Here is a 115,343-nt window from a genome sequence, read left to right on the forward strand (position 1 = left end):
GGGCGTACGACTGTAGTACTAGCCGCTATTTTGATTCGTATGGTCAACCCATTGAGCGTAAAGTGCGCGACAAGCCGCTGGAATAATCATTAACTTACTTGTTATTTATCTAGGCGTCTTAATGTTCAGGGAATGTGATAAGAGTCACAGAGGGAAATACAAGAACGCTTCATTACCGTAGCGGTGTTAATCGGTTATACCTCACGCTACTGCCAGAAGGTATCCTATGGGTATCCTAGAAAAAACTAAGGGGTCGCACTTTTGATGCAACCCCTTGATAATTCTGGTGGCCCCTGCTGGACTTGAACCAGCGACCAAGCGATTATGAGTCGCCTGCTCTAACCACTGAGCTAAGGGGCCATCGAAGTGGGAGGATTATACGGTACAGTTTGGTATTAGGTCTAGTCCCGAAAATTCATATGCGTATTTTATGTACAATAATCAGTATATTTTAACGTGTTTCAATCAATTGGAAGTCATCTAAAATTGTTTTTAGTGATGTTGGTTACCTTTCTAATAAAGTTTTCTGATTATTTAATGTGCTTTGGTCATACTCTAGCCAATAAAATCCGATTAGCACGGTTTTATTTCTCCTATTGATTTTCAACCGTTCTTATTATTTTCCCATAACAATACCTTAGTGAATCGATATGAATAAACATCACTTGTCGGTAGCGATTTTGGCCCATCACCAAATAGAAGATCTCTTTTTCTCATCTATCAGCCGAATGTATCAGCATATCAGCGAAGATGTCCGAGCCTATGTGACAGGCGTTGAAACTCACGCATTAAATTTTTTGCTGGTGACGGATAATCATGCTCAAACCGCAGAGGATTTGCAAAGGGGTATTCGGTTACTGAATGAGAGAAATGATGTCCCTTTTGCGATTTTTGCCGTAGAGCCAGATAGTCAAATTTTAGCGGTTCTCCAGCAGGCAGGGTTTGTGTTCGATGCTGATAGCATAACCACAGCTATGCGGCTTGATTTAATGAATTGGCAAATGAGCGATGTATCGGCTGGGAGATATGAAATTCAGTGTGTCGATCATTGTTTAGGTGATTGGGCAATCCCGATAGAAAGTGCATTTGAGACAGGCAGCCCTATCTCTGGGCAATATCAAAAATGTCATCAGGCGGCATTGGATGCAGGAAAATGTCTACAACATTACGCCTTGTATGTAGATGGTCAACCGAGCTGTGCTTTAACTTTATCAAGGTTAGATAATATCGTTCGCCTTGATGATATTGGTACGGTGGTAGAACAGCAGGGAAAGGGATACGCTTTTGCCTTGATCAATCATGTGTTGAACGAAGCCAGACAGCAGGGCGCGACAGCGTGCTATTTGGATGCCTCGTGTGACGGTAATGGATTGTATCAGCGAATTGGGTTTAAACTATTGTTTGAATATCAGGGATTTATCCGCGAGTAATAAAAAAGCGCCTGGAAACAGGCGCTTTTCAGGTTTATCAGCAAATTCGTTGATTAGTCATCAAGGAAGCTGCGCAGTACTTCAGAACGGCTTGGGTGGCGTAGTTTACGCAGTGCTTTTGCTTCGATCTGACGAATGCGTTCACGGGTTACATCGAATTGTTTGCCCACTTCTTCCAGTGTATGGTCAGTGTTCATATCGATACCAAAACGCATACGCAGAACTTTCGCTTCACGCGCGGTCAGGCCAGCCAGCACATCGTGAGTTGCAGAGCGCAGGCTTTCTGAAGTGGCAGAATCCAGCGGCAGTTCGAGAGTAGTATCCTCGATGAAATCGCCCAGATGTGAATCTTCATCATCACCTACTGGTGTCTCCATTGAGATTGGCTCTTTGGCGATTTTCAGTACCTTGCGGATTTTATCTTCAGGCATCAACATACGTTCTGCCAGTTCTTCCGGTGAAGGTTCACGACCCATTTCCTGCAACATCTGACGGGAAATACGATTGAGTTTGTTAATGGTCTCAATCATATGTACCGGGATACGGATGGTACGTGCCTGATCTGCGATAGAACGGGTGATGGCCTGACGGATCCACCATGTCGCGTAAGTTGAGAATTTGTAACCACGACGATATTCAAATTTATCAACCGCTTTCATCAGGCCAATATTACCTTCCTGAATCAAATCGAGGAATTGCAAGCCACGGTTGGTATATTTCTTCGCAATCGAAATAACCAGACGCAAGTTGGCTTCGACCATCTCTTTTTTCGCACGGCGGGCTTTTGCTTCACCGATTGACATGCGACGGTTGATATCTTTGACCTGTTCAATGGTCAGGCCAGTCTCTTCTTCGATTTGGCGTAACTTCTGCAAGCTACGCATAACTTCTTCTTCAATTTCCAGCAACTTATCAGACCATGGTTTGTTCATTGCTTTTGCAGCGGTGAACCATGTATCAGTGGTTTCATTGTCAGAGAACAGAGTGATGAAGTTTTTCTTCGGCATTTTGCACTGTTCAACACACATCTTCATGATTTGACGCTCTTGAAGACGCACACGATCCATCATGGAACGCATGTTGTTGACCAGATAATCAAACTGTTTTGGTACCAAACGGAACTGTTTGAATACCTCAGAGAGGGTCAATATTTCTGCTGCGGTATTTGGATGGCTGCGTCCGTGTTTCTTTATTGACTGACGGGTAGTTTCATATTGTTCACGCAGTTCCTGAAACTTCTGACGAGCCAATTCTGGATCGATGCTGTTATCATCTTCGCTGTCAGAATCATCATCCTGCTCTTCCTCACCCTCTTCGTCATTGTTATCAAGCTCTTCCTGAGGAAGTTCTGAGCCAACGTGAGTGGCTGTTGGTGCAAGATCTTCTTCTGCATTAGGATCAACGAAACCCGTGATCAAATCGGACAGGCGGCTTTCACCGGCTTCGACGCGGTCGTACTGCTCCAGCAGGTAGGTAATCGCTTCAGGGTATTCGGCAACGGAGCACTGTACTTGGTTGATGCCATCTTCAATGCGCTTTGCAATGTCAATCTCACCTTCGCGAGTCAGTAGCTCCACTGTACCCATTTCACGCATGTACATGCGAACTGGATCGGTGGTACGACCGATTTCTGACTCGACACTGGATAATACTTGCGCAGCCGCTTCCGCCGCGTCTTCATCGGTGTCGTTTGTGTTTTCTGCCAACATGAGATCATCAGCATCAGGTGCTTCTTCCATTACCTGAATGCCCATGTCATTGATCATTTGGATGATATCTTCTATCTGATCAGAATCGACGATATCTTCCGGCAGATGGTCATTGACCTCAGCATAGGTCAGATAGCCTTGCTCCTTACCTCGGGTGACAAGTAGCTTTAGCTGTGACTGCGGGTTTTGCTCCATAAGACGGTATCCACACTTCAGAGTATTGGTTGGTGTCGGTCGGCGAAACAAATATGCCAACAATAACATTTAGGGGCGTTTACACTGTATTGCCGCTGCCCACAATAGCGGCAATCGTAGGGCTGTCTCCCTACCTAATGCGGCATTTAAGCCGTGAATTCTGTGCCTGTGATCTTAAATCTTGGTTTAGAACCTGTTTCATCAAGCTATATTTTCATCAAGCTATATTACGAACATAAACGCATTGAGTAAGCGAGCTAAGTAATATAGTCTGTAAGCAATATAGTCTTGTTGAGGCAGATTCTTATTTCCTCGCACCGGATTCCGTAATTAACCGGACTTCTTCGCGCTCTTCTGGTGTCAGACCTTCAGTTCTCTCTTTGGCAATCAGAAAGTTAAAACGTTCATCAAGTGCTGACGCGAAAAGATGGTTCAACGCATCACTGAAAGTTTTTTCAGCAATCTCTTCTACCTGTATATCGTTCCACGCAGCGAGTTTTTCAAGCTGTTTTGCGTAATTATTATCGCGATACTGCTCCAAAAGTTGCCCAGTTGTTAAACCTGGTTGGGCAAGGCACGCGTCGACAAGCTCTATGAATAACGGTAACCCCGCTATCTGAGCAGAAAACATTCCCTGTAATGAAGGAACTAATGTCGCTAAATGCGGATTCTGTACCAGCAATGCGATAAGGATACGCATTGTTGTTGGTTTCAGTTTTAGCGCCTGATATGTACTGGTATCTTTTTTGACAAGTTTTGCCAAAGATCGTTCCAATTGTGCTGTATCAGGTATGCCAAGTAGTTTTCCAATTTCTTGGAGCAGATAGATCCGCAATGCTTCCCCTGGAACCTGGCTAATCAGTGGCATGGCAAGCGAACTGATTTTGGTTGCACCTTCAGGGGTACTCAAATCTACTTGTGGCAATAGAGACTCAAACAAGAATTCAGATAAAGTTAATGCCTTTTCCATTTTCTGCTCGAAAGCCTCTCGCCCTTCTTTGCGAACCAGTGAATCTGGATCTTCGCCATCAGGCAAGAACATAAAACGTAACTGCCGACCATCATTCAGATAGGGCAGCGCCGTTTCCAGTGCGCGCCATGCGGCATCACGGCCAGCGCGGTCGCCATCGTAACAACAGATGACACTATCCGTTGTCCGAAAAAGTAACTGAATATGTTCGGCTGTTGTGGATGTTCCCAGTGACGCCACGGCATAGTCAATGCCAAACTGGGCCAGCGCGACAACATCCATATAACCTTCAACCACCAATAGTTTTGAAGGCGTATTGTGGTTCTGTTGTGCTTCAAAAAGACCATATAATTGGCGGCCTTTATGGAAAATTTCTGTTTCCGGTGAGTTCAGGTACTTGGGAAGCGCATCTCCCAGCACTCTGCCGCCGAATGCAATCACACGACCACGGCGATCGCGAATGGGAAACATCACACGTTCGCGGAAACGGTCATAAGTCCGACCATTGTCGTTCGTGACCAGCATTCCCGCATCGTTTAGCTGTTTGCGATCTTCCTCGTTATGGGCAAACCGTTTTAGGGCGTTATCCCATCCCGCTGGCGCAAAACCAATAGCGAAACGCTGAGTGATCTCTTCACTGAGACCCCGCTGAGCCAGATATTGCCGGGCTGACTGGGCTCCGGGTGTATTCAGTGAACGCTGATAGAAGCTGTTGAGCTTATCCATCAGTTGATAAAGATTTTGCCTTTGGTGGCGTTCTATTTGACCGCCGCCGGAGCCTGCTTCGTAGGGCACTTCCAGCCCGTGCATCGCTGCCAGTTCTTCGATGGATTCGACAAAGTCTAATCGGTCATAATTCATCAAAAAATCAATCGCATTGCCATGCGCACTACAACCGAAGCAATGGTAAAACTGTTTATCGCCATTAACAGTAAATGAAGGGGTTTTTTCGTTATGAAAAGGACAACACGCTTGATGGTTTTTGCCTTTCTTTTTGAGAGGCACCCTAACATCGATCAAATCAATGATATCGGTTCTTGCTAATAAGTCATTGATAAATGCGCGTGGAATTCGTCCAGCCATAAGCCCTTTTACGCCTGTTGATGAACGAGAATAAGCCGCGCTTTCTCTGGGAAAGCACGGCCTTTAACTGCAGTAGTTTGTTAATACAACCACTAAGCGGATTGACCGCAAGGATTAGTACAAACGAGTGCGGCGTGCGTTTTCACGAGCTAGTTTCTTAGCATGACGCTTAACAGCAGAAGCTTTAGCGCGTTTGCGCTCAGTCGTTGGTTTCTCATAGAATTCACGACGACGAACTTCTGCTAATACGCCTGCTTTTTCGCAAGAACGCTTAAAGCGACGCAGTGCTACGTCAAATGGCTCGTTTTCACGTACTTTAATTACTGGCATGTGCCTCTCACCTCAATAGAAATCGGGTTTGTCGCTGGCGCGATAGTGCCAGCCGTCTTTAAAATGGTGCGGAATTTTACTTCAATGAACACGGCTTTGTAAAGTGCCGAGGAAAATTGAAACCTACAACGCCACGGATTATAGGATGCTTTGTTTGTATATCAGACAAGCAGCCTGACGCCAGCGTTATTAACATTAACCACACAGGATATTCAAGTAGGGCGTTGATTATAGACTAAACAGAAAAAATAGCCAGCACGTAATGGATTCAGTGAGGGGAATGTTGATGTGAAAAGTGCTTGTTAGCAAGGGGTTAAACAGATAGAGGCGCACGAATGCATATAGGGGGTGTATAAACATAGAGGTACATAAATAGATAGTATTGTATAGATAGTGTTACACTGACATCCGTTGAGAGGAATACGAATGTATAGTGACAAAAAACAACGAGACGAACGAATAACGAGACGAATAGTGCAATGCGAGTTTTAGGTATAGAAACGTCTTGCGATGAAACCGGAATCGCAATTTATGATGATAAAGCCGGTCTACTAGCCAATCAATTGTACAGTCAGGTCAAGCTGCATGCTGATTATGGCGGTGTTGTGCCTGAACTGGCGTCCCGTGACCACATTCGTAAAACGGTTCCCTTGATTCAGGCGGCTTTGCAGGAAGCGGGCCTGACGAATAAAGATATTGATGCCGTTGCTTACACTGCGGGGCCTGGTTTGGTCGGTGCGTTGCTGGTTGGTGCAACCATCGGGCGTTCACTGGCATTTGCGTGGGATGTACCGGCTATTCCTGTGCACCATATGGAAGGTCATTTGCTGGCACCCATGCTGGAAGAAAATAGCCCTGAGTTTCCTTTTGTTGCCTTACTGGTTTCTGGCGGTCATACCCAGCTTATTAGTGTGACGGGTATCGGTGAGTATAAACTGTTGGGTGAATCTGTTGACGATGCGGCAGGCGAGGCTTTCGACAAAACAGCAAAGCTGCTCGGATTGGACTATCCTGGCGGCCCAGTGCTTTCCCATATGGCGCAGCAAGGTAAGGCAGGACGTTTTGTTTTTCCACGCCCGATGACAGATCGTCCGGGGCTGGATTTCAGCTTCTCCGGCTTGAAAACGTTCGCTGCCAATACGATCCGTAATAACATTCATGGATATGATGTTGCTGAAGATGAGCAAACTAAGGCGGACATCGCCCGTGCATTTGAAGATGCGGTCGTAGATACGTTGGCGATTAAGTGCAAACGAGCGTTGGAACAGACGGGATTCAAACGTCTGGTGATGGCGGGCGGGGTTAGCGCAAACCGGACATTGCGTACCAAAATGAAGGCGTTAATGGGAAAGCTGGGAAGCGAAGTCTTCTATGCTCGCCCTGAATTCTGTACTGATAACGGGGCAATGATCGCACTGGCTGGTATGATCCGTTTGCAAGGTGGAGCTGCCGGTGAATTGGGCGTGACAGTAAAAGCACGCTGGCCGTTGGCGGATCTTCCTGCATTGCGAAAATAGTTATCTTAGCAGGAAGGAGCATTGAAATCCCTCCTTCCTGTTCTTATCTGCACACTTACTCCGCCGTCAAAACAATTTTCAGGACTTTTTCCTGTGCAGCGTTACCAAACACTTCATAGGCTGTTTCAATTTGACTCAATAGATAACGGTGAGTCACTAGTTTTTCGGGCGAAATTTTGCCGGATTGGACGCTTTTCAGCAGCAGAGGTGTGCTGTTTGTGTTGACCAGTCCGGTAGTGATAGTGATGTTCTTGATCCAAAGATCTTCCAGATGCAATTCAACCGATTTTCCGTGAACACCAACGTTAGCGATGTATCCACCAGCGGCGATGATATCCTGGCATATCTTGAATGTGGCGGGGATACCAACGCACTCAATCGCGACGTCTACACCAATGCCATCGGTGAGTTTCTGAATCTCTTCCACCACGTTTTGACGCGCTGGGTTGATGATTGTGTCAGCGCCAAACTGCTGGGCGACACGAAGGCGGTTCTCATCGGTATCAATCATAATGATATGTGCCGGAGAGTAAAATTGTGATGCCAGTAGTGCAGAAAGACCAACAGGACCTGAGCCAATCAGGGCGATGGTATGACCTGGTTGCACTCTGCCATTGATGACTCCGATTTCAAGCCCTGTCGGCAAGATGTCACTGAGCATTAATGCGGCCTCTTCATCTACACCTGCCGGCAGGCGGTGCAGGCTGTTATCGGCATGGGGGATGCGTACTTGTTCAGCTTGAGTGCCATCTATCTTATGCCCAAGGATCCAACCGCCATCTTCACAGTGTGAATAAAGCTGGCGTTTGCAATAATGGCAACTACCACAGACGGTGATACAGGAGATAATGACTTTATCACCCACTTTGATATTACGGACAGATTCCCCGACAGCTTCAACAATCCCAATACCCTCATGGCCCAAGATTCGGCCTTCGTTTACAGTTGGAACATCCCCTTTGAGGATATGCAGGTCTGTTCCGCAGATAGTGGTTTTGATGACGCGGACAATCGCATCGGTTGACTCAATGAGCTGGGGTAGAGATTTTTCTTCCCAGCGTTTTTTGCCTGCTCCGTGATAAACAAGTGCTTTCATATGCCCCTCCACGAGTTATAAATTGAAATAATGGGAATAATTCAACGTATCAAGAGACCGTAGTGTAGACTTAAATTTAGCTTATATTTTTCTTAACGCCCATGATAGTGAAGTAAATTTACTATTGGGTAATAACCGTTGGCTCATATAGGGGACTAATATAGGGAACTAGACGATATCTGAGTGCTTTGGGTCTCGATGGCTTCTGGTATTTGGTCGCATTGGAATAAAGCTATTTTCCTGAGTCATGACCAGTTTGTTTATCAATAGGATATCGAAGAGTTCATCTTCACCTTCTTCATCGGGTACTTCTTCATCGGGTAATTGTGGCATTCCTTCTCCTTAAATTTTGTAATGTATCTATGATAGGAGATTGGGGTGATAGTAATCCGTTGTTCTTGAATATTTCATCCATGATGTGTCGATTTCTCTGGCTGTAGTCTATAACCTGATTCACGTTATATTTTGGTAGCAAAGTCGGAACGATATGCTGTAAGTGCAGGCTAATACTTCTTTGTGAGGTTTTTATATATTCAAAGGGATTAGATGGGGTAGTGGGTATAGAGGAATTATGGAAGGAAGCCCCGTGTGGGGCTGTCTGCATCAATCGTCTTGTTGTTCCTGCTCTTTTGTAGCTTGAATTTTCTCTTTATCCGTCATTTCCTGTTTCTTTTTCAATTTCTGCCAGATGCGACTTTCCTGCCCTCGCCAAAGGCGCTGGAGATTGTCGTGGTGGCGTACTAAAACCAGACATGACAACATCGCGACAGGAAAGGTGAATTCAGGTTTGAACCACCAGACGTAGAAAGGAGCGATTAATGCGCTGACGATGGCACCTAATGAAGAATAGCCACTTAATAGCACGGTCATCAGCCATGTGCCTACGACTAACCCCATAAGATCCCAACCAATGGCAGCAATGGCACCGAAGGCAGTTGCTACTCCTTTACCCCCTTTGAAATGGAAGAAAATAGGGTAAATATGCCCCAGGCAGGCAGTAATGGCGATAATGCCTAAATAAAATGGGGGAACGCTGAATTTGTATGCCAGCCAAACCGGAATGAGTCCTTTTAGGACATCACAAACCAGTACTGCCAATGCAGCCCATTTACCACCAATACGCAGTACATTCGTTGCCCCAGGGTTGCCGGAACCATGCTGACGGGGATCGGGAAGCCCTGCCAAACGGCAGATCAATATCGCGCTGGATATAGAGCCACATAAGTACGCGAAGATGATCATGCCAAGCGCGATTGCACTCATAAGATATCTCCAATGAATAAGGGTCGTTTTCTTAAGTCTAACAATGGATAATACGCACATTTCGCCGGAAGTGGTATCTGGCGAACCGAAAAACGGGGAAAAGGTCGTGATGGATATCGTATTTATTGAAGAATTAGCGGTCATTACCACTATTGGTGTTTATGATTGGGAGCAAACGATTAAACAGAAATTAGTGTTCGATATCGAAATGGGATGGGATAACAAACGAGCCTCTTCCAGCGATAATGTTGAACACTGTCTGGATTATGCCAAGGTTAGCGAAGCCGTAATTAATCATGTGGAAAACCAGCGTTTTGCTTTGGTTGAACGGGTAGCAGAAGCAGTGGCAGATATCTTGCTGAATCAATTTCATTCACATTGGGTAAGGATCAAAGTCAGTAAACCAGGCGCAGTTGCACAGGCAAAAAGTGTAGGTGTGGTGATTGAGCGGAGCGCGAGTTAATTGGCGGGTTCTTCAAATAACTGCATTAAAAAAGCGTCCAAAATTGATGAATTATTCGGGACGCTTTTATTTATCATCAAAAACTAACCTACGGAACGTGGTTTCCAGTTTTCGATGGTAATGTGTCGCTGACGTTCTAATTCTGTGCGAATCTCAGCGCCCTGAAACCCACGGGCAATAACTTCTTGAACGCTCACTTGGCTGGCAATGGCAAATACCTTACGTAAATAATTTCCTTGAGGATAATTACCTTGTGGATAATTGCTGCTTTGTTGATGGGAAAATGTTTCCAATCCGGTGCATCCACGGGCATCTGCTTCGCTACAGATAATCAATTGCTCTATGCGTTGCGGTTTGCGCCAAGCGTCTACAGCATTAAACAAAGTCAGCAGGGCTTCCGGAGGTAATTGCTCTGCGGTATGTACCCAATCGTGATATTGCGTCACAATCGTGGCTAAGTCGCGCGCCGAGTTGGGAATGCGCAGTCGTTCGCACATTTGTTTCACTGGCATGATTCCGATATGGCTGCATAGTGAGGCGAAACGAATATCTGTCTCTTTGCTCAATTGGGTAGATATGTGCAAAACTTGCAATGAGTGAAGTCCTGCATCAAGTTCAACATGCGTTTTTTCCCGTAAAGGAACGCCAAACAAGTTATCAATCTCAGGAAAGAGTACTGCCAATGCACCGCAATCACGTAGAACCTGAAAGTAGATTTGTGGTGATTGTGATGTAAATGCCTTTTCAGTTTCTCGCCAAACTCGCTCTGGGGTCAATGACGACAACTCACTACTCGCCACCATTTTTGCGATGAGTGATTGAGTTTCCGGTGCAATTGAAAAGCCCAAATGAGCAAAGCGGGCGGCAAAGCGAGCTAAACGCAGCACCCGCAATGGATCTTCTGAAAACGCTGCTGAGACATGCCGCAGAGTGCGATTTTTGAGGTCTTTGGCACCATGATAAGGATCGATTAATTCACCTTCAGGCGTTTGTGCAATCGCGTTAATCGTCAAATCACGACGCAGCAGATCTTCTTCCAGCGTTACATCGGGAGCGGCATAACAGGTAAAACCGGTATATCCCTGACCTGATTTTCTTTCTGTGCGTGCCAGCGCATATTCTTCATGGGTTCTAGGGTGCAGGAAAACAGGGAAATCCTTCCCAACCTGTTGATACCCCTGTGATAGAAGTTTCTCTGGATTGCCTCCAACGACAACCCAGTCTCTTTCAGTCACAGGCAGCCCCAATAATTGATCGCGAACTGCGCCGCCAACCAAATAGACTTTCACTCTCACTTCCTTACAATCAGCTCATCCAGCGATCTTTATTTTTACGGCGTGGAATAATGTGCGGCAATATCAGACCCAAAATCAGACCAATACCCGCAACGCCACCGCCATACGTAAACCATTGTAAGATAATTTCTCTTTGTTTATCATCCAGCTGTAAATTGGCCATTTCTACCTTTTTCTCAGCCACTGTCAATTTATTCTGGAGTTGAGCATTCTCTTTTTTCAGATCATTGATGATCTTATCGCTGGTAGCTACTTTGTTTTGCAACTCTGCGGTACGTTTATTCCACTTATTGTCAATATCCGCCAGATTATCGGTCAGCGTTTTGATCTTCTGCTCCATGGCGGGAATACGTTCACGCAGGCTGGGAATATTACTGAGTTCACTTGAAAGGATCCAGTTTGTACGCCCTTTGTAGTCTTTCACCTGTAAGAAGCCATTTTCTGGTTTTGGGCTGAGTAAGGTGACTTCCTCCCCGGCATTCAATGAGCCAGTGATGCGGTTTTGAATGCTTGGGCCGCTACGAATGTAAGCGGATAGCTCATCAGAAACATAACGTTTTTCTTCAGCCTGTACGGCTAATGGAAGTGTAAAACCCAGTAACAGGATAAATAATTGATGTAGTTTTTGCATTCTGTGTTCAACTGTTCTCTGTGTATGGACTAATCGTGATTCAAACTACTCAAACGATAGTAAAGAGTTAAGTTTGCGGGTGCAATCAGTAAACCAGAATGAAGGCGATATCAACTGACTGAATACAGACCTTGTTAGGGTTTTTTTGGCGAAGTGTGCATGATGATTGTTGAGATAACACCCTATTGTGGTTTATTTTTCTTTTTTGCGAAAGAAAGTGTAAACAGAGTTAAGAAAAAATTCTGTTATATGAATTGAGGAATAAAAAATATGGGTTCTGTTGAAATAGAATTGAAATTATCTGTGAAGCTTGATGTGATACCGGCAGTTCGTCAGCAGTTATTTCAGTTTCCTCATCATTACACTTCACCACAACACCTGGCTAATATTTACTTTGAGACGCCCGATAATCAATTGCGACGTTGGGATATGGGGCTGCGTATTCGTGGTTTTGAGGGGCACTATGAGATGACCATTAAAACCGCAGGTAAGGTGGTTGGTGGATTGCACCAGCGTCCTGAATTCAATGTACCTCTGCGCCATCCTGAATTAGATTTAGCCCTGTTTCCCGCTCATATCTGGCCTGAAAACACCGATGTTGCACATTTACAGGCTCAATTGATCGAATTATTTAGCACCGATTTTACCCGTGAAAAATGGCTCGTATCCCATGGACAAAGCGAAATTGAAGTGGTGTTGGATCAAGGGGCGATTTGCTCTGGAAATAAACGTTCTGGCGAACATTTTTCACCCATTTGTGAATTTGAACTGGAGCTAAAAAGCGGGAATGTCACCGATATTTTGTCGCTGGCGGATAAACTGGCATCACAAGATGGCCTGCGTTTGGCGAATAAAAGCAAGGCCGAGCGGGGATATGCGCTTGTTCATGGTTCATCGCATAAAGCATTACCCAGTGTACCTGACGAGTTGGAATGGCAGCAGCCGTTGTCTGTGCTTTTACCTGAAATTCTGGCGCAATGGCAGGAACAGGAGGAAGGATGGCTGGCGGGTTTGGTTGAAGGTAAAACAGGATTGGTGCAGATTTTTCAGTGGGTGATGCGGCTGACTGAAAAACAGGCCGAACATTTGCCAGCGCTTGGTTTATTGCCTGATTTATTGCCTGAATTGAAGGAGGCTTTATCTGCTGCTGGTGCAGAAGCTGAAACGTTGTGTTACAGCGCCTCATGGCTGCAATGTAAGCTAGCGTTAACTCAATGGTTGATGGTTCAGTTTCGATAAGCTTTCTCTATTACAGTCGTAAACGGTAATCAAGGAAAACCCAGTTATGTTGCCACTTTCATCGCCTTTAGCACAACAATTACAACATATCGTTGTGAATCTTCAGCCATTAGAGGGAACGGTAGCGTCCTTTACACCTCATGAACAGGCTGTGTTGTCATTGAGTGATTTTGTGGCAGAAAATTTACTGTCACATCCTGCATGGTTAGAGGATATCCGTCAGAATCCCCCTCAGGCGGAGGAGTGGCAATATTATTCCGATTGGTTAACACAAGTGTTAGCTACGGCAAATGATGAAAATGGCTTGATGAGGGGTTTACGTCTGTTCCGTCACCGAATGCTGGTCAGGATAGCATGGTCGCAGGCATTGCAAAGCAGTACCACAGAGCAAACATTGCAGCAATTAAGTATGCTGGCTGAAATCTTGATTGTGGCAGCCCGCGACTGGCTTTACCTGCGTTGCTGTCAGGATTGGGGTACGCCCACTAATCGTGATGGCGTGGTACAACCGCTGTTAATTCTGGGGATGGGCAAGCTGGGAGGCGGAGAGCTCAATTTTTCCTCTGATATCGATCTCATTTTTGCTTATCCAGAAAATGGCGTAACCCAAGGTGGTCGTCGCGAAATGGATAATTCCCAATTTTTTACTCGATTGGGACAGAAGTTGATTAAGGCGCTGGATCAACAAACCGTGGACGGATTTGTTTATCGTGTGGACATGAGATTACGTCCATTTGGTGATAGTGGGCCTTTGGTATTCAGCTTTCCGGCGTTGGAAGATTATTATCAGGAACAGGGGCGTGACTGGGAGCGTTACGCACTGGTTAAAGCGCGTATTTTGGGGCATGACGAGCAGACCTATTGTCAGGAGTTGCGCCAGATGTTGCGACCGTTTGTTTTCCGCCGTTATATCGATTTCAGTGTGATTCAATCCTTGCGCAATATGAAGGGCATGATTGAGCGGGAAGTCCGCCGTCGGGGATTAAAAGATAATATTAAACTGGGCGCGGGCGGGATCCGTGAAATCGAGTTTATCACCCAGGTCTTTCAGCTTATTCGCGGGGGAAGGGAGCCGAACCTGCAATTCCGTTCATTGCTGCCGACATTAAATGCCATCGAAGATTTGGCTTTATTGGCACCAGAACAGGTGAAGCAGCTGGCAGAAAGTTACCTATTCTTACGTCGGCTTGAAAACCTGCTGCAATCGATTCGTGACCAACAAACACAAACCTTACCGGATAATGCACTGGATCGCGCCCGCTTGGCTTGGGGAATGGATTTTGCCGATTGGGATGGGTTGATGATCGAAACTGAACGAAAAATGAGTGCGGTACGAGGTATTTTCCAGCAATTGATAGGCGATGAAACGGATGAAAATGGCGAAGAAGCCAGCCATGTGCCGTTTAAGAGTTTATGGTTGGAAGCTTTGAACAGAGATGAACTCATCTCACTGGTTCCTCATTTTGATGAGATGGAAGCCCAGAAAATGCTCGATGTCATTGGCCTTTTCCGTCAAGACGTCAGTAAACGTACCATCGGCCCGCGGGGACGGGATGTGCTTGACCAATTGATGCCGCGCTTGTTGGCTAAAATTGGGGCACGGGAAGATGCCAATACCGTTTTGGCGCGGATTATTCCCCTGTTACTCAGCATCGTCAGCCGGACGCCTTATCTGGAACTGATGCTGGAATCAGAGCAGGTCATGATTCATGTTATCCGCCTGTGTGCCGCTTCCCCGATGATAGCCAGCCAGCTTACTCACCATCCATTGTTGCTGGATGAACTACTCGATCCTAAATCGTTGTATCAGCCGTTACTGATGGAAGCCTATCGCGACGAACTTTATCAATATTTGTTGCGCATCCCTGAGGATGATGAGGAGCAATTGCTGGAGGCATTGCGTCAATTTAAGCAAGCTCAATTATTGCGGATCGCGGCAGAAGATATTGCAGGTGTCCTGCCTGTGATGAAAGTAAGTGATCACCTAACTTATCTGGCGGAAGCCATTATCGGGGCTGTTGTGCAGCAGGCATGGAACCAGATGGTGAAACGCTATGGTGTTCCCGCTCATTTATCCCAGCAGCAAGGATTGGGTTTTGCCATCATCGGTTATGGCAAGCTGGGAGGCTGGGAACTTGGCTATGGTTCTGATTTGGATCTGGTGTTCTTGTTGGATTGTCCAATGGATGTGATGACTGACGGCGATCGCTCGATTGATGCCCGCCAGTTTTATTTGCGCCTTGCCCAACGCATCATTCACTTGTTCAGTACCCGAACGGCGTCGGGGGTACTGTATGACGTTGATGCCCGTTTGCGTCCATCTGGCGAAGCGGGAATGCTGGTCAGTACCCTTGAAGCCTTCGATGATTACCAGAAAAATGAAGCTTGGACTTGGGAGCATCAGGCGTTGATTCGGGCGCGTATGGTTTTTGGTGATGAGAAAATGCGCGGTGATTTTGAACGCATTCGCCGTGAAACGTTATGTCTTCCCCGCGAGCCCGATCTTCTGCACCAGCAAGTGCGTGAAATGCGGGAGAAAATGTATCGACATTTGGGCAGCCATCAACCGGATCAATTTGATATTAAGGCTGATCCGGGCGGGATCACCGATATTGAATTTATTGCTCAGTATCAGGTGCTACGCTATGCACCGGAAAATGCCAATCTGACTCGCTGGTCTGACAATGTGCGAATTTTCGAATTAATGGCGAACCATAATATTATGGATGAGCAGGAGGCGATGGCATTGACGCAGGCTTACATTACCATGCGTGATGAACTGCATCATCTTGCCTTGCAGACGTTATCCAGCTGTGTTTCAGCCGAGCATTTCAGCCATCAGCAGGCATTAGTGCGCGATAGCTGGCAGAAGTGGCTTGGTGGTTGACCTTGGCTAATAATCGCTGGAATCGTCGCTTTTCCTGATGGATTTTGCTGGTCTTTCGTCTGGTTATGGTAATATCCGCAACAGTTTATTTTGCTATTTGGAGCATGGGATGAAAGTAACACTCCCTGATTTTCACCGCGCAGGTGTTTTGGTTGTTGGCGACGTTATGTTAGACCGCTATTGGTACGGCCCAACCAGCCGCATTTCACCGGAAGCACCGGTTCCCGTGGTTAAGGTGGAAACTATTGAAGAGCGTCCTGGTGGGGCGGCTAACGTTGCCATGAATATCGCGTCATTGGGTGCGAATTCACGTTTGATAGGTTTGACAGGGGTTGATGATGCTGCGCGAGCATTGAATGAAAAACTCAGTAGCGTGAAAGTCCAATGTGATTTTGTTCCTGTTCCAACTCATCCAACCATCACGAAACTGCGTGTTTTATCGCGTAACCAGCAATTGCTCCGTCTGGACTTTGAAGAAGGCTTCCAGAATGTGGATGCTCAACCGATGCTGGAGAAAATTCAACAATCCTTGCCGCATATTGGGGCGTTGGTACTGTCGGATTACGCCAAGGGCGCACTGAATCAAGTTCAGGCAATGATTAAGCTGGCCAATGAAGCCAATGTTCCTGTACTTATCGATCCTAAGGGCAGCGATTTTGAGCGCTATCGTGGTGCAACGCTGCTCACGCCAAATATGTCAGAATTTGAAGCGGTCGTGGGGCACTGCAAAGATGATGATGATCTGGTGCAGAAGGGCACAAAACTGGTACAGGATTTGGAACTGAAAGCGTTGCTGATCACACGTTCTGAGCGAGGCATGAGCCTGCTGCGAGTCGGTCAACCACCTTTACACCTGCCGACTCAGGCACAAGAAGTTTTTGATGTTACTGGTGCAGGAGATACCGTGATTGGCGTGCTGGCAACGGCACTTGCCGCAGGCAAACCGCTGAATGAGGCTTGCTATCTTGCTAATGCGGCAGCGGGCGTGGTTGTTGGCAAACTGGGGACTTCTACTGTTTCTTCTGTAGAACTGGAAAACGCAGTACGTGGACGTGCCGAAACCGGATTTGGTGTGATGAGCGAACATCAACTGAAAGACGTCGTCGCACAGGCTCGTCAGCGCGGTGAACGCATCGTTATGACCAATGGTTGTTTCGACATCCTTCATGCTGGGCATGTTTCTTACCTCTCCAACGCGCGCAAATTAGGCGATCGCTTAATCGTTGCCGTCAATAGTGATGCTTCTACCAAACGGCTGAAAGGCGAAACTCGTCCGGTGAATCCACTGGAGCAGCGCATGATTGTGCTATCTGCATTGGAATCGGTGGATTGGGTCGTGGAGTTTGAAGAAGATACGCCTCAACGTTTAATTGCGGGTATCTTGCCGGATATTTTGGTCAAAGGCGGCGATTACAAGCCAGAAGAAATTGCCGGTAGCGAAGAAGTTTGGGCGGCGGGTGGAGAAGTTAAAGTATTAAACTTCGAAGATGGTATTTCAACGACCAATATCATCAAAACTATTAAGCGCCAGTAAGTTTGACATCATGTGCCGTTATGTTGCTTTGGAAGCATAACGGCATAGATTGACCCATTCATTCAGTGAATTGACCGTTATTTTTTCTCTCAATAAAACAAAAATGAATAATTTACTCCAAATAAATAATAATTATGATAATGGATTATCTATTTTATTATTTATGAAGGGCTTATGGAAATATTTAAATTTGTGATCTTGTCTGTATTATTATTGCCTTTTTATGTATCAGCTAAAATATCCCCACTCACATTAGACGATTGCAAGAAAATGGAATTAGCGAACGTGATAACAAAAAACAATCCAATTCCTTGTAATAGATTAAATGTCGTTAATTTCAAATATGTTGATTTTTCAGGAAACGAAAATGCCGGGAAAGTCATCGTTCTTGATATATTTTCCCCACAAGTTGAGAATATTTTTAACGAGTTATTAGCAGCCAAATTTCCGATACACAAAGCATTAGCAATAGAGCATTATAATGGTGATGATAAAGCTTCAATGCGTGATAATAATTCATCGGCATTTAATGGCAGAAAAATAACAGGGGCGTCATCATGGTCAAAACATGCGTATGGTGCGGCCATAGACCTCAATCCATTACAGAACCCATTATTAGGTTTCAACCAACATGGTGCTCCCTATGTTCTACCCGAAGAAAGCACAGAAAAATATTTAAATAGAATAGAAAAAAGACCTGGAAAAGTGGTTAGAGAAGGGATGTCAGAAGAAATCCTTGATATATTCTTATCAAATGGTTTTATGCGATGGGGTGGTTATTGGGATACACCAATAGATTACCAACATTTTGAAGTAGGAAGTATAGATTTTATTGAAGACTTATTGAAAAAACCATTATCCATAGCAAGAGAAGAATTTAAAAACTATGGAGGTAAATATCAGGCGTGTATGAAAAATATAACGCCAAATAACATCGACTCCATCAGAGCGATATGCATAGAGAAAAATATAAGATAATAAATATATATTCAATAGTACTTAGAGCCTATCCGATTAGGCGCTTAATCTTCATTCTATGGAGGAGAACTGGGCTACAGTAGCGATTCTCCTCACATAATTTTTCCTCACACAATTATTCAGACTGCTCCGTTTTTTTGTCTGATCCTTCGAGGCGAGCTTCCAGTTCATTCAAGCGTTGTTCCATGACGACTAATTTTTCACGGGTACGCAGCAGGACTTGTGTCTGAACATCAAATTCTTCACGATTGACGAGATCCAGCTTGCTCAGTTGGGATTGCAGAACGGTACGCAATTTTTTTTCTACGTCATCACCAAACTCTTTAACACCTTTCGGCATGGCATTGTGGATTTGGCGGGCAATTTGTTCAATTTTCTTTGGATCGAGCATGATGATCATCCTTTTATGACATAACTGTGTTTTATAACGTAACTGTGTTGACAGTATTTTAGTACCTGATGGCGAAAGCATAAATGATCGCGAGCTAGGTTTCATGTTTGATTTTGTTGATTGCTCCTACAGATTATTAACGCTATAGTGAAATTGTTTATCTCAGGGCAGGGTGAAAGTCCCTACCGGCGGTAACATGAAATGATCAAATGGTTATTTTATGAAGCCCGCGAGCGCTTTGTTTGCAGTTATCCTTAGAGGGATAAAACAGAGGTCAGCAGATCCAGTGTGATTCTGGAGCCGACGGTTATAGTCCGGATGGGAGAGAATAACAGCATCAATCGAGTGCTTGCGCTCGCCTGTTGTTTTTGCTGCCGTATTTTTATGCAGCACAAACTCCTCAAAATTGCCCTGATTCTGGTAATCCATACATTTAAAGAGGTTTCTTTACCATGAATCAGACGCTACTTTCCTCATATGGGACGCCATTTGAACGTGTTGAACGTGCGCTTGCTGCTTTGCGTGCGGGTCAGGGCGTGATGGTACTGGATGACGAAAATCGTGAAAATGAAGGTGACATGATTTTCGTTGCTGAAACGATGACTGTAGAACAAATGGCATTGACCATCCGTCATGGTAGTGGAATTGTTTGTCTTTGCCTGACTGAAGAACGTCGTCAGCAGCTAACATTGCCCATGATGGTTGAAAACAACTCCAGTCAGTACCAGACGGCTTTCACCGTTACCATTGAAGCTGCACAGGGTGTAACAACCGGCGTGTCTGCGGCGGATCGCATCACTACGATCCAAGCCGCCATTGCAGATGATGCACAGCCAAACGATCTAAATCGGCCTGGGCATGTTTTTCCTCTGCGCGCCCAACCGGGAGGGGTTTTGACTCGCCGCGGTCATACCGAAGCGACCATTGATTTGGTTAAAATGGCCGGTTTCAAGCCTGCGGGAGTGCTGTGTGAATTGACGAATGACGATGGCTCAATGGCTCGCGCGCCTGAAGTGATTGAATTCGCAAAACAGTATGATATGCCGGTCGTCACTATTGAAGATTTGGTGAACTATCGCCTGAAAATAGCAAAAGCAGCTAGTTGATAGTCAATCCCATCAGGCTATCTTAAGGTGACTATTGAAATAGCTCCTAATTGGTATTGTTTTATGAGGCTTGTATAGAAAACAGTTCGGGATAGAATATATCGGTTATACTCAACGGATTTCAGGTTGCAGTGCGGCCAGCACAGTAGCTTGAAAGATGGGGAGATATATTGCATGTACGTTTGAGAGGCTACAGCCCACACCCTGTGGCCTTTCAGTATTTTTGAAGCACTCCATCATTTTTGATTGGCTATATTCAAGGAAGAAAAGTCTTAATCTTGTCATGATTTTTTTATCATAATTCACAAGTCATTATTCGAAATGTTTAATTTGCTGTAATAAGGGGCGAGAATGAGTCTCCTGAGAATGCCTGCTTTATTCATTGGTCATGGTAGTCCAATGAATGCCATTGAAGATAACTACTACTCACGTGCTTGGTTTGAACTGGGGAGCAAATTGCCTAGACCAAGGGCGATTCTTGTGATTTCTGCACACTGGTACACGAATGGTACAACAGTGACAGCGATGGCACAGCCCAGAACTATCCACGATTTTGGTAACTTTCCCCGAGAACTGCATGAAAAACAGTATCCAGCTAAGGGATTTCCTGAGCTGGCTGTATTGGTGCAGGATATTCTTGAGCCGATTGAGGTCGAGACTGATTTTGAACATTGGGGATTGGATCATGGGTCTTGGGGAATATTGGCAAAAATGTATCCCGATGCAGATATTCCAGTTATCCAACTGAACATGGATCGCAATCAACCTGCTTCTTTTCATTATGAAATAGGTAAAAAATTAGCTTTACTGCGGGATGAAGGTGTCTTAATCCTGGGAAGTGGAAATGTCGTACACAACCTGCCAGCCGAAAAATTGGGGGCAGAACCTTTTCCATGGGCACTATCTTTCGAACAGTTTGTACGCGAAAGTTTAACCAGCCTTGAGGAGCCTCATCCTTTGTTTAATGCTTTGGATAGAGAAGATGGTCAATTGTCTAACCCAACGCCAGAGCATTTCCTACCGTTGCTGTATGTGATGGGCACATGGAATAAAAAAGAGCCGATTTCAACCCCTGTTGAGGGTATTGAAGACGGCTCCTTGAGTATGTTATCGATTCAGCTTGGTTGAGTGAATCAATCCAAAATAATATGCGGGTAGAAACGTGACAGATCTTGGGTAATCAACTCACGATCTTCACGGATACAGATACCCGCAGGTTGATCATCGACCAGCCAGCTACCGACCAACACATAGCTATCGCCAAATTTTGGCAGTGCATGGAATTGTTGGACGATCATGCCTTCTTCCCCATAAGGGCCTTCGGCACTAGCGACTTCCCGGCCATTTTCAATGATGCGAATATTGGCACCTTCACGGGAGAACAGTGGCTTAATGACATAGCTATCCATGTCTGAAGGGCGTTCATCCGCAAAATAAGCGGGCAGCAGATTAGGATGATTCGGGAACATCTGCCACAGCATCGGCAGCAGAGCCTTGTTGGAGATAATGCTTTTCCATGCGGGTTCCAGCCAACGAACACCCGCATCGGCCAGTTTGGTAGAGAACATCTCGCGCAGCATAAATTCCCACGGATACAGTTTAAACAGATTGCCGATCACTTGATCCTGCAAGTCAGTAAACTGCCCTTTTTCACCCAGCCCGATATCCTCAATAAACAGGAACTCAGTTGGAATATCAGCTTCCGCAGCACAATCCTGCAAATATTGGATGGTGCCACGATCTTCTTCAGTATCCTGACAACAAGCCATATGCAGCAGGCCGAATCCATGCTTTTCACGTAACTGAACAAAACGCTCAATCAGCTTTTCTTGCAGACTGTTAAACTGATCTGCATGTGATGGCAGATTGCCCGCGTTAACCTGATCCTCCAGCCAAATCCACTGAAAGAAGGCCGATTCATACAGGGACGTTGGAGTATCGGCGTTGTTTTCCAGCAACTTGGGAGGATTTTTGCCATCATAGGCCAAATCTAAGCGGGAATAGAGCGAAGGTTGGCTGGTTACCCATGAAGAGCGGATAAACTCCCAGCAATGTTTTGGGAACTGGAATTTTGTCAGCAACTCTTCGCTATTGACTACTTTTTCCACAACCTGCAAACACATTTGGTGCAATTCTGCCGTCGCATCTTCAATTTCTTCAATCTGACTCAGTGTGAACTGATAATAAGCCTCTTCACTCCAGTAAGGCTGATCATACATGGTGTGAAAATTGAAACCATATTCTGCTGCTTTTTCGCGCCAATCTGGGCGCTCGGTAATTCCAATGCGTTTCACTTTGATTAACCACCCATAGAGCGGGAAGAATTAGAACTTGAGCTGGTAGACGAACGCTGCATGGTCGATTGCTTCGCTACGGAATCACCGAACCCGCCACGGGTAATGGTGCTGGTGGTCGCAGGTTTTGGTGCCATGGCAGTTTTTGGTACTGTCATGCTGCGACCACCAGCGGTGGCTGGGCCATAGTTTTTACCTGTCGCATCAACAAACTTGCCATTAGCTGGGCTGGAGGCTGATTTTGATGTGAACAGCGGTTGTGATGGTGCAGAACTGCCACCCATCAAACGTCCCATCATGTAACCCGCCATCAAAGGCATCCAGAAGCTACCGCTACTGTTTTGTGCCTGAGCCTGACCAACTCCCGCCTGAGCAGGTGCTTGAGTACATTGTTGTTCACCAAACTCAGCAACACACTCTTCGCGAGAGGCATATTTCGGTGCAGTTTTTTCCGCTTCTTTCAGGGCATTGTTGTAAGCGGTTTTGCATTGCTCGCTTTGAGAAGGATTCGCCTGGGAGCACTCATCAGCATTCGTATAGAGTGATACCGTTTCATCGTTCTGTTCACAGGCAGATAGCATGAAAACAGCACTGATAGCGAGCGCTACTGGTGCCAGACGATAGCTTCGCCACGTTTTGCGGAAAGAATCGCGGTTTATCTCTTTTGTCCGTTTCATTGTCATAGGGAGCATCCATCTTGAAGGTATCTGATTAAGAGCGTATCCCATTCACGGTACCCAATGGGATTGGCTCTCAGGGATATGCTTAAAAAACAGCCCACACAATCGGCGGGCTGCTTTCGTTATTAGTATAGCGTTTTTAATATAACGTTTTTTAATCGGGAACGATAGTGCATTAAATCAGCGAATTGATGGGGTTTTCATCTCTTTAATAATATTGCTGGCCGAAGTTGAGATTTGTGTGCCTAACATCTTGTTCAATGCTATCAAATCGTTCTCGTTCAGGGTGCCGCGAGCTTGCTCGTTCTGTAATTGGGAAAGCAAATAATCATAGCGTGCTTTAGACAGATTCTGCTTGGCTTGATACAGCTTCGTTGTTGCGTCCAGCACATCAACGATGGTACGGGTTCCCACCTGATAACCGGCTTCCATTGAGTCCAATGAACTTTGGGTGGAGAGTACGGCCTGTTTGTTGGCCTCAACACTACTGACAGCAGCAGAAATGTTATTGGCGGTGGAATGCACTTCTTGTATCAGCTTGCGATAGGTGTTTTCCAAGTCCTGACTGGCGCTGACGAAATTATATTTTGCCTGTTCTACTTGAGAATAGGTAGCACCGCCACTAAACAGAGGCAAGATTAAGGATAATTGAACGGAATTACCTCCGGTGTAGCGATCTTCTTGCTGAACGCCGCGTGTATGGCTGTTATTGATTCCTGTGCTTGCGGCTAAATCAACGATTGGCATATAGCCTGTCTGTGATTCTTTGATCTGCTCGCGTTTTAGATCCTGTGTTAAGCGGGCTGACAGCAGGCTTAGGTTACGGGTTTCAGCTTCTTTCAGTACCGTATTAGCTGGCTCAGGTTGTTTGGTCTTGAATTGATCAATATTCAATGCGGCCAGTTGCGGATAGTAGATTCCTGTGATCAAGCGCAGTTTTTCCAACGTATTTTCCAGATCGTTACGATTGGAAACTTCTTGTGCCAGAACGGAATCATATTGGGCGCGGGCATTCTGTACGTCGGTAATGGCAACCAGACCTACATTAAAGCGTTGGGTAGTTTGATCCAACTGGCGGTACAGTGAGGCTTTCTGGGCTTCGGTAAACGTCAGGGTATCAATTTTATTCAGGACGTCAAAATAGGCTTGGGCGGTGTCCAGAATTAATTTTTGTTGGGCTGTTTGGTAATTGATATCGGCGATACCAGCACTCTTTTCAGATTGATTCAGTCGGTTCCATTTCGCCATATCAAAGATGGTCTGGGTTAGTTTCAGACTGGCATCTGTACCATGAGATTCTGTATTTCTGCTGTCGCGAAAGCCTTTGCCATAATTAGCACTGGCACTCAGTCCCAATTGAGGCAGCAACGAACTGCGGGCTTCATTAATCTTTTCAACAACCGAATTGCGATCAGCTTGTGCCTTAAGCAATTCGGGGTTTGTTTCTTTCGCCTGCTGATAAATCTGTAACAAATCTGCTGCATGGCTCGAAGTACTAAAACCTACCAGATTCATAGCGATAAAAAGAGAGAGCAATTTTTTCATTTGCGTTCCTTGTGTGCAGCTATTTTGCTTAAGTTGCCCCTGCATAAAAACCAATACCACCGATTCTAGCAGAGAATGCCAGCAGGGTAGGGTGGCTGTTTGTGCCATATTGCCTCATTTTTCAGCTTGTTTGTATCATCTGAATGAATTTATTTAGATCAATGCAGAAAAATACATTTTAATAATAGATTATTAAAAAAATAATTAGAGGGTTTTATGAGTAAAAATCTTGCCTTACCACGCACTTTTACGAAACAAGATGTTGAAGTGATTTCCCGAAAAACACTCTATCGCGGTTTTTTCAAAATGACGGAGTATCAATTCAAGCATCGTCTGTTCCGAGGCGGCTGGAGTGAAACAATTAAACGTGAGGTTTTTGAACGCGGTAATGCCGGTGTTCTGTTGCCTTATGATCCGGTACGCGATGAGGTGGTTTTGATTGAACAAATCCGTATCCCGGCGATTGAAACCAGTAATACACCGTGGCTGCTGGAAGTGATCGCCGGCATGATCGAAGAAGGCGAAGAAGTTGAACAGGTGGTTCGTCGTGAGGCAGTGGAAGAGGCAGGTATTGAGGTTAAACGCTGTCAGCCTGCGTTGAGTTATCTCTCCAGCCCCGGCGGCACGACAGAACGCATGGATATCTTTGTCGGTGAAGTGGATGCTTCCACCGCGTCAGGCGTTCATGGTCTGGAAGGAGAACATGAAGATATTCGCGTTCTGGTGGTCAGCCGCGAGCAAGCCTACCAGTGGGTAGAAGAGGGCGTTATCGATAATGCGGCTTCGGTTATTGCAATACAGTGGCTGGCATTGCACCATGAAAAAATTAAGAAAGAGTGGTTGGGTAATAACTCCTAATTTGTGCTGGAAAACGGGAAGTGTGCCCCAGTAAGCAGATCTTCTGCACAAAGACACGTTAGAATAATTCTCATGATCGACAGGAAAAGGAAACCATTTGGAACGCCTGCTTGAAGTACCTGTGGCAGAAGGCGCCACAGCCAGAATACTGCAAATCACTGATACGCACCTTTTCGCCAATAAAGGCGATTCACTGCTGGGCATCAATACCTACCGCAGTTATCATGCTGTACTGGACATGATCCTTGAGCAGAATCTCGATATTGATTTGATCGTTGCGACAGGGGATTTGGTACAGGATCAAACGATCAATGCCTATCAGCATTTTGCTGAGGGCATTGCCCGTTTGCCTGCGCCCTGTGTTTGGTTGCCCGGTAATCACGATTATCAGCCAGCGATGGTTGATACGTTGGCGGCCGCAGGGATTTCACCTTCTAAGCAGGTATTCATCGGGCAGCATTGGCAATTGATTATGCTGGATAGTCAGGTGCAGGGCGTTCCTCATGGTGAATTGACGGATTATCAGCTTGAATGGATGAAAAAATGTTTGGATGAGCACAGTGATCGTGATGCGCTTATTATGCTTCACCATCATCCTGTGCCGTCTGGGTGCACATGGTTGGATCAGCACAGTTTACGCAACGCCCCCGCGTTATCAGAATTTTTAAAAGACAAAACACAGGTGAAAGCTATACTGTGTGGGCACATCCACCAAGAGGTTGATGAAGTGTGGAATGGTATTCGTGTTATGGCTACGCCATCAACCTGTGTGCAATTTAAGCCACATTGTACTAATTTTATGCTTGATACAGTGGCTCCGGGATGGCGTTATCTCGAACTGTCTGTGGCTGGCAGCGAGGAAGTGAGGCTGCAATCGCAGGTTCACAGGCTTAAGAGTAACGAATTTTGCCCGGATTTAGATTCGGACGGGTATTAATGTCAACGTTACTTTATTTACATGGTTTCAATAGTTCGCCCCAATCAGCGAAAGCGAATATGCTGAAAACGTGGTTGCATCAGCAGCATCCTGAAATTGACATGCTGGTGCCGCAATTACCACATTATCCTGAAGATGCGGCCATCTTATTGGAAGAACTGGTAATGGAGCGCGCCGGTGAGAACATCGGGCTGGTTGGTTCTTCCCTTGGCGGTTATCTGGCTATCTGGCTTTCCCAGTGTTTTGGATTACCTGCCGTGGTCGTCAATCCTGCAGTACGTCCATTTGACTTGCTTCAGAATTATCTTGGGGAAAACGTGAATCCCTATACCGAAGAGCGGTATACTCTTGAACAAAGCCACATACATGATCTCAAAGTGATGCACATCGACCCGCTGGAATCGCCTGATCTTATCTGGTTATTGCAGCAAACAGGGGATGAAGTGCTCGATTACCGTCAAGCCGTTGCTTACCTGATGCAGTGCCGGCAAACGGTCGAATCTGGTGGGAATCATGCGTTTGTTGGTTTCGAATATTATTTCCCTCAAATCATCAATTTCTTGGGGCTAACCTGTGGCAATAGTAAAAAAATTGCCAAAAATAGGTAAGCGACTGGTATTATCAACAGTATATCAATACTGATTGGCCCTCTAATAACGAAGCAACCGACAGAATTACAACATGACTCAATCTAGTTACAACGCAGAGGCCATTGAAGTCCTCAGTGGCCTGGAGCCAGTTCGTCGTCGTCCCGGAATGTATACTGATACAGTCCGCCCGAACCATTTGGCACAGGAAGTGATCGATAACAGTGTGGACGAAGCTCTGGCTGGTCACGCGAAGCATATTGAAGTGATCCTTCACAGCGATCAGTCTCTGGAAGTGATAGATGATGGCCGTGGTATGCCGGTTGATATCCATCCTGAAGAAAAAGTTTCTGCTGTTGAATTGATCCTGACCCGCCTGCATGCAGGCGGGAAATTCTCCAATAAAAATTACCAATTTTCTGGGGGCTTGCATGGTGTTGGGATCTCTGTGGTCAACGCCCTCTCCAAACGAGTGGAGGTCACGGTTCGCCGTAACAGCCAAGTTCATCTGATCGCCTTTGAAAATGGCGAAAAAGTACAAGAGCTAGAAATTATCGGCAGTTGTGGTAAGCGCAACACCGGAACGAGCGTCCATTTTTGGCCAGATGAAAGCTATTTCGATATTCCCCGTTTTTCTGTTACTCGCTTGACCCATTTGCTGAAAGCCAAGGCGGTATTGTGTCCGGGCGTTGAAATCGTCTTTAAGGACAAACTGAATGATACCGAGCAGAAATGGTGTTATGCCGACGGGCTGACAGATTATCTGCTGGAAGCCGTCAACGGGCTGGTAACACTGCCACAAGCGCCATTTGTAGGGACACTTAGCGGAGATACCGAAGCCGTTGACTGGACATTGCTCTGGCTACCTGAAGGTGGGGAATTACTAGCAGAAAGTTATGTTAACCTGATCCCGACTGTGCAGGGCGGAACCCACGTTAATGGCTTGCGCCAAGGATTGTTGGATGCCATGCGTGAATTCTGTGAATTCCGCAACATATTGCCGCGTGGGGTCAAACTCTCTGCCGATGATATCTGGGATCGCTGTGCTTACGTGTTATCACTCAAAATGCAAGACCCACAATTTGCCGGACAGACTAAAGAACGTCTCTCTTCGCGCCAGTCTGCGGCCTTTGTTGCTGGCGTAGTGAAAGATGCCTTCAGCCTGTGGTTGAACCAGCACATTCAAGATGCGGAACAACTCGCTGAAATGGCGATTGCCAGTGCTCAACGCAGAATGCGCGCCGCGAAGAAAGTGGTACGTAAAAAGTTGACCAACGGCCCTGCGCTGCCGGGAAAATTGGCAGACTGTACTGTACAGGATCTCAATGTCACTGAACTGTTTCTGGTGGAAGGGGACTCGGCTGGTGGTTCTGCTAAACAAGCCCGTGACCGTGAATTTCAGGCGATCATGCCACTGCGTGGAAAAATCCTGAACACATGGGAAGTCTCTTCGGATGAGGTGCTGGCTTCGCAGGAAGTGCATGATATCTCTGTCGCGATTGGTATCGATCCTGATAGCGACGATCTCAGCCAGCTTCGCTACGGTAAAATCTGCATACTGGCGGACGCGGATTCCGATGGACTGCATATTGCAACGCTGCTGTGCGCCCTGTTTGTCCGCCACTTCCCGACACTGGTAAAACGCGGGCATGTCTATATGGCAATGCCGCCGTTGTATCGAATCGACCTCGGCAAAGAAGTGCATTATGCGCTGGATGAAGGGGAAAAGAGCGCCATACTGGATCGCTTGAGCCGCAAGCGGGGTAAACCTAATGTCCAGCGCTTTAAAGGCTTGGGTGAAATGAACCCAATACAGTTGCGCGAAACCACATTAGACCCCAACACTCGCCGTCTGGTGCAATTGACTATTGACGATGATAATTATCAGGAAACCCTCTCAGTCATGGATATGCTTCTGGCGAAGAAACGTTCAGAAGATCGCCGTAACTGGCTGCAAGAGAAGGGTAATTCCATCGACATTGAAGTATAGAGCACGGTAGTCAATACCCCATAGATTTCGAGGAAATAAATACATGAGTGAGATAACTCACGATGGTGTGGAGCGCCAGCCGCTTCACACGTTCACTGAAAACGCCTATTTGAATTACTCCATGTACGTCATCATGGACAGGGCGCTGCCTTTTATCGGGGATGGTTTAAAACCTGTTCAGCGCCGTATTGTCTATGCGATGTCGGAGCTGAGTCTGCACAACAGTGCCAAATTCAAAAAATCCGCCCGTACTGTGGGTGACGTTCTTGGTAAATACCATCCGCACGGTGATGGGGCCTGTTATGAAGCCATGGTTTTGATGGCCCAGCCTTTCTCATACCGTTATCCGCTGGTGGATGGCCAAGGTAACTGGGGCGCACCGGATGATCCAAAATCCTTTGCGGCGATGCGTTATACCGAATCCCGTTTGTCCAAATATGCCGAATTGCTGCTGAGTGAATTGGGGCAAGGCACAGTGGATTGGGTGCCAAACTTTGATGGCACATTGCAGGAGCCGAAAATGCTGCCTGCACGCCTGCCTAACATTCTGCTGAATGGCACGACTGGCATTGCCGTTGGTATGTCGACTGACATTCCTCCACATAACGCCCGCGAAGTGGCAAGTGCGTTGATTGCCATGCTGGATAAGCCAGACTTGTCGCTTGATGAGGCGATGGAATATGTCAAGGGGCCGGATTATCCAACAGAAGCCGAGATCATCACGTCAAAAGAAGATATCCGCAAGATCTACAAAAATGGCCGTGGTTCGGTGCGTATGCGTGCGATATGGTCGAAAGAAGAGGGCAACGTTATTATTACTGCCCTGCCGCACCAAGTATCCGGAGCGAAAATCTTGGAGCAAATCGCCAGCCAAATGCGGGCGAAGAAGCTGCCGATGGTAGAGGATCTGCGTGATGAATCCGATCACGAAAATCCAACCCGCTTGGTGATTGTTCCACGGACTAACCGCGTGGATGTTGAACAAGTGATGAATCACCTGTTTGTGACCACTGATCTGGAAAAAAGCTATCGCGTTAACCTCAACATGATCGGTTTGGATAACCGCCCAGCGGTTAAAGGTCTGGTTGAAATCCTCAGTGAATGGCTGGTTTTCCGTCGTGAAACTGTGCGCAACCGCTTGAATTACCGCCTGGAAAAAGTCCTTAAGCGTCTGCACATCTTGGACGGTTTACTGACGGCGTATCTCAACATTGACGAAGTGATCCAAATTATTCGCAATGAAGATGAACCAAAGCCAGTGCTGATGCAGCGTTTTGGATTAACTGAAACGCAGGCCGAAGCAGTTCTGGAACTGAAATTGCGTCACTTGGCGAAACTGGAAGAAGTCAAAATCCGTGGCGAACAAGATGAACTGGCGAAAGAGCGAGACAAACTTCAGGCGATTCTGGGTTCTGAGCGTAAATTAAATACTTTGCTGAAAAAAGAGATTATTGCCGATGCGGAAAGCTATGGTGATGCTCGTCGCTCTCCGTTGAAAGAGCGCATGGAAGCTAAGGCCATGACCGATCATGACATTCTGCCGTCTGAGCCAATTACGGTTGTCATGTCAGAAATGGGCTGGGTGCGCAGTGCGAAAGGGCATGAAATTGATCCAACGGGCCTGAATTACAAGTCAGGTGATAGCTTCCGCAGCGCAGCACGCGGCAAGAGCAATCAGCCAGTGGTCTTTATTGATACCACAGGACGTAGTTACTCCATCGATTCGTTAGATTTGCCCTCTGCCAGAGGGCAGGGGGAACCGCTGACAGGTAAACTTGCGTTGCCGGCTGGGGCATCGGTTGAGCATCTTCTGATGGCGAAAGAAGAACAGAAGTTCTTGATGTCATCAGACGCGGGTTATGGTTTTATCTGTACTTTCAGTGACCTGATTGCCAAGAATCGTGCGGGCAAGGCTTTGATTACTTTGCCTGAAAATGCCAAGGTGATGCTGCCATTGGAGATCAACAACGAACAGGATGATATGCTACTGGCGATTACCAAAGCGGGTCGCATGTTAATGTTCCCAGTGGCTGACCTTCCGCAGCTTTCGAAAGGCAAGGGCAACAAAATTGTCTCTATCCCAGCAGCACAGGCCGCATCAGGGGAAGATATGCTGAGTTGGCTGCTGGTACTGTCTCCACAATCCTCAATCACGCTCTACTTTGGTAAGCGCAAGCTACAGTTTCATCCAGAGGACTTACAGAAATTCAGAGCTGAGAGGGGACGCAAGGGCACCTCGCTGCCTCGTGGATTACAGCGTGTTGAACGTGTTGTCGTGGAGATGCCTAAACAATAAGTTGAGGTAATACCAACAAATTGAGGCGATAACAGCATATATCTATAGGCTTCAAGTTGCAGCCAACCAAGCTGCAACTTGAAAGATAAAAGGTATAAATCATAATTGCGGGTCAGTGTGATACTGGCCCGCTTTGCAAGAGGCAACTATGCTAGCAATCATTCGTGGAATTATTGTTATTCTATTTACCATCCTGATCTTTGTCTTCGGTTGTATCTACTGTTTATTCAGCCCGCGGAATCCACGTCACGTTATGACGTTCGGTCATGCGTTTGGCAAATTACATCAGGTTTTTGGTATTAATCTGTTGGTACGTACTCCAGTAGACGCCCGGGAATATGGGCCTAGTATCTATATTGGCAATCATCAAAATAATTACGACATGGTTACCATGTCAAATGCGGTGCAGCCACGTACAGTAACCGTGGGCAAGAAAAGTTTGGTTTTTATTCCCTTCTTTGGTCAAATTTATTGGCTGACGGGTAACATTCTGATCGACAGGGCAAACCGGACAAAAGCACACGGCACAATTTCACAGGTTGTTGATCAGATCAAAAAACATCAAATTTCAGTCTGGATGTTTCCAGAAGGTACTCGTAGCCGTGGTCGTGGATTATTACCCTTTAAAACGGGTGCTTTTCATGCAGCTATTGCCGCAGGCGTGCCTATCGTGCCCGTTTGTGTTTCTTCAACACACGATAAAATAAAACTGAATCGCTGGAATAATGGCGCCGTTATTGTTGAAATGTTGCCGCCAATTGATACCACGAAATACACCAAAGAGCAGGTTCGTGAACTGGCAGAATACTGTCAGCAAATGATGCAAGCTAGAATTGAAGAATTGGATAAAGAAGTCGAAGAACTTAATAAGCGAAGATAATTGAATGACGGTAAACTAACCGAAATCGTCAAATATGTTCTCCCACTCTTTGGATGAATTCTAGCTATAAATTTAAGATAGTTTTAGAATTTATCCCCTATCCGCGATATGATTGCGTTTAATGAGTTAATGTTTTTATTAAACGCAATCGATAGAATAATAAATCCTGATAGCCACAATATCGGGGTATTCATCCCAGTAATTATCTAAAACAATCATTGAGGGATTGCTATTCTTGTCGTGGAGGCTATTCCTGTTGTGGAGACTATTCCTACTGTGGAGAAAGTATGTCACTAAGTCGGCGCCAATTTATTCAGGCATCTGGTTTGGCAATGTGTTTAGGGGCACTTCCTTTTGCGGTTCGAGCCAATAAAAATCAACAAACGAAATTGCCGCTTCCTCCCTTACTGGAATCCCGAGGCGGACAACCTCTATTCTTAGCCGTACAAAAAGCCAGTTGGTCATTTAATGGTCAGAATAAGGTTCAAGTCTGGGGCATCAATGGACATTATTTAGGGCCAACTATTCGGGTTCGTCGAGGAGATGATGTCAAACTGATATATAGCAATCGTCTGTCTGAACCGGTTTCAATGACGGTAGGTGGTTTGCTGGTGCCCGGAACTTTGATGGGAGGCTCAACACGCTTAATGTTGCCGGGTAAAAGTTGGTCGCCCGTTATCCCTATAGATCAGCCTGCAACGACCTGTTGGTATCATGCCAATACGCCAAACCGAATGGCACAGCATATTTATGCTGGTTTGGCCGGAATGTGGCTGGTGGAAGATGACAACAGCCGTAATTTACCTTTGCCTAAACATTATGGTATCGATGATTTCCCTGTTATTTTGCAGGATAAGCGGCTGGATAACTTTGGTGTACCGCAATATAACCCGCCCGCTAATCAAGGTTTCCTTGGAGATACCTTGGTCGTGAATGGTGTCGAAAATCCTTTTGTTGAAGTTGCCAGAGGTTGGGTCAGACTGCGTTTACTGAATGCCTCTAATGCCCGGCGATATCAATTGGAGCTTAGTGATGGGCGCCCTTTTTACATCATTGGTACTGATCAAGGATTGCTGCCTGCTCCTGTGGCAGTACAGCAACTGCCACTGGCACCGGGTGAACGCCGTGAAGTCTTGGTTGATATGTCGAAAGTGGAAAGTGTGACCATTACTGCGGGGGAATCCGCAAGCGTGATGGATCGCCTGAAAGGGTTATTTGAGCCTTCAACCAAATTGTTGTCAACCACGGTATTGACGCTTAAAGCCAGTGGCTTGCTCTCTTTGGTGACGGATCAATCACCCTCTCAACTCGTGGTTGATAATACACAAGTCAATTCCTCCATTCGAAGCCGCCAGCTTGTGTTAGGGGATGATTCGCAAGGGATTAATGGCTCATTGCTGAATGAGTATCGAGTTGACATCACTAGCCAGCAAGGAGCATGGGAACGCTGGATAGTCACAACATCAATACCTCAACCTTTCCATATTGAAGGGGTAAGATTTAAAGTCATCAGCCTTAATGGCAATCGTCCAGAACCACAGGATTATGGTTGGAAAGATACTGTTTGGATTGATGGCCGGGCAGAATTACTGGTGAATATGATGCAGCCATCTTATGAGCATTTCCCCTTCATGTATTACAGCCAGATATTGGAAATGGCGGATCGTGGGGTTGCTGGGCAGTTGATTGTCAATCCTGCCGGCTTCTAAACGAAAACCCTGTTACTGTTTTTGTTTTGTCTAATAGTATCGCAAGGTTGCATGCTCAGAAATGGGCATGAGCATCAGCATTGAATGCCCTGTTAGATTGAATGGAGCTGCTATTTTGGGGTTTATTTGTTAAATAATGGGAAGATTAAACAATAGATTGTTTAACAATTAGTGTGCAAACTAACTTTTTGTCCTGAATAAATTGCTAATCTTATCGACTGAGAGTAGCCCTTTCCGTATAGTGTTCCAAATTTTCATACTACTGCCTGTAAGGTGATTTAATGAATATCAGCTTGATTGCTGCGATGGCTATGGATCGAGTTATTGGTATGGAAAACGCCATGCCGTGGACTCTGTCAGGTGATTTAGCCTGGTTTAAACGCAATACACTCGGAAAGCCAGTTGTGATGGGGCGGGTTACTTATGAGTCGATTGGCCGTCCTTTGCCGGGACGCCTGAATATCGTGATCAGCAGGCAACCTGCGAGTGATGATCAGGTTACTTGGGTAAGCTCTATTGAAGCTGCGTTGGCTGCGGCTGGCGATGTTGAAGAAGTTATGGTGATGGGGGGAGGAAAGATTTATGAGCAGTTTATTCCTCTGGCCAATCGCATGTACCTTACTCACATCGATGCAGAAGTGATTGGTGACACGCATTTCCCTGATTATGAACCTGATGAGTGGAATTCAGTCTTTACCAAATATCACGATGCAGATGAAAACAATTCACATAGCTATTGTTTTGAAATCCTAGAGCGCCGAGAGTAATCAAGTTTTACGTGCGGAGCGTCTTTTAGGTGTGGGGCGTCTTTTAAGTATAGGGTGCCCTTCACGGTGGAGTGCTTAAAGGCACTCCGGCGTCACAGGTTCAGGCTTACGATTTTTTGAGCAATGAAGCCTGACTGAAATACTGTTTATCTTCCCAACGAAGCATTGTCAATTTACCTCCCCAACAACAGCCCGTATCCAGAGCATAAATGCTATCAGGTGCTCCTTGACCTTCCAGCGCAGCCCAGTGACCAAATACAATGGAATAGTCTTCAGGAATATTGCGTGGTAATTCGAACCAGGGTTTCAGCGGGGCTGGGGCATTTTCGGGCTTAGATTTACACATCATATCCAACTGACCATTTGGGAAACAATAACGCATCCGAGTCAGTGCATTGGTACTGTAACGTAACCGAGCAAGACCACGTAACTCCGGTGCCCAGCTATTTGGCATATCCCCATACATTTCATTGAGAAACAGAGGATAACTGTCACTGCGAAGAATAGCTTCCACTTCACGGGCACAGGTTTTGGCCGTTTCCAAATTCCATTGTGGAGTAAGCCCTGCATGTGCCATGGCCAGTTTCAATTTATCATCAATCTGTAACATTGGCTGCTTTCTCAGCCAATTTATCAATTCATCAATATCTGGTGCTGTGAGTAATTCATCCAGCAAATCTTTCGGCTTATTACGGCTGATTTTGGCGTAAACAGCCAACAGGTGCAGATCGTGATTACCCAACACAAGTTTAACCGCAGAGCCGAGTTGCTTGATATAACGAAGTACTGCCAATGAATCAGGGCCACGGGCAACCAGATCGCCTGTTAGCCATAAAGTATCTTCACTAGGATGAAAATCGACTTGTTCTAATAAGGCGCGTAATTCACGATAACAGCCGTGAATATCGCCGATAAGATATGTAGCCATAGTTAATTTATCAGTGTTGGAATAGCCAGCCGGAACACGGGAATGGCGACACGAAACGGACGACCATCGAGGTCAATCATTTCATAGTGGCCTTCCATAGTGCCCAGAGGGGTTTCCAGAATCACTCCACTGTTGTAGCTATACTCTGTTCCCGATGGGATCAAAGGTTGCTTTCCCACAACCCCTTCACCCTGAGTTTCGGTTTTGCGACCATCACTGTTGGTTATGCGCCAGTACCGGCTAATAAGTTGCACGGTAAAATGCCCAAGATTGCGAATTGATATTGTATAAGCAAACACAAAACGCTGTTGTTCCGGTTGTGATTGACTTTCTACGTAAGCACTTTGTACTTGAATATAAATTCTTGGTTCATTGAGCATAGGTGCCTCCTGTTACTGCAATGGCGGTTTATTGGTTTCAGGCAGTTTCAAGCTGAGACGATAACCAGTTTGCCATTTTACAGTATTGCTCGACAGAAATGTTTTCAGCCCGTGTGCTTGAGTCAACGCCCAGCTCAGATAACTGCTCAGTGGAAAAAATATTTCCAAGGCTGTTGCGGATAGTTTTTCTCCGTTGGTTAAATGCCTGAGTGGTAATCCGGGCTAACATACGAATGTCCTGAACCGGATAAGGCATAATTTTGTGCGGGATCAAGCGCACAATGGCGGAGTCCACTTTTGGTGCCGGCGTAAATGCCGTAGGCGGTACTTCAAGAACAGGGATTACCTGACAGTAGTATTGAGCCATCACACTTAAACGCCCGAAGGCTTTACTGCCAGGCCCTGCAACAAGGCGATTAACCACTTCTTTTTGCAACATGAAGCTCATATCAGCGATAGCATCAGTATAGCTGAAAAGATGGAACATCAACGGAGTGGAAATGTTATAAGGTAAATTACCAAATACACGCAGGGACTGCCCACGCTCTTTGGCAATCTGGCCAAAATCAACCGTCATCGCATCTTGCTGAATAATAGTTAGCTTATCTTTCAGTTTCGGATGGACATGCAGGCGAGCCGCCAGATCGCGGTCAAGTTCGACGACAGTCATTTTATCCATGCGCTCACCAACAGGTTCAGTTAGTGCACCCAAACCTGGGCCAATTTCCACGACGGCTTGACCAACTTGTGGATTCATTGCATCGACAATGCTACCAATAATAAACTGATCGGTTAAAAAGTTTTGCCCGAAACGTTTACGGGCATAATGCCCTTGATGGACTTTGTTATTCATTACTGTTTTGTATCATTTTAATTGCTAGATTTAATGCGGTGATAAAACTACCCACATCAGCTTGACCTGTCCCTGCCAGCTCGAGAGCTGTGCCATGATCGACAGAAGTCCGGATAAATGGCAGGCCCAGAGTAATATTCACGGCCCTGCCAAAACCTTGGTATTTTAACACGGGTAGCCCCTGATCGTGATACATAGAAAGCACGGCATCGGCATTATCCAAATATTTTGGCTGAAATAGTGTATCAGCGGGCAATGGGCCTTCCAACCACATACCTTCTGCTCTCAGGCTGTCTAATGCCGGAATGATCACATCTATCTCTTCATGCCCCATATGCCCCCCTTCACCAGCATGGGGATTTAGGCCGCAAACATAGATGTGGGGACGGTGGATACCGAATTTGGTTTTTAGGTCATGGTTGAGAATGGTGACAACTTCCCGCAGAGAATCAAACGTAATCGCCTTGGGAACATCCAGAATCGGCAGGTGCGTCGTTACCAGCGCTACCCGTAGTTCTTCTGTTGCCAACATCATGACGACTCTTGCACATTGGCAGTGGTCAGCAAAAAACTCAGTATGTCCGGTAAAAGGTACGCCTGCATCATTAATGATGCCCTTATGTACAGGGCCTGTCACCAGTGCAGAAAACTCCCCGTTCAGGCAACCATCGCAGGCTTTTGCCAATGTTTCCGTGACATAAGTACCGTTTTTTCGGTTCAATTCCCCCACAATGGCTGGGGATTGGAGATAAACGGGCAGGATAGTCAGGGTTCCGGCTGCTTGTGATGAAGCCATTTGTGATAAAGAAGTGTGTTCAGGGGAATAAATTTGTAGTTGCAGGGGCAAATTCAGTTGTTTGGCTCGGGAGAGCATCAGCTCTGGATCAGCACAGACAACCAATTGGATAGGCCACTCTTTTTGGGCGAGGGCAATGACTAAATCAGGACCAACCCCGGCTGGTTCGCCGGGGGTGATAATGATGGGTTTATTGTTGTGCATCGCTACCATCTGAAATTTTCACATAAGCGGAGGCGCGTAATTCCTGTATCCAGCTTTGTGCCTCTTCATTGAATTTACGGTTGAACAGCAGACGGTAGGCACGATCTTTCTGGGCTGCATCCGTTCTATCGACTTTGCGGCTATCAAGCAGTTGGATTAAGTGCCAGCCGAAAGAAGAGTGAACAGGCTGGCTGAGCTCGCCTTTTTGCAGCTTCGTCAACGCATCACGGAAAGCAGGGTCATACGCACTCGGCAAGTTCCAGCCCAATTCGCCACCGCGCATGGCTGAACTAGGATCTTCAGAATGCTCTTTCGCTGCTTCTTCAAATGTGGTTTTGCCACTTAAGATCTCTTCCCTCAACTTCATCAACTCACCGCGAGCTTGATCGTCGTTCATAACGGGTGATGTTTTCAGCAGGATATGACGGGCATTCACTTCAGTGACCGCAATTGGCATATGATCACCACGGATATCATTGACTTTCAGAATGTGAAAACCAACACCGGAGCGGATTGGGCCAATAATTTGTCCTTTGTGCGCAGACTTGAGTTGTTCAGCAAACAGGGATGGCAATTCCTGGAGTTTGCTCCAGCCCATATTGCCGCCTTTCAGGGCTTGGGTATCACCAGAATAGGTGATGGCTAGTTTACCGAAATCTACGCCATTATTGAGTTCAGATAAGATCTTTCTGACCGTTGTTTCAGCTTTTTCTACCTGAGCCTGATTTGGATTTTCTGGCAGAGGGATCAGGATATGGCTGATATTCAATTCCGTATCCTGACTATTCTGGCTGCCGATTTGATTAGCCAGTGAATCAACTTCTTGTGGCAGGATAGTGATGCGGCGGCGTACTTCATTATTACGGACTTCCGCGATCGTCATTTCCTTGCGGATCTGATTGCGATAGGTATCAAAACTAATACCATCAGCTGTCAGATTCTGTTTCAACTGGGCAAGGTTCAGGTGGTTTTGTGCTGCAATATTTGTGATCGCAGAATCCACGGTTTGATCGGGGATAGTAATCTGCATCCGTTTTGCCATTTGCAGAATAATGTCATCCATAATCAGGCGCTCAAGGATCTGGTGACGCAATGCTTTCTCATCCGGTATCTGCTGGTCTGCATGTTTTGCATTGAGTTTAACGGATTGTAAGAGGCTGTTGACGTCACTTTCCAGTACGACATCATTGTTAACAACGGCAGCCACCTTATTGAGCTCTTGTGGAGCAGCCATTGCGACAGTGCTTACTGAAAACATCAATCCGAGAATGAGCGATCTCCAGTTCTTCATACATTTCCCATCATATCAATCCCGCCTTGGCGGGGTTATTGTGTTTACATTGCGTTTATCGGTATCAGAATGCGCGCTGGTATGGAAGAATACCGTGCTGTAGCATTTTCTGACTACCCAAACTGTGATTGTTACTTAAGCCACGAAGTTCAACATTGAATGACCATTTGTTGTCATACTGACTGCTGCTGAACTTCCAGTCGACGATCTTGCGTTCATAGCCCACATTGACTGCCCAGCAGCAAGTGTTGTATTGCAGACCAACCATCTGGCTTGCCGGCTGTTCTTCTTTGGTATCGTAGTAATACGCGCCTACAAACGCCCAGCGATCAGTTAACGGCCAGCTGGCTACCATACCGACCTGCGAAATACCCTGCTGATAGGCTGGTGCGCCTTCTTTGATCGTGGCCTGAATATAATCGCGGTCAACAAAGCGATAGCTTAGTTGCAACATGCGGTCAGCATCACGACGATATTCCACTACTGCATTGCCCATGGTTAAGCTGCCTAAGCGGTTATCATATTGCAGCCCGCCTTTGAGACCCCAGGAATCATTGACTCTCCAGTGGGCATCCCCAGCCCATGTTGTGGCGCCCGTTCCCTTTTTGTTTCTGATGATATCTTTACCACCTGAATTAGGCGCGGTATCTTCGGTACGTGGACGCTCAAAGTAGTAGATTTGACCTACAGACAGACTAAAACGTTCAACTAAATCTTCATCATAAATGCGGGTGGTAACACCGGTAGTAAACTGATTGGCTGATGAAATGCGGTCTAGGCCACTGTAGAAGCGGTCACGGAACAGGCCAGTATAGTCTGCTTGCAGCAGGGAAGAATCAAAGTTGTTAATGTTATTTTGATTCTTATAAGGCACATAGAGATATTGAACGCGAGGTTCCAGTGTCTGGGTGTAATCCTGATTAAAATACATGGCGCGTTCAAACACCATCTTCGCATCTGACTTAAACACTGGCAGGACACGGTTAACTGATTTTTCCAATAAGGCGTTTCTGTTTTTTGCCTCAGCCGAAATATCCTGTTGGTAATGAGTTGCCATCAATTTAAATTCATTATTGATGCTAGCCCAACCATTGGAGAGTGGCAGATTAATGGCAGGTTCCAGATGCCAGCGTGTTGCATCTGGCCATTGGTTGCCTACACTTGTGAATTTAGCTACTTGAACATAAGTATGAAAATCAAATGGCCCCAAATCATTTTTATAGTAATTGAGATCCAACTGTGGCGCAGCTCGGTAAGCTTTTCTGCTATCACTCATGGTAAAAATCTGGAACTGTTTGGTTGACAAAGTCGCATTCCAGTTCTGTTGAGCATAGCCAATACTGAACTTCTGGGTAGCGTAGCCATCAGTACTGGATCCGTACTGGGAGGTGTAATCAGTAAAATAGTTCGGATCACTGACCTTAGTATAATCGGCATTGAAACGCCAAACTTGATTCATGACACCGCTATGGTTCCAGTATAATAGCCAGCGGTTGCTGCTATCCCGCTGAGGCCTGATGTTGAGTTTTTTATCCTCTTCATACAGACGATCATGACCAATCCAATCCAGCGCAACGGTACCCGTACCTGCTTTGGTTAAATAGCGGAATTCATTATCCAGCTTAAAACCGCGCATAGTGATGAGATGCGGAGTAATCGTGGCATCATAATTGGGAGCAATGTTCCAGTAATACGGCAGCAGGAATTGGAAGCCGTCTTTATTGGAGAAACTGGCATTCGGAAGCAAGAAACCAGATCGGCGTTTGTCACCAATCGGTAACTGCAAATACGGGCTGTAAAACACAGGCACATTGGCAATTCGGAAACGAGCGTTCCAGATTTCAGCCACTTCTTCTTCACGGTCGAGGATCACTTCAGAACCGACAACGCTCCAGCTATCATTACCCGGCAAACAGGAAGTAAAAATCCCGTTATCCAAAATGGTATAGCGGTTTTCATCACGTAGCATCATCTTTTCTGCGCTACCGCGCCCTTGACGGCCAACCATCTGATACTTGGCGTGTTCCACGTCTGTATCTTTATTGTTCAAGTTAGACCAGCCGCGTGGCCCCTTCAAAATGATCTGGGGGTCATCATAGCTGACATTACCTGTTGCGGTAACGGTGCGAACGGGTTCTTTATCCTGTGTTTGTTCGAGCCGTACTTTATCGGCCGTCAGCGTTTTATTTCCCTGTTGAATATCAACATTACCAATGAAATCAACCGCATTGGGATATTCACCGCGAGTATCATCGGACTTAATGTTAATGGGCATGTTATTGGGATCGCCTGTGATAATCGGCTTATCATAGACAGGGACACCCAGCATACATTGTGCTGCGAGGTCAGCATGTGCTTGCTGACTGTAAAGTGCTGCCCATACCATTGTGGCCAGCAGAGTGGGATAACATTTATTCATAGATGTTTATGCAGTTCCGTCATCAGTGGCATCGTGCCGGCAAATGTTCAGAGACTAACGCAGTTGAGATATAGGCGCCAGAGTAAAGTTTAACTTTGCTAATCTTGCTGTTAGGCACGGAGCTTAATGAATAGTATGATAATGCAAAATTGCGCTCAGGGCATTGGGGAATTGAAGACTATATGCAGTATTGGGGAAAATTATTCGGATTAATATTTGGTATTGCGTCCGGCGCGGGTTTTTGGGGAATTGTGATTGGCCTGTTGCTCGGCCATATACTTGACAAAGTCAGGGCTCGCAATCTGGGAGCTACCAGCAAAGGCCCAACCCGACAGGCGCTGTTTTTTTGCAGTACCTTCCAAGTATTAGGGCACTTAACCAAAGCAAAAGGTCGGGTAACAGAAACGGATATCCAGCTAGCCACTCAACTGATGGACAGAATGCAATTGCATGGTGAGGCACGGTTTTCTGCCCAGCAAGCATTTCGTGAGGGTAAACAATCCCAATTCCCCCTGCGTGAAACATTACGACAATTACGGCGTGCCTGCCTTGGTCGTTTCGACCTGATTCGGATGTTTCTGGAGATTCAGTTACAGGCTGCATTTGCTGACGGTGAATTGCACCCCAACGAAAGAAAAGTCCTGTTTGTCATCGCCGAAGAACTGGGGATCTCCCGTATTCAATTTGAACAATTCCTTGCCATGATGGAAGGTGGGCGTCATTTTGACGGGCATCATTTTGGTGGTCAGTATCAACAACACGGTCATTACCAAGGCCAGCAGCGTGCGACATTGGCGGATGCCTGTAAGGTATTGGGCGTCAATGAACATGATGACGCTACAACGATTAAGCGGGCTTATAGAAAACTGATGAGTGAACATCATCCCGACAAACTGGTGGCAAAAGGTTTACCACCAGAAATGATGGAACTTGCGAAACAAAAAGCGCAGTCCATCCAATCCGCTTATGATTTAATTAAAAAAGAGAAGGGCTTTAAATAGCACTTGTCAAAGAAGCGCATCTATAAAAAGAGCATTCGTCAAAAATCGGCTTTGCACTCAAAGTGCATTGGCGTGCCATAAGCCGGATGAGTAATGAATAGCTCTTGGGCATGTAATTGCAGACGAGGCACCAGTTCCCTTGCCTGCGTATGGGCATAGAACCGATCTCCCAGAATGGGATTACCAAGTGCCAGCATATGCACACGGAGCTGATGAGAACGTCCGGTGATGGGAGCTAGTCTGACACGTGTTGCCTGTGCTTCATATTCCAGCACTTGATACTCAGTCTGTGCTGATTTTCCTGTTTCAAAGCAAACTTTTTGTTTCGGGCGATTCGGCCAGTCGCAGATTAACGGTAAATCCACCAATCCTTTTCCCTGCTCCATCTTTCCCCATACCCGCGCAATATAGACCTTTTTCGGCTCACGTTCACGGAACTGCCGCTTCAGTTCACGCTCGGCTGCTTTATTCAGCGCAACGACCATGATACCGCTGGTGGCCATATCTAACCGATGTACTGATTCGGCGGTGGGAAATTCAGCCTGTACCCGCGTCATGATACTGTCTTTGTGCTCTTCTGCTTTGCCCGGCACAGAAAGTAATCCACTGGGTTTATTGACAACCATAATGTGCTCATCCTGATACAGCACATATAACCAAGGATCAGTCGGGGGATTATAAGACTCCAGCATAGTGGCTCCAATTGTGTCGAAGAATAATCGTGTCGAAGAATAATCGAGTCGGAAAATAATTGGGTCGGAAAAATGACGGGGCGCATTCTATCAGTATATGGCTCACGGTGTGAGATTAATATGAAACTCAGGGCTCTATCCACGAGATGCCCTGAGTTTAAGATTTATTGATGGCTAGCTATTGATGACTCACTATTGATGAGAAACAACCACCAGACGAATGGCATCCAGACGCCAATTAGCCTGATCAAGATTGAGCAACAAATTTTTATGCTCAGATCCAATCGCTTCCAGCTCATCATCACGGATATTCGGGTTAACCGCTTTCAGGGCTTCCAGACGTGACAATTCCGCTGACAGCACTTCATCGGCCTCTTTCTTCGCCCTCTCAATCAATTCACGCGCTTGCTCTTCAACCAGAGGATCAGATTGTTGCAAAATAGCATGAACTTCTTGCTGCACCGCATTGACCAGTTTGCTGGCATTGTGGCGATTGATGGCATTTAGCTGGCGGTTGAAACTTTCAAATTCCACCTGAGAGGCCAGATTGGTGCCTTTCAGATCCAACAAGAGACGTACAGGGGTTGGTGGCAAGAAACGGGTCAATTGCAGATGTTTCGGCGCTTGGGCTTCAACGACGTAAATTAACTCAACCAACAGCGTACCGACCGGCAGTGCCTTGTTTTTCAAGATGGAAACGGCACAGCTTCCTGTATCCCCTGACAAGATTAAATCCAGGCCATTGCGAATGATTGGGTGTTCCCAGCTTAAGAATTGAGTATCTTCGCGAGACAGTGCTTTTTCACGATCAAATGTGATGGAACAGCCATCTGTCGGCAATCCTGGGAAATCGGGCACCAGCATATGATCGGATGGATGCAGGGCAATAATACTGTCACTGTGATCTTCCTGATTGATGCCGACGATATCGAATAGATTCAGGGCAAAACTCACCAGATCCGTATCGTTATCCTGCGCCGCGATTTTTTCTGCCAGTTTTTGACCTTGCTCGCCACCGTTGGAATTCATCTCCAGCAGACGGTCACGGCCTTGCTCCAATTGCTGTTTGAGCTGCTCATGATGCGTGCGGCATTCTGTAATCAATTCACTGAAGCCAGTTTGCTCATTTGGTTTAGCAAGGAAGTTCAGCAGGATTTCATAATACTTGTCATAGATAGCACGACCTGTTGGGCAGGTATGTTCAAAAGCATCCAGACCTTCGTGATACCAGCGCAGGAGAATGGATTGCGCGGTATTTTCCAGATAAGGTACGCTGATCTTGATATCGCGGCTTTGACCGATGCGATCCAGACGGCCGATACGCTGTTCCAGCAAATCAGGGTTGAACGGCAGATCAAACATGACAAGCTGATTGGCAAACTGGAAGTTACGACCTTCGGAGCCAATTTCAGAACAGAGCAGCACTTGCGCGCCTTCTTCTTGAGAAGCGAAGTAAGCGGCAGCACGGTCACGTTCCAGCAGGGATAAACCTTCGTGGAACACGGCACTGCGGATACCTTCACGTTCACGCAGAACTTGCTCCAGTTGCAGCGCGGTTTCTGCCTTGGCACAGATCACCAGCACTTTTTCGTCCCGGTTTGCCATCAAGAAACCCATCAGCCATTCTACGCGGGGATCGAAGTTCCACCATGTAGCATTTTCACCTTCGAATTCCTGATAGATCCGCTCAGGATAGAGCATATCTTTGGCGCGTGCTTCCACAGTCTTTTTGGCGCCCATGATTTCAGAAACCTTGATTGCCGTTTGGTACTGGGCTGGCAATGGTAACTTGATTTCGTGCAGTTCACGATGTGGGAAACCTTTCACGCCACCACGAGTATTACGGAACAGCAGTCTGCTGGTGCCGTGGCGATCCATCAGCATAGCGATCAGTTCACGGCGAGCATTGTGACTCTCTTCATCCTGATGACTGTTTGCCGCTTTCAGCATAGGCTCAATATCCTGCTCGCTGATCAGCTCGACAATCACATTTTGCTGATCATTGCTCAGGATTTCACCGGACAACAGCAACGTGACGGCATCCGCAACGGGATGGTACTTCTGTTGTTCATCAATAAATGCTTGATAATCATGGAAACGATTTGGATCTAGCAGGCGCAGACGGGCAAAGTGACTCTCTTGGCCCAACTGTTCTGGTGTTGCTGTCAGTAGCAGGATGGACGGAATTTGCTCTGCCAATTGTTCGATAACATGATACTCACGGCTGGGGGCTGCTTCGCTCCATGCCAGATGGTGAGCTTCATCCACCACCATCAAATCCCAGCTTGCTTCCAGCAGGTGCTCAAAGCGCTGTTTATTGCGGCGAACAAAATCCAGAGAACAGATAACCAACTGCTCTGTTTCAAATGGATTATCACTGTCATGAAGTGCTTCGCTATATCGGCCATCATCAAACAGCGAAAAGCGCAGGTTGAATCGGCGCAGCATTTCTACCAGCCATTGGTGTTGCAGGCTGTCTGGCACAATGATTAACACACGTTCGGCACGTCCAGCCATCAATTGCTGATGGATAATCATACCAGCTTCAATGGTTTTACCCAGCCCAACCTCATCTGCCAGCAACACACGAGGGGCGTGCCGCTTGCCAACTTCATTGGCAATATGTAACTGGTGAGGGATCAAACTGGCACGAATGCCACGTAGCCCACTTTCTGCCAGACGAAATTGCTCGCTTTGGTGTTTACGGGCGCGAAAACGCAGTGCAAAGCGATCCATGCGGTCAATTTGCCCAGCAAACAGACGATCCTGTGGCTTATTAAACGTCAGCTTGCTATCCAGAAAAACTTCCCGTAGGCAGGTATTTTCTTCTTCAGTATCCAGACGAGTACCGATGTAGATCAGCAGGCCATTATCTTGCTGAACATCATCGATCTTGAGTTTCCAGCCTTCGTGACTAGTCACGGTATCACCCATATTAAACATAACGCGGGTAATGGGGGAGTCATTGCGTGCGTAAATGCGGTTTTCTCCGCTGGCAGGAAAAAGCAACGTCACCATGCGCGCATCAAGCGCCACGACGGTTCCTAATCCAAGTTCGCTTTCTGTATCGCTTATCCAGCGTTGACCAAGAGTAAATGGCATAAATTTTGGCTCAGTTTTCTGTTATACAATATTATTTATGGTTGCAGGCTGGCTGCTTTTGTTGGATATCGATCATCATTGGTTATCGATAGAGATAGTTTTCAATAGCACTTTACTGCTCCCGTTTTTTGGTAACGGGGTCACAAAAGTACCATTGCCCAATTAGAGGGGCGATATGTTAATTGAAGCGGAGCAAGTCGTCACCTGCAAAAATATCCATTATTCGAAAGAAATGCTCATTTGCCCTGTCAGCAGGGCCATAAAGTCATCTTGAATAAATGGCAAGATGGCATCGGCAATTGGCATCAATTGTTTATTGATATAGTGCTCATAGTCTGGCGCAGCGGTCTGATTTTCCAACGGTTCAGGCCCAGCTTGGGTGATGACATAGTTGATCCAACCACCATTTTGATATTGTAACGGACGATTATGCTGCTGATTATACTCATCAGCTAAACGTGCTGCCCGAACATGGGGAGGAACATTGCGCTGATAATCAGACAAATTACGGCGCAGCCGCTTGCGATAAATCAGGCGATCATCAAATTCACCTGCCAGCGTTTTGGCAATATACTCACGAATGTAATTCTGATGGGGCTGCTGGTGAAAAATCAGGGTATACAGCTCCTTTTGGAACATTTGTGCGAGTGGCGTCCAATCAGTTCTTACCGTTTCAAGCCCTTTGAAAATCACCTTATCGCCACTCAACCCGGCATAGCGTTTTTTACTGCCTTGCTCTGCACCTCGTACCGTTGGCATCAGAAAGCGTCGATAGTGCGTTTCAAATTCCAGTTCTAGCGCATTTTCGAGATTAAATTCGGTTTTGAGATGGTTCCGCCACCATTGGTTGACAGATTGCGCGAGAGAAAGACCAATTTGGCTGGCTTCTTCTTCAGAATGAGGACGTTTCAGCCAGACAAACGTCGAATCTGTATCGCCATAAATCACCTGATAGCCCTGAGATTCAATCAATTCGCGGGTTTGATGCATGATTTTGTGCCCACGAATGGTAATTGATGACGTCAGACGAGGATCAAAAAAGTGGCAGCCAGAAGCGCCAAGCACACCATAAAACGCATTCATAATAATTTTCAGGGCTTGGGAAAGTGGCGCATTCTGTTGCTTTTTGGCTTTATCACGCTCATGCCAGATTTGCGTGACGATATCAGGCAGACAATGTTGCGTGCGGGAGAAAAACGCCTGCCGAAAACCGGGTACGGCATGTTCATTGTCGGGATGGGCAAGACCTTCGACCATGCCTACCGGATCAATAAGGAACGTACGAATAATGGAAGGATAGAGGCTCTTGTAATCCAGCACCAGCACCGAATCATACAGTCCGGGAAACGAATCCATCACGAAACCACCGGGGCTGTTATCATCGAAATAAGCTGGTTGAACGGGAGCGACATAGCCAAGACGGTGCATTCTCGGTAGATAAAGGTGAGTGAATGCGGCCACAGATCCCCCGCTGCGATCCACCGCCAACCCTGTTACCGTGGCGCGTTCCAATAGGAACGCCATCAAATCCACTTTCTCAAAAATACGGTTGACCAGAATGCAGTCCTGCAAATTATAGTGAGCAAGGGCGGGCTTATCCTCCTGAAAGCGACGATTGATTTCATCCATCCGGTCATAAGGATTATCAACGGCTTTTCCTTCCCCTAATAGCGCTTGTGCAACGTATTCCAGACTGAACGAAGGAAAATTCCACGTTGCAGTTTTCAGCGCATCGATACCATCAATAATCAGGCGGCCTTCTGCTGACGCAAAAAAATGCCCCGGCTTGAAACCGTGTTCACGCCATTCGAGCAAACCTTGATTTCGCCCAAATTTTAGCGGCACGTTATAGCGTTCGCTGTGTTTCTGTAAAATTTTCAAATCAAACTGAATCAGATTCCAGCCAATAATGGCATCAGGATCGTAATAAGCCAGCCATTCATTGAGTTTTTCCAGCATCATTGGGCGGCTGGCAATATACTCCAGTTTGAAATCGAGATCTTGCTGGCTACCACTCTCTGGCCCTAACATAAACACGGTCTTCTCACCGCATCCAGCCAGGCCAATGGAATATAATTCCCCATTCTGGCTGGTTTCGATATCCAACGACACCCATTTCAAATTGGGGCGATAGGAGGGATTGGGCTTCATCTGATAACTTCCATCCGGTTTCTGACTGAACCAAACGGGAGCAGTAATAAAACGTTCCATCATAAATCGGTCGGGTGGACGGATATCGGTTTCGTAGAGCGGAATATCCTGCTCTTTGAGGACTTTTTCCAGATGTTGCAATTGGTGATATTGTAAGCAATACAGTGCAGCAACAGGTTGACGATTGAAATCTTTTAGTGACAATACGTTCAGTTCGCAGTGCCGTTCTTGTGCTAGTAGACGCTCAGCTTTAAGCAAATCACGTTGAGGAATAAAGGCAATAGCTTTTTGACGAGGGATCGTGATGCGGCGCGCGCCCGTATCTGTCGCCAGCCAATATACCAACTCAATACCAGATGGTGTCTCTTTCCAGTGACGGGATAGTACAAAACCTTCTTCAACGTGGTTTGTTTGCATAATGTTTCTGTTTAAGCGCCATCAGCCAGAATCAGTATTATCGACGATGGTTTCAACTATAGCATTTGTGGTGGTTATTTATACAGTGTTTTTTGAAAGGCCAATAAGACGAGAGTTGGTAATGAAAAATGGGTTAACTAAAAAGCAAGCAGAACAGCTCGCCAGCTTCAATAAAGAAGTACTGCTCGAAATCATCCATGTATTAATCAAAAATAATGAATAGGCTCAAACCACATTAGCCAGTGGTTATCTATTGGAGCCGAAAGATATCCTTAAACTGATTGAAAAAGAATATAAAAAGCGTACCAAAAGTCAGCGTTTTTTTGATTATTACGAAACGGATATCTTCTTTGAAGAGCTGTACAAAGCGATGACTCCGTTGCTTGATAACGCGATTTTGCAGGCACCGGAAGAGTCAGAAACACTATTGGCGAAAATGGTGCTGGATTTTGACCGTGTGGCTGAAACTAAGGATACATCGAGCGGTGGTTGGCAAGATTATTACTTTTATCTGATCGAAACATGGATAAAAGCGATTGCCTTGCAAAAAGATATTGATAGGGCCGTTGTGGCGAATAAGCTTTTCAATATCGCCCAACGGACTTATTTCTGTTCTAATGAAACCTTCTTGCTCAATTACAAAAACGACTTTGGTCTGGAAACATTCTACCTACTACGGGATCTCTTTTATCATCATAAAAAATATAGAGAAGCCATAGCTATTAGCAAAGCTCTCAATGACATGGATTTCTTGAAGATGATGATTGATCAAAAGCTCGAATCCTCCTCAATAATTACGGCTTATCTGACTTATGCGGAATTGTTGATTGAAGGTGTCCGGGCGGATGAAGCGATTGTGATATTGGAGAATTTTCGAAAAGATTATGAAATCCAAAAATCCAAGTATTATGATGTGCTGATGTCACTGTTAATTAAAGCCAATATTGACGAAGGCCAGAAAGAAAAAGCAAAAGAGCTTTGTTTCGAAGCCTTTCAAAATGAATATAGCTATAAATTTTATGAATTATATGAAAATCTGATTGATGAAAGTGAAAGATCTCAGGCCATACAATTATTTCTGGGGGTTACCAAAAAAGATGGAGACTTCCAGTATATCTGCTTCTTGGTCGAAATGCAGAAATTCGATCTTCTCAATGAATATATTTTGACTCTCGAAGAGAAAAATAAAGAAAGACTCATCGAAATTTGTGGTCATAAATTAGCCATGGAAGGCTCAGCAGGGCTGGATAAATGTGGTTTTGCTCATTCGGCGATATTTTTGCGACGAGCGCTGGTCACTGATGTCCTTAATCGCGGCGAAAGTAAATATTATAAATATTCTGTTTCTGATCTGAAAAAGAGCCTTGACTATAGTCAAAAAATATCAAGTTGGCAGGAGCTTGATACTAATGAAACCTATTTAAATTCGCTGTATGAAAAGCACAAAAGAAAAGTTTCATTCTGGACCTTGGTGGAGGGGAAAATCAAGAGGATCTCTATTAGCAAAGCTGGGCTGAATTATAGTAAATAATTGTTTTATTGGTTTATAACTTCATATCTTGATTATCACTTTCACAGAATGATAATCAAGATATAACGCTTAAGCATTTTACCAACGCATTTAAGTGCCTTTTTTTATTATGTTTAGTTGGGTAAGATGTTTACCGTTTTTTATGGAGAAAATAAATATTAATTTCACTTGGTAAATATTGATGAATAATCCAAATAAGCTGAGTCAAACAGATATCAAAGCCTTACTGTTATTTATAGCTTTCATGCTGCTTTATTTACTACCTGGCATTTATGGGCATACTCCTTGGAAACAAGATGAGAATTATAGTTTTGGCATTATTCAAACCATGTATGAGACAGGGAATTGGCTGGTGACAATGAATGCGGGGCAACCTTTCATGGAAAAGCCTCCTCTGTATTATTGGACTGCAACCTCATTCATATATCTATTATCCCACTGGCTTCCGATGCATGACGCAGCCAGAACCGCTTCTTTATTTTTTTCTGTTATCAATTTTTCCTTTTTTATCCTGCTGTCTCGTCGGGTATTTGATGTCAAGGACTTCACAGATAGCCGGATATGGATTGCCTTTGCTTTGTATGCCAGCGCCCCCGGATTGGTTCGTCACAGCCATGATATGTTCACCGATACATCATTGATAGCAGGAACCACCATCGGCTTATATGGCTTATTGGGATTGATCAAAAATGAAAAAACGGGCTATTCCTGCTTATGGCTAATCATTGGTACAGTCACGACACTGTTATCAAAAGGGGTATTTATTCCTGGGCTATTATGGATTTGCCTGATTCTCGCTCCTGTCTTTCTTAAACGCTGCCGAACTCAACAATATTGGCTAAGTGCTCTATTGTCAGGAGGAATTGCGTTAGTCTTAATCTTGCCGTGGCCAGTTATGTTATTTATTGAACATCCTGACTTATTTAAAGTTTGGTTTTGGGATAACAATATAGGCCGTTTTTTAGGTTTTTCTGTTGAGGATTTGGGCGCTAGAGGTAATTGGACAATAATCCCTGAAGCTGTGCTATTTTTTGCTCTGCCATCAGGTGTATTGGCCTTCATATTCATATTAAAACATCCAATTAAGACTCTGTCAGATGAACATTATTTTCTTTGTGCGGCATTTGTTGTATTAGGCGTTGCTCTATTACAAACATCTGTCTCCGGTCGTGCGTTATATTTATTGCCTTTTATTGCACCAATGGCAATTTTAGCTACAGAAGTTTTCATTAAGCTTCCTGAGGTAATTTATAAATATTTAAGCAGATGTTTCTCCACAATTTGGTTTGTTCTGATTTTATTTTTATGGAGTAGTTACTTCTTGGCACTTTCCACCGATTATAAACATTGGCTAACACCCTTTGGCAGATGGCTGCCAATGAGTTATCAGATGCATTTTTCAGGATTTATATTTGTTGTTGCTGTCTTAATTACAGCTGTATGGGCAGCTAAAAATTGGCTACTCTCTAAATCTCCTGCTCTGCGAGCCGCACAAAATTGGGTTTTGGGTATTGCCACTGTTTGGGGGGTAGTATTTACATTATTTATTGGCTGGATTGATTATGCCAAAGGTTATAAAGACGTATTTCTTGACCTAAAACAGAAGTTGGCAGGAGTATATCTATATCAAGATAATCAATGTATGGCGTCATATAATCTTGGAGAGTCTGAAGCACCAATGCTTTATTACTATTCCCATATCTTACATCAGCAACAGAATATATTTGAAACACCTGAAAAATGCGATTGGTTGATTATCTTATCCGAAGAAATCGAATCTGCCCCCAAGGGAATGGTGCTATTTTGGCATGGGCATAGGCCAGATGAAGATCGTGAAAAATTAATTGTTTATAAGAAAGTTGAGTTGGAAGATAAAAAATCTAACGAGTAGAGAAAATTATATTAGTGGCCACTTAAATGGCCACTTTAAATTAAATTATTGTTATCATAAAGTTTAGCTGATTTAACTTATCCCCAAAATTGCCGCCTCAGCGGCCTCTCCACTCACCAACTTCTCAGTCGCTCCATCATAATGAATTTTCCCATCCACAATCAGCAAAGAACGCGGGGCGATTTTCGCTGCGTCATCAAGATTATGGGACACCATTAATAAAGTTATTTGGCGTTCACTACATATTTGATCCAACAATTCCAGCATTTCATTGCGCAAAGCAGGGTCAAGTGCCGAAAATGGCTCATCCAGCAATAAAATCGGTTGATGGCGGACTAAACAGCGAGCCAGTGCTGCACGTTGGCGTTGTCCGCCAGAAAGTTGAGCAGGCAGGCGGAGTAAATAGTCTTCCAGCGATACCTGATTGGCAATTTGTTGGAGATTTTTCTTTTGCTCAGTACTCAATCGCAATCCAGGATGCAATCCCAAACCAATATTTTGCGCAATGGTCAAATGGGAAAACAGGTTATTTTCCTGAAATAGCATTGAAACTGGCCGCTTGGAAGGTGGGGTATTTGTATGATTTTCACCATCCAGCCAGATATCACCTTGTTCTGGAAACTGGAAACCCGCCATTAAACTTAATAATGTGCTTTTACCCGCTCCACTTGGGCCAAGGATCGCAATGCGTTCTCCGGCCTTAACGGTCACATAAAAATGCATGGCAAGGTGTTCATAAGTATAAGTGACATTTTCAAGTTTAATCATGGCGTCGGCTCGGTAAGCGTTCAATCACAGTGAATAAAATAAAACAAAGCAGGAGTAGTAGGAATGCGGTTACAGCCCCATCCTGACTGCGATATGCCCCAATTTGCTGATAAAGATAGAAGGGGAGAGTACGGAAATCTTCGTTGCCAAATAATGCGACAACCCCAAAATCTCCAATTGATAATACACAGGCAAAGGCCAGCGCTTGTGCCAACGGAATTTTCAGTGCCTTAAGCTCAATTAAGCGCAGGCGGTGAATGCCTTGAATATTGAGGGAACGGCATAGAGGATTGTAGCGCTCTGCCAGATCACGCATTGGGTTATCCAATACTTTCAGAGCATAAGGGATCGCCATCAGTGCGTTGGTCAAGATAACCAATCCGTAAGGTGATTGAGGTATGCCAATGGTTGTGTTCAGCAGAAGAAAAAAGCCTGTAGCAAGGACAATTCCCGGCATGGCAAGAATCAATAAACCGCTGGTTTCCATTGTCTGTGCCCAGCGAGGAGAATGGTGTAAGCGCAATTCGCGGCTGCTCCATAGCAGCATCATGGTCAATACGACACATAGTAATCCCGCGCCCAACGCAATAATGATCGAAGTTGTAAAGGCTTGCCATAACGCGGGCTGGAGTAAGACAGTAAAAATGCTGTGGTTCAGGCCACCTACCACTACTGCTAACAAAGGAGGAAGTAAAAGCAGTAACGCGGTGCTAATCAGTAGACCATCAGATAATTTTCGCAGCCACGAATCCTGTGGGTTACGCCATTGTTGTTGATGACCATAACCAACGGAGAGAGCCCCTTTTAGCTTTTGGCTAACTAGCACTAGGCCAAGACAGCAAAAGAGCTGAATAAGTGCAAGCAGGGCAGCATGAGCGAGATCGTAGTCGTAACTGAGAGCTTGGTAAATGGCAAGTTCAATGGTTGTCGCAGCGGGGCCACCGCCCAGTGCGAGCACGGTGGCGAAGCTGGCGAAGCACAGCATGAAAATCAGCGCACCTGCCGGCAAAATTTGGCGGCGCAGATAAGGCCACTCTATAAAACGAAAATGCTGCCATTCACTCATACCAAGTTGGGCAGAGAGTTGCCGCTGTTCGATTGCAATATTTTCCAGCGATTGCAGTAGTAGCCGTGTTGCCATTGGCATATTGAAAAAAATATGTGCCAGCAGAATTCCTTGTAGCCCGTAAGGGGTAAAACGATATTCAACACCTATCCATTGGGAAATATTTGCCAGCCAGCCGGTTTGACCATAAACGGTCAGAATACCAAACAGAGCGACCAAAACAGGAAGAATCAATGTCATTGCGCATAAGCGCAGAAACAGTGCCCTGCCCGGAAAATGACGACGGTAAAGTGCTCTTGCAAGAAAAATGGCGGGTGTTACCGATAAGACGGCAGATAGAAATGCCTGCCAGAAAGTGAAGCGAATGACATGCCATAGATAACTGTCATTTAAGAATTCCTGCCAGTGGCTTTCAGGCGCACTGAACCACAGCGCCCCAAATGCTGACAGGGCAACGATAATTAATAGACCGGAGGCAATGACCCCCGGCAATAACCAGCCCGCAATTAACGGCTTACAGCACTTTGCCATGTACGGATCCATTTTGTACGGTGTTTTGCCACATCATCTGCGTTGAATTGCAGAGATTTCTCAGGTACAGGAAGTTGTTTGAAGGCGTCAGGCAAAGGGATATCAATCACGGGATACATCCATTGAGTTGTCGGCAGTACTTGCTGAAATGCCGGTGAAATCATAAAGTTCATGAATTTCTGTGCCAGTTCCGGTTGCTTGCTTGAGGCTAACTGAGCTGCTACTTCAACCTGCAAATAGTGACCTTCTTTGAATATAGCCGCGGCATAGTTATCTTTTTTCTCAGACATGATGTGATAGCCCGGTGAGGTAGTGTAGCTCAACACCATATCGCCTTCACCTTTCAAAAACAGGCCATAGGCTTCACTCCAGCCCTTAGTAACGGTGAGTGTCTTTTTGGCAACTTTTAGCCATTCTTGTGCTGTTTTATCTCCATAGAGATCCTGCATCCAAAGCAGCAGCCCCAAGCCCGGAGTGCTAGTGCGTGGATCTTGGTAAATAATCTTCCAATTCTGGTGGCTATTGATTAATTCATCCATACTTTTTGGTGGATGAGGTAAGGTGTTCTTGTTGTAAATAAAGGCAAAGTAACCGTAATCGTAAGGAATAAACGTTGTGTTGTTCCATACAATGGGTAATTTCAGTTTTGAGGTATCGACATGACTTGGCGTGAACAATCCTGTTTGTTGAGCGGCCTGAATCAGATTGTTATCCAACCCCAGCACGATATCTGCCGACGTTTTTTGGCCTTCCATTCGCAAACGGTTCAGCAGGGATACCCCATCTTCCAGAGCAATGAGCTCCAGTTCACAACCACACTCTGCTTCAAAGGCTTTTTTAATGGCAGGCCCGGAGCCCCATTCAGAGGCAAATGAATCATAAGTGTAAACTGTCAATGTGGGCTTCGCTTGAGCTGTCTGAGCAAAGACACAGGCAAAAATCGATAGCGTACTGATGGCAATAAAGCGGGAAAATAATTTCTTAAACACTTTGCTCTCCTGTAGTTATAAACATTAGTTATAAACATTAGTTATGAAGATTAGTCATTAACGTTAGTTGTGAGCAGATTGGCAAAGGACCTGAGAAGGTGCTAAATGAAATTACTTATTTTCTATCAATGATTAGCGACTCAAATCCCTACGTCGGTACTAGCCGGTTCAGGTTCGACGGGTTTGTTCTCAGCAGCGTTATTTCACAACAGCCGCACCCCGTTGAGATGGCGGTATTGTAGAGACTTCGGCTACGCCTGCAAAGTCCAATTATAGAGGTTTACCGCTTGAGATGAGTGTGAAACAATTAGCTATCTTTTCAAATTGGTTTTATCAAGAGGTAGTCTGGTGATCGATGATGATGGCTACCGCCCGAATGTAGGAATTGTAATTTGTAATCGCCAAGGGCAGGTTCTATGGGCCCGTCGCTATGGGCAGCATTCCTGGCAGTTTCCTCAGGGTGGTATCAATCCAGGGGAATCACCAGAACAAGCGATGTATCGCGAGTTGTTCGAAGAAGTTGGTTTAAATCGCAAAGATGTTCGGGTTCTCGCCTCAACCCGGAGTTGGCTGCGTTACAAATTACCCAAGCGTTTGGTGCGTTGGGATACAAAGCCTGTGTGTATTGGGCAAAAGCAACGTTGGTTTTTATTGCAGTTGCTGTGTAATGAGGCCGATATTAATGTGCAGCGCAGTAATACGCCAGAATTTGATGGCTGGCGTTGGGTCAGCTATTGGTATCCTGTCCGGCAGGTGGTTTCTTTTAAACGGGATGTGTATCGCCGCGTGATGAAAGAATTTTCATCTATTGTGATGCCAATGCAAGAATCCACTTCATTGCTACATTCACCTTATTTACATCGTCGTAGAAGAAGTTAGGTAATTGTTATGCTCATGCGCTTACGGGAAATTGTCGAAAAGGTTGCTATGGCAGCTAACTTATCTGAAGCGCTTGAGCTGCTAGTCAATGAAACTTGTCTGGCAATGAACACGGATGTCTGTTCTATCTATCTGGCCGATCATCGGCGTCATTGTTATTACCTGATGGCAACCAAAGGGTTGAGGAAACCCAAAGGGCGAGTGATCAGTTTAGCCTTTAATGAGGGCGTCGTGGGTGAAGTTGGGCGTTTGTCTGAATTAATCAACCTCGCTGATGTCCGTGACCATCCTAGTTTCAAATATATTCCCCAAGTGCAAGAAGAAAGCCTGCGGGCTTTTTTAGGTGTACCGATTGTTTATCGCCGTCAGTTGCAGGGAATATTAGTTGTTCAGCAGCATGAACGGCGGCTATTTGATGAAAGTGAAGAATCTTTCATGGTTACACTGGCGATGCAGCTTGCGGTTATTCTTGCTCAGGCTCAGACAAAAGGGATATTTGGTCATTATCGACAGAGCCGTATTAAAGCGCTGTCCATTTCTAACGGTATTGTTATGGCTCAGGGATGGCAAGATCGCTCACAACCTTTGCTGGATCAGGTATCTGAGGCATCAACGCTGGATTATCAGGCTGAACGTTCGAGATTGACGCGCGCCCTAGAACAAGCAACAGCGGAATGCCGTCGTATCGGTAAGCGCTTCACTGCGAGTTCACAGAAAGAAAGTGCTGCCATTTTTGATCTCTATTCTCATTTATTAAATGATCCCCAACTCAAGCAGGATCTGTTTTATTCCGTAGATAATGGTTTTGTCGCGGAATGGGCGGTCAAAACCGTAATTGAAAAATACGCCGAACAGTTTGCCAGCTTGCAAGATCGTTACATGCGTGAAAGAGCTTCCGATCTGCGAGCGCTTGGACAGCGGGTATTGTTTCATCTGGATGATTCTTTCACTGATGCTGCTCAGTGGCCGGATCGCTTTATTCTGGTTGCCGATGAACTCAGTGCCAATTTGTTGGCTGAGATGCCACAGGAGCAATTGGCTGGTGTGATTGTACGAGATGGTGCGACCCACTCTCACTCTGCAATACTGGTTCGTGCGATGGGGATCCCCGCTATCATGGGGGCGGATATCCAACCTGAGTTATTGCATAGTCGGATGCTAATCCTTGATGGTTATCGCGGAGAAATTTTTATTGAGCCAGAGCCACTGATTGTTCAGGAATATCGGCAGATCATAGAGGAAGAACAGGTTCTCAGTAAACTGGCTGAAGGTGAACAGCAGCAGCAAGCACAGCTCAAAAGTGGAGAACGCGTTCTGGTACAACTCAATGCGGGCCTGAGTTTAAAATATGAACAGCAGATAGAAGATAGTATTGATGGCGTTGGGCTGTATCGCACAGAGATTCCCTTTATGCTGCATAGCGGTTTTCCATCAGAAGATGAGCAAAAAAACCGTTATCAAGAGATGCTAGAGCTTTTCCCTGATAAGCCGGTGGTGTTGCGAACCCTGGATATTGGTGCCGACAAACAACTTCCTTATATGCCTATTAGTGAAGAAAATCCCTGTCTTGGTTGGCGGGGAATTCGTATCACACTGGATCAGCCGGAAATATTCCTGATTCAGCTCAGGGCGATGCTGAAAGCCAATGCACTCACTGGCAATCTAAAAATACTCTTGCCGATGGTGACGAGTATTGAGGAAATTGATGAAGCCCGAAAATTGATTGAGAGAGCAAAAGCCGAGGTTGAGCAAGCCATCGCCGGCAAGATCACCATGCCCCATATCGGCATTATGCTTGAAGTGCCATCTACCATTTTTCTACTGCCACAGTTAAAGAAACGAATTGATTTTGTCTCTGTTGGCACGAATGACCTCACCCAGTATTTGCTTGCGGTGGATCGCAACAATACACACGTAGCCTCGTTATATGATAATTTACACCCTGCGGTGATTAGAGCTCTGAAACTGGCCTTTGATGAATGCCAACGTCTTTATCTTCCTATTAGCGTATGTGGCGAAATGGCGGGTTTACCGATGGGGACATTAATCTTGCTTGGTTTAGGTTATCGTAGCCTGAGTATGAGTGGCCGAAGCGTTCCACGCACCAAATATTTGCTGCGCCATTTGGATGCCAACGGACTCGAACGTCTTATCAAGGTGGTACTAAAAGCCGAAACTAGCCAGCAGGTAAAAGCATTGTCAGCTGAGTTTATGGAGTCGCATGGTCTGGGGGGCTTGATTCGAGGCGGTATTTAGCATTAACCCAGTTAAGTGCCTCTTGGGATAACTATCCTAATTAGGGTGGCGCTTAATCCATTTAGTTGCCTGTGCGATTATTTGTCTTAAGTTATTCAAGCAATATAATTCATTCGCACAAGATAATTTATTCACAATATCATTCATTCACACAACATTATTTTTAGTGGGGAACGATGAGCACTAGCTATCTGGCACTTCCTAATATTGACCCTGTCATATTTTCAATCGGACCTGTATCTCTCCACTGGTACGGTTTCATGTATCTGATTGGCTTTGTTTTTGCTATGTGGTTGGCAAATCGCCGTGCGGCAAAACCAAACAGCGGCTGGAACAAAACTGAAGTCGAGAATTTGCTGTATGCAGGATTTGTCGGGGTTTTCGTCGGTGGACGCCTCGGTTATGTTCTGTTCTATAATCTCCCAATGTTCCTTGATAATCCCCTTTATTTGTTCAAGGTTTGGGACGGAGGTATGTCTTTCCACGGTGGGCTGGTAGGGGTTACCTGCGCAATGTGGTGGTTTTCGCGCCGCACTAAACGCCACTTCTTACAAGTCGCTGATTTCGTTGCTCCATTGGTTCCCTTTGGTTTGGGTATGGGGCGTATCGGTAACTTTATCAATGGTGAGCTGTGGGGACGTGTTACGCTTGATACGCCGTGGGCTATGCTGTTCCCGGGTTCCCGCAGCGAAGACATCGCAATAGCTACAGCCAATCCTTCTTTTTGGCCGATTCTGGAAAAATATGGTGTCCTGCCTCGCCATCCATCACAGCTATATGAGATGGTGCTTGAAGGTATTGTGCTGTTTATCATCCTCAATTTATTTATCCGTAAACCACGCCCGATGGGGAGTGTTTCAGGTTTATTCCTGATTGGTTACGGTGCATTCCGCATAATAGTCGAATTTTTCCGCCAGCCTGATGTGCAGCTCGGGTTGTTTGAAGGAATCAGTATGGGGCAAATTCTTTCTATTCCGATGATTTTAATGGGAATTTTAATGATGGTATGGGCATGTAAATTCCCTGGTAACAAGACTCGCAACAAAGAGGTACAAGAGGCAAAATGAAACAGTATCTGGATTTAATGGAAAAAGTGCTGGAAGAAGGCACGGCAAAAGATGATCGAACGGGGACGGGAACACTCTCTATCTTTGGTCATCAGATGCGTTTCAATTTGCAAGAAGGTTTTCCATTGGTAACAACCAAGCGCTGCCATCTTCGTTCCATCATTCATGAACTGCTTTGGTTCTTGAATGGCGATACCAATATCAAATACCTGCATGATAATGGCGTGACCATCTGGAATGAATGGGCTGACGAAAATGGGGATTTAGGGCCTGTTTACGGTAAGCAATGGCGCGCCTGGGGCTCGGCGGATGGTCATCAAATCGATCAATTAACTCAAGTTATTGAGCAGTTGAAAAGTGATCCTGACTCACGCCGGATTATTGTTTCTGCATGGAACGTTGGGGAATTGGATAAAATGGCATTGGCACCATGCCATGCTTTTTTCCAGTTCTACGTAGCAGATGGCAAACTTTCCTGCCAGCTTTACCAGCGTTCCTGTGATGTATTTTTAGGTTTGCCATTCAATATTGCAAGTTATGCTCTGTTGGTGCATATGATGGCTCAGCAGTGTGATCTTGAAGTAGGTGATTTTGTCTGGACAGGTGGTGATACCCATCTTTACAGTAATCACTTGGAACAAACCAAACTTCAGTTAAGCCGTGAGCCGCGTGCGTTGCCTAAGTTGGTTATTAAGCGTAAGCCAGCCTCATTGTTTGATTATCAATTCGAAGACTTTGAGATTGTGGATTATGACCCACATCCGGGCATCAAAGCCCCAGTCGCAATTTAATATCAAATTCAATACCAAATTCAGTACCAAATTCAGTACCAAATTGTTAAAGAGCGGGTTTTACCTGCTCTTTTTACATTTATCGCCAGCAGTTCTCAATATTAAAAACTAACCCTCTATTACTTTTGCGTGTCGCTTCGCAAATAAAATGAAAATGTCATTTCATCACTACTTTTCTCTGAAACCGTTTCGCATAACTCAATTAACCGTCTTCCCATGTTTCGAAGTATCAAAGATATTTGCCGTAAGAAAAATCGTGCATGAAATATATCCAATAGAAAATGAATATGGCGATAACGTGTACTGGAAATAAACAGCGTGATAAAGCAGTGCGTAATAAAGAAATAAAAATTCGTGAACAATCAGGGTTTACATTATTGGAGTTACTGATAGCGATGTTCATCATTTCTATCAGTCTATCTTGGGGGCTATATCATTGGGGAAAATATCAAAACCGTCTGCGTTTGCAATCAGCAGTGAATAATGTGTTGTCTTTTATGGAAAGGCAACAGGCTCTGGCAAATTATCTGAATCAGGATCGTACATTATGGTTAGTGATGGGGAAGTCTTGGTGTTTGGCTTCTGTAACCAAGATAGCTGATTGTGATGAAGGTGATGGAGAACGCGTTAACTCTCCTCATGATGATGTGTTTTTGACATCATCCACGACCGAGCGCATTGATTTTTACGGCGTTAGGAACACAGCGATGCCAGCCAGTTTTATCCTGGAAAACTCTGCTGGTGAAATTAGCGTAGTAATTTCGGGACGCGGGCGAATCAGGACATGCAGTAATACTATTAGCCAGCTTCCTAATTGTGAGGGAATAAAAAATCCATGATGCTGACTATTTTCTGTTTTAAGCAAAAACAAACCGGATTTTCCTTGCTGGAAGTAATGGTAGCTATGCTAATTAGCAGTGTGATTTTTGTCGCCATGACGAAAACTTATCCAATTTTATCAGGCCAAGTTCTCGATCTTTATCGGAAATATCGGTTGCATTATTTGGTAAATAGAACTGTCTATTTGATGGGAAAAGACATCAGGCGGGCAGGTTATTGTCGGGATAGAAAACAGTGTAAAGGTGAGCCACTAGTAATTAAAAATAAAGATACGGAATCCGCCAACTCCTGTTTTATTGTCGCTTTTGATCTCAATTTAAATAATCGATGGGAAAAGCCCGATCATATTGAATCCGAATTTTTTGGTTATCGCTTAAATAACCGAGCTCTTGAATGGCAGAGAGGGACGGTTGATTGTCAGGGAAATGGTTGGGAAAGGTTATTTGATCCAAAAGAGATTGTGATTGATGCCTTTCATCTTGAGAAGTTACGGGCAAAGGGAGGGGCGATTTTTATCACCTTGTCCATTAATGCTCATTGGCTGAAATCCCCATCCGTTATGTATCGTTATCAAACGACAATCCGGTTGCGTAATGTCAGGGAATGAAGAACATATGGTGGGAATTGAAGGCAGGAATTCATGGCTGAAAAACGGGTGGCAGACAAGCAGCAGGGAAATATCTTGCTGGTATCGATAATTATGTTATTGGCGTTGAGTTTAATGATGTTGAAAGCGCTCCATTATCAACAAGAAAACGCGATGCTTATGATGATGGATGAACAAAATTATTTGAAGGCTTTTCTGCGGGCAGAATCATCACTGACATGGGGGAAAGTGCAGTCATGGCAGATCAATCAGCAAGAAATGGACGGTTGGTTTTGTTTGCAACAAACTGAATTTCATCTGAAAAGTTGCCTCAAGCGCTATTCGGATAATCTTTTTCTATTAAAAGGGATCGCTCAATTTACATCAGGGGAAAATCTTGAACTTTATCAATGGATGAAACTGATGAAAAACTTAAATCAAGATACACTTATTTCTATTGCATTGACTCCTGTTGAAAGTGGTTGGCTGGATTTTTGTCCTGTTCCTCAGGCCGAATTTTGTTTATGAAAATCTTCCATCAATCTAGGCGGCAAAGGCGGCAAGAGGGCATGAGTTTGCCGGAGGTTATGGTGGCATCCGTCGTATTTGCGATCTCTTTACTGGGTTTAATGCGTTACCATCAGGCATTGTCAGCAAACTTCCAGCAATATTGGGGGCAACTTAAGGCAGTACGATATGCCCATGATCAGTTGGAGCAATATGAGCGTTTGGAAGGGCAAATTGGATTGAGGAAAACAGAGGAAGATACGGCATCACAGCAGAGATGGAAAATGGAATTTCAACGAGAATTTCACTCATTGGGATGCTATCAAGTAACAGTTAAGTTGACAGTACATTACAATAAACCAAGTAAATTAGAACGCTGGTTTTGTGCAAGTGGGAGCATTGATGTTTAGAGTTTATCATTCAAATCAACTCGATATTCTCAAAGAGTTGATGACGATATTGATCGGGGATAATCCCCTTTCTGACCCATTTGGCAAAGAAGTGATTCTGGTTCAAAGCCCAGGGATGTCACAATGGTTGCAGATTCAATTGGCAGAGAAATTGGGTATTGCCGCGAACATGGAATTCCCGCTTCCCGCGACCTTTATCTGGCAGATGTTTACTCAAGTATTGCCTGATGTTCCCAAAGATGGTGCCTTTAGCAAGGATGCCATGAAATGGAAATTGATGACGCTGTTGCCTGATTTGTTAACAGAACCAGAATTTTCGGCGCTCAGGCACTATCTTGACCAAGATATTGATAAACGCAAAATCCACCAGTTGGCTGGCCGGACAGCCGATCTATTTGACCAATATTTGGTTTATCGTCCGCAATGGTTAGAAAGCTGGGAAAACGGTCAATTAATTGAAGGGTTGAGCAGTAATCAATTGTGGCAAAAAAGATTATGGTCTGAATTGACAGAATATACTCGCCAGCTACAACAACCTTTGTGGCACCGAGCTAACTTATATCATCGATTTATCACAACATTGGGAAAAGGGAATTTTCCAGTGGAAAATCTACCCTCACGTATCTTTATCTGCGGAATATCTGCATTGCCTCCTGCTCACCTGCAAGTATTTAAGGCATTGGGGCAACATATTGATATTCATCTGATGTTTACTAACCCGTGCCAATATTATTGGGGGGATATTCAGAGTCATGCGTTTCTCGCCAAGTTAAATAGCCGTAAACCAAAACATTATAAAAGCAGACAATTGCTGGAAAGATTCAAAGATCCAGAAAATGCTCCATCACTCTTTAATGAAGAGGGTGAGCAGAATTTGAATAACCCATTACTGGCATCTTGGGGAAAACTGGGGAGGGATAATCTCTATTTGCTGTCACAACTGGAGCCTGATTCAGATGTTCATGCTTTTGTTGAATTGGAACCTGATTGTATCTTGCATCAAATTCAGCGAGATATCCTTAACCTTGAAGATCATGCTCAGATTGGTTCTACGGAAAATACCTTCAAAAATAGCCTGAAAAAGCGCTTGTTTGATTGTACGGATCGCTCTTTGACTTTTCATTCATGCCATAGTCCACAGAGAGAAATAGAAGTGTTGCAGGATCAGATCCTGCATTTGTTGGATGATGATCCCTCTCTGAGTCCGAGGGACATTATCGTGATGATGGCAGATATCGACAGCTACGCACCCTATATTCAGGCTGTTTTCGGTAATGCGCCTGATGACCGTTATATCCCCTTTGCCATTTCTGATCGTAAAGTTCGTCAGGCACATCCTGTCTTACAAGCGTTTATTACCCTGCTGGATTTACCACAGAGTCGATTTACGGCTGAGCAGGTACTGGCATTATTGGAAGTGCCCGCTTTAGCCAACAAATTTGCTATTCAGGAAGACGGGTTGCGTTTGCTGCGGCGCTGGGTGAAAGAATCGGGGATCTGTTGGGGGCTGGATGATGACAATATCGAGGAATTATCTTTGCCTGCTACGGGGCAGAATACTTGGCGTTTTGGTCTGACACGGATGTTATTGGGTTATGCGATGGACAGTCATGCTGGGCCGTGGAATGATGTTTTGCCTTATGATGAGTCCAGTGGCCTTGCTGCCGAGTTAGCCGGACAACTGGCTGAATTTTTAATGGAGCTGAATCGCTGGCGTAAAATTTTGGGTGAAGAGCAGCGATTAGCGGATTGGTTGGTTGTGTGTCCGCAATTGTTGGAAACTTTTTTCGAAGCGGATGATGAAATTGAACTGGTATTGGCACTGATTAATCAGCAATGGCAAAAATTGATTGATAATGGTCTAAACGCACATTATGGCGGAAGTGTTCCTTTGGTGCTGCTTCGCGATGAATTGGCGTTTCGTTTTGATGATGAGAAGATCAGCCAGCGTTTCCTGGCGGGATCACTCAACTTTTGTACCCTGATGCCTATGCGTTCTATTCCTTTTAAAGTTGTTTGCCTGTTGGGAATGAATGACGGGATTTATCCGCGAACTGTCCCGCCACTTGGGTTTGATCTTATGGCAGAAAAAACTCAGCGAGGGGATAGAAAACGGCGCGATGATGACCGCTATCTCTTTCTGGAAGCCTTGGTTTCGGCAGAGCAATTTCTTTATATCAGCTATATCGGTAAATCGATTCGAGATGATACCGAGTGCAATCTATCCGTGCTGGTCAATGAGTTACTGGATTATGTTTGCCAGAGTTTTTGCCGATCAGGTGATGAAATGCTGAATGTGGATGACAGTGCAAAAAATGTCAAAAATCATTTGCTTGTACAGCATACTCGTGTTCCTTTTGCGACGGAAAATTTCTTGCCCGACCATTATTCACAAAGTTATGCCGCAGAATGGTTGCCAGCAGCGACGCAGCAGGGCATTTCAGCGATTGATTTTTGTCAGCCGATTGTATTTGATCGCAGCGAAGTAAAGGAAGTTGCACTCGATGAATTGATTCGTTTTTATCGTCATCCTGTCAGGGCATTTTTTCAGCAACGGCTAAAGGTGCATTTTGTCATTGAAGAGATGGAACTGCCTGAAGAGGAACCTTTTGTACTGGATAATCTGCAACGTTATCAGTTTAACCAGCTGTTGCTAAACATTTTGATAGAACAGGGGCAACCTGAATCTTTGTTCTATCATCTCCGAGCATCGGGTGGCTTGCCATATGGTTCCTTTGGTGAAGTCTATTGGATGGATCAATTAGAGTCCATGCAGCCATTGGCGGATAAGGTGCGTGAAGAGAGAACAGAGTCTTTTTCCATCGACTTATATGAGGAACTAGACACCGTGATATTGACTGGCAGGATTAATCAGATACAGCCCGATGGAATTTTACGTTGGCGTCCAGCGAACTTAACGGCCAATGATGGTATCCAATTATGGATTGAGCACCTTGCCTACTGCCTTTCAGGTGGCACCAGTGAAAGCCGCATGTATGGAACTGGAAAAAAGGGAAAAAAGGAGAAAGAGGATAAAAAAGTTCCAGATTGTCGTTTTTTACCATTAGGACAGGATGAAGCGAAAAAGTATCTGAACCAGATGATAGAAGGCTATTTTCAAGGAATGTCTGAACCTCTCCCCCTGTTTTGTCGAAGTGGTTTGGCATGGCTAATTGATTGTTTAGACAAGGAAAGTAAGGAAATTGATTTCAGTGAGGAATCTCAACAAAGTGCCGAGAATAAATTGATGGAGCAATGGCTGGGGACACATGACAGAAAAGGTGAAAGCTGCGATCACTATATACAGAGGGCTTTCCGGCAAGTTGATCTATCACTTATTGAGCGTATGAAACGCGAAATTCAGAGCTATTTGTTACCGATGGTTTGTTATTCAAATGGCTCGTTATTTAAATAAATAGGGAGAATATTAGGTTATGCCTAAATATGTTATCCGCATCATGACGATGCTCTTTTTGCTGTTTTGTGGGGTAACGGCATATGCTCAATCACCGTGGCAGCCGCTGTCGGATACGATTCACAAAAGTGATCGCGATCCTCGCCAATATAAAGCCATTCAATTAGAAAATGGTATGACAGTACTGCTGGTTTCTGATGAGAAGGCTATTAAATCATTGACTGCTGTTTCGATTCCGGTCGGTCATATGGAAAATCCAGATAATCAGCTTGGTTTGGCTCATTATCTGGAGCACATGGTATTAATGGGTTCCAAACGCTATCCTCAACCTGGCGGATTTGCTGAGTTTCTGCAAAAGCATGGAGGAAGTCGTAATGCCAGTACAACTGCCAACCGTACGGCATTCTATCTGGAAGTTGAAAATGATTCTTTGACAGAAGCGACTGACCGTCTGGCTGATGCGCTTGCGGAACCGCTGCTGGATCCAGTGAATGCCGATCGTGAACGCCATGCCGTTGATAACGAAATGACCATTGCTCGTGCGGGTGAAGGGCATCGCATTTGGCAAATCCGTTCTGAGACTATCAATCCTGCCCATCCCAATGCTCGGTTTGCTGGCGGGAATCTAGAAACACTAAAAGATAAGCCCGATAGCAAATTACAGACGGCACTTGTTGATTTTTACCAGCGTTATTACTCCGCCAATTTGATGAAAGGGGTAGTGTATGGTAATCAATCGATAGACAAACTGGCTCAGATTGCAGCAGAAACTTTTGGTCGCATCCCAAATCGACACGCTTCGGTGTCTGCCATTACCGTTCCAGCAGTCACAGATAAAGAAAAAGGCATCGTTATCCATTATGTGCCAGCACAACCGTATAAAGCACTGCGACTAGAATTTAGCATTGCTGACAATAGTGCCGATTTTCGCAGCAAAACAGATGGATATATCGGGTATTTGATTGGTAATCGCAGTCAAAATACTTTGTCTGATTGGCTGCAAAAGCAGGGGTTAATTGAAGGTATCAGTGCTTCCGCAAATCCAAAAAACGATGGTAATGCAGGGACGTTTGGTATTTATGTTTCGTTAACGGATAAGGGACTTGAACATCGTGATCAAGTGATTGCAGCTATTTTTTCTTACATTAATCTATTAAAGCAAGAGGGTATTCAAAAGAGTTATTTTGATGAAATGACCAAGGTGCTCAATGTAGCATTCCAGTATGCGTCAATCATACGGGATATGAACTATATTGAGGGGCTGTCCGATGCTATGCTGCAATTGCCTATTTCCCATGTACTGGATGCCGGTTACCTTGCCGATGCTTTCAATTCGAAAGCGATAGCTAGCCGTTTAGATGAGTTAACGCCCGAAAATGCACGTATCTGGTTTATCAGCCCAACAGAACCACATAACAAAGAGGCTTACTTTGTTCAGGCGCCCTATCAGGTTAATAAAATTACTCAGAAACAGCTAACGGAATGGAAAAAGCTTGAACAAGGAGTTTCATTCTCTTTACCTGAATTGAACCCCTATATTCCTGATGATTTATCTCTGATTAAAACATCTGCTAGCCAAAAGCACCCTAAAATGATTTTGGAAAAGGCAAATGTTCGCCTGTTTTATATGCCAAGCCAATATTTTGCAGATGAGCCTAAGGGCAGTATCACATTGGAGATGCGTAATCCTAATGGGATGAAAAACATTAAGGATCAACTTGCAGATACGCTGCTGGCCTATTTGTCTGAAATTGCCCTTGATCAACTGGGTTATCAGGCATCGGTAGGGGGAATGGGTGTCTCTGTAGGTTACGTTGATGGTTTGAACATTGGCGTCAGTGGTTATACGCAACATTTACCGGAATTGTTAACTTCAGCTATAGATCAGTACATCTCATTTATGCCAACTCAGGAGGAGTTGAATCAGGCGAAATCGTGGTATCGGGAACAACTCGAAGTTGCCAATAATGGCAAAGCCTTCCAAATGGCCATGCAGCCTGTTTCGCGCCTTTCTAGTGTGCCTTACTTCGAGCAGTCTGAAAAATTGAAGGCGCTGGATACCATCACCGTTGATGATATTGTGAAATACCGCCAGAAGATGATCCAACACTCAGCCTTACAGGCGCTGATCTTCGGTAATTTAACGGAGCAGCAAGGTATTGATATCGTTCAATCAGCACAGAAACAGCTCGCTAATCAAGGCACCGTATGGTGGACTGGCGAGCACATCGTAATCGGCCGTAATTATGCTGTTGACTTTAAAGGCACGGCTAATAGCACTGATAACGCACTGGCAGAAATCTATATTCCAACGGGATATGATCGTATCAAGGGAAAAGTTTATTCCAATTTGCTGAGTAGCATTTTGTCACCATGGTTCTATGATCAACTGAGGACTACAGAGCAACTTGGTTATGCGGTCTTTGCTTTCGACCAAAATGTGGGTAAACAATGGGGATTGGGTTTTCTATTGCAGAGTAACAGTAAGCAACCGGATTTCCTGCATAAACGCTACCAGAGTTTCTATCAACAGGCTGATAAGAAATTGAAAGCGATGTCTGATGCTGAGTTTGAGCAGTATAAAAAAGCACTGCTGATAGAAATGCGCCAGCCGCCACAAACCTTCTATTCAGAAGTGGCTCGTTATTATTCGGATTTTGGACGCAATAATTTCAAATTTGATACACATGCGCAGGTTATCGCAGCGATGGAGAAAGTGACTAAAGCACAGTTGATTGAGTTTTATGAAAAAGCGGTTATCAAACGTCAGGGATTGGCACTGATTTCCCAAATTACCGGGAAAAAAGGCACGTCTCATCAGTATGTTGAGCTGAAAGGCTGGAAAACCTACCATTATGTGTCAGATTTCCAGAAACAATTACCGGTTAAGGTGAATGCTCAGTGAGCAAAGAAATACCGGGCCATCAGATACTAGGTCATCAAGTGGAGTCTCATAAACTTAACCCTTTAACATTGCCGCTGTATGGTCAGCGGCTGATCGAGGCTTCAGCCGGTACGGGAAAGACCTACACGATAGGCTTGTTTTATCTCCGTCTGTTACTGGGACTGGGCGGCTCTGCCGCCTTTTCCCGGCCGCTGAATGTTGAGGAGATTCTGGTTGTTACCTTTACTGAAGCGGCAACGGATGAATTGCGTGGACGTATCCGCGAAAATATCCATCAGCTTCGCTTGGCCTGTATACGAGAAGAAACCGCCGTTAGCGATCCCACTTATCAGCAATTATTGAATGAAATTCCTGATAAGGAGAGTGCGGCTAATTGGTTATTGGCCGCTGAACGTCAGATGGATGAAGCAGCGATCTATACCATCCACGGTTTTTGCCAGCGAATGCTGGTGCACAATGCGTTTGAATCCGGTGTACTGTTTGATCAAACTTTGATTCAGGATGAGAGTCAGCTACGTAAACAAGGCTGTGCAGATTTCTGGCGGCGTCACTGTTATCCTCTGCCATTGCCGATAGCCGTGGAAATTAGCCGGATATGGAGTGGGCCGGAAGCATTGCTGAAAGATATCTCTGACTATTTGCAGGGAGATATGCCGTATATCGTCAATGCGCCTGTTAGCGATGAAACACTGTTTAGCCGTCATCAAAAAATCATTGAGCAGATTGATTCGATAAAATGTCAGTGGAATGACGTCGCATCGGATTTACATGATTTGATCGCCAAGTCCGGTGTTGATAAGCGCAGCTACAGCAGCAGGTATTTACCTAATTGGTTAAATAATGCCTCTGAATGGGCTAAATCCCCGACCACAGACTATCAGCTCCCCAAAGAGTTGGATAAATTTTGCCAGTCACGATTGGTGGAAAAAACCAAAAAAGGCGATGCTCCACAACATCCGCTGTTTGAGGCTATCGATGGTTTATATCAGCACCCACTAACGCTAAAAGATATCATCATTTCCAAGGCGATTGTTGAAGTCCGCCAATCAGTTAATCAAGAAAAGCTGGTGCGTGGCTATATGGGGTTTGATGACTTGCTAACCCGTTTAGACAGTGCCTTGCGGCGAGCTGGGGGAGAGCAGCTTGCGGTGACTATCCGGCAGCGTTATCCCGTCGCGATGATCGATGAATTTCAGGATACTGACCCACAGCAATATCGCATTTTTCAGGCCATATATTGTTATCAATCCGAAAACGAGTTGCCAGAAAATCAGTCATCAGAAAATGGTTTGCTGTTCATTGGTGATCCCAAGCAAGCGATTTATGCGTTCCGTGGTGCGGATATTTTCACTTATATTCGCGCTCGTTCCAATGTTAGTGCCCATTACACGCTGGAGACTAACTGGCGTTCTTCTGCACCAATGGTGCGAGCGGTCAATAAACTATTTTACCGAACAGAACGTCCATTTTTGTTCGAACAGATCCCATTCATTAACGTGAATACAGCGGAAAAAAATCGTGGGCTAAGATTCTCTTTACATAATGAGGATCAGGCTGCATTGCGATTTTGGTTACAACCCGGTGAGGGCGTTTCCAAAGGAAGATATGAACAAAGCATGGCTCGGCTGTGTGCTGCCCAAATTCGGGATTGGTTGCAAGCCGGACAAGAAGGAAAGGCACTTCTGTATCAGGCAGAAAAAAACCGTCCGGTTATGGCGGCGGATATCACGGTGTTGGTTCGTGATCGTCGAGAAGCATCGTTAATCCGTAATGAGTTGAACGAACTCAAGATACCCTCAGTATTTCTTTCCAATCGAGAAAGTGTGTTTGATACACCAGAAGCCAAAGACCTGCTTTGGTTGTTACAGGCGGTATTATCGCCGGAAAAGGCCCGAGAGCTGAGAAGTGCGTTAGCCAGTAGCTTATTTGGCATGAGTGCGCAGCAAATCGATCAACTGAATCATGACGAAATAGCATGGGATCACCTGGTTGATGAATTTGATGGTTATGCCCGTTTATGGCGCTCCCGTGGTGTACTACCAATGCTGCGGGCGGTGATGGTGAAACATCAGATAGCAGAAAACTTGCTGGCTGGTGATGATGGTGAACGCAGGCTTACTGATATTATGCACATTGGGGAGTTATTGCAGGAGGCATCGCAGCAACTGGATAGCGAACATGCTGTTGCTCGCTGGCTGGCGCAACAGATTTCTCGTCCTAACCCACAATCAGAAGCCCAGCAGATGCGATTGGAAAGTGATCGACATCTGGTGCAGATCTGCACCATTCATAAATCAAAGGGGCTGGAGTACCCATTGGTTTGTTTGCCTTTCATTTGTAGTTACAGGAAACAGAAGCAGGCGATTTATCATGATCGCCATAATTTTGAGGCTCACCTTAGTATTTCCCATGATGATGAAAAGTTGAAGGAAGCCTTGGAGCTGGCGGATGAAGAGCGCTTGGCTGAAGATTTGCGCTTGCTCTACGTGGCATTAACACGAGCGGTTTATCACTGTAGTGTTGGTGTAGCCCCGCTCATCAAGGGAAATAGGGGGAAAACGGGGGAGACTGATTTACACTTGTCCGCCCTTGGATATCTGTTGCAGAAAGGGCAGAAAGGTGATGCTGAATTATTGGTAAGCAGCTTAGATGAGCTTTGTGATGACAGTATAGAGATTAAGCGGGTGGAAGAAACGGCCAATGTACAATGGTGCTCGCAAAGTGAAAACCTCTTGTCGTTGGGGGCCAGAAGATTCCAACGTTCCATTAGGGATGATTGGCGGGTAACGAGTTATTCGGGTTTACAACATTCAGCTTCCCATACTATTTCCCACTCTATTCTCGAAAATCGTGCCAGTGCATTTGGAGAGTCAGTCGATGTAATCGTGCAATCCATTTCCCCGAAGCTGGATATTGATGCCCGTGGTGAAAAACAGGAAGAACAATCGTTACAGGTGACCCCACATACTTTTCCGCGCGGGACATCTGCGGGAACGTTTCTGCACGGTATTTTGGAAGATCTGGATTTCGGTAATCCTCCTGATCAGGCGTGGCTGGTGGAAAAACTGATGGCATCAGGATTTGATGAACATTGGGCTCCGGTATTGGAACAGTGGATAAAAGATATTCTAAGTGCAGAGCTGAATGAGCAAGGAATACAACTTGCCAGTGTGCCCAGCCATCTTCAGCAAAGTGAAATGCAGTTTTATCTTCCAGTGGATAAGATACTGCATTCAAAGGCAATGGATGCATTGACTCGTCGTTATGATCCGTTGTCTGCACAATGTGCGCCATTGGCCTTTCATCAGGTCAAGGGCATGTTAAAAGGGTTTATTGATTTGGTTTTTTGCTGGCAGGACAAGTTTTACGTGGTGGATTACAAATCAAACTGGTTGGGAGAGAGTAGCCAGTCATATACGCAGGAAGCAATGGCGAAGGCCATGATAGATCATCGTTACGATTTACAGTACCAGCTCTATACTTTGGCTCTGCATCGTTATTTGCGTCATCGGTTAGCCCATTATGATTATCGGCAGAATTTCGGCGGAGTAATATATCTGTTCCTGCGTGGTATTGATAAGAATAACCCTGGGCATGGTATTTATCATTATTTGCCGCCCTTTGAATTTATTGACGAACTGGATACGCTTTTCAGTGCTGTTGGTGAGGAACAAAGCGTATGAATTCCATGATGTCATTATTGCAACAAGCTGTGATTCAGAAGTTATTGCGTCCGCTGGATGTACAGTTTGCGTATGCGATGATTAAAGATGAAAATCCTTTGTTACTGCTGATTACCGCCTTGTTAAGCGCTGAATCGGGAGCAGGACATGTTTGTTTACCGCTGGAACGGATCTCGCCAAAATATTTATTTGAAGGTAGGCAGCCTGAGTTGGCTGTTTTGCTTTGGTCACTGGCAGGCGAGCCGGATCAACAGCAAATTGTTGCTGCTTTGCGGTCATGTCCGGCGGTGAGTGCGGGTGAATTTCCCACACCGATGATTCTTTCTCATCAGGGTGTTTCTGATTACCGTTTGTATTTACAACGCATGTGGCAAAGTGAACGGCGTGTAGCGGATTTTTTTGCTGCTGTTGAATTGACTGGTGATCTTGGTGAAACGGCTCTTGATGAAGCTGATTTTGATAAAACTGTTTTTAATGAAATACAGCTACGTCGTATTTTGGATGAGCTTTTCGGTGTCACTGCCGAAGGCGAAATAGATTGGCAAAAAGTTGCGGCGGCAGTTGCGGTGACGAGCCGCATTTCTGTTATCTCCGGTGGGCCAGGAACGGGAAAAACAACGACGGTCGCTAAGTTGTTGGTAGCGTTGATCAAGCTGTACGAAGGGCAGCAATTAAGCATTCAATTGGCTGCCCCAACAGGCAAGGCCGCGGCTAGATTGACTGAGTCGCTCAGAGAGGCGGTCAAGAAACTCGCTTTAACGCCAGAACAATGGCGTAGCATTCCAGAACAGGCGAAAACTATTCACCGTTTATTGGGGGCGCAGCCAGATAGCCAGAAATTGCGTTATGGCCGCGATAATCCTCTCTCCCTTGATATTTTGATCATTGATGAAGCTTCAATGGTGGATTTGCCCATGATGGCTCATTTGGTTGATGCTTTACCGTCGCGGGCGAAAGTCATTTTCTTGGGGGATAAAGACCAGTTGGCGTCGGTCGAAGCCGGTGCGGTATTGGGAGATATTTGTCGCTTTGCTGAACAGGGGTATAGCGCCAAACGTGCTGAACAGTTGGGAAGATTAACTGGGTGTCCGTTAACGCGTTATTCCCAAACACATTCTGAGGAAAATGCCTCCGCCGTGCGGGATTGCCTATGTCTGCTACGCAAAAGTTATCGTTTCAATTCAACTTCCGGTATTGGGCAATTGGCATCGGCTGTTAATCAGGGAAATCGTGCAGGTGTATCTGCGGTGCTGAGTCAATCTTTTCCTGATGTTTATTTCAATCCACTTTCAGGGGATGAAGATTATCAGCGTTTGTTGGCTGAAACTGCCGCTGGCTACTATCAGTATTTGGCGATGGTGAATGAACGAGCGTCAGAAGAAGCAATTTTAGCGGAATTTAACCGTTTTCGGTTGTTGTGTGCGTTGAGGGAAGGGCCGTTTGGTGTCATTGGGCTGAATCAGCGAGTGGAACAATTGTTACACAGAAAAGGAATTATTACCCTGCCCAAAAATGTGGAGATCCGTGGCTATGCTGGGCGTCCGATCATGATATTACGTAATGACAGTACTCTTGGGCTGTTTAACGGAGATATCGGGATTATGCTCAAGAATCAGGATAATGAGCTGAAAGCCTATTTTCAGTTATCTGATGGACAGATTAAAGGATTCCAGCCGAGCCGATTGCCGCAACATGAAACGGCTTATGTGATGACTGTACATAAATCTCAGGGTTCAGAATTTGAACATACTGCATTAGTATTACCGACTCAATACTCACCGGTAGTCAGCCGAGAATTGGTATATACCGCGCTGACTCGGGCGCGGGAGAAATTGACCATTTATGCCCATAAGCCGGTTTTGGACAAGGCTGTGGCTACGGCAACACAGCGGCGAAGCGGGCTGGCAGAGTGGTTCAACCCGCAGTGAAAAAGTATCTATGGTCAAGGTTAATGCGGTTAATGATTCTATAAATTCAGCATCAAGATTTTGGAACGGCGCTGATAGTTATACAGCGCTTGTTTTTCCACTGGCAGTATATCGATTTCTGCGGGTTCAAAACCTTTCTCCTGAAACCAGTGAATACTGCGGGTTGTGAGTACGAAGAGTTTTTCTAGCCCCATCTGTTTAGCATGATTGGCAATGGAGTTCAGCAGTACTTCACCACGGGAAGAGTTTCGGTAGTCGGGATGTACGGCAACACAGGCCATTTCCCCAATTTTTTCATCGGGATAAGAGTACAGTGCAGCACAGGCGATGGTGACGTTATCGTGTTCTATCAGGGTAAACTTATCAATTTCCATTTCCAATTGTTCCCGTGAGCGGCGCACCAAAATGCCTTGTTGTTCCAATGGACGAATAAGCTCAAGAATACCGCCGATATCATTGATATTGGCACGGCGAATCTGTTCGGAGCGCTCCATAACAATTTGGGTTCCTATGCCTTCGCGGGAGAATAGTTCCTGAACCAGCGAACCATTTTCTTGATAGCTGATCAAATGGCTGCGACGAACTCCGCGGCGGCAGGCTTTAATGGCTCCCCTTAAGAAACGCGTCGTTCCTGAATAGTGATCATCAGCGTTTTCCAATTCATACAGGCGAGCTTCTCCTTCATTGGGGAACATTTCTGATAAGGTATTGCCTTCAGCATCAAGTACGCCCTGCGATGAGCAAAACCCGATTAATTTCTCCACTTTTAATTTGATCGCTAGCTGCGTAGCAATTTCTTCGGATGTCAGATTGAAACTTTCTCCCGTGACGGAAACGGCAACGGGGCCAATCAGCACAATAGCGTTATTGCCTAATTGCTGGTTGATGGCTTCCTCATCAATGCGGCGGATCCTGCCACTATGGCAATAATCGATTCCATCATCAATTCCCAAAGGCTGGGCGATAATAAAGTTACCGCTGACAACATTAATGTTGGCGCCTTGTGATGATGTATTGCTTAGGTTCATGGAAAGGCGTGCTGTAATATCCAGTTGTAACAGACCTGCTGCCTGTTTAACCAGATCCAGCGTCTTGGCGTCAGTCACTCTGGTGTGTTTATGATAAACCGATTGGCAATTATGTTCGGCGATGTTTTGTTCTATTTGTGGGCGAGCACCATACACGACGATTAAACGAATGCCCAGGTTATGCAGCAATCCAATATCGTTAACGATGTTTGGAAAATTCTCATGGGCGATGGCTTCACCCCCCAGCATAATGACAAAGGTTTTTCCTCGGTGTGCATTGATATATGGAACCGAGTGTCGAACGACTTCAACTAATTCGGTGCTGCGCTCTTTCATGAAACTCTCTCTGAATGAATTTTTATTCGCATTTTTTGTATTTTTATTCTTTTTGGGGAGGATGGCAAGAGGAAACATAGATAAAAATAACGTTATTATTTATATTGGTATAAATAAACTGGGAGAGTAAAAAATGTTTTTTTTGATGACAGCGATTCGCTAATTAATTAGAGTTCTCACCTAGTTATTATGTTTGGTAAAGATTACTGCGTTTGGTTGTTTTTAAATGGAATAAACGATGAGTCATTCAGACCATAATTCTTCACGTCGCCGCCTGCTGAAAGGCGCAGCAGCCCTGTGGCTATTGAGTATCAGTCCAATAGGCTACGCCGCAAACTCAAAAGTGATTGCTGTCCGTATTTGGCCAGCATCAAGTTATACCAGAGTGACGCTGGAGTCTAATATTCCACTTAAGTATCGCCAATTTTCACTTTCAAATCCTAATCGTATTGTGATCGATTTGCAGGGCATCCAGCTTAATAGTGTCTTGAGCAGTATGGGGACACAGGTTCAGCAGCGTGATCCTTACCTGAAATTGGTGAGAGCTGGGCAATTTGATCCCAAAACGGTGCGTTTGGTATTTGAAATCAAACAGCCTATCGCCCCGCATATTTTTACATTGCCACCAATTGCTAAATTTAAGCACCGTTTGGTGTTAGATTTTTATCCCAAAAAGGCGGCTGGTGTGGATGATGATCCTTTGCAGGCCCTGCTTGAAGAGTACAACAGCGGGGATTTAGAAAAGCATTTGCCTGCGGAGACACGCAAACCCGGTAAGGCAGGGAAAGATAGGCCGATTGTGATTGTGCTCGATCCCGGTCACGGTGGTGAAGATTCGGGAGCTATTGGGAAATATAAAACCCGTGAAAAAGATGTCGTGTTGCAAATTGCCCGTCGTTTACAGGCGCTCATTAAACGTGCGCCTGGCATGAAAGTTTACATGACCCGTAATGAAGACGTGTTTATTCCCTTGAAAGTTAGGGTGGCGAAAGCGCGTAAGATGCGAGCGGATCTATTTGTTTCTATTCATGCCGATGCCTTTACGAATCGGTCTGCGCGGGGCTCATCCGTGTTTGCGCTTTCTACTAAAGGTGCGACTAGTAATACTGCCCGCTTTCTGGCTCAGACTCAAAACGAGGCTGATTTGATTGGAGGGGTTAGCAAAAGCGGTGATAAATATTTGGATCACACCATGCTGGATTTGGTTCAAACCGCGACGATTAACGATAGTCTGAAATTTGGTGATGAAGTGCTCAAACGGATGGGTAAAGTTAATAAACTGCATAAAAATAGCGTCGATCAGGCGGGATTTGCGGTATTGAAAGCGCCAGATATTCCTTCTATTTTGGTGGAAACTGCATTTATCAGTAATCTGGAAGAAGAACGTAAACTGAAAACAGCAAAATTCCAGCAACAAGTGGCGGAATCTATTTTTGCTGGCATTAAGGTTTATTTCAAAAGTGGTGCAGAACTGGCACGGCGGTGAAATATCCGCTTTGAATAAGGCTCAATGAAACTATTCAACATATCTATCTCAGCTATGGCTATGCTTAAACAGGTATTAAATAATATTAAGAAGAATTTAAAATTAGGGGGAATTAGATAATAAAAAATGAGATAAGAAGAAATGAAATCTTTAAAAGAAAATTTGGTTGCGGGGGCCGGATTTGAACCGACGACCTTCGGGTTATGAGCCCGACGAGCTACCAGGCTGCTCCACCCCGCGTCCGTCTATTTGCAAACCTTGATTATCAATCGTGAGTGCAAATACTTAATAATGGCATCGTACAAAATTGGTTGCGGGGGCCGGATTTGAACCGACGACCTTCGGGTTATGAGCCCGACGAGCTACCAGGCTGCTCCACCCCGCGTCCGTCTATTTGCAAACTTTGATTAGCAATCGTGAGTGCAAATTCTGAATGATGACATTCTTTACTACTGTACATTCTTTGTTTCTATATATCTTTAGTTCTATATCGTGTCTATGTTACGTCGTATTAATGATGACATCACATAGAGTTGGTTGCGGGGGCCGGATTTGAACCGACGACCTTCGGGTTATGAGCCCGACGAGCTACCAAACTGCTCCACCCCGCGTCCGATGTGGGCACACTATACTCTCGAACGGAGTTGTTGCAAGGTTTTTATTGATATTTACTGAATTTATTTGTTTTATGGTTGAAACTTAATCTTGTTGTTTTGTTTTTACTCGATTGGGCTTGCAAAACGATAAGCTATTTTTTTTCTAACTACATTTCTTTATTTATTCGTGTTTGATATTGTTCGTGGTCGGATCGTGATGTGATGGTTGGATATAAGGTATGAATATGAAACTTTGGGGAAAATATCTGTTATGTGGATTGGTCATTTCGTTATTATCGGGATGTCAGCGACCGACCGATCAAGCACAACAGTATAAAGATGGTCGAATTACCCAAAACCTCCAACTGGTTAATACGCCTAATGCCCAAGGTTCTCCGGTTAATGCCAAAGATTTTGCCACTCAAGTTAAATTTATCAGCAAGTCTTCCCCGCGTCTTTATAGCAATAACCGTGACACATTTGATGCGATCGAAAATTGGATGTTGTCCGGTGGTGATACCCGAAATTTAAACGAGTTTGGTTTACTCGCCTATCAGATGGAAGGTGAAGATAATTACGGCAACGTGAAGTTTACCGGTTATTACACACCCGTTGTGCAAGCGCGGCATATCAAGCAGGGAGAGTTCAAATATCCGCTGTACAGTATGCCAACTAAATCGCGTTTCCGGTTGCCAAATCGCGCAGCAATATATAGTGGGGCGCTGAACAAAAAATTCATCATCGGGTACAGTAATTCCCAGATGGATAATTTTATGATGGAAGTGCAAGGAAGCGGTTATGTTGATTTTGGTGATGGACGCCCATTGACCTTTTTTGGCTATGGGGGAAAGAATGGACATGTTTATCGCAGTATTGGCAAGGTGCTGATCGACCGCGGAGAAGTGCCTGGTGAAAAAATGTCAATGAAAGCTATTCGCCAGTGGGGAGAACAGCATAGCGAAGCCAAAGTGAGAGAATTGCTGGAACAGAATCCTTCATTTGTTTTCTTTAGACCTGAACCCTATACCTTCGTTAGAGGAGCCAGTGCTGTGCCCCTCGTCGCTGAAGCATCGGTAGCATCTGACAAATCACTGGTTCCTCCCGGAACAGCGTTATTGGCGGAAGTGCCAGTGCTGGATCAAATGGGAAAATTTACCGGACAGTATCGGATGCGCCTGATGGTGTCACTGGATGTCGGTGGTGCCATTAAAGGAAATCATTTCGACATTTATAATGGTGTTGGTGAGAGGGCTGGTGAAATGGCTGGTTTTTATAATCACTATGGTCGTGTTTGGGTATTGAAGAAATCATCAACTGGTTTTTTGGCAGCAAACCAGTAAGATCCCCTCCAGTTTAATCAATCGATAACCGATCTCAATAGAGGTAGGTGTTATGCAGGATTTATTTAGTGATGCAAGTTTCTCTCTCTGATGCTTATCTTCAGCGTTTCGCTGGTACGGCTCGATTATATGGCAAGAAAGCGCTTTCATTATTTGCCTGTTCACATGTCTGTGTGGTGGGTATTGGCGGTGTCGGTTCATGGGCTGCAGAAGCTCTGGCGCGTACAGGCATCGGCGCTATCACGCTGATTGATATGGATGACGTTTGCATTACCAATACTAATCGTCAGCTGCACACTTTGGTACAGCATGTGGGATTGCCAAAAACTGAGGTGATTGCCGAGCGGATAAGAGCGATAAATCCTGAGTGCCAAGTGACTTGCATTGATGATTTTGTCACCCCTGATAACGTGGCCGAATTGATGTCCACAGGATTCAGTTATGTGATTGATGCAATTGACAGCATACGACCAAAAGCAGCGTTATTGGCCTATTGCCGTCGCTATAAGATCCCAGTTGTGACGACGGGAGGAGCAGGTGGGCAACTGGATCCTACCCAGATTCAGGTGGTGGATTTGGCTAAAACGGTACAAGATCCACTGGCGGCTAAATTAAAGGAACGCTTAAAATCGGATTATCGCGTAGTGAAGAACGGCAAGGGAAAATTGGGCATTGAGTGCGTTTTCTCAACGGAACAGCTAGTTTATCCCCAATCTGACGGTACAGTCTGTGCGGTCAAGAGCACGGCGGACGGTTCGAAACGGATGGATTGCGCCTCTGGTTTTGGTGCCGCAACGATGGTTACGGCGACCTTTGGCTTTGTTGCAGTATCTCACGCGCTGAAAAAGATGCTGGCAAAAGCCGAGCGGGAAAAGACGCTGTAATGCAGAGTTTAATGGAGATAGGCGTGGGCAATTTCCTGAATGGTGTTAATCAGGGATTTCACACCATTGAGCCGTGAGCCACTCAATTGGTGTTCGAGGCCGAGTTGCTGGAATAACTCGGCCAAAGGTGTTTGTGAAACCTGTTCTGGTGTTTTGCCTTCCACGGCGGTCAGGAGAACTGCCAATAATCCTTTGACAATGCGGCCTTCGCTATCGCCGTAAAAATGCAGTCGGCCGTCCGGAAGTAATTGATACCCCAGCCAGACTCGATTCTCGCATCCCGACATTTCAATATTTTGTTGTTTTAATTCATCTGCCAAAGGGGGCAGCTTTCTGGCTAGCCCGATAAGCTGCCGATAGCGATCTTCCCACAATTTACTTTGCTGGAAGTTTTCAATAAGTTGTTGCTCCGTGATTTCCGTTCCAAACGGATGCGGGGCAAGGATAGTGTCTGAAAGTTGTGTCATCAGTTATTTATCTTGCAGTGAGTTTGTCGCTTATTCCCTCTAAATGAGGTTTCAGAATCATAGCAGTTATGTTCTGAAACAAAAGCCATCATTACTTTTTCTTTTTATGCCAATTCGTGGCAGACCACTTGGCACTAGCATCAACCTCTTTAAACAGTAAATTATTTCTACTATGAATTTGAATTTTTTCAGGAAGATAACCTAAGCTATATAGGTTAAAAAAACGTGCATAAACATTCGGCCCAGTCATTTCTACCGTCTTATCTATACGGCGATGTCTAAGGTGTGATTGATAATTTTTGTTTGCAGGCTGAGAGGAATCGATACCGGTTCTCCATATCGGATCCAACATATTACATTTCATGTCTAGAGAGATTTTTCCTGCTTTATGATATTTCAAGGCCTTATCAATTTTTAAATTATTTTCATGGAATTTCATAGGGTGTTGTATTTTATTGATTTTATCTGATTTGACAGTTTGATTGATTTGAATAATAAGGTGATTCTTTTTTATCATCATAGCCATTTTCAACAAGATACTTAGAACAGTTTCTGAGTACTGAGGGGCAGAAATAATAGCATTTCCGAAACGATTACTTAAATTAGTACTGAAGTAAGAACTTAGACTATGATTTTTGGCGATTGTTTTATTTATATACCCGTCATCTTTCAAGTTGCTGCTTTGTTGGCTACGCTCACTCACTCCAGTCACATAGTTATCTATGCTCTTGGGGATTCGCCTCCCTTGCCGCCGCGCTGCAACTTGAAATCTATTGGGTATAACATTCCATTTTTACCTTGATTATTAATTTGTTTTCCTCCCCGACCAGATATGTCACCAAAACCTAGACTTGATGGGAAATCTACTTTTTCAAATCTAGCTGTTTTTTTATCGGTATTTTTTCTCCATGCTTGCCCTTGTTTATCATATATGAACTTATCAAAAACCTCCGATTTTCTATATTTTATGTGAGAATCAGTTAATTCTACATCTGCATCAAGATAAATTCCCCCTTCTACATATAGAATAACAAGTCGGGCAATGTCACTGGCTGCAGCATAATTATGGAAATCAGCATGCAGGTGTAGGTCATATATGTGATTTTTATTTATATGAATCATGTATATATGGTGCAAGTAATCAATTAGTTCAGGAGATTTTCCATAGCGTTTTTCATCGGTTTTAAAATGAATGAAATCTGGAGAGCGCTTGTATCGGTTAAGCTGTTGGGTGAAAGTTTGATGAAAGATGTTAATTCTTTGTTTTAATATATAAAAAGCTTCTTCAACATCTCTGTAAACAAATAGGTTTTCAATTCCGAATATTGTGCCAATATCAAAATCCTGTTGTTTGAAATTAAAGGTGAGTGATTTTAATGTGTTTAGGATTAGTGATTTATCTCCGTGATTTCCCCAGATGTTAATTGTAAATCCGGGGTTTTCATCCTTCATTGTTATTATTTTTTTAAAGTCATTTTCTGATATGTTATTTCCGGTCCAGAAATAATGAATTTTTCGGGGGATATTCATAAGCTACCCTTTTATTCTTTGATAACGCATTAGCTAAATTGTATTGTATATTTATGCTATTAAAACTTAATTGATGATTGTGATATGACAATTGAAGCGTATTTTATATGATCTCTTTCTAAGAGAAGTGTAAATAACAAGTTAGTTAAATGTATTACTTTGGCTCATTTGGATCAATCTAAACTCTGAGCTAAAAATCTTAGTTACCTGAGGTATCAGAGTGTGCATCAAGAGTCGTAAATTATGACCACATTTTTCCCATAACCAATGTATCTTGGTTCGGTATTTACAGCGATGGGCAAAGAACTGCCCCAAGAATTCCAAAGTAGTTGGAATAGTTGAAATAGTTGGGCAGTTAAAAAATATCTAGTTTCTGGTGACTGATAGGACAGTCACGGCAGGACAATATTAATCATTGAGTAGCGATAGGGCAAACTTTACGGCATTGACCAATCTATCCGCATCTTGCTGGTTATTATAAGGCATGAATGAAGCTCGCAGGCAGCCGCTGATCCCAAGGGCATCTAGCAGCGGTTGAGCGCAGTGTTGCCCTGAACGCAGAGAAATATTCTGTTCAGCAATCAGAGTCGCCAAATCATTGTGATGTATTCCTGCGATATTGAAAGCCAACAAGCTGGAACCTGCCGTGCGGTAACTGATAAAACCCGATAGTGTGCTGAGTTGCTGTTCAGTATAATCCGTCAGGGCAATCGCATGGGATTCGGCGAGCTGGATATCAACGGTTTTCAACCATTCCAGAGTCGCAGCAAAGCTGACTACGCCGGCAACATTGGGTGTTCCTGCTTCAAAGCGATAAGGAACCGCTTCCGGAGTGAAACCGTCGAATGAAACTTGAGTCAGCATTTTTCCGCCTCCGTGCCACGGCGACATTGCATTCAGTAACTCACTTTTGCCATACAATATACCCAACCCATTCGGGCCATACAGTTTATGGGCTGAGAAAGCATAAAAATCGATATCCAATTGCTGAACATCAGCGGAAGAATGCACGATACCCTGGGCACCATCGACCAGCACTCGGCATTCATATTCGTGCGCGAGTGCTGTGACTTGAGCCAAATCCAGTGTGGCACCAGTGACGTTCGACATTTGACTAATGGCGACTAATCGGCTTTTTTCATTCAGCAGTTCTGCGAGAGTATTTATTTCTGGTTGACGTTGACTGTCAATCGACCATTTAACGATTTTGGCTCCGGTCTGTTCTGCCAGAATCAACCACGGTAGTAGGTTAGAGTGGTGTTCCTGTTCGCTGACGATAATTTCATCACCCGCGCTCAGGCGGGAACGAAAGTAACTTTGTGCGATCAGGTTAATGGCCTCAGTTGTGCCTTTCGTCCAGATAATATCTTCAGGTAATGGCGCATTGAGCAATTCCGCCACCAATGAACGAGCCTGTTCATAACGGGCGGTCATGGCTTGTGCAGTGGCGTGCTGGCTGCGATGCACCGTTGCACTGTGGTTTTGGTAATAGTGTTCGGTCGCCTCAATCATGCATGTCGGTTTTAATGCTGTAGCTGCACTGTCCAGAAACGTGGTCGACTGTTGCAGGGCAGGGAATTGCAGGCGGAATTTTTCTGAGTCAAAGGCTTTCATAAACGGTGCTAATTTAATAGTTGTGTGATAAAGAATAAGTTTTTCTTTATATATTCCATATGAATCAATAATATATGTGTTTATCAGTAAGTTATGTAATGGCAAGTGATGATGAATAATGAAGTTTGGGGTTCTCTGCCGCCACTTTGCCGCCATTTTTTAACTGTGATAATGGATTGTATTTCAACGCATCATTCAAATGATCAGGGGAAAAATGAGCATAGCGCATTGTCATTTTGATGTCTGTATGCCCTAGTATTTTCTGTAAGACAAGAATATTTCCTCCGCTCATCATAAAGTGTGATGCGAATGTGTGGCGCATGACATGTGATGACTGGCGAGGCGGCAGTTCAATACCTGCGCGCTTAACCGCATAACGGAAAGCAGCATAGCAAGGGGTGAATAACTTACCTTTCTTCTTTGGTATCTCGTCGTACAGTTCTTTAGTGATTGGCACTGTGCGGTTACGTTTCCCTTTGGTTTTTGTGTACGTTATCTTATAAGGTGTGATTTGTGAGTCCGTTAAGTCCTCTACCTCAGACCAGCGGGCACCTGTCGATAATGCTATTTTAACAATAATCAGCAAATCTTTTGTGTTTCTTTGGGTGCAGGACTCCAACAGAGTGCTAATCTGCTGATGAGATAAAAATGCCATTTCTGATTCATTGATGCGAAACTCTCGGACATCTTTTAGAGGATTATTCTCCTTCCATTCTCCGAGTCTGTACAGCTCATTAAACATTGCCCGTAAATACGCCAATTCAGTATTGACTGTACGGGGAGCAACGGGTTTCAATCTATCTGTCCCGTTTAACCTTTTCTCGCGGTACACAGAAAATAACTTAGCGTCAAATTCGATTGCAAGGGGATCGCCCATTTCTCTGCAAGCAGAGAGCATTCTCTGTTTACAGGTTTCACCATCGCTTAGGGTTATACCGTGTGCTCGATACCAAGTATTAATCAGCTCAGATAGAAGGCGAGTATCTTTCTTTTCACCAAGCCAAGGCTTTTCTACAGTTTCATCTAATATATGGCGCTCATAAGCAAGCGCCTCACCTTTGGTCGTGAACTGTTTGCGGATTCTTCGCCCGTTCCTGCCGTTGGGGTAAAGCTCAACTAGCCATTTGCCGCTTGATTGTTTATTTATTGCCATAGTTAATAGTTTTAAATACTACCTATTAGATACTGTCGGTGAAATCACCAGTCTCAATAAAGCCTTTGAACTTATTTTCATTTAAGATAATGATGCCCATGCTTCTAGCTTTATCCATTTTCAGTTGGCTAGCGTTATAGCCATAGCAAAGAAGTTTAAGATTCTTGGTGACAGATTTTCTAATTTCCATTCCTGCATCACTGGCAAGGGTTTCAAGTTCAGCTTTTAACTCTTTCTTAAAACCAGTGAAATGGACATCAAAAGTTTCCGGTCTAGGTTTACTAACTGCAAATTCGCCGATTTTTGCAATGTCGTTGGTGAATTGAACAGCTTCATCTAAATCTTCAAAGTATTCAATTACCCTATCTTTTCGAAATGTTTTTAGTCTGCCCTCATCATGGGACAGTAAATTAATTCCTTGCAAATACTCATCATTTTCTGAAACGCTAGCAATAAATTGAACACTTACTACATATCTAGAATTGATATAAACAAAACACAGTTGTCTATCCATGATTCACCTATCGGATTAGTTTTCTAAGGTTTTCCTTAGATGTGATTTTTTATTGTTGTAACAACACGGCCAATAACCGTTATATCGCTTAGGTCGCAATCAAACGCCATGCCTACGCCAGAGACGCGGACGCGCTTGACTGGAATTCGAGTTAATTCGCGAATGCTGAGTTTTCCTTCAATATCAACTAACCATTCACCGTCATAAACATCGGCAAATTTGCGATCGATGATGTAATGAGTCTTGTTATCCAAAACACATATGGGGTCAGTAGGGAGTGGAATACCAGCAGTGAACATTACTTTATCAAACATAACATAGCCGGATTGGTACAACTTTTTATCAATCAGCTTATGGCTTGGAAACTTCATGGTATCTAATTCTTCATCGTTATATTTTTTACCATTACCCGTTGCTAACCATTCGAGATTAACACCTGTTTCCGCAACACATCTAACGACTAAATCAGCTGGAAAGTTATTTCTTTTATATCTGCCAGCCAAACTGCTGGAAGCCATATCAAAATGCTGAGCAAGCATCAATTTTGAGCTAAACCCATAAGCTTCAATGATGCGATCCAAGACAGGAACACTATCACTGAACATTTCTAAATGAAATTTTCCCATAGCTCTTTATATTGATCTCGTAAAAAACTACAATTCGCGTTGACGATTAGTAAAATACGAGATAACCTTAGTTTGAGTTGTAGTTAAAGACGATATTTAACGAATATCTACGAATAAAGCTGAAACAAAATATAGAGGATTTTGCCCCATGAGACCTATCTTTACAATCACTGTCACTGAACCATTCCTCCCAATTGAAGAATTCTGCCGTCGTCATGCTATGCCTATGGGTACTGCTCGCGACATGGTCAAAGATGGGCGCTTACCTGTCCGCGAAAAAAATGGTGATAAGAAACGCGGTAAAGTGCTTATCAATATGATGGCTCTGGCAGTTGAAGCACTAAGCTCAACTAGCACCCAAATTCCATTTAACACGCGATACGAGTAAAGCATTTCGCTTTTGGAGAAAAAAAGCAATGTTTGATTATCGCGTTTCCAAACAATCGCACTTTGATAATGCGTGCCGGGCGTTCTCCAACACGCATAAAAGAAATTTAGCACAGATCGCGGAATCCATCGGAATACCTCCGCAAATGCTGCGCAACAAGTTGAACCCTGAGCAGCGTCACATGCTGACTTGTATTGAGTTAATGAAGTTAACGGATGTGACAGAAGACGCCTCCCTTTTGGACGGTCTACTGGAGCAATTGCAGTGTCAGCCATCTGTGCCGGTTAATGAAGTTTGTGATGCCAACATGCCAGGCTATTTATTAGGAGCAACGGCAGAAGTGGGCAAGCTGGCAAGTGAGGCTGTTTCGGGTGAGCGTCTTACTTGCACCCGTGTGGCGGAGTTTAAGAAGACGGTTAATAACGCAGTCCGTTTATTAACCTTGGCGGGTGTAACCATATCATCAAGATTGCACTCAAACCCTGCGTTTAATTCGGCGGTTGATGCCGTGGCAGGGATGGGCGCATCGTTAGTCTGAGGTCAGTATGAATGCGTTAAAGCAACAGCAGCACCAGTACAAACTAACCAGTCAGTCGTTTCATACAAATAAAGGTGACGGATTTATTTTTCCCATTGTCTTATGCTCCGTTGCTTATTTTATTCTGTTTCTTATTCGTGAGGTTTAAATGAACACCGAATACCATTTTGAATCAACAGAACAACGTGCCATCGAGATGCCCTTTGAAATGCGCGTTAATGGTTTAAATTCCGTCGCTAAACTGAAAGCGGAAGTCTTTAAGTCTGATAATAAAGAGTTGGCGCTCTTTGTTGACGAAATGCGCAATAAACGCAATGCGCACTACGCGGATAATAAGCGTTTTTTGGCGGCTATCTTCTACCTTGCCCGCATTCCCAAAGAACGGCATGAACTGGAATTGCATCAATTCACCCGTGAAGAAATGTGCAATTTGATACGGGCAATAAACTTAATTAAGGCAGCCAGTCCATTATTGCCAAGTAAGTTATCGTTGCCCAATTAAATAACAATAATGATCAATTTAATTTTAATGGCGTCAACACGTCAGGGATTCTTTTTATCTAAAAACAGGAAATGAATAAATGGGAAGTATAAGTATTGAACAATTAATAAAACAAGTGCGGGAGGATGAACGTAAGCATTATGCCGAAAAGTTTTCTTACCGTTTGGAAAGTTTATCCATTCATGTTTTAAAAAACAAAATGGATCACTCGGCCAGTGCTGCTCTTTTGCAAAGTGAGTCTGAGAACATCGACCGTCAAGCACAGGAGTGGAACTATGTTTGATGTTATCGACCGCGCTTGCCAACACGCAGAAGAAACACTGGAGCGCAGAATCGCAGAGCATGTTAATCGCCCTGTCGGTGTTTCAGCGTTTGAATGTGAAAACTGCGGCGAAGCGATTCCAGAAATACGCCGTATTCAAGTTATTGGTTGTTCTCGCTGTGTTGATTGCCAGACTGATTTTGAATTGCAACAGAGATATTATCGGAGTGAATAAGATGGAACGAGTCCATAATATTAATTTGTGCATATCAGTATTTGATGACGTCGTAGAAATTAATAAAGTCGGTGTTAGTGATCGGGAATATTTTGACAGTCAGCCTGACGATATTTTAGTTATTCGTGAATACAACTACCCAAGGAATAAATATACAGGAAGAAATGTATTAGTCAGAGTCGAACGAGTTGAATACCGTTACCCCGGTTTATATCTTGTTTTCTTTGAGAAAATCAATCCTGTTGATTTTTTCTCAGTGCAGGGTGGGTGAATGAACCCCGTACCAGAAAACGGCGGCGCACAATCCAAACCGCGCCGCCAACGCAGCAAATTCCAGCCAGAGATGCCACAAAACGCAGCTCTGGCTGCGTGCGTTTCTCTGCCGTGGGATAAACCCATCCAGCCGATAGCAAGGCCGTTCCCGACTTATGCCGAGCAATACCAGAAGGAAGAAGAACGCCGCGCCATTGCAAAAGAGATCAAGGCGCGTGCCCATGCCCAGCAATTACTCAGTAAGCAACCTGCCATTGTCCGCCTTGATGTTCAGTACAAAGCGAGTGTCTTAGAAAAGGAGCAAGGGACTCCCCGTGCCGAGGCTTTTTTGTCTAAGACATTCGTCGATCGCATCTTACCCCGCGTCAATTTGGTGACCGAGCGTTACCAGATCCAAGAAATTGAGGCGGATAACACGCTTTATATGGCACGGTTTAACCGCATTCCTGATATGAAAAGGGAAGATATCGAATTATTGGCGAATGATATTGCTCAATTTATTCTTCAGGAGTTGCAGGCAGTCGCGGATGAGAGGCCGGAAGAAAGTGATCTGAAAAGGGCGCATGTCCTATATGTGCGCGCGGCGGCGATCACTCAAGCCTATCGTCAGGCTGCGCCTCATTGGGATAAGCTGACTGGACGCTTTTTTGCTGAAACGGAGGCTATCGCGGCCATTTCCCGTATGACCTCGGATAAATGGTGGTTAGGCCGTTTGCGTCGTCTGGCGTCTGAGTGGCGCGAGCATTTGCAGATATCCATCAATCGCGTCAGTAAGCCAGCCAGTATCTACGCCAGCAAAATGACCATTGCCGAATGGAAAGAGCAAAAGCACCGCACCAAAGAATTTATCAAGTCGATGGAGCTGGAAGATGAAGAAGGGAACCGCATCAGCCTGATTGATAAATATTATGGCAGCGTGGCGAACCCGGCGATCCGCCGTACCGAAATGATGGTGCGCATTCGGGGCTTTGAAAATATCTGCAATGAACTGGGTTACGTCGCTGAATTTTACACGTTAACCGCCCCGTCTAAATATCACGCCACAACTCGGCACGGACACCGCAACCGCAAGTGGGACGGTAGCAGCCCGGCAGACACCCAGAAGTATTTAAGCGGTGTCTGGGCAAAAATCAGGGCTAAATTACACCGTAATAATTTGCGTATCTTTGGTATCCGCGTGGCTGAACCGCATCATGATGGTACTCCGCACTGGCATATGCTGTTTTTTATGCAGCCAGAACAGGCGGATCAGGTACGCGACATTATCCGTGACTATGCCTTGCAGGAAGACCGCCACGAACTGCGGACAGCAAAAGCCCTGAAAGCCCGGTTTCATGCTGAGAAGATTGATCCGGAGAAAGGGTCAGCAACTGGCTATGTGGCGAAATACATTTCTAAAAATATTGATGGCTACACGATGGATGACGAGATGGATGATGAAAGTGGCCGTCCTGTTAAAGATGCCGCTATCGCGGCCAGTGCTTGGGCGGCGCGTTGGCGCATTCGCCAGTTTCAGTTTGTCGGCGGTGCGCCGGTGACGGTTTACCGTGAGTTGCGCCGCATGGCCGATCATGAGACAGCCATCGGTTTAAGTGTGGAGTTCGCCGCCGTGCATGATGCTGCGGATAACGGGGACTGGGCAAATTATATCAATGCACAGGGTGGGCCTTTTGTTCGCCGTGACGATTTGGTTGCCCGCCTGTGGTATGAAACGGAGCAGGAAACGAACGCCCACGGGGAAGACGTGATCCGGATTAAGGGGGTTTTCTCGCCTTTTGTCGGGATGGATACCCCTGTCTTAACCCGGTTGAAGAGCTGGAAGATTGTGCCGAAGTTAGCCGAAGCGTCAGCGGAGGCAGGTTTTAGCGGTGCGTCCGCACCGCCTAGGAGTTCTGTCAATAACTGTACGGTGGCACACAGTACAATCAATAAAGCGATACAAGAAAGTGACCTGTGTCTGGATGAGTTTTATCACGGTTGGCTCCAACTCAGTGAGCCAGAACAGGTAAAACGGGTGCATAAATCGGCTAATTCGCAGGACTTGGAGATTAGAGATTAGTGATGGTTTAGCGCAGGCATTAATCAGGGGGAGCAGCATGACGGTAGAGGGTCAGCGCTATCGCTTATCGATGTTTGGGCAAATTGTCAAAGCGAAACCGACGTATACAGAAAGAACAAAATTGCTGCTGAATAGATTAAGTGGAATATCCCGTATCAGTATGAATAATAAAGAAAATAAGGGTGAACTTAAAGGCCGTCAGGCGGGTATTTTGCAGGAAATATCTGAAAATACTACATTAATCACATAACTTACTATTTCTTAATGAAATTAATCTGATTGCTAATTATATTATTGGCTGTTCATGCATACAGTATTATAAATGATGGAGCTATGATGTTTGATTCTTTGGATAAATTTGTTCTTTTGGAACGTATTGAATTAATTGCTAAAGTTGGGGGTTCGGTTGATTGTAATGATCGGGACAGGCAGGTAGCGTTATATTGGGTTGGCGAAATGGTGGAACAAATTAAAGGGGAACTGGTCATAGAAAAGCCACTCAATAGTGGCTCACGGTTGACATTAGGCGGCACTGCCCTGCAACAAATCTAAGGCGTATTGGCGCTGTTGCGGATTGAGGTTATTGATCACAGTCTGCAACAGGATATCGCCGGTTTTCGCGCTGGGGCTGATAGTGTGTGAAAAGGTTAACTTCATCACAAACGTATGGCCGCATTCAACATCCGCACAGGAACAATAAATATCCGCAATTTCGCGGTGCATCCGGTTGGTTTTGCGAATGACGGCCTTAGCGCCGCACTCCGGGCAGATTATTTTTAATACGCGCATATTCCTCATTCCAAAAGTGTCGAATTTCTTCGATTTTACCATTTTTTTGCTCATTCTGCACCCGAAATGGCGTTATCTTGTTTGAAACGGAGGTGTGATATTTCTGGCACATCACGGTGGTTTATCGCATTCATGAACATATTTTGCACGGGGATCACTTCATCCTTGCGATAGGCATCACGGGCTTTTTCCGGATCACCCAATCCGCCGACATTGGTCGGGATAATGCCCGCCAGTCCGGCCGGGAATCGGTGGGCGGTCAGCACATCCTGCGAACTGATGCTTTTGACATTGGCAAACTCATCATTGGCGGAAATATCCCCGACCGGAATAAACTTGATGCCGTCCGGGTCGCCATTGGGAATATTCACAAACAGGGTATCAAAGTTACCGATCCCCTTGCTTTGTTGCAGCTTCCAGATAATTTCTTCTTCGGTTTCATCGGAGATATTCGGGTCGTTGGTGTAGATGATACCGCCCGTGTGGGCACCATTGTGGTAATAGCGGCGGCGGAATATCGTGGCTTCCGAGTTCAGCAGGGCGGCATGGATACCGCCGATATAATCCGGCAGGCCGTAAACCTGCTGCTGGGGATCATACTGCTTGATAAAAATGACCTCTTCTGGGGTGTAAACCAAGGGTTCACCCTCCTGCAACACCACAAAATCCCCGTCCTTACGGCGGCGCAGGTAGAGTGAGGGCAACACGTCCAGTCTCACCACATCGCCCCAGAAGTTGCACACTTTCAGGATGGCGACATCGCCGAAAATCAGGAAGTTCATCATGGCCGCCTTGAATTGTTCATGGCTCAGGCCGCCGCCGAGGTAATCGGAGGCAATCATATTGTGGCGGGCATAGAGAACGCCGCCATGCTGCCCGTTCATATTGGTCAGTTGTGCCAGTGCCAGACGGTCAATCGGCAGCGTGTAATGATCATAATCATTGTCATACCAGATTTTCTGGTAATCGGTCTGGGTCGTGAGTATCGGCTCCGGCTTGCCGAGCGTGATCAGGCTCATTTTCCGTTGCTGTGGCTGGGGTTGTTGCGCCTTGGTTTTCCTTAACGTTTTCTTGCTCATGATGCGGCCTTTTGGAATTGATATTTAGACGTGCGTTTCTTCTCGTAATTTAACGGTTCGTTCATCAGGGCATGGGCGATAGCCCAGAACACGTCAGCGTGTCCGGTTTCCTGCGAACGGTCGGCCACAAAGGTCATGCTGCCTTTGCCCGTGGTGGTGTGCCGGATAGCCAGAAATGAAGCCAGAATTTCTTTTTGTTCCTGATCCCATTCCAGCCGTTTTTCACTGACCACATCAATCATTTTCATTACCAGTTGGTTTTTGCTCTGCTGGCTGTAGTGAATAGCCTGCGTCTGGCGCGGGGCAAAGTCCTGCACCATTTCATAGACCCCGTGCCCAATCCCCGTGGTATCAATGCCGATATGGGTAAAGCGGTAACGTTTGAACAACTCTTCAATCAGTTTCGCCTGATGCTTCCAGTTCATGCCCTGCCAGTAGAACGTGGCGAGTACCCGAAAGGCTTCGACTGCCATCAGCGGCGGGGCAACAATCACAAAGGTGGAGGTATCACCAGAGCGGGCAGGGTCGAAGCCGCCCCAGACTTCACGCTCACCAAAGGGGCGTGAGGCGTTGGGGTCGTGGTCTTCCCACAGGTTGACTTCAACCCCGCACTTTTCCAGTTGGTGATATTTAAAGACCGATGCGCCACTATCTACAAACTGGCACATAAACAGCATGTTAAACGAGTCTGTATTGTATTTGTTGCGCAGTCGGTCGAGGCTGGCCAGATTAAAGCCCCCTTTAATGGCATCTTCCATGGTGATGACATAACGCCACTGACCATCGGGACAATCCCGTCCGCCATTCCGCATTTCATCAAAGGTCGGAAATGCTACATTCTTACGTTTGGCCTCGTTGCCGCGCCATTCGTCACCCGTCCAGAACGGGTAGGCCGGATGGGTTTTGGCGCTGGGCGTGGAAAAATAAGTGGTGCGCCAATGATCATGGGTCGCCATTGCGGAGGCCACTTCGTTCAGGCGCTTAAAATCCGGTATCCAGAAGTATTCATCACAGTATAAGTGGCCGCCATAGGATTGGGCGGTGTTCTTGTTGGTCGAAAGAAAGCGCAGTTCTGCGCCATTGCTCAGGCGGGGATGCTCACCGGTTAAGGTGATCCCGAAAAGCTGTTCAGCAAAGTTAACGATGTAGGAGCGGAAAACTTGTGCCTGCGGTTTGGAAGCCGACAAAAACACCTGATTTTTCCCCGTCAGCACCGCATCTTCAAAGGCTTCAAACGCAAAGTACCACGTTGCCCCGATTTGGCGTGATTTTAAGATATTTCGTACCGATTTATGCTTGTTTTCACGAAGATGCTTCTGATAGGCAAATAAGTTGTCATCAGCAAACTTCTGGAAATTTTCTTCTGTCAGTGCCGAAATATCATTTTTACGCGGGCGTTTCTTTTTCTTCGGCTCATCGTCACCGGATGGCACATCGTCACCGCCCGATTGCGCCCGCGCCTTAATTTCAGCCAGCTTTTCCAGGTGCTTATTTTCCTGTGCCATCAATTTCACATGATGGACAATCAGGCGGTCCAGTTCGTCCAGTTCCAGTGCGGTTTTATTATTGCGTTCACTGAGCAGCGCCGCCCGGCGATTAATCGCCTCAATCACACTTTCATGACTGAGCATATCCGCCCATTGCCATTTTTCCGCCCAGTAGTAAATGATCCGTCGATTGGGCAGATTTAACTCTTCGGCAATCTCAGCCGGAGTATAGCGGCGCAGGTAGAGCGACTTTGCCACTTTGATTAATTCATCAGAATATTTAGCCATGCCTTAAGCGTCCTTGTCTTGAATCACTTTATTATGCAGGGCTAATGTCTTGCTTTCGTCCGGCCAAATTCGGTTTGATTCGGTTATGCGTGATATCCGAATTCATCCGAATTGCGCCCCTCGCCGCCGCCGATGGAATCCGCAATACTGTGTGGGAAGCAAACGAAAAGGATGCGATATGTCTCAGTTAATGACGAACTGGATATGTATTGCCATGGAGGGCGACACGGTTGACGGCCGGATCATGGAACCACAATGGCTCTTGGATGCGGCTGAACTTTACGACCCTGCACTTTATACCGCCCGAATCTGGCCGGAGCATGAACGCTGGTTAGGTGCGATGGGGGAAGTGTTAGAAGTCAAGGCTGAACAGGATGATGAGGGGATTTTACGCTTATATGCGCGATTACGACCCAATCACCGTTTGTTAGAGGCCAACCGTGACGGGCAACTTGTGTTTACCTCCGTTGAATTTACGCCCAGTGGTAATTTTCGCGGTACAGGCAAAACCTATCTGGAGGGGCTGGCAGTGACTGACTCGCCAGCCAGTGTGGGCACAACGCGCCTACAGTTTAATAAAAAGGATAAACAACGTCGATTCGGGGCGTATAAGCCACTGGTTATCGATGAAGTTAGGGAAATTAAGGAAAGTAAGGGGAAAAGGATGGCTAAAGGCACTAAGAAGACATGGCGTAGCAGGTTTAATATTGCTGAACCGGAAGAAACCACGACTGAACCCTCAGAAGATGATGCGTTGCAGGCACTGGCTCAGGCCTTGGCGGATTTAGAAACCCGTCTGGCAGCACTGGAAGGTAAGCAGGAAACAACCGAACAGGAGGTTGCAGACGTTCAGGAAGATGTCGAAACCGTGAAAGAGGTGGTGGATACCGAGGAATTCGCCCGTTTACGTGACAGTCTGCCGGATATTCTGAAGAAGTTTGGCAAACTGGATGCTGTTGTAACCCGCTTGCCTTCGCGTAACCCAAAAGGCAATAAAGACAAGAAGTTTAATTACCTGTAATTCCATGATGGAAAAAGGCAAAGGGAAGAGCGATGCAATTAAATAATCGGGCACGGGCGTTTTTACAGCAATATGCGGCGGGCTTGGCCGAAGCCTACGGCGTTGAGGACACCGAGCGCTATTTTGCGCTAAGTGATCCGAAGGAAACCGCCCTGCGCAGTGCGCTGCTGGAGTCGGTCGAGTTCCTCAGCATGATCACCTGTGCGGATGTGGATCACCTGTCCGGCCAGGTGGTGTCGGTGGGCAATCCCGGCCTCTTTACGGGACGTAAGAAAGACGGCCGTTTTATCCGTGCTACGGGTGTAGATGGCAATGAATATAAGTTGCAGGAAACGGATTCCGGCGCCGCGCTGAAATGGGACTTGCTGTCCATCTGGGCGAACTCTGGCAGTGAACAAGAGTTTTTCCAGCGGATGCAGGCATTTACCAATGAGTCGTTTGCGCTCGATATGTTGCGCGTCGGCTTTAATGGTCAGCGTGTGGCAGAGACAACCAACCCCGACGAGAACCCGAACGGGGAAGATGTTAATAGGGGCTGGCACCAGATTGCCAAAGATTGGGAAAAAGGCAAGCAAGTGGTCACCACACCCGTGAAACTGGATGAACACGGGGATTTTAAATCGCTGGATGCAATGGCGTCCGATTTGGTGAACACCTGCATTCCGCAACAGTTCCGCCATGATCCCCGTTTGGTGGTCTTGGTCGGCGCGGATTTGGTGGCCGCCGAGCAGTACCGGCTGTATCAGGCCGCAGATAAACCGACGGAAAAAATTGCCGCGCAGATGCTGGGCAGTTCGATTGCTGGCCGTCCGGCGATGGTGCCGCCGTTTATGCCGGGCAAGCGTATGGTAGTCACCATGTTGCCAAACCTGCAAATTCTGACCCAGCGCAATACCCGTCAGCGTAAGGCGGAATTTGTGGACGACCGCAAGCAGTTCGAAAACAAATACCTGCGCAATGAGGGCTACGCGATTGAAACGCCGGAATTGTACGCGGCCTATGATGAGAACGCCGTGACGATTGGCAAAGTAGCCGAACCGACTGAAAAACTGGGTACAGACTAATGCTGTCACCTGCCCAACGACACCGGGCAGCGGTTGCACTGCGCCAGAAACTGGCACGGCAGCAAGCGGTTGCCATTGCGGACGGTGCAAGTATGCACCTGCAAGCCCGGGCGATTGAGCAGGATGTCAAGCGGTTGCGCCAGTTAACGACAACGGCGGAACGGGTGGAGATGAAACGGCGGGAACTGCTGCCCAATTATCTCCCCACGGCACAACGCTATCTGGATGAAGGCGAGGTGTACTGCAACCCGATTTTTGTTTACTGCGTGATTTGGTTGTTTGATATCGGGGAGTCTGCCCACGGGTTGGACTGGGCAGATATTGCCATTGAGCAGGGACAGCTCACCCCCGACCATTTTCGCAGTGGCTTTCCGGCGTTTGTGGCCGACACCGTTTTACTCTGGGCACAGGCAGAAGCCGAAGCGGGTAACCCGGTGGAACCCTATTTTTCAAGGACATTTCAGAATGTCACTGAAAAATGGCAAATACACGAGAAGATTAAGGCCAAATATTACAAATTTGCTGCCTTAAACCTGATGAAAGGGGATAACGCCGAAATTAAGGTCAGTCAGGTGGAGAGGCTGGATGTGCTGGAGCAGGCCGATAACTGGCTGGCAAAGGCGCATCAGTGCAACCCGAAATCCGGGGTCAAAACCTATCGGCAACGGATTGCCGCCCGTATACGGGCATTATCCATGGAATAACAACGACTACCGCAAGCCGGAGCGGGCGCGGTGGAGGCATCGCAACATGTTGCAGATGGCCGTGGAAACCGGACAGCCCGCTTTTTTTTCTCAGGAGAGGCATGATGTTTAATGGCAACACCGTGGATTACCGGGACGCCCCGCTGACCAATGATGGATTTTGGCCGGATTTGAATTTGCGGGAATTTCAGGTTAATCGCAAGCTGCCGCCCGACTTGGATAACGACATGCTGGCCAATGCCCTGCTGGCAACGGTGGCCGAAATCAACCTTGATCTGCAACGCCTGAAATCGCGCTTGCAAGCCAAAGGCTACCCGACAGCAGCCGATATGCCGGGCATTACCATTAACGGCAATACCGCGCTGGTCAGTCAGTATAAAAAAGCGGTCTATGCCCGGGCAAAGGCCGATTTATTGGGGGAGTACACGACACTGGTCAGCCGTGCCCCCAATCCGGGACAGGAAAGCCCGGAGGTGCGTAACCGACTGCTGGCCGAAGCCTCAATGGTACTGCGCAATATGAAAGGGCACGGACGCACAACGGTACGCCTGATATGAGCCAGTTACAGCAATTAACCGCCTTTTTGCGGGAGAACCTGCCGGAACGGATTTGTGAGACGGAATTTACCAGCGAAATGGATGAAATTCGCTTTATTCCGGCGCAACGGGATTTAGGGCTGGGGCAATACCAGATGTTTGTCCAGCAATATGAAGCGGTGATAGCGTGGGGGCGTTTCCCCTATCGGGAATGTGATCCACGCAATATTCCGCTGTTGATTGATATCTGGCTGACTGAGCAGGGGGACAGCCTCAGTGATGCTAATGTTGAGCAGGAACGGCCAACCTTAACGGTGGAGGTGGATGGCGAGACGGCGATTGTTGTGGTGTCACTGTCACTGGCAGAGCCTGTGGTCATACGGGAAGACCCCAAGGGCATGATCCCGTTTGAGGGCAAGCGCTGGTCACTGGCTGAGGCTGAGGTGTGGTTTGCTGAACAAGGCGCGGTGCATGGCATGGATGAAACCGGGGCAGCAATTGGGAATAGGGCATGATCCACGGTCAGTTAAATCGCAACCAGCTTAAGGAAATGCAGAACGCCTTAAGCCGTTTTGACCTGCCGCCGCAAAAACGGCAACGCTTATTATGGCGTATCGCAAAATATGGCGTCATTCAGGCGGCAAAACGGAATATCAAAAATCAGCGCTCCCCGGATGGCGAAAGCTGGCCTGCCAGAAAAAGCCCGTGGCGCAAGAAGATGCTCAGGAAGTTGCCCAAACTGTTACATATCCGTGAAATGCCGGAAAAGGGTATGGTGCGTATTTACCTGCAAGGCGGCGGTTACCGAAATGGCAAACGGCCAGTACCTGCGGGGGTTGTGGGCTATGCGCAGCAAAAGGGAATGAAAATTCAAATTAACAGAAAATCGGCATCAGACAGTAATGAAGCTCGAACAATAGACATGACCCGCAAGGCAACGATTCATCAGGCAAAGAAGTTGCGTTCTCTGGGTTATCAGGTCAAAAAAGGGAAAAGGCTGCGCAAACCCACTGTAAAAGAAATTACGGAAAACATGCTTTTTATTAAAGCCGGAGACAAGATCCGTAAGTTAAGTGGTAAAGCGCCTAAAAGTTCATGGTCGGTTGAAGTACCCGCCCGCGAATTCTTAGGCATGAACGAAGAAGAATTCAGCAAGGCGCTGGCACGCCAGTTGCAAGGCATTGGATACGGCGCTTAGCGCCTGATAAGGGATATTAGATTATGTGGCCACATGTTCAGGTTAATCAGGTTAACCAACTGCAAGGCGAAACCAAGGAGATAGAACGGGTATTGCTGTTCGTGGGAACAGGCAAGACCCATGTTGGCAAGACCATTGCGGTCAATACCCAGACGGACTTCGACACCGTGCTGGGCACGGCACAAACCGCCCTCAAGCGTCATGTACTGGCGGCAATGGCTAACGCCGGACAAAACTGGTCGGGTTATGTGCATATCCTGCCCGAATCGGCGGACGGGCTGGCGTTTGTCGAGGCGGTGACTGTAGCGCAGACCGTCGCCAGTGTTGAGGGCTATGTGCTGACCCCCGGTGCCAGCAAAGACATTATTAAGGCGGCGCAAACCCTGCGCGCCACTACCATCGCCAAGTTTGGCCGCTGGCAGTGGGCGATTCTGGCCGTGGATGCCCCGCAGTCAAAAGAGCCGTGGGCGGATTACGTCACCCGCCTGGCGGAACTGCAAAAGGGCGAGGCCGTGGCCTCGGTGCAACTGGTGCCGTGCCTGTGGGGCAATGAGGCAGGGGTACTGGCCGGGCGCTTGTGTAACCGTGCCGTCACCGTGGCCGACAGCCCCGCACGGGTGCAGACAGGTGCCCTGATGGATTTGGGCAGGGCTGATTTTCCGCTGGATGGTACAGGGAAAGCCATTGATCTGGCGACCCTGCAAGCGCTGGAAAAACTGCGTTTCAGTGTGCCGATGTGGTACCCCGACTATGACGGCATGTACTGGTCGGATGGCCGCACGCTGGATGTGGAAGGCGGCGACTACCAGAGCATCGAAAACTTGCGCATTGTCGATAAGGTCGCGCGGCGCGTGCGTTTGCAGGCGATTGCCAAAATTGCCGATCGCAGCCTGAACAGCACGCCGGGCAGCATCGCCACGCATCAGGCGTACTTTGCCCGTACCCTGCGTGAGATGTCGCGCAGTAGCGAGATTAACGGCGTGACCTTTCCGGGCGAAGTGAAATCGCCGAAAGACGGCGATGTCGTGATTACATGGCGCAATAAAAACACCGTGGAAATTTATATTACGATCCGCACTTACGAATGCCCGAAAGGCATATCAGTCAGTTTGTTGCTGGATAGCAGTCTGGAGAAAACCGCATGAGCCAGCGTATTTCAGGGCAGTCGATTGATTTTAATATGGACGGGGATCTGGTTCATGCCGAAAAGGTCAATTTGTCCATTACCGATAACACTGCCGCCGCGCAGACACAAGGCGTACCGGACGGCTATATTGCCGGGGATGTGGCGGCCGAAGGGGAAATTGAACTCAGCACCAAATACTTGGAGATTGTGACCGCCAAGGCGCGGGCCGCAGGATCATGGCGGGGCATTCAGCCCGTCGATTTGATGTGGTACGCCAAGGCAGGCAAGGAAGAGATTAAGGTTGAAGCCTACGGCTGCAAGCTGATCGTCAGCGACATTCTGGACGTTGACCCAAAAGGCGGCAGTGTCATGACCCATAAAGTCAAGTTTGTCGTCACATCACCCGACTTTGTGCGCATTAATGGCATTCCCTATCTGGAAGCGGAACTGACGCAAAGCCTGATTGGCTAAGAATGGGGTTCATGGAAGAACACGAAAAAACCTTTGTCACGCTGGTGCTATTGGGGGCACTGATTGCGTTGGGCAAAATGCTGACAGGCAACGAGCCGATCACGTTACGGCTGTTTATTGGCCGGATTATCCTGGGTTCAGCGGTGTCGGTGATGGCCGGGGCGTTGCTGATTTGGTGGCCGGGTATCAGCCCGGTTGCGGTTACGGGGATTGGCAGCGCCTTGGGGATTGCCGGGTATCAGTTAGTTGAAGTGTGGTTACGCAAGCGCGGCAGCGCGTTGTTGACAGGGAAGTTAAAAAAATGACGTTAAGTGAAAAACAACAGTTATTTGCGGTACTGATCGCCCAATTGATCTTATGGGCAGACGAACGCGGCTACCGGGTGACATTGGGTGAAGCCTACCGCACGCCGGCGCAGGCGGCACTGAATGCCAAGAAAGGCACCGGCATTGCCAACAGTTTGCATACGCAGCGCTTGGCGCTTGATCTGAATCTGTTTATTCAGGGCAAGTACCAGACCCACAGTGACACTTACCTGCCCCTGGGCGAATATTGGGAATCCCTTGGCGGCACATGGGGCGGGCGTTTCTCGCGTCCCGATGGCAATCATTTCTCACTGGCGCATAACGGGGTGAAATGATGCTTCAGGCACGGACGCTCTATTTTCTTATTGTGGCACTGGCGTTCGGGGCGGGCTGGCAGGTCAATGACTATTACCGTGACAGTCTGGAGTTGAAAATCACACAGGCCGCAGCGGAAACGGGCGAGCAGATCCGCCACGCATTGCAAGCGGTTTCCAGCGCGTCCGCCCGCCAACTGGAAGACAAACTGGAGGAAATTGCCCATGCCGCCCCGCGAGAAATTCGTACTGAAGTGGTTAAGCCTGTTTTTACTGCTGTGTGCGTTAGCCCTGAGTTTGTCCGGCTGTACAACCAAACCGCCGACCAGATTGAGCGCACCTTATCAGGAAAACCTGCTGACACGGTGTCAGGCCAAATTACCGAAACTGGCCGGAACAACCGGGAATAATTTAGTTGACGTTGTCATGGCATATTCCACCTTATATGGAACGTGTGCCGCACGGCATAATCAATTAGTGGATGAAATTAATAAAAGAAAGGAAATCACAAAATGAAAGAAAATAAAATCATTACCTTAATTATCGGCGAAAAAGAAATTAATTTTGAACCGAATATTATTGCCTATAACAGCATGATAAATGATATGACGATGGATAATAAGATTGTCCCCATTGTTGCTTATTTGCGTCGCATTGTGCAGCCTGCCTCAAAAGCGGCGCTGGACGAACTCCTGCAAATTCCCGGTGCCGCCATGCAGCTTGTCGAACGGGTGAATTCAGAATATGCGCCCAAACTGGACATCGAAATAAAAAACTAAATGCGCGGGTTAGGGCGATTGATAATAGCGTATTCGAACAGGCATTAATATTACGCCGCCACTATTTACCGAATGAGCCGGATAATACAGAAAGTTTAGCCCGTGCTATTTGGCTGGATAACCGTTATTGGGAATATACGCGCGTGTCAACCGCCAATGGCATTGCGCTGGCATTCAAGGGTGAAGCATGAGTAACGAATTAGATTTTACCTTAAGTCTGATTGATAAAATCACCAAACCCTTGGCCAGTGTCAAAGCGTCGGTGTCGGGGTTTGCCGAGGCCTCACAGGATGCCTTTGGCAAGCTGGCCATCGGCGGGGCGGGACTGGCCGCTTCGTTCTGGTCAATCAAGAGTTTTCTTGATCCGGCCATTGAAATGGAGGAGGCGCTGCAAACCGCCTCCTTGCAGGGGATTGACAGCGGCGTGATGGACAAGGTGGCAAAATCCGCCATGACCTTTAGTTCACGCTATGGTAAATCGTCGATAGAGTTTGTGCAATCCGCCTCAACCATCAGCAAGGCCATCGGCAGCCTGTCACAAAATGACTTGCCGCAGATGACGGCGATTGTGAACACCACGGCCGCCGCCCTGAAAAGTAGTGCCGACGATGCCAGCACCTATATGGGGCAGATGTTTGCCCAGTTCTCCAGCCATGCGAAGGACGTCGGGCACCTGCAATTTGCCGAAGAGCTGGCAGGCAAGGCGGTGTTTATGTCGAAAACCTTCGGCACGTCCATGACCGACATTGCCGACCTGATGGAGGGCGCACGCGCTGCCGGGACAAACTTTGGCATCGGTATTGATGAACAGTTGGCGGTGTTGGGGGAACTCCAGCGCTCGCTGGGTTCAGAATCCAGCGGCGCGTTTGAAGCCTTTATCACCAATGCGGAAGCCAGCGGGAAGAAACTGGGGTTAAGTTTCGTTAATGCGTCGGGCAAATTGCTGTCCATGCCGGAAATGCTGGAGAAGCTACAGGCCAAATACGGCAAGAGCATTGAAGGCAATCTGAAAGCACAGGCAGAGATTGATGAGGCCTTCGGCGATTCCGCTGTGGTCATTAAACAGCTTTACGGCAATGTTGATGTGCTGCGTAAGAACATGACGGCACTCGGTGCCAATGACGGCATGAAGCGCACCCAAGAGATGGCCGAACGGATGGCGAACCCGTGGGAACGGCTGCAAGCCATCTGGCAGAATCTCCGTATTGCCATTGGTTCAACGTTATTGCCAGTGATTCAGCCGTTGGTCAATAAGATGGCGGATGCCAGTCAGACACTGGTGCGCTGGCTAAAACTGTTTCCCAATATTGCGCGCTGGATTGGCTATATCTCGCTCGCCATCCTGAGCTTTGCCGCCGCAGGGGCGCTAGCCAATATCGTGATGGGCGTTTCCCGCTTTATCTGGCTGGGCTTAATTCCTCTCTGGAACACGGGGGCGTTTATGTTTTCCCTGTTGACGGGAAAAATGAATGTCATGTCAACAACCAGTACAAAATTAGCCAGCCTGTTAACGCGTCTGCGTGCCAGTTTGATTATGACCAAGATAGCGTCTTGGGCAACGGCGGCCGGATTTACGGCCATGGCATGGCCTGTGTTGGCGATCATTGCCGTGATTGCGGCGTTGGTGATTGCGGTCATTAAATTCTGGCAACCGATTAAGGCCTTTATTAACGGGTTTATGCAGGGGTTCAGCGAGGCGGGCAGTTCGCTTGCCCCGCTGTCACCGGCTTTTGATGCCATAGGCGCGGCCATGGGCTTTGTCTGGGAAGGCGTGAAAAGCCTGTTTGGCTGGTTCGCCAGGTTACTGTCGCCGATCCAATACACTGATGAAGAGTTACAGGGGGTGACTGAGGCGGGCAGTTCGTTTGGTCGCATTGTGGCGGGTGCCATTGGCCTGATGATGATGCCGTTTAATCTGGTGATTCAGGTGATTGGCACGCTGATACAGGCGTTTCAACGTGCCGGGCAGTTGATTAGGCAGGGCTGGGACGCGCTGTGGAACTGGGTTGGCAGCTTTTCACTGGTGGACACCTTGTCCGGCATGGCGGACAGTGTCGGCGATCTGTTCAGTGGCTTATGGGACAGCATCAAAGCCTCATTTTGGGAAGCCTATAACTGGATTATCGAGAAGTTAAATTATATTCCGGGCATCAACATTGAAACCAAGACGATTGAGGGCGCAGTTTCGACCCCTAAATCGGTTGTGCAGCCCTCTGTTGATAATCAGCAGGTGGCGGCATCCATCATTACGGGCGGGCAACTGAAAGGCATTAACAAAGGTGGGCTGAGTCAGAATCTTAACAGTCATAAACAGACGTCAATTGATAACAGCCGCCGTATTGAAAATGTGACGCTGAATGTCAAGGGTGGCATGACGCCGGAGCAATTAACGGAATGGGAGCAGGTGGCTTATGGATGAGCCTAAATACATTGATTTATTGATAGTCGATGGCAACTTCACACTGAACTCAGGGAATGAGCCACGTTTTTGTAATAACCGCTTTTCTGTCGGTCAGGATTGCGTGCACGCCATTATGGAAAGTGGCCTTGCCACTGAGTTGGTCGCAGAGCGCAGCCCGACCCTGCGCGCCGATATCCGCACCCGGATAGAAATTCTGGTTGAAGATGATGAAAGAATTATTCCGGGCACGGTGATCATTAACGAAGAGTCACCGACTAAATTGTGGATCACGGCGGAAACCTATGATTTTGGCCGCCTGAATGTGAGTGTGGGGCATGGAAACTAAACCGTCGATTGATTACGAAAAGGTGCTGCGTGACAGCGGGATGCCGACCACGGAAGCCGATATTAGTAGCGCCTTTGCCAAAGTCGTGGATGAAGCCGGGTTAGTCACCAATACCTCGCGCATGTCCCCGTTCTGGCGGCTGGTTAACACTATCGTGACGCGCCCGGTGTTGTGGCTGAAAGAGGCGTTAATCAACGTCACCCTGAAAAATATGTATCTGGCAACGGCATCGGGATCATGGCTGGATATGTTTGCATGGGGCGTCAACCTGAAACGCAAGCAGGCAACCGCAGCGCAGGGCGTGATCCGTTTCTACAAGGCGGCGGGTGCCTCAGCGGTGACCGTGCCCGCCGGAACGGTTGTCCAGACCGAGCGCATTAATGGCGAAATCTACCGGGTCAGTACCACGGAAAGCGTCGTGATAGCCGAGGGGGTCAGCAGTGCCTTGCTGCCTGTGGCCGCAGAATTGGCAGGCGGTGCCTTTAACTTGGCACCCGGCTATTTTCGGCTCCTGCCTGTGGCAGTGTCCGGCATTGAGCGGGTACAAAATGAAGAGGGCTGGCTGTTAACGCCCGGCGCAGATGCCGAATCTGACGATGATTTACGTGACCGTTGCCGCAACCAATATAACCTGGTGGGGAACTACCACACTGATGCCGTTTATCGCGGCATGATAGCCAGTCGCGTGGGCTTGAGTATCGACCGCATCTTCTTCCTGCATGATGCGCCCCGTGGGGCAGGCACCGCCAATGCTTACCTGTTACTGGATTCGGGGGTAATCAGCCAGCCGTTTATCAATGCGGTGAATGATTACATCAGCAATCAGGGGCATCACGGGCACGGGGATGATATGCAGTGCCTGCCGATGCCGGAAACCCATCATGCACTGACAGTGACATTGTTTGTGGCGAATCTGGCGAACTACAGTCAGGAACAGGTGGACACATTAAAAACCGATGTCGGCAACCTGATCCGCTGCGCCTTTCGGGAAAATACCGACTATCCGGTCAAGAAAACGTGGCCGTACTCGCGTTTTTCCTTTTCCAACCTGGGACGGGAGATCCATCGCGAGTTCAGCGAGGTGGGATCACTGACCTTTTCATTGGGTGACATTCTCAGTGAGCTGAGTGTGCCGCGCCTGCAATCGCTCACGGTGGAGGTGAAAAATGGCTGAGTTCCGGGAACGTCTCGCCCGGCTGGCGTTGCCCTCATGGATGAACAAGGGCGAGCCTGCCAAATTGCTGCAGGCGGCGCGGACATTCTGGTTGGGCGTGTATGACTGGCTGAAATGGCCGCTGGCTCAACTGGATGCCGAAACCTGTTCAGCGGCGCTGTTGTCGGTGCTGGCGTACCAGCGGGATATCCAGCGCTTTAACGGCGAACCGTTGCCGCTGTTTCGCAAGCGGGTGAAATACGCCTTTATCAATGCCAAAGACGCGGGCAGCGTGGCAGGTTTCATTGCCATCTTTGATCGGCTGGGCGTGGGTTATGTGGAATTGCTGGAGCGCCAGCCGGGCATTGACTGGGATGTGATTATCCTGCGCCTCAGTGACGGCCAGATAGCCGCCAACCCCGATTTGCTGATGAATATCATCCGTCAGTATGGCCGTACCTGCCGCCGCTACCGTTTTGAAGTGATCGCCAAAAATCAGTTACTGATGCGGGCAGGCAGCGTGGAGGCAGAATATTGCTGTTATGCCGCTGCGATGCCGACCCAGCCGTTATTGTTAAGAGTCGGTCATATCGCGGGCGTTGCCGTTTGTGACAATGCCAGCCTCAAGGAACCTACCGCACCGAACATCACTTACGGTGCTTCATTATAAGGAAATAGTATGTCTTCAGTGATAACGACAGACTTTGAAAAATGGAAAGCACAGCAAGTCGCTGCCGGGCATTCGGTGGTGTTGGACGAGTTTGTCTTTGCGAATGTACCGGGTTTAGATCCGTCTCAGGATATCAGCCGCAGTGAGCAACTGCCTGCCGCGCAATATATCGTACACCGTCAGGCGGTGAATAAAACCGGACTCGCCAGTGAGAACGCCGTGGCCTACAGCGTCACATTGGGCACCGAAGTGGGTAACTTTGATTTTAACTGGATTGGTCTTCTAAATAAGGCATCGGGCGTGATTGGCATGATCACCCATGCGCCTACCCAGAAAAAAATCAAGACCGCCAATGGCTTGCAGGGCAACGTCTTAACCCGTTCTTTCCTGCTGGAGTTTGATGGCGCGTCCAAAGAGACGGCTATTACCACGACAGCGGAAACATGGCAGATTGACTTTACCGCGCGTTTGTCCGGTATGGATGAGATGCAGCGCCTGATGAATACCGACAGTTACGGCGAGGCGGCTTTTTTCGGCGATGGCTCTGCGGTGATCCGCACTGGTGATCAATATACCGTGAAAAAAGGGCTGGCCTATGTCGGCGGGCTGCGTGGTGTGCTGGAGTATGACCAGACCCTGAACCAGATGCGCAATACCCGTGTGTATGTTGATTTTAGCTATCAGGGCAATCTGGTCAGTCAGTGGAAAACCGTGGTGAAAATCACCGTTGCCAATGATCTGAAAAATTATGTGGATGCGGCGGGGTATCCGCATTACGTGTTTGCGATCGCGAGTATTGATGGTAACGGCAATGTTATTGATTTGCGCAGTAAAGGAACATTAAGCGATCGGGGTATTGCTGAACTGAATAGAGAAATTGGCAGGGTTAAGCAGGATTATGCGACTAATCAGGCACTAAATGCTGTTAACGACAATGCAAATAATCGTTTAGCGATGCACCTGAATGGAGCCGATATTCCCGATAAAAAACTGTTTATCAATAACCTAGGTTTATCGAAAACTGTGGAGCAGGCGGGCAATGCTGTACCCAGTAACAGAACAATTAACGGAAAGTCACTATCTGATAATTTCTGGTTACTGCCACCAGATATAGGCGCACTCGACAAATCGAAGAACGGCGCGGATATTCCCGACATAAACGCATTTATCGATAATCTCTGGTTACGGGGGACGGTGGAACGGGCGGAAAATGCTGTGTCAGCGGATGGCGGGGACTATTCCGGTGCGTTTAGATTTAAACAAGTCGGCACATTGCCCCTCGAAACCAGTGCGGTTTCGCTCAATTCTCTCGGCTATAGGCCTGCGTATTCGCTGGTATCGAATACGAAATATGATTGGTATCAGGGGACGATTGAGACGGGTCTCATTCGCGGGCACAAAGAAAATATCGAGGGCTATGCAGTTGATATTAACCACCGCCGCGTGTTAATGGTCGCACCGGACGGATTACTCACTGTAAATCGAATTGCACTGACTGATTTCACTGATTTCGATAGTCGGTATGATTCACGATATATCAGCCGAACACGTCTGGGACGAGAATCGTCAACAATCGCTGCATTGCTCACCGCCAAAACCCGCGCTCCTGATGGGCATGTTATGACAGGTATCGGAAATGTCTCTACCCAAGCATGGGTCGGTGTCAATGAATTGCTACACCGTCCTATCCAGTGTTTTATCAATGGACAATGGCGCAGCATTGATGTTGAGGTATGAAATGAAAATAGAAAAATTCACGCGATATCAACCGGAAGATGGTATCCCAAACGTATTGTATTTACGGTCTGAGGACGGTCAGGACTGGTACGAATGCCAAAAATTGTTTTCCTCTGACACACTCAAAGTGGTTTACGATGACGATTTTGTTATCCGTTCATTTGGCTATGATATCAGTGCGCTGTGTCCAACGGGATTATCGGTGGCAGAGGTGGCGAGTTACTATGTCCCCCAGGATATCAGTATCGATGGTTCATGGCAGTACAGCGATGGAAAAATTATCCACCGGGTTTACACTCAACAAGAATTACGGCAACAGGCTGAATCGCAAAAACAACGTTTAATGAACGTAGCAAGAGAGAAAATTGATATATATCAAGATGTGGTTGGTTTTGATATGGCAACAGAGGCGGAGAAAACAGCGTTAGCCGACTGGCGAAAATACCGAATACTACTCTATCGGGTGGATTGCTCTATTGCCCCTCGTATTCGTTGGCCGGAGCAACCCGAATAATGTACTGGCAGCGTAAAACCCTGCAATTATCCCCGGCGCTGTCGGGGCTATCGGCCGCCATCGTGCCCGTTCACCCGTTTATTTACGGTGTCGGGCAGCAGGCGGACAGCGGCAGTTACTTAAGCCCGGCCAACGCCATTCATTACCTGTCAACTAAGCTGACTGGCGCAGGTCACCTGAATGCCCTTGTGCTGATGGTGTGCGCCAAGACCCATCACGAATTTATGCAGCATCTCACGCAATTTTCATCGGTGCTGCCGTTGCCGGTCTTTTCCCAAGTCACGCGTATGGCAAAAACCGCCGAACGCCTGAGCATCAGCAAAATGCAACTGCCGGGCAAGCCGGGCGGCGGTTTGCCTTTGCCGCAGCCATTGTCAACGGCAAGTAGCCGCCTGGCGGCCAATGCCCAATTGATTGAACAGGCTAAAGCACAGGCCAGCGCGGGCAGCAGCTTGGCAGGATTAAAAGCACAGTTAAGCGGATTTACCACGGCAAGACAAAACACCTTGCAGCAAGTCAGTGATGCCCTGAATGGTGCGCTGGGTAAAACAGCCCCCGTCTGGGCGTTTAGCGGAACAGGCCACGGTGCGCTGTTGGCCGAGAAGATGCGCAAGGAAATACCGGAACCGGACGCCGTTTATACACTGGCAACCCTGTTTGCCGGAGACGACATCAGCTCATTAGAAAGGATGCTATCGCATGAGCCAGATTATCACCCTCGCCCTTGACGGCGAAGCCATCCCCTTAAAAAGCCTGACTGTCACCCCTTCGGTGATGTTTCAGGATCAAGACCAGAGCGGGCAGTCATCCAGCACGGCTGTGGCCGAACAGGGCATTAAGCCGAAAGAACTGCGCATCACGGGCGTGATCCCCTTTACCGAACAGAAGACCCTGTCGCGCCTGTTTGCGCTGGCCGAAGCCAAAGACAACGGTAACCTGAAACGCTACCGTGTCGCCAACCTGACCGCGCAGGCCATTAATTTTCGCATTGGGACATTCACGGGCACGATTGACGCCAGCAAGTTGGACGGCAAGCAGGCATGGCAGGTGACTTTTACCTTACGGGAACATTTATCCGTCTCCGAAAAACGCGATGCCCGTGCTGCCGGCAATATTCCGGCCAAAAAGCAGACCGGGCAGGGCGGCAGTGCCGCCAGGGAAGAGCCGGAACAGTTAAGCTGGTTTGAGCGAAAAGTGCTGAAACCGATTAATGACAAGATAGGGGCAGCCCATGAAACCGATTAACCGGCTTTATCTCTCCGGTGATGAGATCCATTTGGTTGACGCCAATCTGATGCTGGAACTGTCAGCCTGTGGCCGGGGCTTTATCACGGCCGAGACGACCACCGATTACACCGGAAAGCTTGTCCGGCTGGATGTGGGCTATACCGATTTGGTGCTGCGCTGGTTTACGGGCTATGTGGAACGTTCGCAACCTGCCCAGAACGGCTATCAGCGCCTGTTTGTGCGTGAACTGGCCGGGGTGTTTGATCGCCAATGGCCGTGCTCGTTTCAGCATCCGACCCTGCGCCAGATTGTGGACTACTTGCAGGCGCACAGCGGGCTGACCTTTATCTTGCCGCAGGCACCCTATACCGATAAACCGATCCCGCATTACACCCATAACGGCACGGGCTATCAGTTACTGGCGAACCTGGGGCAGGTCTTCGCCATTGAAGATTACATCTGGCAACAATTACCGGAGGGTTCGGTGTATCTGGGCAGTTGGGTGCATTCACTGTTTGCCGGAAAACCCGTCGATATCCCGAATGAATTCAGTAAGAGCCAGTCCGCAGGCAATGCCATGACCCTTCCCATGATCCAATCTTTGCGCCCCGGCGTGGTGGTCAATCAGCAGCGGCTGAACAAGGTCAACCTGACTAATGAAAACATGACTATTACATGGTTGCCCAAAGGCCAGCAGGAGAACAAAACCCCCGCCCAGCGTCAGATGGATGCGGCTTACCCTGAATTATCGGCCGGGCTGCATTTGCCGAAATTTGCCCGTATTGAGGCTCACACCGAAAGCACGGCCAGCGGTGATATTTCCGATCCCTTCCGGCCGCGCTATGCGGTTGATGTGCAATTGCTGGATGATAACGGTCAGGACGCTGCCGCCCCGGTTTATCAGGCTGTCCCGCTGCCGTTGCCGATGGCGGGCGGTGAATCGGGCATGTTCCAGTACCCGCCCATCGGTACTATGGTTGAAATTGCTTTCGAGGGCGGCCGCCCGGACAAGCCCTTTATCCGCCAGACCCTGAGCCAGGGCAACACCCTGCCCGATATCCAGCCGGGTGAACAGTTGCAGCAGCAGCGGGCGGAAGTGTCGCAGCGTGTGACGCAGGAGGGTAGTTGGATACGGCAGACTGACCAGACCATTAATGAATCTTCCATGCAGCGCATTGTCAAGGCCGACACGGAAACCCGCACCCTCGTGGCACGGGAAACCACGGTGCAGGCCACGGATAAGACAATGGTGTTAGGGACTTCTACCCTACTCGCGGGCGCAGTCCAGCAGATTGCAGACGGTGATTACTGCATGGCGACCTCCTCCAATCTGGTTGCCAGTGTGGGAAAGGTCGCAGATATTGAAGTCGGCCAAAAGCTGATAGAGAAAATCGGCCTGATCCGCCAGAGCATCGCCGGCGCCAAGCAAGAGATTGTCGCGCCTGTGGTCTGGGTGGGCAGCCAGCAAATTAACGTGATGACGCTGATGTTAGACACGCTGGATGTGGTGAAAGAACTGGCCGAACTGACCGCCGCCCATACCCATCACAATACCGGCACCCCGGAGAACGCCAGCGCCATACGCAACACGGCGCATAAATCGGACGGGTTGAAACAGAAGTACTCGCCTGTGATTGGGTAAATAGCGCCCATTTGTGTGAGAACATTGACGCTATACCATAGGTTGATATTTTATGCTATAGCGATTAGACTGATGATGTTGGCTTAAGATAGCGCGCTATTGCCGAGGCTACCAACCACGTAAATAGCACTGCGAAAAACGAACTCATCAAAAACAAAAAAAACCAACCTCACCCGTTGGTTTTTTTGTTTCTCCCATCTATCACCTTAATTGATTGAATGATTTTAAAATCAACTTATAATCTGCTTTGTTGGTTAGACAAGCGAACTGGTCGCGTGCGAACGTTTAGTTTAGTATCGAAAAGGAATTCGACGTTTCGTAAATTTTGCGGGACGTATAAAGCCCTGGCTGAGTACAGGTGGTGCTGACTCAGAGCCTTGACCAGAGCGCGCTATCTTAAGCCAACACTTACGAGAACCAATCGGACAGGCAGTGTAAAGGCAAAGATTGGGAACATCGCGCTCCCTAGCTGGAGCAAACGGGTGAAAGCATTCATTAACACTGCAATCATCGTTCTCAAAGCATTAGTTGCGCTTTTAGAGTTGATCCGTGCATTTTTAAAATAACGGAAACGTAGATAAGGCCACCGGGTTAACCACTCGGTGGCCTTTAACATTTATGATGTTTGCCAAATCTCTTTATTCTTTTTCAATTTTTTATTTCCCACCAAGCGTAACCAGACGCACACAGCGCCATTCACTGCCCCACTTATTCGCCAACCATAGTTAATTTGGATCGCGTCCCTGTGTCGTGCTCAAGCTGCGCAATCCCCACGAAATAAAAGTAAACCCGACGTAAAACGGACTACTCCGCACCCGCCTGCACGTTTTGGATCAAAAAATTATTTCAGTTTTAAAATCCTACAAAGCAAGACGCCAGACCGCGCCAGCACGGGCGATGTGGGAAACATCGCAAAATGAAATGGGTGAAAAGATTTTCAGGCAATTTCAGTTTTTGGATCAAAAACGGATCGCGGGAAAAATATCAGCGCATTGATATTAAAGGGGAAATTCTATTTTACGTGGGTGGATGGATCATAGAATAAAGCCGCGCTAAATTATGAAGTTGAGTCAGAGCGCGGCTTTGAGGGGGAAGATAAACTGAAATTTATTGCTTCAATGAGTTATCACTACGGTTATCTTCTTCGGCTGATAGCCCTTTCAAATCGACAAGGATTCTATACTTCGATACTTCAATTTTGATATTCCGTTCTTAGGTAAACATTCTTATTATCTTTAATAGAGTTGGTGCTATTTTATCTAATCCTTCGTGAATGATGTTAACGAAGTTCTTAGGTAAACAAAAGAGGGGAATGGTTGTCGCCATTTTGCCGCCATTGATTGTAAAGCAAACAAGAATTAATCACTCGGCAAATATTTAATGCATTGATTTTTAAGTTTATTTTTAGTAAATGCTTATCGGAAATTTCTATTTAATAAAGAATAAGTTTTTCTTTAACCAAAAGAAGGGGAATTCTACAGGAAAGTCGAGAAAAAAAGCACCGCAATTGCGGTGCATTAAAAAATCACTATGGACAGACAGGGTAAATGTACAGGAAGTGAAAAAAACAGTAGCCTAAGCTACAAAGTCTGGTTTCCCAGACAACTTGCAAACACAACATCACAACCACAAAGCCAAAAGCTTCAATGTATTGCTACAGAGAGACTTTTCGTTCCGGCTTAGGAAGTGCGCACACTATAGGGATTTGCTGGTATATCCTCAATGGACAAATTATAATGATTCGGATTATAAAAACTAATACCTGAAAGAAAAGAGTTACCGGTATCGTCACCATCACATAAGAAACGAACATGTCCAAACGTTTACCTCCACTCAATGCGTTACGAGTTTTTGATGCCGCCGCCCGTCATTTAAGTTTTACTAAAGCGGCAGAAGAATTATTTGTGACTCAGGCCGCCGTTAGTCATCAGATGAAAAGTCTGGAAGATTTTCTGGGGTTAAAGCTTTTTCGTCGTCGTAACCGTTCGCTACTGTTGACGGAAGACGGGCAGAGTTACTATCTCGATATCAAAGAAATTTTTACCGCCATCAATGACGCGACCCGCAAGCTTCAGGCGCGTAGTGCTAAAGGTGCATTAACGGTCAGTTTGTCCCCCAGTTTTGCCATCCAGTGGTTGGTGCCACGGCTTTCTGGTTTTAATCAGAGTTTTCCGGGCATTGATGTCAGAATTCAGGCGGTGGATCGGGAAGAAGATAAATTGGCTGATGATGTTGATGTAGCGATTTTTTATGGCAGGGGTCACTGGCCGGGAATGCGAACCGATCGCCTCTATCCGGATTATCTGCTGCCTGTTTGTTCGCCAGCGTTGCTGACGGGAGATCGCCCATTGAAAACTCCTTCAGATCTCGCCAAGCATACCTTATTGCACGATTCATCCCGGCGGGACTGGCAAGCCTATATCCGCCAGCTTGATATGCAGCAGCAGATCAATGTCCAGCAGGGGCCAATATTTAGTCATAGTGCCATGGTGATTCAGGCGGCTGTGCATGGTCAGGGCGTTGCCCTTACCAATAATGTCATGGCACAGAATGAAATTGATGCGGGGCGTCTTGTCTGCCCATTCAATGATGTTTTGGTCAGTAAGAATGCATTTTATTTGGTTTGCCACGATAATCAGGCAGAATTGGGCAAGATCGCGGCTTTTCGGAAATGGGTACTGACGCAAGCGGCGGCAGAGCAAGAAAGGTTAGGATTTATCACCCAACATACCCAATAGCTATACCTAATAGCTGCCAACCAGAAACAGGAGCTGTGTGATGAGCAGTCGAGTCATACTTATTTTTGTTGGGATCAGTGGCTTTTTTTACGTGGCATTGGGAGCAATGGGCGCACATATGTTGGCTCTTGTCCTGACACCACGTCAGATGGAATGGATTCATACCGGCCTGCAATATCAAGGGCTGCATACACTCGCCATGATGGCACTGGCGGCGTTATTGATGCGCCAGCCTGTGGCACCGTTTGGTTGGAGTGGTATTTTTTTCGCAGCGGGAATTGTGCTGTTTAGTGGCAGTCTTTATTGTCTGGCCTTTTTTCCGCTAAAATTTTTGGTGTATTTGACCCCCATCGGTGGATTCAGTTTTCTCATCGGTTGGTTATGTGTATTAATTGGCGCTCTGCGTCTAAGGAAATTGGCGCCTAGCCATGAATAAAGTTGCTTTATATTGCCGCCCTGGTTTTGAAAAAGAGTGTGCGGCAGAAATTACCGACAAGGCGGGTAAGAAAGAAATTTACGGTTTTGCCCGCGTGAAAGAAAACAGTGGATATGTGCTGTTTGAGTGTTATCAGTTTGATGATGCGGATCGTTTGATCCGTGAAATTCCATTCAAGGAATTGATTTTTGCCCGTCAAATGTTGGTTGTGGGCGAACTGCTGAAAGATTTGCCACAGGAAGATCGCATTACACCGATTATGGGTATGTTGACCGGTGTCATTGAGCGAGCTGGTGAATTGCGTGTAGAAGTGCCGGATACCAATGAAAGCAAAGAGTTGATGAAATTCTGCCGTAAGTTTACGGTTCCGCTGCGTAATGCGATGCGTCAGGAAAAACTTTTGCTGGCAAAGGAAAATAACAGTCGTCCCGTGATCCATATCTTTTTCATTGCTTCGGGTTGCTGTTATGTGGGGTATTCCTACAGTAACAATAATTCCCGTTTTTACATGGGCATTCCTCGCCTGAAATTCCCATCAGATGCACCAAGC

The 115,343-nt window shown here is 46.3% G+C and carries 105 protein-coding genes, 4 tRNA genes and 2 riboswitches (1 of these 111 running past the window's edge); of the genes, 70 read left to right on the forward strand and 39 right to left on the reverse strand.

Annotated elements, in window-relative coordinates; translation table 11 throughout:
- Positions 1 to 284: 284 nt before the first annotated feature.
- Positions 285 to 360 (reverse strand) — tRNA-Ile (locus H8A87_RS08825).
- Positions 361 to 650: 290 nt separating this feature from the next.
- Between H8A87_RS08825 and H8A87_RS08830 the strand changes: the two genes are divergently transcribed.
- The gene (locus tag H8A87_RS08830; RefSeq protein ID WP_198689605.1) at positions 651 to 1,430 is read left to right on the forward strand and encodes a GNAT family N-acetyltransferase; all 780 of its coding nucleotides are present in this window, start codon (positions 651 to 653) and stop codon (positions 1,428 to 1,430) included.
- Between the two features lie 53 nt (positions 1,431 to 1,483).
- On the opposite strand, the gene rpoD is transcribed toward H8A87_RS08830, so the two are convergent.
- The 3 genes from rpoD to rpsU form a co-directional block, all read right to left on the reverse strand.
- Positions 1,484 to 3,334 carry an RNA polymerase sigma factor RpoD gene (gene rpoD, locus H8A87_RS08835; RefSeq protein ID WP_198689606.1) on the reverse strand — a complete coding sequence of 617 codons (1,851 nt, stop codon included), beginning with the start codon at positions 3,332 to 3,334 and terminating at the stop codon, positions 1,484 to 1,486.
- Between the two features lie 304 nt (positions 3,335 to 3,638).
- The gene (gene dnaG / locus H8A87_RS08840; RefSeq protein WP_198689607.1) at positions 3,639 to 5,387 is read right to left on the reverse strand and encodes a DNA primase; all 1,749 of its coding nucleotides are present in this window, start codon (positions 5,385 to 5,387) and stop codon (positions 3,639 to 3,641) included.
- A gap of 114 nt (positions 5,388 to 5,501) precedes the next feature.
- Entirely contained in the window at positions 5,502 to 5,717 is a 216-nt protein-coding gene (rpsU, locus tag H8A87_RS08845; protein WP_001144069.1) for a 30S ribosomal protein S21, read from the reverse strand.
- A 479-nt stretch (positions 5,718 to 6,196) separates the two neighbouring features.
- Between rpsU and tsaD the strand changes: the two genes are divergently transcribed.
- Positions 6,197 to 7,234, forward strand: coding sequence for a tRNA (adenosine(37)-N6)-threonylcarbamoyltransferase complex transferase subunit TsaD (tsaD, locus tag H8A87_RS08850; RefSeq protein WP_198689608.1), 1,038 nt, complete (start codon positions 6,197 to 6,199; stop codon positions 7,232 to 7,234).
- 55 nt (positions 7,235 to 7,289) lie between these two features.
- On the opposite strand, the gene H8A87_RS08855 is transcribed toward tsaD, so the two are convergent.
- From H8A87_RS08855 to plsY, 3 genes are all read right to left on the reverse strand, one after another.
- Positions 7,290 to 8,330 (reverse strand): zinc-dependent alcohol dehydrogenase family protein, encoded by a 1,041-nt coding sequence (locus tag H8A87_RS08855; protein WP_198689609.1) that lies wholly within the window; start codon positions 8,328 to 8,330, stop codon positions 7,290 to 7,292.
- A 168-nt stretch (positions 8,331 to 8,498) separates the two neighbouring features.
- On the reverse strand, positions 8,499 to 8,663 hold the full coding sequence (locus H8A87_RS08860) for a hypothetical protein (RefSeq protein WP_198689610.1): 165 nt from the start codon (positions 8,661 to 8,663) through the stop codon (positions 8,499 to 8,501).
- 270 nt (positions 8,664 to 8,933) lie between these two features.
- On the reverse strand, positions 8,934 to 9,593 hold the full coding sequence (gene plsY, locus H8A87_RS08865; RefSeq protein ID WP_198689611.1) for a glycerol-3-phosphate 1-O-acyltransferase PlsY: 660 nt from the start codon (positions 9,591 to 9,593) through the stop codon (positions 8,934 to 8,936).
- Positions 9,594 to 9,702: 109 nt separating this feature from the next.
- Between plsY and folB the strand changes: the two genes are divergently transcribed.
- On the forward strand, positions 9,703 to 10,056 hold the full coding sequence (gene folB, locus H8A87_RS08870; RefSeq protein ID WP_198689744.1) for a bifunctional dihydroneopterin aldolase/7,8-dihydroneopterin epimerase: 354 nt from the start codon (positions 9,703 to 9,705) through the stop codon (positions 10,054 to 10,056).
- 83 nt (positions 10,057 to 10,139) lie between these two features.
- Here folB and H8A87_RS08875 read toward each other — a convergent pair whose 3' ends face one another.
- Both H8A87_RS08875 and H8A87_RS08880 read right to left on the reverse strand, forming a co-directional pair.
- A complete protein-coding gene (locus tag H8A87_RS08875) occupies positions 10,140 to 11,345 on the reverse strand; it encodes a multifunctional CCA addition/repair protein (protein WP_198689612.1) in 1,206 nt (401 codons plus the stop codon).
- A 16-nt stretch (positions 11,346 to 11,361) separates the two neighbouring features.
- Positions 11,362 to 11,982 carry a TIGR04211 family SH3 domain-containing protein gene (locus H8A87_RS08880; RefSeq protein WP_198689613.1) on the reverse strand — a complete coding sequence of 207 codons (621 nt, stop codon included), beginning with the start codon at positions 11,980 to 11,982 and terminating at the stop codon, positions 11,362 to 11,364.
- A 270-nt stretch (positions 11,983 to 12,252) separates the two neighbouring features.
- On the opposite strand from H8A87_RS08880, the gene H8A87_RS08885 reads away from it, so the two are divergent.
- The 4 genes from H8A87_RS08885 to H8A87_RS08900 all read left to right on the forward strand — a co-directional run bounded on the left by H8A87_RS08885 (position 12,253) and on the right by H8A87_RS08900 (position 18,620).
- Positions 12,253 to 13,221 (forward strand): CYTH domain-containing protein, encoded by a 969-nt coding sequence (locus H8A87_RS08885; protein ID WP_198689614.1) that lies wholly within the window; start codon positions 12,253 to 12,255, stop codon positions 13,219 to 13,221.
- Positions 13,222 to 13,267: 46 nt separating this feature from the next.
- A complete protein-coding gene (gene glnE / locus H8A87_RS08890) occupies positions 13,268 to 16,108 on the forward strand; it encodes a bifunctional [glutamate--ammonia ligase]-adenylyl-L-tyrosine phosphorylase/[glutamate--ammonia-ligase] adenylyltransferase (protein ID WP_198689615.1) in 2,841 nt (946 codons plus the stop codon).
- 109 nt (positions 16,109 to 16,217) lie between these two features.
- Positions 16,218 to 17,642 (forward strand): bifunctional D-glycero-beta-D-manno-heptose-7-phosphate kinase/D-glycero-beta-D-manno-heptose 1-phosphate adenylyltransferase HldE, encoded by a 1,425-nt coding sequence (hldE, locus tag H8A87_RS08895; protein ID WP_198689616.1) that lies wholly within the window; start codon positions 16,218 to 16,220, stop codon positions 17,640 to 17,642.
- Between the two features lie 174 nt (positions 17,643 to 17,816).
- On the forward strand, positions 17,817 to 18,620 hold the full coding sequence (locus tag H8A87_RS08900; RefSeq protein ID WP_198689617.1) for a M15 family metallopeptidase: 804 nt from the start codon (positions 17,817 to 17,819) through the stop codon (positions 18,618 to 18,620).
- 115 nt (positions 18,621 to 18,735) lie between these two features.
- Here H8A87_RS08900 and ubiK read toward each other — a convergent pair whose 3' ends face one another.
- Entirely contained in the window at positions 18,736 to 19,011 is a 276-nt protein-coding gene (ubiK, locus tag H8A87_RS08905; RefSeq protein WP_198689618.1) for a ubiquinone biosynthesis accessory factor UbiK, read from the reverse strand.
- Between the two features lie 154 nt (positions 19,012 to 19,165).
- Positions 19,166 to 19,345, forward strand: a riboswitch (FMN riboswitch).
- 118 nt (positions 19,346 to 19,463) lie between these two features.
- Between ubiK and ribB the strand changes: the two genes are divergently transcribed.
- Together ribB and ygiD are read left to right on the forward strand one after the other, a co-directional pair.
- Complete coding sequence (gene ribB / locus H8A87_RS08910) at positions 19,464 to 20,117, forward strand: 3,4-dihydroxy-2-butanone-4-phosphate synthase (RefSeq protein ID WP_198689619.1); 654 nt, start codon at positions 19,464 to 19,466, stop codon at positions 20,115 to 20,117.
- Positions 20,118 to 20,468: 351 nt separating this feature from the next.
- On the forward strand, positions 20,469 to 21,245 hold the full coding sequence (ygiD, locus tag H8A87_RS08915) for a 4,5-DOPA-extradiol-dioxygenase (RefSeq protein ID WP_198689620.1): 777 nt from the start codon (positions 20,469 to 20,471) through the stop codon (positions 21,243 to 21,245).
- Positions 21,246 to 21,250: 5 nt separating this feature from the next.
- Here the strand turns inward: ygiD and H8A87_RS08920 are convergent, their stop codons facing one another.
- The 3 genes from H8A87_RS08920 to tolC all read right to left on the reverse strand — a co-directional run bounded on the left by H8A87_RS08920 (position 21,251) and on the right by tolC (position 24,636).
- Positions 21,251 to 22,411: a glutathionylspermidine synthase family protein gene (locus tag H8A87_RS08920; RefSeq protein ID WP_198689621.1), complete on the reverse strand. Its 1,161-nt coding sequence runs from the start codon at positions 22,409 to 22,411 to the stop codon at positions 21,251 to 21,253.
- Positions 22,412 to 22,416: 5 nt separating this feature from the next.
- Positions 22,417 to 23,088: a DUF1190 family protein gene (locus H8A87_RS08925; RefSeq protein WP_198689745.1), complete on the reverse strand. Its 672-nt coding sequence runs from the start codon at positions 23,086 to 23,088 to the stop codon at positions 22,417 to 22,419.
- Positions 23,089 to 23,271: 183 nt separating this feature from the next.
- Positions 23,272 to 24,636 carry an outer membrane channel protein TolC gene (tolC, locus tag H8A87_RS08930; protein WP_198689746.1) on the reverse strand — a complete coding sequence of 455 codons (1,365 nt, stop codon included), beginning with the start codon at positions 24,634 to 24,636 and terminating at the stop codon, positions 23,272 to 23,274.
- A gap of 216 nt (positions 24,637 to 24,852) precedes the next feature.
- Here tolC and nudF point away from each other — a divergent pair, with 216 nt between their 5' ends.
- From nudF to folA, 8 genes are all read left to right on the forward strand, one after another.
- Positions 24,853 to 25,494 (forward strand): ADP-ribose diphosphatase, encoded by a 642-nt coding sequence (nudF, locus tag H8A87_RS08935; protein ID WP_198689622.1) that lies wholly within the window; start codon positions 24,853 to 24,855, stop codon positions 25,492 to 25,494.
- Positions 25,495 to 25,591: 97 nt separating this feature from the next.
- Positions 25,592 to 26,431: a 3',5'-cyclic-AMP phosphodiesterase gene (gene cpdA, locus H8A87_RS08940; RefSeq protein WP_198689623.1), complete on the forward strand. Its 840-nt coding sequence runs from the start codon at positions 25,592 to 25,594 to the stop codon at positions 26,429 to 26,431.
- Entirely contained in the window at positions 26,431 to 27,039 is a 609-nt protein-coding gene (gene yqiA / locus H8A87_RS08945) for an esterase YqiA (protein ID WP_198689624.1), read from the forward strand. Before cpdA ends, yqiA begins: the two co-directional genes overlap by 1 nt.
- A gap of 73 nt (positions 27,040 to 27,112) precedes the next feature.
- A complete protein-coding gene (parE, locus tag H8A87_RS08950; protein WP_198689625.1) occupies positions 27,113 to 29,008 on the forward strand; it encodes a DNA topoisomerase IV subunit B in 1,896 nt (631 codons plus the stop codon).
- A gap of 43 nt (positions 29,009 to 29,051) precedes the next feature.
- Positions 29,052 to 31,304: a DNA topoisomerase IV subunit A gene (gene parC / locus H8A87_RS08955; RefSeq protein ID WP_198689626.1), complete on the forward strand. Its 2,253-nt coding sequence runs from the start codon at positions 29,052 to 29,054 to the stop codon at positions 31,302 to 31,304.
- Between the two features lie 148 nt (positions 31,305 to 31,452).
- On the forward strand, positions 31,453 to 32,184 hold the full coding sequence (locus tag H8A87_RS08960) for a 1-acylglycerol-3-phosphate O-acyltransferase (RefSeq protein ID WP_198689627.1): 732 nt from the start codon (positions 31,453 to 31,455) through the stop codon (positions 32,182 to 32,184).
- A gap of 287 nt (positions 32,185 to 32,471) precedes the next feature.
- On the forward strand, positions 32,472 to 33,893 hold the full coding sequence (ftsP, locus tag H8A87_RS08965) for a cell division protein FtsP (RefSeq protein WP_198689628.1): 1,422 nt from the start codon (positions 32,472 to 32,474) through the stop codon (positions 33,891 to 33,893).
- Between the two features lie 281 nt (positions 33,894 to 34,174).
- Complete coding sequence (gene folA / locus H8A87_RS08970) at positions 34,175 to 34,660, forward strand: type 3 dihydrofolate reductase (protein ID WP_198689629.1); 486 nt, start codon at positions 34,175 to 34,177, stop codon at positions 34,658 to 34,660.
- A gap of 106 nt (positions 34,661 to 34,766) precedes the next feature.
- Here the strand turns inward: folA and apaH are convergent, their stop codons facing one another.
- From apaH to lptD, 6 genes are all read right to left on the reverse strand, one after another.
- A complete protein-coding gene (apaH, locus tag H8A87_RS08975; RefSeq protein ID WP_198689630.1) occupies positions 34,767 to 35,588 on the reverse strand; it encodes a bis(5'-nucleosyl)-tetraphosphatase (symmetrical) ApaH in 822 nt (273 codons plus the stop codon).
- A 2-nt stretch (positions 35,589 to 35,590) separates the two neighbouring features.
- Positions 35,591 to 35,968: a Co2+/Mg2+ efflux protein ApaG gene (gene apaG / locus H8A87_RS08980; RefSeq protein WP_198689631.1), complete on the reverse strand. Its 378-nt coding sequence runs from the start codon at positions 35,966 to 35,968 to the stop codon at positions 35,591 to 35,593.
- 37 nt (positions 35,969 to 36,005) lie between these two features.
- Entirely contained in the window at positions 36,006 to 36,821 is an 816-nt protein-coding gene (rsmA, locus tag H8A87_RS08985) for a 16S rRNA (adenine(1518)-N(6)/adenine(1519)-N(6))-dimethyltransferase RsmA (RefSeq protein WP_198689632.1), read from the reverse strand.
- Entirely contained in the window at positions 36,814 to 37,821 is a 1,008-nt protein-coding gene (pdxA, locus tag H8A87_RS08990) for a 4-hydroxythreonine-4-phosphate dehydrogenase PdxA (protein ID WP_198689633.1), read from the reverse strand. Before pdxA ends, rsmA begins: the two co-directional genes overlap by 8 nt.
- The gene (gene surA / locus H8A87_RS08995; RefSeq protein ID WP_198689634.1) at positions 37,808 to 39,112 is read right to left on the reverse strand and encodes a peptidylprolyl isomerase SurA; all 1,305 of its coding nucleotides are present in this window, start codon (positions 39,110 to 39,112) and stop codon (positions 37,808 to 37,810) included. The genes pdxA and surA overlap by 14 nt, the downstream gene beginning before the upstream one ends.
- A gap of 64 nt (positions 39,113 to 39,176) precedes the next feature.
- On the reverse strand, positions 39,177 to 41,531 hold the full coding sequence (lptD, locus tag H8A87_RS09000) for an LPS assembly protein LptD (RefSeq protein WP_198689635.1): 2,355 nt from the start codon (positions 41,529 to 41,531) through the stop codon (positions 39,177 to 39,179).
- A 182-nt stretch (positions 41,532 to 41,713) separates the two neighbouring features.
- On the opposite strand from lptD, the gene djlA reads away from it, so the two are divergent.
- Positions 41,714 to 42,532, forward strand: a complete 819-nt coding sequence (gene djlA / locus H8A87_RS09005) for a co-chaperone DjlA (protein WP_198689636.1) — start codon at positions 41,714 to 41,716, stop codon at positions 42,530 to 42,532.
- Positions 42,533 to 42,570: 38 nt separating this feature from the next.
- On the opposite strand, the gene rluA is transcribed toward djlA, so the two are convergent.
- The 3 genes from rluA to H8A87_RS09020 form a co-directional block, all read right to left on the reverse strand.
- A complete protein-coding gene (gene rluA, locus H8A87_RS09010) occupies positions 42,571 to 43,224 on the reverse strand; it encodes a bifunctional tRNA pseudouridine(32) synthase/23S rRNA pseudouridine(746) synthase RluA (protein WP_198689637.1) in 654 nt (217 codons plus the stop codon).
- A 192-nt stretch (positions 43,225 to 43,416) separates the two neighbouring features.
- Entirely contained in the window at positions 43,417 to 46,326 is a 2,910-nt protein-coding gene (gene rapA, locus H8A87_RS09015; protein ID WP_198689638.1) for an RNA polymerase-associated protein RapA, read from the reverse strand.
- 219 nt (positions 46,327 to 46,545) lie between these two features.
- Entirely contained in the window at positions 46,546 to 48,894 is a 2,349-nt protein-coding gene (locus H8A87_RS09020) for a DNA polymerase II (protein ID WP_198689639.1), read from the reverse strand.
- A gap of 253 nt (positions 48,895 to 49,147) precedes the next feature.
- Here H8A87_RS09020 and H8A87_RS09025 point away from each other — a divergent pair, with 253 nt between their 5' ends.
- Positions 49,148 to 50,425: a DUF6880 family protein gene (locus H8A87_RS09025; RefSeq protein ID WP_198689640.1), complete on the forward strand. Its 1,278-nt coding sequence runs from the start codon at positions 49,148 to 49,150 to the stop codon at positions 50,423 to 50,425.
- A 181-nt stretch (positions 50,426 to 50,606) separates the two neighbouring features.
- Positions 50,607 to 52,316: an ArnT family glycosyltransferase gene (locus tag H8A87_RS09030; RefSeq protein WP_198689641.1), complete on the forward strand. Its 1,710-nt coding sequence runs from the start codon at positions 50,607 to 50,609 to the stop codon at positions 52,314 to 52,316.
- Between the two features lie 72 nt (positions 52,317 to 52,388).
- On the opposite strand, the gene thiQ is transcribed toward H8A87_RS09030, so the two are convergent.
- From thiQ to thiB, 3 genes are read right to left on the reverse strand one after another with little or no spacing between them, the layout of a single operon-like run.
- Entirely contained in the window at positions 52,389 to 53,084 is a 696-nt protein-coding gene (gene thiQ / locus H8A87_RS09035) for a thiamine ABC transporter ATP-binding protein ThiQ (protein WP_198689642.1), read from the reverse strand.
- On the reverse strand, positions 53,077 to 54,681 hold the full coding sequence (gene thiP / locus H8A87_RS09040) for a thiamine/thiamine pyrophosphate ABC transporter permease ThiP (RefSeq protein WP_198689643.1): 1,605 nt from the start codon (positions 54,679 to 54,681) through the stop codon (positions 53,077 to 53,079). The genes thiQ and thiP overlap by 8 nt, the downstream gene beginning before the upstream one ends.
- Positions 54,657 to 55,670 carry a thiamine ABC transporter substrate binding subunit gene (thiB, locus tag H8A87_RS09045; RefSeq protein WP_198689644.1) on the reverse strand — a complete coding sequence of 338 codons (1,014 nt, stop codon included), beginning with the start codon at positions 55,668 to 55,670 and terminating at the stop codon, positions 54,657 to 54,659. Before thiB ends, thiP begins: the two co-directional genes overlap by 25 nt.
- Before the next feature lie 127 nt (positions 55,671 to 55,797).
- Positions 55,798 to 55,902, reverse strand: a riboswitch (TPP riboswitch).
- A gap of 116 nt (positions 55,903 to 56,018) precedes the next feature.
- Here thiB and rppH point away from each other — a divergent pair.
- The 12 genes from rppH to recD all read left to right on the forward strand — a co-directional run bounded on the left by rppH (position 56,019) and on the right by recD (position 74,937).
- Positions 56,019 to 56,549: an RNA pyrophosphohydrolase gene (gene rppH, locus H8A87_RS09050; RefSeq protein ID WP_198689645.1), complete on the forward strand. Its 531-nt coding sequence runs from the start codon at positions 56,019 to 56,021 to the stop codon at positions 56,547 to 56,549.
- A gap of 9 nt (positions 56,550 to 56,558) precedes the next feature.
- The gene (ptsP, locus tag H8A87_RS09055) at positions 56,559 to 58,805 is read left to right on the forward strand and encodes a phosphoenolpyruvate--protein phosphotransferase (protein ID WP_198689646.1); all 2,247 of its coding nucleotides are present in this window, start codon (positions 56,559 to 56,561) and stop codon (positions 58,803 to 58,805) included.
- A gap of 176 nt (positions 58,806 to 58,981) precedes the next feature.
- Positions 58,982 to 59,872 (forward strand): prolipoprotein diacylglyceryl transferase, encoded by an 891-nt coding sequence (gene lgt, locus H8A87_RS09060; protein ID WP_198689647.1) that lies wholly within the window; start codon positions 58,982 to 58,984, stop codon positions 59,870 to 59,872.
- A complete protein-coding gene (thyA, locus tag H8A87_RS09065) occupies positions 59,869 to 60,663 on the forward strand; it encodes a thymidylate synthase (protein WP_198689648.1) in 795 nt (264 codons plus the stop codon). The genes lgt and thyA overlap by 4 nt, the downstream gene beginning before the upstream one ends.
- A 287-nt stretch (positions 60,664 to 60,950) precedes the next feature.
- Complete coding sequence (locus H8A87_RS09070) at positions 60,951 to 61,502, forward strand: prepilin peptidase-dependent protein (RefSeq protein ID WP_198689649.1); 552 nt, start codon at positions 60,951 to 60,953, stop codon at positions 61,500 to 61,502.
- On the forward strand, positions 61,499 to 62,110 hold the full coding sequence (locus H8A87_RS09075; RefSeq protein WP_198689650.1) for a prepilin peptidase-dependent protein: 612 nt from the start codon (positions 61,499 to 61,501) through the stop codon (positions 62,108 to 62,110). Before H8A87_RS09070 ends, H8A87_RS09075 begins: the two co-directional genes overlap by 4 nt.
- Before the next feature lie 33 nt (positions 62,111 to 62,143).
- Entirely contained in the window at positions 62,144 to 62,617 is a 474-nt protein-coding gene (locus H8A87_RS09080; protein WP_198689651.1) for a YgdB family protein, read from the forward strand.
- Complete coding sequence (locus H8A87_RS09085) at positions 62,614 to 63,006, forward strand: prepilin-type N-terminal cleavage/methylation domain-containing protein (RefSeq protein WP_198689652.1); 393 nt, start codon at positions 62,614 to 62,616, stop codon at positions 63,004 to 63,006. Before H8A87_RS09080 ends, H8A87_RS09085 begins: the two co-directional genes overlap by 4 nt.
- Positions 62,999 to 66,421 (forward strand): exodeoxyribonuclease V subunit gamma, encoded by a 3,423-nt coding sequence (gene recC, locus H8A87_RS09090; RefSeq protein ID WP_198689653.1) that lies wholly within the window; start codon positions 62,999 to 63,001, stop codon positions 66,419 to 66,421. Before H8A87_RS09085 ends, recC begins: the two co-directional genes overlap by 8 nt.
- Before the next feature lie 19 nt (positions 66,422 to 66,440).
- Positions 66,441 to 69,326 carry a pitrilysin gene (gene ptrA / locus H8A87_RS09095; protein WP_198689654.1) on the forward strand — a complete coding sequence of 962 codons (2,886 nt, stop codon included), beginning with the start codon at positions 66,441 to 66,443 and terminating at the stop codon, positions 69,324 to 69,326.
- Positions 69,323 to 73,009: an exodeoxyribonuclease V subunit beta gene (gene recB, locus H8A87_RS09100; RefSeq protein ID WP_198689655.1), complete on the forward strand. Its 3,687-nt coding sequence runs from the start codon at positions 69,323 to 69,325 to the stop codon at positions 73,007 to 73,009. Before ptrA ends, recB begins: the two co-directional genes overlap by 4 nt.
- Positions 73,010 to 73,014: 5 nt before the next feature.
- The gene (gene recD, locus H8A87_RS09105; protein ID WP_198689747.1) at positions 73,015 to 74,937 is read left to right on the forward strand and encodes an exodeoxyribonuclease V subunit alpha; all 1,923 of its coding nucleotides are present in this window, start codon (positions 73,015 to 73,017) and stop codon (positions 74,935 to 74,937) included.
- A 38-nt stretch (positions 74,938 to 74,975) separates the two neighbouring features.
- Here recD and argA read toward each other — a convergent pair whose 3' ends face one another.
- Positions 74,976 to 76,301, reverse strand: a complete 1,326-nt coding sequence (gene argA, locus H8A87_RS09110) for an amino-acid N-acetyltransferase (protein WP_198689656.1) — start codon at positions 76,299 to 76,301, stop codon at positions 74,976 to 74,978.
- A 238-nt stretch (positions 76,302 to 76,539) separates the two neighbouring features.
- Here argA and amiC point away from each other — a divergent pair, with 238 nt between their 5' ends.
- Entirely contained in the window at positions 76,540 to 77,787 is a 1,248-nt protein-coding gene (gene amiC, locus H8A87_RS09115) for an N-acetylmuramoyl-L-alanine amidase AmiC (protein WP_198689657.1), read from the forward strand.
- Between the two features lie 163 nt (positions 77,788 to 77,950).
- Here amiC and H8A87_RS09120 read toward each other — a convergent pair.
- The 3 genes from H8A87_RS09120 to H8A87_RS09130 all read right to left on the reverse strand — a co-directional run bounded on the left by H8A87_RS09120 (position 77,951) and on the right by H8A87_RS09130 (position 78,398).
- Positions 77,951 to 78,027 (reverse strand) — tRNA-Met (locus H8A87_RS09120).
- Positions 78,028 to 78,095: 68 nt separating this feature from the next.
- Positions 78,096 to 78,172, reverse strand: a tRNA-Met gene (locus H8A87_RS09125).
- 149 nt (positions 78,173 to 78,321) lie between these two features.
- A tRNA-Met gene (locus tag H8A87_RS09130) sits at positions 78,322 to 78,398 on the reverse strand.
- Positions 78,399 to 78,628: 230 nt separating this feature from the next.
- On the opposite strand from H8A87_RS09130, the gene mltA reads away from it, so the two are divergent.
- The gene (gene mltA, locus H8A87_RS09135; protein WP_198689748.1) at positions 78,629 to 79,723 is read left to right on the forward strand and encodes a murein transglycosylase A; all 1,095 of its coding nucleotides are present in this window, start codon (positions 78,629 to 78,631) and stop codon (positions 79,721 to 79,723) included.
- Positions 79,724 to 79,794: 71 nt separating this feature from the next.
- Positions 79,795 to 80,607, forward strand: a complete 813-nt coding sequence (gene tcdA / locus H8A87_RS09140; protein WP_198689749.1) for a tRNA cyclic N6-threonylcarbamoyladenosine(37) synthase TcdA — start codon at positions 79,795 to 79,797, stop codon at positions 80,605 to 80,607.
- Between the two features lie 8 nt (positions 80,608 to 80,615).
- Here the strand turns inward: tcdA and csdE are convergent, their stop codons facing one another.
- From csdE to H8A87_RS09175, 7 genes are all read right to left on the reverse strand, one after another.
- A complete protein-coding gene (gene csdE / locus H8A87_RS09145; protein ID WP_198689658.1) occupies positions 80,616 to 81,074 on the reverse strand; it encodes a cysteine desulfurase sulfur acceptor subunit CsdE in 459 nt (152 codons plus the stop codon).
- Positions 81,075 to 81,165: 91 nt separating this feature from the next.
- Positions 81,166 to 81,777, reverse strand: a complete 612-nt coding sequence (locus tag H8A87_RS09150; protein WP_198689659.1) for a hypothetical protein — start codon at positions 81,775 to 81,777, stop codon at positions 81,166 to 81,168.
- 17 nt (positions 81,778 to 81,794) lie between these two features.
- Positions 81,795 to 82,604, reverse strand: a complete 810-nt coding sequence (locus H8A87_RS09155) for a glycosyltransferase (protein WP_198689660.1) — start codon at positions 82,602 to 82,604, stop codon at positions 81,795 to 81,797.
- Positions 82,605 to 83,012: 408 nt separating this feature from the next.
- Positions 83,013 to 84,218 (reverse strand): cysteine desulfurase CsdA, encoded by a 1,206-nt coding sequence (csdA, locus tag H8A87_RS09160; RefSeq protein ID WP_198689661.1) that lies wholly within the window; start codon positions 84,216 to 84,218, stop codon positions 83,013 to 83,015.
- 91 nt (positions 84,219 to 84,309) lie between these two features.
- The gene (locus H8A87_RS09165) at positions 84,310 to 85,371 is read right to left on the reverse strand and encodes a phage integrase (RefSeq protein WP_198689662.1); all 1,062 of its coding nucleotides are present in this window, start codon (positions 85,369 to 85,371) and stop codon (positions 84,310 to 84,312) included.
- 25 nt (positions 85,372 to 85,396) lie between these two features.
- Positions 85,397 to 85,885: a hypothetical protein gene (locus H8A87_RS09170; protein WP_198689663.1), complete on the reverse strand. Its 489-nt coding sequence runs from the start codon at positions 85,883 to 85,885 to the stop codon at positions 85,397 to 85,399.
- A gap of 35 nt (positions 85,886 to 85,920) precedes the next feature.
- Complete coding sequence (locus H8A87_RS09175; protein WP_198689664.1) at positions 85,921 to 86,511, reverse strand: phage repressor protein CI; 591 nt, start codon at positions 86,509 to 86,511, stop codon at positions 85,921 to 85,923.
- Positions 86,512 to 86,659: 148 nt separating this feature from the next.
- On the opposite strand from H8A87_RS09175, the gene H8A87_RS09180 reads away from it, so the two are divergent.
- The 9 genes from H8A87_RS09180 (at position 86,660) to H8A87_RS09220 (ending at position 91,320) form a co-directional block, all read left to right on the forward strand.
- The gene (locus H8A87_RS09180) at positions 86,660 to 86,899 is read left to right on the forward strand and encodes a regulator (protein ID WP_198689665.1); all 240 of its coding nucleotides are present in this window, start codon (positions 86,660 to 86,662) and stop codon (positions 86,897 to 86,899) included.
- Between the two features lie 28 nt (positions 86,900 to 86,927).
- Complete coding sequence (locus H8A87_RS09185) at positions 86,928 to 87,437, forward strand: phage regulatory CII family protein (protein WP_198689666.1); 510 nt, start codon at positions 86,928 to 86,930, stop codon at positions 87,435 to 87,437.
- Positions 87,438 to 87,585: 148 nt separating this feature from the next.
- Entirely contained in the window at positions 87,586 to 87,939 is a 354-nt protein-coding gene (locus H8A87_RS09190) for a DUF5347 domain-containing protein (RefSeq protein ID WP_198689667.1), read from the forward strand.
- Positions 87,940 to 88,018: 79 nt separating this feature from the next.
- Positions 88,019 to 88,222 carry a DUF2732 family protein gene (locus tag H8A87_RS09195; RefSeq protein ID WP_198689668.1) on the forward strand — a complete coding sequence of 68 codons (204 nt, stop codon included), beginning with the start codon at positions 88,019 to 88,021 and terminating at the stop codon, positions 88,220 to 88,222.
- Complete coding sequence (locus H8A87_RS09200; RefSeq protein WP_198689669.1) at positions 88,215 to 88,436, forward strand: TraR/DksA family transcriptional regulator; 222 nt, start codon at positions 88,215 to 88,217, stop codon at positions 88,434 to 88,436. The genes H8A87_RS09195 and H8A87_RS09200 overlap by 8 nt, the downstream gene beginning before the upstream one ends.
- Position 88,437: 1 nt before the next feature.
- On the forward strand, positions 88,438 to 88,707 hold the full coding sequence (locus H8A87_RS09205; protein ID WP_198689670.1) for a hypothetical protein: 270 nt from the start codon (positions 88,438 to 88,440) through the stop codon (positions 88,705 to 88,707).
- Positions 88,708 to 90,768 carry a replication endonuclease gene (locus H8A87_RS09210; RefSeq protein ID WP_198689671.1) on the forward strand — a complete coding sequence of 687 codons (2,061 nt, stop codon included), beginning with the start codon at positions 88,708 to 88,710 and terminating at the stop codon, positions 90,766 to 90,768. It begins immediately after the preceding gene.
- A gap of 37 nt (positions 90,769 to 90,805) precedes the next feature.
- Positions 90,806 to 91,018: a hypothetical protein gene (locus tag H8A87_RS09215; protein WP_198689672.1), complete on the forward strand. Its 213-nt coding sequence runs from the start codon at positions 90,806 to 90,808 to the stop codon at positions 91,016 to 91,018.
- An 83-nt stretch (positions 91,019 to 91,101) separates the two neighbouring features.
- Positions 91,102 to 91,320: a hypothetical protein gene (locus tag H8A87_RS09220; protein ID WP_198689673.1), complete on the forward strand. Its 219-nt coding sequence runs from the start codon at positions 91,102 to 91,104 to the stop codon at positions 91,318 to 91,320.
- Here the strand turns inward: H8A87_RS09220 and H8A87_RS09225 are convergent.
- Genes H8A87_RS09225 through H8A87_RS09235 form a run of 3 tightly spaced genes read right to left on the reverse strand, consistent with a single transcriptional unit; the run spans position 91,291 to position 94,411 of the window.
- Entirely contained in the window at positions 91,291 to 91,611 is a 321-nt protein-coding gene (locus tag H8A87_RS09225) for an ogr/Delta-like zinc finger family protein (RefSeq protein ID WP_198689674.1), read from the reverse strand. The genes H8A87_RS09220 and H8A87_RS09225 overlap by 30 nt on opposite strands.
- The gene (locus H8A87_RS09230) at positions 91,608 to 92,636 is read right to left on the reverse strand and encodes a phage portal protein (protein WP_198689675.1); all 1,029 of its coding nucleotides are present in this window, start codon (positions 92,634 to 92,636) and stop codon (positions 91,608 to 91,610) included. Before H8A87_RS09230 ends, H8A87_RS09225 begins: the two co-directional genes overlap by 4 nt.
- Complete coding sequence (locus tag H8A87_RS09235) at positions 92,633 to 94,411, reverse strand: terminase large subunit domain-containing protein (protein WP_198689676.1); 1,779 nt, start codon at positions 94,409 to 94,411, stop codon at positions 92,633 to 92,635. The genes H8A87_RS09230 and H8A87_RS09235 overlap by 4 nt, the downstream gene beginning before the upstream one ends.
- A 178-nt stretch (positions 94,412 to 94,589) precedes the next feature.
- Here H8A87_RS09235 and H8A87_RS09240 point away from each other — a divergent pair, with 178 nt between their 5' ends.
- From H8A87_RS09240 to rlmM, 26 genes are all read left to right on the forward strand, one after another.
- Positions 94,590 to 95,432 carry a GPO family capsid scaffolding protein gene (locus H8A87_RS09240; protein WP_198689677.1) on the forward strand — a complete coding sequence of 281 codons (843 nt, stop codon included), beginning with the start codon at positions 94,590 to 94,592 and terminating at the stop codon, positions 95,430 to 95,432.
- Between the two features lie 32 nt (positions 95,433 to 95,464).
- On the forward strand, positions 95,465 to 96,496 hold the full coding sequence (locus H8A87_RS09245) for a phage major capsid protein, P2 family (protein WP_198689678.1): 1,032 nt from the start codon (positions 95,465 to 95,467) through the stop codon (positions 96,494 to 96,496).
- Positions 96,496 to 97,200, forward strand: a complete 705-nt coding sequence (gpM, locus tag H8A87_RS09250) for a phage terminase small subunit (protein ID WP_198689679.1) — start codon at positions 96,496 to 96,498, stop codon at positions 97,198 to 97,200. The genes H8A87_RS09245 and gpM overlap by 1 nt, the downstream gene beginning before the upstream one ends.
- Before the next feature lie 104 nt (positions 97,201 to 97,304).
- A complete protein-coding gene (locus H8A87_RS09255) occupies positions 97,305 to 97,757 on the forward strand; it encodes a head completion/stabilization protein (protein ID WP_198689750.1) in 453 nt (150 codons plus the stop codon).
- The gene (locus H8A87_RS09260) at positions 97,754 to 98,251 is read left to right on the forward strand and encodes a phage tail protein (protein ID WP_198689680.1); all 498 of its coding nucleotides are present in this window, start codon (positions 97,754 to 97,756) and stop codon (positions 98,249 to 98,251) included. Before H8A87_RS09255 ends, H8A87_RS09260 begins: the two co-directional genes overlap by 4 nt.
- Positions 98,248 to 98,934 (forward strand): phage virion morphogenesis protein, encoded by a 687-nt coding sequence (locus H8A87_RS09265; RefSeq protein WP_198689681.1) that lies wholly within the window; start codon positions 98,248 to 98,250, stop codon positions 98,932 to 98,934. The genes H8A87_RS09260 and H8A87_RS09265 overlap by 4 nt, the downstream gene beginning before the upstream one ends.
- A gap of 20 nt (positions 98,935 to 98,954) precedes the next feature.
- Positions 98,955 to 100,079, forward strand: a complete 1,125-nt coding sequence (locus tag H8A87_RS09270) for a DUF2586 domain-containing protein (protein ID WP_198689751.1) — start codon at positions 98,955 to 98,957, stop codon at positions 100,077 to 100,079.
- Positions 100,076 to 100,531, forward strand: a complete 456-nt coding sequence (locus tag H8A87_RS09275; RefSeq protein ID WP_198689682.1) for a DUF2597 family protein — start codon at positions 100,076 to 100,078, stop codon at positions 100,529 to 100,531. Before H8A87_RS09270 ends, H8A87_RS09275 begins: the two co-directional genes overlap by 4 nt.
- 11 nt (positions 100,532 to 100,542) lie before the next feature.
- Positions 100,543 to 100,836: a phage holin family protein gene (locus tag H8A87_RS09280; protein WP_198689683.1), complete on the forward strand. Its 294-nt coding sequence runs from the start codon at positions 100,543 to 100,545 to the stop codon at positions 100,834 to 100,836.
- Positions 100,833 to 101,171 carry a M15 family metallopeptidase gene (locus H8A87_RS09285; RefSeq protein WP_198689752.1) on the forward strand — a complete coding sequence of 113 codons (339 nt, stop codon included), beginning with the start codon at positions 100,833 to 100,835 and terminating at the stop codon, positions 101,169 to 101,171. Before H8A87_RS09280 ends, H8A87_RS09285 begins: the two co-directional genes overlap by 4 nt.
- Positions 101,168 to 101,560: a hypothetical protein gene (locus H8A87_RS09290; RefSeq protein WP_198689684.1), complete on the forward strand. Its 393-nt coding sequence runs from the start codon at positions 101,168 to 101,170 to the stop codon at positions 101,558 to 101,560. The genes H8A87_RS09285 and H8A87_RS09290 overlap by 4 nt, the downstream gene beginning before the upstream one ends.
- Positions 101,561 to 101,662: 102 nt before the next feature.
- Positions 101,663 to 101,929 carry a putative phage tail assembly chaperone gene (locus H8A87_RS09295; RefSeq protein WP_198689685.1) on the forward strand — a complete coding sequence of 89 codons (267 nt, stop codon included), beginning with the start codon at positions 101,663 to 101,665 and terminating at the stop codon, positions 101,927 to 101,929.
- Positions 101,930 to 101,976: 47 nt separating this feature from the next.
- The gene (locus H8A87_RS20455) at positions 101,977 to 102,120 is read left to right on the forward strand and encodes a DUF6890 family protein (RefSeq protein WP_408646894.1); all 144 of its coding nucleotides are present in this window, start codon (positions 101,977 to 101,979) and stop codon (positions 102,118 to 102,120) included.
- The gene (locus H8A87_RS09300; protein WP_198689686.1) at positions 102,117 to 104,348 is read left to right on the forward strand and encodes a phage tail tape measure protein; all 2,232 of its coding nucleotides are present in this window, start codon (positions 102,117 to 102,119) and stop codon (positions 104,346 to 104,348) included. Before H8A87_RS20455 ends, H8A87_RS09300 begins: the two co-directional genes overlap by 4 nt.
- A complete protein-coding gene (locus tag H8A87_RS09305) occupies positions 104,341 to 104,676 on the forward strand; it encodes a DUF2590 family protein (protein ID WP_198689687.1) in 336 nt (111 codons plus the stop codon). Before H8A87_RS09300 ends, H8A87_RS09305 begins: the two co-directional genes overlap by 8 nt.
- Complete coding sequence (locus H8A87_RS09310; RefSeq protein WP_198689688.1) at positions 104,666 to 105,850, forward strand: baseplate J/gp47 family protein; 1,185 nt, start codon at positions 104,666 to 104,668, stop codon at positions 105,848 to 105,850. The genes H8A87_RS09305 and H8A87_RS09310 overlap by 11 nt, the downstream gene beginning before the upstream one ends.
- On the forward strand, positions 105,843 to 106,499 hold the full coding sequence (locus tag H8A87_RS09315) for a phage tail protein (protein WP_198689689.1): 657 nt from the start codon (positions 105,843 to 105,845) through the stop codon (positions 106,497 to 106,499). Before H8A87_RS09310 ends, H8A87_RS09315 begins: the two co-directional genes overlap by 8 nt.
- 9 nt (positions 106,500 to 106,508) lie before the next feature.
- On the forward strand, positions 106,509 to 108,236 hold the full coding sequence (locus H8A87_RS09320) for a phage tail-collar fiber domain-containing protein (RefSeq protein WP_198689690.1): 1,728 nt from the start codon (positions 106,509 to 106,511) through the stop codon (positions 108,234 to 108,236).
- Position 108,237: 1 nt separating this feature from the next.
- Positions 108,238 to 108,750, forward strand: coding sequence for a tail fiber assembly protein (locus tag H8A87_RS09325; RefSeq protein ID WP_198689691.1), 513 nt, complete (start codon positions 108,238 to 108,240; stop codon positions 108,748 to 108,750).
- Positions 108,750 to 109,478: a hypothetical protein gene (locus tag H8A87_RS09330; RefSeq protein ID WP_198689692.1), complete on the forward strand. Its 729-nt coding sequence runs from the start codon at positions 108,750 to 108,752 to the stop codon at positions 109,476 to 109,478. The genes H8A87_RS09325 and H8A87_RS09330 overlap by 1 nt, the downstream gene beginning before the upstream one ends.
- Positions 109,450 to 109,995 (forward strand): baseplate complex protein, encoded by a 546-nt coding sequence (locus tag H8A87_RS09335; protein WP_198689693.1) that lies wholly within the window; start codon positions 109,450 to 109,452, stop codon positions 109,993 to 109,995. The genes H8A87_RS09330 and H8A87_RS09335 overlap by 29 nt, the downstream gene beginning before the upstream one ends.
- Positions 109,982 to 111,619 (forward strand): hypothetical protein, encoded by a 1,638-nt coding sequence (locus H8A87_RS09340; RefSeq protein ID WP_198689694.1) that lies wholly within the window; start codon positions 109,982 to 109,984, stop codon positions 111,617 to 111,619. Before H8A87_RS09335 ends, H8A87_RS09340 begins: the two co-directional genes overlap by 14 nt.
- Positions 111,620 to 112,101: 482 nt before the next feature.
- The gene (gene dinQ / locus H8A87_RS20460; protein WP_408646895.1) at positions 112,102 to 112,185 is read left to right on the forward strand and encodes a damage-inducible type I toxin DinQ; all 84 of its coding nucleotides are present in this window, start codon (positions 112,102 to 112,104) and stop codon (positions 112,183 to 112,185) included.
- A 1,245-nt stretch (positions 112,186 to 113,430) separates the two neighbouring features.
- Positions 113,431 to 114,357, forward strand: a complete 927-nt coding sequence (locus tag H8A87_RS09345) for a transcriptional regulator GcvA (RefSeq protein ID WP_198689695.1) — start codon at positions 113,431 to 113,433, stop codon at positions 114,355 to 114,357.
- Positions 114,358 to 114,397: 40 nt separating this feature from the next.
- A complete protein-coding gene (locus tag H8A87_RS09350) occupies positions 114,398 to 114,793 on the forward strand; it encodes a DUF423 domain-containing protein (protein ID WP_198689696.1) in 396 nt (131 codons plus the stop codon).
- Positions 114,786 to 115,343 carry the 5' portion of a 23S rRNA (cytidine(2498)-2'-O)-methyltransferase RlmM gene (rlmM, locus tag H8A87_RS09355; RefSeq protein ID WP_198689697.1) on the forward strand. 540 nt of this gene lie beyond the right edge of the window, so 558 of the gene's 1,098 nt are visible here — the first part of the coding sequence; it begins with the start codon at positions 114,786 to 114,788; its stop codon lies beyond the right edge, outside the window. The genes H8A87_RS09350 and rlmM overlap by 8 nt, the downstream gene beginning before the upstream one ends.

Source organism: Xenorhabdus lircayensis, assembly GCF_016306625.1.
Classification (GTDB): domain Bacteria; phylum Pseudomonadota; class Gammaproteobacteria; order Enterobacterales; family Enterobacteriaceae; genus Xenorhabdus; species Xenorhabdus lircayensis.

Coding starts and splice junctions, on each gene's coding strand:
- H8A87_RS08830 (WP_198689605.1), top strand. CDS start 651: ATGAATAAACATCACTTGTCGGTAGCGATTTTGGCCCATCACCAAATA.
- rpoD (WP_198689606.1), bottom strand. CDS start 3,334: ATGGAGCAAAACCCGCAGTCACAGCTAAAGCTACTTGTCACCCGAGGT.
- dnaG (WP_198689607.1), bottom strand. CDS start 5,387: ATGGCTGGACGAATTCCACGCGCATTTATCAATGACTTATTAGCAAGA.
- rpsU (WP_001144069.1), bottom strand. CDS start 5,717: ATGCCAGTAATTAAAGTACGTGAAAACGAGCCATTTGACGTAGCACTG.
- tsaD (WP_198689608.1), top strand. CDS start 6,197: ATGCGAGTTTTAGGTATAGAAACGTCTTGCGATGAAACCGGAATCGCA.
- H8A87_RS08855 (WP_198689609.1), bottom strand. CDS start 8,330: ATGAAAGCACTTGTTTATCACGGAGCAGGCAAAAAACGCTGGGAAGAA.
- H8A87_RS08860 (WP_198689610.1), bottom strand. CDS start 8,663: ATGCCACAATTACCCGATGAAGAAGTACCCGATGAAGAAGGTGAAGAT.
- plsY (WP_198689611.1), bottom strand. CDS start 9,593: ATGAGTGCAATCGCGCTTGGCATGATCATCTTCGCGTACTTATGTGGC.
- folB (WP_198689744.1), top strand. CDS start 9,703: ATGGATATCGTATTTATTGAAGAATTAGCGGTCATTACCACTATTGGT.
- H8A87_RS08880 (WP_198689613.1), bottom strand. CDS start 11,982: ATGCAAAAACTACATCAATTATTTATCCTGTTACTGGGTTTTACACTT.
- H8A87_RS08885 (WP_198689614.1), top strand. CDS start 12,253: ATGGGTTCTGTTGAAATAGAATTGAAATTATCTGTGAAGCTTGATGTG.
- glnE (WP_198689615.1), top strand. CDS start 13,268: ATGTTGCCACTTTCATCGCCTTTAGCACAACAATTACAACATATCGTT.
- hldE (WP_198689616.1), top strand. CDS start 16,218: ATGAAAGTAACACTCCCTGATTTTCACCGCGCAGGTGTTTTGGTTGTT.
- H8A87_RS08900 (WP_198689617.1), top strand. CDS start 17,817: ATGGAAATATTTAAATTTGTGATCTTGTCTGTATTATTATTGCCTTTT.
- ubiK (WP_198689618.1), bottom strand. CDS start 19,011: ATGCTCGATCCAAAGAAAATTGAACAAATTGCCCGCCAAATCCACAAT.
- ribB (WP_198689619.1), top strand. CDS start 19,464: ATGAATCAGACGCTACTTTCCTCATATGGGACGCCATTTGAACGTGTT.
- ygiD (WP_198689620.1), top strand. CDS start 20,469: ATGAGTCTCCTGAGAATGCCTGCTTTATTCATTGGTCATGGTAGTCCA.
- H8A87_RS08925 (WP_198689745.1), bottom strand. CDS start 23,088: ATGAAACGGACAAAAGAGATAAACCGCGATTCTTTCCGCAAAACGTGG.
- tolC (WP_198689746.1), bottom strand. CDS start 24,636: ATGAAAAAATTGCTCTCTCTTTTTATCGCTATGAATCTGGTAGGTTTT.
- nudF (WP_198689622.1), top strand. CDS start 24,853: ATGAGTAAAAATCTTGCCTTACCACGCACTTTTACGAAACAAGATGTT.
- yqiA (WP_198689624.1), top strand. CDS start 26,431: ATGTCAACGTTACTTTATTTACATGGTTTCAATAGTTCGCCCCAATCA.
- parE (WP_198689625.1), top strand. CDS start 27,113: ATGACTCAATCTAGTTACAACGCAGAGGCCATTGAAGTCCTCAGTGGC.
- parC (WP_198689626.1), top strand. CDS start 29,052: ATGAGTGAGATAACTCACGATGGTGTGGAGCGCCAGCCGCTTCACACG.
- H8A87_RS08960 (WP_198689627.1), top strand. CDS start 31,453: ATGCTAGCAATCATTCGTGGAATTATTGTTATTCTATTTACCATCCTG.
- ftsP (WP_198689628.1), top strand. CDS start 32,472: ATGTCACTAAGTCGGCGCCAATTTATTCAGGCATCTGGTTTGGCAATG.
- folA (WP_198689629.1), top strand. CDS start 34,175: ATGAATATCAGCTTGATTGCTGCGATGGCTATGGATCGAGTTATTGGT.
- apaH (WP_198689630.1), bottom strand. CDS start 35,588: ATGGCTACATATCTTATCGGCGATATTCACGGCTGTTATCGTGAATTA.
- apaG (WP_198689631.1), bottom strand. CDS start 35,968: ATGCTCAATGAACCAAGAATTTATATTCAAGTACAAAGTGCTTACGTA.
- rsmA (WP_198689632.1), bottom strand. CDS start 36,821: ATGAATAACAAAGTCCATCAAGGGCATTATGCCCGTAAACGTTTCGGG.
- pdxA (WP_198689633.1), bottom strand. CDS start 37,821: ATGCACAACAATAAACCCATCATTATCACCCCCGGCGAACCAGCCGGG.
- surA (WP_198689634.1), bottom strand. CDS start 39,112: ATGAAGAACTGGAGATCGCTCATTCTCGGATTGATGTTTTCAGTAAGC.
- lptD (WP_198689635.1), bottom strand. CDS start 41,531: ATGAATAAATGTTATCCCACTCTGCTGGCCACAATGGTATGGGCAGCA.
- djlA (WP_198689636.1), top strand. CDS start 41,714: ATGCAGTATTGGGGAAAATTATTCGGATTAATATTTGGTATTGCGTCC.
- rluA (WP_198689637.1), bottom strand. CDS start 43,224: ATGCTGGAGTCTTATAATCCCCCGACTGATCCTTGGTTATATGTGCTG.
- rapA (WP_198689638.1), bottom strand. CDS start 46,326: ATGCCATTTACTCTTGGTCAACGCTGGATAAGCGATACAGAAAGCGAA.
- H8A87_RS09020 (WP_198689639.1), bottom strand. CDS start 48,894: ATGCAAACAAACCACGTTGAAGAAGGTTTTGTACTATCCCGTCACTGG.
- H8A87_RS09030 (WP_198689641.1), top strand. CDS start 50,607: ATGAATAATCCAAATAAGCTGAGTCAAACAGATATCAAAGCCTTACTG.
- thiQ (WP_198689642.1), bottom strand. CDS start 53,084: ATGATTAAACTTGAAAATGTCACTTATACTTATGAACACCTTGCCATG.
- thiP (WP_198689643.1), bottom strand. CDS start 54,681: ATGGCAAAGTGCTGTAAGCCGTTAATTGCGGGCTGGTTATTGCCGGGG.
- ptsP (WP_198689646.1), top strand. CDS start 56,559: ATGCTCATGCGCTTACGGGAAATTGTCGAAAAGGTTGCTATGGCAGCT.
- lgt (WP_198689647.1), top strand. CDS start 58,982: ATGAGCACTAGCTATCTGGCACTTCCTAATATTGACCCTGTCATATTT.
- thyA (WP_198689648.1), top strand. CDS start 59,869: ATGAAACAGTATCTGGATTTAATGGAAAAAGTGCTGGAAGAAGGCACG.
- H8A87_RS09070 (WP_198689649.1), top strand. CDS start 60,951: ATGGCGATAACGTGTACTGGAAATAAACAGCGTGATAAAGCAGTGCGT.
- H8A87_RS09075 (WP_198689650.1), top strand. CDS start 61,499: ATGATGCTGACTATTTTCTGTTTTAAGCAAAAACAAACCGGATTTTCC.
- H8A87_RS09080 (WP_198689651.1), top strand. CDS start 62,144: ATGGCTGAAAAACGGGTGGCAGACAAGCAGCAGGGAAATATCTTGCTG.
- H8A87_RS09085 (WP_198689652.1), top strand. CDS start 62,614: ATGAAAATCTTCCATCAATCTAGGCGGCAAAGGCGGCAAGAGGGCATG.
- recC (WP_198689653.1), top strand. CDS start 62,999: ATGTTTAGAGTTTATCATTCAAATCAACTCGATATTCTCAAAGAGTTG.
- ptrA (WP_198689654.1), top strand. CDS start 66,441: ATGCCTAAATATGTTATCCGCATCATGACGATGCTCTTTTTGCTGTTT.
- recD (WP_198689747.1), top strand. CDS start 73,015: ATGATGTCATTATTGCAACAAGCTGTGATTCAGAAGTTATTGCGTCCG.
- argA (WP_198689656.1), bottom strand. CDS start 76,301: ATGAAAGAGCGCAGCACCGAATTAGTTGAAGTCGTTCGACACTCGGTT.
- amiC (WP_198689657.1), top strand. CDS start 76,540: ATGAGTCATTCAGACCATAATTCTTCACGTCGCCGCCTGCTGAAAGGC.
- mltA (WP_198689748.1), top strand. CDS start 78,629: ATGAAACTTTGGGGAAAATATCTGTTATGTGGATTGGTCATTTCGTTA.
- tcdA (WP_198689749.1), top strand. CDS start 79,795: ATGCAAGTTTCTCTCTCTGATGCTTATCTTCAGCGTTTCGCTGGTACG.
- csdE (WP_198689658.1), bottom strand. CDS start 81,074: ATGACACAACTTTCAGACACTATCCTTGCCCCGCATCCGTTTGGAACG.
- H8A87_RS09155 (WP_198689660.1), bottom strand. CDS start 82,604: ATGAATATCCCCCGAAAAATTCATTATTTCTGGACCGGAAATAACATA.
- csdA (WP_198689661.1), bottom strand. CDS start 84,218: ATGAAAGCCTTTGACTCAGAAAAATTCCGCCTGCAATTCCCTGCCCTG.
- H8A87_RS09165 (WP_198689662.1), bottom strand. CDS start 85,371: ATGGCAATAAATAAACAATCAAGCGGCAAATGGCTAGTTGAGCTTTAC.
- H8A87_RS09170 (WP_198689663.1), bottom strand. CDS start 85,885: ATGGATAGACAACTGTGTTTTGTTTATATCAATTCTAGATATGTAGTA.
- H8A87_RS09175 (WP_198689664.1), bottom strand. CDS start 86,511: ATGGGAAAATTTCATTTAGAAATGTTCAGTGATAGTGTTCCTGTCTTG.
- H8A87_RS09180 (WP_198689665.1), top strand. CDS start 86,660: ATGAGACCTATCTTTACAATCACTGTCACTGAACCATTCCTCCCAATT.
- H8A87_RS09185 (WP_198689666.1), top strand. CDS start 86,928: ATGTTTGATTATCGCGTTTCCAAACAATCGCACTTTGATAATGCGTGC.
- H8A87_RS09190 (WP_198689667.1), top strand. CDS start 87,586: ATGAACACCGAATACCATTTTGAATCAACAGAACAACGTGCCATCGAG.
- H8A87_RS09195 (WP_198689668.1), top strand. CDS start 88,019: ATGGGAAGTATAAGTATTGAACAATTAATAAAACAAGTGCGGGAGGAT.
- H8A87_RS09200 (WP_198689669.1), top strand. CDS start 88,215: ATGTTTGATGTTATCGACCGCGCTTGCCAACACGCAGAAGAAACACTG.
- H8A87_RS09205 (WP_198689670.1), top strand. CDS start 88,438: ATGGAACGAGTCCATAATATTAATTTGTGCATATCAGTATTTGATGAC.
- H8A87_RS09210 (WP_198689671.1), top strand. CDS start 88,708: ATGAACCCCGTACCAGAAAACGGCGGCGCACAATCCAAACCGCGCCGC.
- H8A87_RS09215 (WP_198689672.1), top strand. CDS start 90,806: ATGACGGTAGAGGGTCAGCGCTATCGCTTATCGATGTTTGGGCAAATT.
- H8A87_RS09220 (WP_198689673.1), top strand. CDS start 91,102: ATGATGTTTGATTCTTTGGATAAATTTGTTCTTTTGGAACGTATTGAA.
- H8A87_RS09225 (WP_198689674.1), bottom strand. CDS start 91,611: ATGAGCAAAAAAATGGTAAAATCGAAGAAATTCGACACTTTTGGAATG.
- H8A87_RS09230 (WP_198689675.1), bottom strand. CDS start 92,636: ATGAGCAAGAAAACGTTAAGGAAAACCAAGGCGCAACAACCCCAGCCA.
- H8A87_RS09235 (WP_198689676.1), bottom strand. CDS start 94,411: ATGGCTAAATATTCTGATGAATTAATCAAAGTGGCAAAGTCGCTCTAC.
- H8A87_RS09240 (WP_198689677.1), top strand. CDS start 94,590: ATGTCTCAGTTAATGACGAACTGGATATGTATTGCCATGGAGGGCGAC.
- H8A87_RS09245 (WP_198689678.1), top strand. CDS start 95,465: ATGCAATTAAATAATCGGGCACGGGCGTTTTTACAGCAATATGCGGCG.
- gpM (WP_198689679.1), top strand. CDS start 96,496: ATGCTGTCACCTGCCCAACGACACCGGGCAGCGGTTGCACTGCGCCAG.
- H8A87_RS09255 (WP_198689750.1), top strand. CDS start 97,305: ATGTTTAATGGCAACACCGTGGATTACCGGGACGCCCCGCTGACCAAT.
- H8A87_RS09260 (WP_198689680.1), top strand. CDS start 97,754: ATGAGCCAGTTACAGCAATTAACCGCCTTTTTGCGGGAGAACCTGCCG.
- H8A87_RS09265 (WP_198689681.1), top strand. CDS start 98,248: ATGATCCACGGTCAGTTAAATCGCAACCAGCTTAAGGAAATGCAGAAC.
- H8A87_RS09275 (WP_198689682.1), top strand. CDS start 100,076: ATGAGCCAGCGTATTTCAGGGCAGTCGATTGATTTTAATATGGACGGG.
- H8A87_RS09280 (WP_198689683.1), top strand. CDS start 100,543: ATGGAAGAACACGAAAAAACCTTTGTCACGCTGGTGCTATTGGGGGCA.
- H8A87_RS09285 (WP_198689752.1), top strand. CDS start 100,833: ATGACGTTAAGTGAAAAACAACAGTTATTTGCGGTACTGATCGCCCAA.
- H8A87_RS09290 (WP_198689684.1), top strand. CDS start 101,168: ATGATGCTTCAGGCACGGACGCTCTATTTTCTTATTGTGGCACTGGCG.
- H8A87_RS09295 (WP_198689685.1), top strand. CDS start 101,663: ATGAAAGAAAATAAAATCATTACCTTAATTATCGGCGAAAAAGAAATT.
- H8A87_RS09300 (WP_198689686.1), top strand. CDS start 102,117: ATGAGTAACGAATTAGATTTTACCTTAAGTCTGATTGATAAAATCACC.
- H8A87_RS09305 (WP_198689687.1), top strand. CDS start 104,341: ATGGATGAGCCTAAATACATTGATTTATTGATAGTCGATGGCAACTTC.
- H8A87_RS09310 (WP_198689688.1), top strand. CDS start 104,666: ATGGAAACTAAACCGTCGATTGATTACGAAAAGGTGCTGCGTGACAGC.
- H8A87_RS09315 (WP_198689689.1), top strand. CDS start 105,843: ATGGCTGAGTTCCGGGAACGTCTCGCCCGGCTGGCGTTGCCCTCATGG.
- H8A87_RS09320 (WP_198689690.1), top strand. CDS start 106,509: ATGTCTTCAGTGATAACGACAGACTTTGAAAAATGGAAAGCACAGCAA.
- H8A87_RS09325 (WP_198689691.1), top strand. CDS start 108,238: ATGAAAATAGAAAAATTCACGCGATATCAACCGGAAGATGGTATCCCA.
- H8A87_RS09330 (WP_198689692.1), top strand. CDS start 108,750: ATGTACTGGCAGCGTAAAACCCTGCAATTATCCCCGGCGCTGTCGGGG.
- H8A87_RS09335 (WP_198689693.1), top strand. CDS start 109,450: ATGAGCCAGATTATCACCCTCGCCCTTGACGGCGAAGCCATCCCCTTA.
- H8A87_RS09340 (WP_198689694.1), top strand. CDS start 109,982: ATGAAACCGATTAACCGGCTTTATCTCTCCGGTGATGAGATCCATTTG.
- H8A87_RS09345 (WP_198689695.1), top strand. CDS start 113,431: ATGTCCAAACGTTTACCTCCACTCAATGCGTTACGAGTTTTTGATGCC.
- H8A87_RS09350 (WP_198689696.1), top strand. CDS start 114,398: ATGAGCAGTCGAGTCATACTTATTTTTGTTGGGATCAGTGGCTTTTTT.